Annotated in this window: 103 protein-coding genes, 1 rRNA gene and 1 riboswitch (1 of these 105 running past the window's edge); of the genes, 75 read left to right on the forward strand and 29 right to left on the reverse strand. The window is 48.8% G+C overall.

Annotated elements, in window-relative coordinates; genetic code table 11:
* Positions 1 to 77 (forward strand): 5S ribosomal RNA (gene rrf / locus AC3WU2_RS23305); the annotation flags it as partial.
* Between the two features lie 148 nt (positions 78 to 225).
* Here the strand turns inward: rrf and AC3WU2_RS23310 are convergent.
* Positions 226 to 1,008 (reverse strand): alpha/beta hydrolase, encoded by a 783-nt coding sequence (locus AC3WU2_RS23310; protein WP_492457390.1) that lies wholly within the window; start codon positions 1,006 to 1,008, stop codon positions 226 to 228.
* Between the two features lie 162 nt (positions 1,009 to 1,170).
* On the reverse strand, positions 1,171 to 2,172 hold the full coding sequence (locus AC3WU2_RS23315; protein WP_492457391.1) for a LacI family DNA-binding transcriptional regulator: 1,002 nt from the start codon (positions 2,170 to 2,172) through the stop codon (positions 1,171 to 1,173).
* A 152-nt stretch (positions 2,173 to 2,324) separates the two neighbouring features.
* On the opposite strand from AC3WU2_RS23315, the gene AC3WU2_RS23320 reads away from it, so the two are divergent.
* The 15 genes from AC3WU2_RS23320 to AC3WU2_RS23390 all read left to right on the forward strand — a co-directional run bounded on the left by AC3WU2_RS23320 (position 2,325) and on the right by AC3WU2_RS23390 (position 19,581).
* On the forward strand, positions 2,325 to 2,642 hold the full coding sequence (locus tag AC3WU2_RS23320; RefSeq protein WP_492457392.1) for a UxaA family hydrolase: 318 nt from the start codon (positions 2,325 to 2,327) through the stop codon (positions 2,640 to 2,642).
* 22 nt (positions 2,643 to 2,664) lie between these two features.
* Positions 2,665 to 3,825 carry a UxaA family hydrolase gene (locus tag AC3WU2_RS23325; protein ID WP_018759569.1) on the forward strand — a complete coding sequence of 387 codons (1,161 nt, stop codon included), beginning with the start codon at positions 2,665 to 2,667 and terminating at the stop codon, positions 3,823 to 3,825.
* A 20-nt stretch (positions 3,826 to 3,845) separates the two neighbouring features.
* Entirely contained in the window at positions 3,846 to 4,640 is a 795-nt protein-coding gene (locus AC3WU2_RS23330; protein WP_018759568.1) for an SDR family NAD(P)-dependent oxidoreductase, read from the forward strand.
* Between the two features lie 32 nt (positions 4,641 to 4,672).
* Positions 4,673 to 5,449 (forward strand): SDR family NAD(P)-dependent oxidoreductase, encoded by a 777-nt coding sequence (locus tag AC3WU2_RS23335; RefSeq protein WP_492457393.1) that lies wholly within the window; start codon positions 4,673 to 4,675, stop codon positions 5,447 to 5,449.
* Between the two features lie 21 nt (positions 5,450 to 5,470).
* Positions 5,471 to 6,355, forward strand: coding sequence for a fumarylacetoacetate hydrolase family protein (locus tag AC3WU2_RS23340; RefSeq protein WP_492457394.1), 885 nt, complete (start codon positions 5,471 to 5,473; stop codon positions 6,353 to 6,355).
* A 169-nt stretch (positions 6,356 to 6,524) separates the two neighbouring features.
* Positions 6,525 to 7,166 (forward strand): glycoside hydrolase family 73 protein, encoded by a 642-nt coding sequence (locus tag AC3WU2_RS23345; protein WP_492457395.1) that lies wholly within the window; start codon positions 6,525 to 6,527, stop codon positions 7,164 to 7,166.
* 191 nt (positions 7,167 to 7,357) lie between these two features.
* On the forward strand, positions 7,358 to 8,245 hold the full coding sequence (locus AC3WU2_RS23350) for an FMN-binding protein (RefSeq protein ID WP_492457396.1): 888 nt from the start codon (positions 7,358 to 7,360) through the stop codon (positions 8,243 to 8,245).
* Between the two features lie 82 nt (positions 8,246 to 8,327).
* Entirely contained in the window at positions 8,328 to 10,175 is a 1,848-nt protein-coding gene (locus AC3WU2_RS23355; RefSeq protein WP_492457397.1) for an FAD-dependent oxidoreductase, read from the forward strand.
* A gap of 115 nt (positions 10,176 to 10,290) precedes the next feature.
* Positions 10,291 to 10,737: a hypothetical protein gene (locus AC3WU2_RS23360; RefSeq protein WP_492457399.1), complete on the forward strand. Its 447-nt coding sequence runs from the start codon at positions 10,291 to 10,293 to the stop codon at positions 10,735 to 10,737.
* Positions 10,724 to 11,713: a polyprenyl synthetase family protein gene (locus AC3WU2_RS23365; RefSeq protein WP_492457400.1), complete on the forward strand. Its 990-nt coding sequence runs from the start codon at positions 10,724 to 10,726 to the stop codon at positions 11,711 to 11,713. The genes AC3WU2_RS23360 and AC3WU2_RS23365 overlap by 14 nt, the downstream gene beginning before the upstream one ends.
* Positions 11,714 to 11,835: 122 nt before the next feature.
* A complete protein-coding gene (locus AC3WU2_RS23370) occupies positions 11,836 to 14,073 on the forward strand; it encodes a helix-turn-helix domain-containing protein (protein ID WP_492457401.1) in 2,238 nt (745 codons plus the stop codon).
* A 186-nt stretch (positions 14,074 to 14,259) separates the two neighbouring features.
* Positions 14,260 to 15,198: an ABC transporter permease gene (locus AC3WU2_RS23375; RefSeq protein ID WP_379350890.1), complete on the forward strand. Its 939-nt coding sequence runs from the start codon at positions 14,260 to 14,262 to the stop codon at positions 15,196 to 15,198.
* A 26-nt stretch (positions 15,199 to 15,224) separates the two neighbouring features.
* Positions 15,225 to 16,124: a carbohydrate ABC transporter permease gene (locus tag AC3WU2_RS23380; protein WP_018759558.1), complete on the forward strand. Its 900-nt coding sequence runs from the start codon at positions 15,225 to 15,227 to the stop codon at positions 16,122 to 16,124.
* Between the two features lie 120 nt (positions 16,125 to 16,244).
* Positions 16,245 to 17,951 carry an ABC transporter substrate-binding protein gene (locus AC3WU2_RS23385; RefSeq protein ID WP_492457402.1) on the forward strand — a complete coding sequence of 569 codons (1,707 nt, stop codon included), beginning with the start codon at positions 16,245 to 16,247 and terminating at the stop codon, positions 17,949 to 17,951.
* Positions 17,952 to 18,201: 250 nt separating this feature from the next.
* Complete coding sequence (locus tag AC3WU2_RS23390; RefSeq protein WP_492457403.1) at positions 18,202 to 19,581, forward strand: ABC transporter substrate-binding protein; 1,380 nt, start codon at positions 18,202 to 18,204, stop codon at positions 19,579 to 19,581.
* Between the two features lie 129 nt (positions 19,582 to 19,710).
* On the opposite strand, the gene AC3WU2_RS23395 is transcribed toward AC3WU2_RS23390, so the two are convergent.
* From AC3WU2_RS23395 to AC3WU2_RS23430, 8 genes are read right to left on the reverse strand one after another with little or no spacing between them, the layout of a single operon-like run.
* On the reverse strand, positions 19,711 to 20,580 hold the full coding sequence (locus AC3WU2_RS23395; RefSeq protein WP_492457404.1) for a UbiA-like polyprenyltransferase: 870 nt from the start codon (positions 20,578 to 20,580) through the stop codon (positions 19,711 to 19,713).
* Positions 20,550 to 21,854, reverse strand: coding sequence for an aspartate aminotransferase family protein (locus AC3WU2_RS23400; protein ID WP_492457405.1), 1,305 nt, complete (start codon positions 21,852 to 21,854; stop codon positions 20,550 to 20,552). The genes AC3WU2_RS23395 and AC3WU2_RS23400 overlap by 31 nt, the downstream gene beginning before the upstream one ends.
* A gap of 38 nt (positions 21,855 to 21,892) precedes the next feature.
* Positions 21,893 to 23,851 (reverse strand): peptidase U32 family protein, encoded by a 1,959-nt coding sequence (locus AC3WU2_RS23405; protein WP_492457406.1) that lies wholly within the window; start codon positions 23,849 to 23,851, stop codon positions 21,893 to 21,895.
* Positions 23,852 to 23,879: 28 nt separating this feature from the next.
* Positions 23,880 to 24,671 (reverse strand): energy-coupling factor transporter transmembrane component T family protein, encoded by a 792-nt coding sequence (locus tag AC3WU2_RS23410; RefSeq protein ID WP_492457408.1) that lies wholly within the window; start codon positions 24,669 to 24,671, stop codon positions 23,880 to 23,882.
* Complete coding sequence (locus AC3WU2_RS23415; RefSeq protein WP_492457409.1) at positions 24,650 to 25,573, reverse strand: energy-coupling factor transporter ATPase; 924 nt, start codon at positions 25,571 to 25,573, stop codon at positions 24,650 to 24,652. Before AC3WU2_RS23415 ends, AC3WU2_RS23410 begins: the two co-directional genes overlap by 22 nt.
* The gene (locus AC3WU2_RS23420) at positions 25,549 to 26,394 is read right to left on the reverse strand and encodes an ATP-binding cassette domain-containing protein (protein ID WP_492457410.1); all 846 of its coding nucleotides are present in this window, start codon (positions 26,392 to 26,394) and stop codon (positions 25,549 to 25,551) included. The genes AC3WU2_RS23415 and AC3WU2_RS23420 overlap by 25 nt, the downstream gene beginning before the upstream one ends.
* Positions 26,387 to 26,938, reverse strand: a complete 552-nt coding sequence (locus tag AC3WU2_RS23425) for a Gx transporter family protein (RefSeq protein ID WP_492457411.1) — start codon at positions 26,936 to 26,938, stop codon at positions 26,387 to 26,389. Before AC3WU2_RS23425 ends, AC3WU2_RS23420 begins: the two co-directional genes overlap by 8 nt.
* Positions 26,922 to 27,326: a NusG domain II-containing protein gene (locus AC3WU2_RS23430; protein ID WP_492457412.1), complete on the reverse strand. Its 405-nt coding sequence runs from the start codon at positions 27,324 to 27,326 to the stop codon at positions 26,922 to 26,924. Before AC3WU2_RS23430 ends, AC3WU2_RS23425 begins: the two co-directional genes overlap by 17 nt.
* Positions 27,327 to 27,457: 131 nt before the next feature.
* On the opposite strand from AC3WU2_RS23430, the gene AC3WU2_RS23435 reads away from it, so the two are divergent.
* From AC3WU2_RS23435 to AC3WU2_RS23455, 5 genes are all read left to right on the forward strand, one after another.
* Entirely contained in the window at positions 27,458 to 28,519 is a 1,062-nt protein-coding gene (locus tag AC3WU2_RS23435; protein WP_492457413.1) for an FAD:protein FMN transferase, read from the forward strand.
* Between the two features lie 84 nt (positions 28,520 to 28,603).
* The gene (locus AC3WU2_RS23440; RefSeq protein WP_018759545.1) at positions 28,604 to 28,885 is read left to right on the forward strand and encodes a hypothetical protein; all 282 of its coding nucleotides are present in this window, start codon (positions 28,604 to 28,606) and stop codon (positions 28,883 to 28,885) included.
* Between the two features lie 171 nt (positions 28,886 to 29,056).
* A complete protein-coding gene (locus tag AC3WU2_RS23445) occupies positions 29,057 to 29,560 on the forward strand; it encodes a VanZ family protein (protein WP_492457414.1) in 504 nt (167 codons plus the stop codon).
* Between the two features lie 92 nt (positions 29,561 to 29,652).
* On the forward strand, positions 29,653 to 31,794 hold the full coding sequence (locus AC3WU2_RS23450; protein WP_492457415.1) for a sensor histidine kinase: 2,142 nt from the start codon (positions 29,653 to 29,655) through the stop codon (positions 31,792 to 31,794).
* Positions 31,766 to 32,461, forward strand: coding sequence for a response regulator transcription factor (locus AC3WU2_RS23455; RefSeq protein ID WP_492457416.1), 696 nt, complete (start codon positions 31,766 to 31,768; stop codon positions 32,459 to 32,461). The genes AC3WU2_RS23450 and AC3WU2_RS23455 overlap by 29 nt, the downstream gene beginning before the upstream one ends.
* 465 nt (positions 32,462 to 32,926) lie before the next feature.
* Here the strand turns inward: AC3WU2_RS23455 and AC3WU2_RS23460 are convergent, their stop codons facing one another.
* On the reverse strand, positions 32,927 to 35,134 hold the full coding sequence (locus AC3WU2_RS23460) for a glycoside hydrolase family 30 protein (RefSeq protein ID WP_492457417.1): 2,208 nt from the start codon (positions 35,132 to 35,134) through the stop codon (positions 32,927 to 32,929).
* Positions 35,135 to 35,979: 845 nt separating this feature from the next.
* Between AC3WU2_RS23460 and uxuA the strand changes: the two genes are divergently transcribed.
* From uxuA to AC3WU2_RS23495, 7 genes are all read left to right on the forward strand, one after another.
* The gene (gene uxuA, locus AC3WU2_RS23465) at positions 35,980 to 37,035 is read left to right on the forward strand and encodes a mannonate dehydratase (RefSeq protein ID WP_492457418.1); all 1,056 of its coding nucleotides are present in this window, start codon (positions 35,980 to 35,982) and stop codon (positions 37,033 to 37,035) included.
* Between the two features lies 1 nt (position 37,036).
* The gene (locus tag AC3WU2_RS23470) at positions 37,037 to 37,960 is read left to right on the forward strand and encodes a sugar phosphate isomerase/epimerase family protein (protein WP_492457419.1); all 924 of its coding nucleotides are present in this window, start codon (positions 37,037 to 37,039) and stop codon (positions 37,958 to 37,960) included.
* A 97-nt stretch (positions 37,961 to 38,057) separates the two neighbouring features.
* Positions 38,058 to 39,230, forward strand: a complete 1,173-nt coding sequence (locus AC3WU2_RS23475; protein WP_492457420.1) for a Gfo/Idh/MocA family protein — start codon at positions 38,058 to 38,060, stop codon at positions 39,228 to 39,230.
* A gap of 70 nt (positions 39,231 to 39,300) precedes the next feature.
* Positions 39,301 to 40,650: a glucuronate isomerase gene (locus AC3WU2_RS23480; RefSeq protein ID WP_492457421.1), complete on the forward strand. Its 1,350-nt coding sequence runs from the start codon at positions 39,301 to 39,303 to the stop codon at positions 40,648 to 40,650.
* Between the two features lie 4 nt (positions 40,651 to 40,654).
* Positions 40,655 to 41,758, forward strand: a complete 1,104-nt coding sequence (locus tag AC3WU2_RS23485; protein WP_492457422.1) for a Gfo/Idh/MocA family protein — start codon at positions 40,655 to 40,657, stop codon at positions 41,756 to 41,758.
* 133 nt (positions 41,759 to 41,891) lie between these two features.
* Entirely contained in the window at positions 41,892 to 42,764 is an 873-nt protein-coding gene (locus tag AC3WU2_RS23490; protein WP_492457423.1) for a helix-turn-helix transcriptional regulator, read from the forward strand.
* Between the two features lie 47 nt (positions 42,765 to 42,811).
* Entirely contained in the window at positions 42,812 to 43,594 is a 783-nt protein-coding gene (locus AC3WU2_RS23495; RefSeq protein ID WP_492457424.1) for an SDR family oxidoreductase, read from the forward strand.
* Between the two features lie 308 nt (positions 43,595 to 43,902).
* On the opposite strand, the gene AC3WU2_RS23500 is transcribed toward AC3WU2_RS23495, so the two are convergent.
* The gene (locus AC3WU2_RS23500) at positions 43,903 to 44,916 is read right to left on the reverse strand and encodes an electron transfer flavoprotein subunit alpha/FixB family protein (protein WP_492457425.1); all 1,014 of its coding nucleotides are present in this window, start codon (positions 44,914 to 44,916) and stop codon (positions 43,903 to 43,905) included.
* Positions 44,917 to 44,927: 11 nt separating this feature from the next.
* Positions 44,928 to 45,701 (reverse strand): electron transfer flavoprotein subunit beta/FixA family protein, encoded by a 774-nt coding sequence (locus AC3WU2_RS23505; RefSeq protein ID WP_492457426.1) that lies wholly within the window; start codon positions 45,699 to 45,701, stop codon positions 44,928 to 44,930.
* Positions 45,702 to 45,890: 189 nt separating this feature from the next.
* Here AC3WU2_RS23505 and AC3WU2_RS23510 point away from each other — a divergent pair, with 189 nt between their 5' ends.
* From AC3WU2_RS23510 to mgrA, 7 genes are all read left to right on the forward strand, one after another.
* Positions 45,891 to 48,074: a (Fe-S)-binding protein gene (locus AC3WU2_RS23510; protein ID WP_492457427.1), complete on the forward strand. Its 2,184-nt coding sequence runs from the start codon at positions 45,891 to 45,893 to the stop codon at positions 48,072 to 48,074.
* Positions 48,075 to 48,102: 28 nt separating this feature from the next.
* Positions 48,103 to 50,508, forward strand: coding sequence for a 3-hydroxyacyl-CoA dehydrogenase/enoyl-CoA hydratase family protein (locus AC3WU2_RS23515; protein WP_492457428.1), 2,406 nt, complete (start codon positions 48,103 to 48,105; stop codon positions 50,506 to 50,508).
* Between the two features lie 45 nt (positions 50,509 to 50,553).
* Positions 50,554 to 51,735, forward strand: a complete 1,182-nt coding sequence (locus AC3WU2_RS23520; protein WP_492457517.1) for an acetyl-CoA C-acyltransferase — start codon at positions 50,554 to 50,556, stop codon at positions 51,733 to 51,735.
* Positions 51,736 to 51,771: 36 nt separating this feature from the next.
* On the forward strand, positions 51,772 to 53,553 hold the full coding sequence (locus AC3WU2_RS23525; protein ID WP_492457429.1) for an acyl-CoA dehydrogenase FadE: 1,782 nt from the start codon (positions 51,772 to 51,774) through the stop codon (positions 53,551 to 53,553).
* A 15-nt stretch (positions 53,554 to 53,568) separates the two neighbouring features.
* Positions 53,569 to 55,266: a long-chain-fatty-acid--CoA ligase gene (locus AC3WU2_RS23530; RefSeq protein ID WP_492457430.1), complete on the forward strand. Its 1,698-nt coding sequence runs from the start codon at positions 53,569 to 53,571 to the stop codon at positions 55,264 to 55,266.
* 45 nt (positions 55,267 to 55,311) lie between these two features.
* Positions 55,312 to 55,737, forward strand: coding sequence for a PaaI family thioesterase (locus tag AC3WU2_RS23535; protein WP_492457431.1), 426 nt, complete (start codon positions 55,312 to 55,314; stop codon positions 55,735 to 55,737).
* Between the two features lie 86 nt (positions 55,738 to 55,823).
* Positions 55,824 to 56,810 carry an L-glyceraldehyde 3-phosphate reductase gene (gene mgrA, locus AC3WU2_RS23540; protein WP_492457432.1) on the forward strand — a complete coding sequence of 329 codons (987 nt, stop codon included), beginning with the start codon at positions 55,824 to 55,826 and terminating at the stop codon, positions 56,808 to 56,810.
* Positions 56,811 to 56,877: 67 nt separating this feature from the next.
* Here mgrA and AC3WU2_RS23545 read toward each other — a convergent pair whose 3' ends face one another.
* Positions 56,878 to 57,654 carry a thermonuclease family protein gene (locus AC3WU2_RS23545; RefSeq protein WP_492457433.1) on the reverse strand — a complete coding sequence of 259 codons (777 nt, stop codon included), beginning with the start codon at positions 57,652 to 57,654 and terminating at the stop codon, positions 56,878 to 56,880.
* A 486-nt stretch (positions 57,655 to 58,140) separates the two neighbouring features.
* On the opposite strand from AC3WU2_RS23545, the gene AC3WU2_RS23550 reads away from it, so the two are divergent.
* From AC3WU2_RS23550 to AC3WU2_RS23600, 11 genes are all read left to right on the forward strand, one after another.
* Positions 58,141 to 59,154 carry a sugar phosphate nucleotidyltransferase gene (locus tag AC3WU2_RS23550; protein WP_492457434.1) on the forward strand — a complete coding sequence of 338 codons (1,014 nt, stop codon included), beginning with the start codon at positions 58,141 to 58,143 and terminating at the stop codon, positions 59,152 to 59,154.
* A gap of 276 nt (positions 59,155 to 59,430) precedes the next feature.
* Positions 59,431 to 60,576, forward strand: a complete 1,146-nt coding sequence (locus AC3WU2_RS23555; RefSeq protein ID WP_492457435.1) for an AAA family ATPase — start codon at positions 59,431 to 59,433, stop codon at positions 60,574 to 60,576.
* Entirely contained in the window at positions 60,569 to 61,813 is a 1,245-nt protein-coding gene (locus tag AC3WU2_RS23560; protein ID WP_492457436.1) for a TadA family conjugal transfer-associated ATPase, read from the forward strand. Before AC3WU2_RS23555 ends, AC3WU2_RS23560 begins: the two co-directional genes overlap by 8 nt.
* A gap of 12 nt (positions 61,814 to 61,825) precedes the next feature.
* Positions 61,826 to 62,716, forward strand: coding sequence for a type II secretion system F family protein (locus tag AC3WU2_RS23565; protein WP_492457437.1), 891 nt, complete (start codon positions 61,826 to 61,828; stop codon positions 62,714 to 62,716).
* Between the two features lie 36 nt (positions 62,717 to 62,752).
* Positions 62,753 to 63,631: a type II secretion system F family protein gene (locus AC3WU2_RS23570; protein ID WP_492457438.1), complete on the forward strand. Its 879-nt coding sequence runs from the start codon at positions 62,753 to 62,755 to the stop codon at positions 63,629 to 63,631.
* Positions 63,632 to 63,667: 36 nt separating this feature from the next.
* Positions 63,668 to 63,856 carry a Flp1 family type IVb pilin gene (locus tag AC3WU2_RS23575; protein ID WP_018756414.1) on the forward strand — a complete coding sequence of 63 codons (189 nt, stop codon included), beginning with the start codon at positions 63,668 to 63,670 and terminating at the stop codon, positions 63,854 to 63,856.
* A 6-nt stretch (positions 63,857 to 63,862) separates the two neighbouring features.
* Positions 63,863 to 64,564 (forward strand): TadE/TadG family type IV pilus assembly protein, encoded by a 702-nt coding sequence (locus AC3WU2_RS23580; RefSeq protein ID WP_492457439.1) that lies wholly within the window; start codon positions 63,863 to 63,865, stop codon positions 64,562 to 64,564.
* Positions 64,565 to 64,599: 35 nt separating this feature from the next.
* On the forward strand, positions 64,600 to 66,888 hold the full coding sequence (locus AC3WU2_RS23585) for a hypothetical protein (protein WP_492457440.1): 2,289 nt from the start codon (positions 64,600 to 64,602) through the stop codon (positions 66,886 to 66,888).
* A 36-nt stretch (positions 66,889 to 66,924) separates the two neighbouring features.
* Positions 66,925 to 67,869 carry a TadE/TadG family type IV pilus assembly protein gene (locus tag AC3WU2_RS23590; RefSeq protein ID WP_492457441.1) on the forward strand — a complete coding sequence of 315 codons (945 nt, stop codon included), beginning with the start codon at positions 66,925 to 66,927 and terminating at the stop codon, positions 67,867 to 67,869.
* Positions 67,866 to 68,315, forward strand: coding sequence for an A24 family peptidase (locus AC3WU2_RS23595; protein ID WP_492457442.1), 450 nt, complete (start codon positions 67,866 to 67,868; stop codon positions 68,313 to 68,315). The genes AC3WU2_RS23590 and AC3WU2_RS23595 overlap by 4 nt, the downstream gene beginning before the upstream one ends.
* Before the next feature lie 18 nt (positions 68,316 to 68,333).
* Positions 68,334 to 69,935 carry a DUF6382 domain-containing protein gene (locus AC3WU2_RS23600; protein ID WP_492457443.1) on the forward strand — a complete coding sequence of 534 codons (1,602 nt, stop codon included), beginning with the start codon at positions 68,334 to 68,336 and terminating at the stop codon, positions 69,933 to 69,935.
* On the opposite strand, the gene AC3WU2_RS23605 is transcribed toward AC3WU2_RS23600, so the two are convergent.
* Complete coding sequence (locus AC3WU2_RS23605; RefSeq protein ID WP_492457444.1) at positions 69,932 to 70,840, reverse strand: TIGR01777 family oxidoreductase; 909 nt, start codon at positions 70,838 to 70,840, stop codon at positions 69,932 to 69,934. The genes AC3WU2_RS23600 and AC3WU2_RS23605 overlap by 4 nt on opposite strands.
* 24 nt (positions 70,841 to 70,864) lie before the next feature.
* Positions 70,865 to 71,338, reverse strand: coding sequence for a DUF2621 domain-containing protein (locus AC3WU2_RS23610; protein ID WP_018756407.1), 474 nt, complete (start codon positions 71,336 to 71,338; stop codon positions 70,865 to 70,867).
* A gap of 142 nt (positions 71,339 to 71,480) precedes the next feature.
* On the opposite strand from AC3WU2_RS23610, the gene AC3WU2_RS23615 reads away from it, so the two are divergent.
* The 4 genes from AC3WU2_RS23615 (at position 71,481) to ppnP (ending at position 76,046) form a co-directional block, all read left to right on the forward strand.
* Positions 71,481 to 72,602 (forward strand): deoxyribonuclease IV, encoded by a 1,122-nt coding sequence (locus AC3WU2_RS23615; protein WP_492457445.1) that lies wholly within the window; start codon positions 71,481 to 71,483, stop codon positions 72,600 to 72,602.
* 17 nt (positions 72,603 to 72,619) lie between these two features.
* Positions 72,620 to 73,480 (forward strand): formyltetrahydrofolate deformylase, encoded by an 861-nt coding sequence (gene purU, locus AC3WU2_RS23620; protein ID WP_379350802.1) that lies wholly within the window; start codon positions 72,620 to 72,622, stop codon positions 73,478 to 73,480.
* 194 nt (positions 73,481 to 73,674) lie between these two features.
* The gene (gene tkt, locus AC3WU2_RS23625) at positions 73,675 to 75,690 is read left to right on the forward strand and encodes a transketolase (RefSeq protein WP_492457446.1); all 2,016 of its coding nucleotides are present in this window, start codon (positions 73,675 to 73,677) and stop codon (positions 75,688 to 75,690) included.
* Between the two features lie 38 nt (positions 75,691 to 75,728).
* Entirely contained in the window at positions 75,729 to 76,046 is a 318-nt protein-coding gene (gene ppnP / locus AC3WU2_RS23630) for a pyrimidine/purine nucleoside phosphorylase (RefSeq protein ID WP_492457518.1), read from the forward strand.
* A 94-nt stretch (positions 76,047 to 76,140) separates the two neighbouring features.
* On the opposite strand, the gene AC3WU2_RS23635 is transcribed toward ppnP, so the two are convergent.
* Positions 76,141 to 77,028: an NAD(P)-dependent oxidoreductase gene (locus AC3WU2_RS23635; protein ID WP_492457447.1), complete on the reverse strand. Its 888-nt coding sequence runs from the start codon at positions 77,026 to 77,028 to the stop codon at positions 76,141 to 76,143.
* Positions 77,029 to 77,265: 237 nt separating this feature from the next.
* Between AC3WU2_RS23635 and AC3WU2_RS23640 the strand changes: the two genes are divergently transcribed.
* The 8 genes from AC3WU2_RS23640 (at position 77,266) to AC3WU2_RS23675 (ending at position 84,445) form a co-directional block, all read left to right on the forward strand.
* Positions 77,266 to 78,621, forward strand: a complete 1,356-nt coding sequence (locus AC3WU2_RS23640; RefSeq protein WP_492457448.1) for a glucose-6-phosphate isomerase — start codon at positions 77,266 to 77,268, stop codon at positions 78,619 to 78,621.
* A 109-nt stretch (positions 78,622 to 78,730) separates the two neighbouring features.
* Positions 78,731 to 79,363 (forward strand): YigZ family protein, encoded by a 633-nt coding sequence (locus tag AC3WU2_RS23645; protein ID WP_492457449.1) that lies wholly within the window; start codon positions 78,731 to 78,733, stop codon positions 79,361 to 79,363.
* An 11-nt stretch (positions 79,364 to 79,374) separates the two neighbouring features.
* The gene (locus AC3WU2_RS23650) at positions 79,375 to 79,974 is read left to right on the forward strand and encodes a TetR/AcrR family transcriptional regulator (RefSeq protein ID WP_492457450.1); all 600 of its coding nucleotides are present in this window, start codon (positions 79,375 to 79,377) and stop codon (positions 79,972 to 79,974) included.
* Between the two features lie 228 nt (positions 79,975 to 80,202).
* Positions 80,203 to 81,018, forward strand: coding sequence for a sulfate ABC transporter permease subunit CysT (cysT, locus tag AC3WU2_RS23655; protein WP_492457451.1), 816 nt, complete (start codon positions 80,203 to 80,205; stop codon positions 81,016 to 81,018).
* The gene (locus tag AC3WU2_RS23660; RefSeq protein ID WP_492457452.1) at positions 81,015 to 81,812 is read left to right on the forward strand and encodes a sulfate ABC transporter permease subunit; all 798 of its coding nucleotides are present in this window, start codon (positions 81,015 to 81,017) and stop codon (positions 81,810 to 81,812) included. Before cysT ends, AC3WU2_RS23660 begins: the two co-directional genes overlap by 4 nt.
* A gap of 2 nt (positions 81,813 to 81,814) precedes the next feature.
* Positions 81,815 to 82,879: a sulfate/molybdate ABC transporter ATP-binding protein gene (locus AC3WU2_RS23665; RefSeq protein ID WP_492457453.1), complete on the forward strand. Its 1,065-nt coding sequence runs from the start codon at positions 81,815 to 81,817 to the stop codon at positions 82,877 to 82,879.
* Between the two features lie 38 nt (positions 82,880 to 82,917).
* Positions 82,918 to 84,003, forward strand: a complete 1,086-nt coding sequence (locus tag AC3WU2_RS23670; protein WP_492457454.1) for a sulfate ABC transporter substrate-binding protein — start codon at positions 82,918 to 82,920, stop codon at positions 84,001 to 84,003.
* A 136-nt stretch (positions 84,004 to 84,139) separates the two neighbouring features.
* Positions 84,140 to 84,445 carry an MTH1187 family thiamine-binding protein gene (locus AC3WU2_RS23675; protein ID WP_492457519.1) on the forward strand — a complete coding sequence of 102 codons (306 nt, stop codon included), beginning with the start codon at positions 84,140 to 84,142 and terminating at the stop codon, positions 84,443 to 84,445.
* Between the two features lie 78 nt (positions 84,446 to 84,523).
* Here AC3WU2_RS23675 and AC3WU2_RS23680 read toward each other — a convergent pair whose 3' ends face one another.
* The 3 genes from AC3WU2_RS23680 to AC3WU2_RS23690 all read right to left on the reverse strand — a co-directional run bounded on the left by AC3WU2_RS23680 (position 84,524) and on the right by AC3WU2_RS23690 (position 87,589).
* Positions 84,524 to 85,399 carry a sugar phosphate isomerase/epimerase family protein gene (locus AC3WU2_RS23680; protein WP_492457455.1) on the reverse strand — a complete coding sequence of 292 codons (876 nt, stop codon included), beginning with the start codon at positions 85,397 to 85,399 and terminating at the stop codon, positions 84,524 to 84,526.
* A 41-nt stretch (positions 85,400 to 85,440) separates the two neighbouring features.
* Positions 85,441 to 86,298 carry a sugar phosphate isomerase/epimerase family protein gene (locus AC3WU2_RS23685; RefSeq protein WP_492457456.1) on the reverse strand — a complete coding sequence of 286 codons (858 nt, stop codon included), beginning with the start codon at positions 86,296 to 86,298 and terminating at the stop codon, positions 85,441 to 85,443.
* Between the two features lie 232 nt (positions 86,299 to 86,530).
* The gene (locus tag AC3WU2_RS23690) at positions 86,531 to 87,589 is read right to left on the reverse strand and encodes a Gfo/Idh/MocA family protein (RefSeq protein ID WP_492457457.1); all 1,059 of its coding nucleotides are present in this window, start codon (positions 87,587 to 87,589) and stop codon (positions 86,531 to 86,533) included.
* A 129-nt stretch (positions 87,590 to 87,718) separates the two neighbouring features.
* Here AC3WU2_RS23690 and AC3WU2_RS23695 point away from each other — a divergent pair, with 129 nt between their 5' ends.
* On the forward strand, positions 87,719 to 88,594 hold the full coding sequence (locus AC3WU2_RS23695; RefSeq protein ID WP_492457458.1) for an AraC family transcriptional regulator: 876 nt from the start codon (positions 87,719 to 87,721) through the stop codon (positions 88,592 to 88,594).
* 88 nt (positions 88,595 to 88,682) lie between these two features.
* Here the strand turns inward: AC3WU2_RS23695 and AC3WU2_RS23700 are convergent, their stop codons facing one another.
* Complete coding sequence (locus tag AC3WU2_RS23700; protein WP_492457459.1) at positions 88,683 to 89,570, reverse strand: helix-turn-helix domain-containing protein; 888 nt, start codon at positions 89,568 to 89,570, stop codon at positions 88,683 to 88,685.
* A 165-nt stretch (positions 89,571 to 89,735) separates the two neighbouring features.
* On the opposite strand from AC3WU2_RS23700, the gene AC3WU2_RS23705 reads away from it, so the two are divergent.
* From AC3WU2_RS23705 to nrdG, 3 genes are all read left to right on the forward strand, one after another.
* Positions 89,736 to 91,493, forward strand: a complete 1,758-nt coding sequence (locus AC3WU2_RS23705) for a glycoside hydrolase family 35 protein (protein ID WP_492457460.1) — start codon at positions 89,736 to 89,738, stop codon at positions 91,491 to 91,493.
* A 161-nt stretch (positions 91,494 to 91,654) separates the two neighbouring features.
* Entirely contained in the window at positions 91,655 to 93,502 is a 1,848-nt protein-coding gene (locus tag AC3WU2_RS23710) for an anaerobic ribonucleoside triphosphate reductase (RefSeq protein WP_492457461.1), read from the forward strand.
* The gene (gene nrdG, locus AC3WU2_RS23715) at positions 93,499 to 93,972 is read left to right on the forward strand and encodes an anaerobic ribonucleoside-triphosphate reductase activating protein (protein WP_492457462.1); all 474 of its coding nucleotides are present in this window, start codon (positions 93,499 to 93,501) and stop codon (positions 93,970 to 93,972) included. The genes AC3WU2_RS23710 and nrdG overlap by 4 nt, the downstream gene beginning before the upstream one ends.
* A gap of 76 nt (positions 93,973 to 94,048) precedes the next feature.
* Here the strand turns inward: nrdG and AC3WU2_RS23720 are convergent, their stop codons facing one another.
* The 3 genes from AC3WU2_RS23720 to lplA all read right to left on the reverse strand — a co-directional run bounded on the left by AC3WU2_RS23720 (position 94,049) and on the right by lplA (position 97,025).
* Positions 94,049 to 94,843, reverse strand: a complete 795-nt coding sequence (locus AC3WU2_RS23720; RefSeq protein WP_492457463.1) for a Cof-type HAD-IIB family hydrolase — start codon at positions 94,841 to 94,843, stop codon at positions 94,049 to 94,051.
* A gap of 236 nt (positions 94,844 to 95,079) precedes the next feature.
* Positions 95,080 to 96,015, reverse strand: coding sequence for a DMT family transporter (locus AC3WU2_RS23725; RefSeq protein WP_492457464.1), 936 nt, complete (start codon positions 96,013 to 96,015; stop codon positions 95,080 to 95,082).
* Between the two features lie 8 nt (positions 96,016 to 96,023).
* Positions 96,024 to 97,025: a lipoate--protein ligase gene (gene lplA / locus AC3WU2_RS23730; protein ID WP_018756383.1), complete on the reverse strand. Its 1,002-nt coding sequence runs from the start codon at positions 97,023 to 97,025 to the stop codon at positions 96,024 to 96,026.
* 272 nt (positions 97,026 to 97,297) lie between these two features.
* On the opposite strand from lplA, the gene AC3WU2_RS23735 reads away from it, so the two are divergent.
* Genes AC3WU2_RS23735 through cbiB form a run of 3 tightly spaced genes read left to right on the forward strand, consistent with a single transcriptional unit; the run spans position 97,298 to position 100,099 of the window.
* A complete protein-coding gene (locus AC3WU2_RS23735) occupies positions 97,298 to 98,392 on the forward strand; it encodes a pyridoxal phosphate-dependent aminotransferase (RefSeq protein ID WP_492457465.1) in 1,095 nt (364 codons plus the stop codon).
* A 7-nt stretch (positions 98,393 to 98,399) separates the two neighbouring features.
* Entirely contained in the window at positions 98,400 to 99,125 is a 726-nt protein-coding gene (locus tag AC3WU2_RS23740; protein ID WP_492457520.1) for an adenosylcobinamide amidohydrolase, read from the forward strand.
* On the forward strand, positions 99,125 to 100,099 hold the full coding sequence (gene cbiB, locus AC3WU2_RS23745) for an adenosylcobinamide-phosphate synthase CbiB (RefSeq protein WP_492457466.1): 975 nt from the start codon (positions 99,125 to 99,127) through the stop codon (positions 100,097 to 100,099). Before AC3WU2_RS23740 ends, cbiB begins: the two co-directional genes overlap by 1 nt.
* 452 nt (positions 100,100 to 100,551) lie before the next feature.
* Here the strand turns inward: cbiB and AC3WU2_RS23750 are convergent, their stop codons facing one another.
* From AC3WU2_RS23750 to AC3WU2_RS23765, 4 genes are read right to left on the reverse strand one after another with little or no spacing between them, the layout of a single operon-like run.
* Complete coding sequence (locus AC3WU2_RS23750) at positions 100,552 to 102,444, reverse strand: FtsX-like permease family protein (protein WP_492457467.1); 1,893 nt, start codon at positions 102,442 to 102,444, stop codon at positions 100,552 to 100,554.
* The gene (locus AC3WU2_RS23755; RefSeq protein ID WP_018756378.1) at positions 102,419 to 103,189 is read right to left on the reverse strand and encodes an ABC transporter ATP-binding protein; all 771 of its coding nucleotides are present in this window, start codon (positions 103,187 to 103,189) and stop codon (positions 102,419 to 102,421) included. The genes AC3WU2_RS23750 and AC3WU2_RS23755 overlap by 26 nt, the downstream gene beginning before the upstream one ends.
* 5 nt (positions 103,190 to 103,194) lie before the next feature.
* Complete coding sequence (locus AC3WU2_RS23760; RefSeq protein ID WP_492457468.1) at positions 103,195 to 104,211, reverse strand: sensor histidine kinase; 1,017 nt, start codon at positions 104,209 to 104,211, stop codon at positions 103,195 to 103,197.
* Positions 104,208 to 104,912, reverse strand: a complete 705-nt coding sequence (locus tag AC3WU2_RS23765; protein ID WP_492457469.1) for a response regulator transcription factor — start codon at positions 104,910 to 104,912, stop codon at positions 104,208 to 104,210. The genes AC3WU2_RS23760 and AC3WU2_RS23765 overlap by 4 nt, the downstream gene beginning before the upstream one ends.
* 171 nt (positions 104,913 to 105,083) lie before the next feature.
* A riboswitch (cobalamin riboswitch) is annotated at positions 105,084 to 105,283 on the forward strand.
* Positions 105,284 to 105,446: 163 nt separating this feature from the next.
* Between AC3WU2_RS23765 and AC3WU2_RS23770 the strand changes: the two genes are divergently transcribed.
* The 10 genes from AC3WU2_RS23770 to AC3WU2_RS23815 all read left to right on the forward strand — a co-directional run bounded on the left by AC3WU2_RS23770 (position 105,447) and on the right by AC3WU2_RS23815 (position 114,865).
* A complete protein-coding gene (locus tag AC3WU2_RS23770) occupies positions 105,447 to 106,451 on the forward strand; it encodes an ABC transporter substrate-binding protein (protein ID WP_492457470.1) in 1,005 nt (334 codons plus the stop codon).
* Positions 106,451 to 107,497 (forward strand): FecCD family ABC transporter permease, encoded by a 1,047-nt coding sequence (locus AC3WU2_RS23775; protein ID WP_379350748.1) that lies wholly within the window; start codon positions 106,451 to 106,453, stop codon positions 107,495 to 107,497. The genes AC3WU2_RS23770 and AC3WU2_RS23775 overlap by 1 nt, the downstream gene beginning before the upstream one ends.
* Positions 107,494 to 108,297 (forward strand): ABC transporter ATP-binding protein, encoded by an 804-nt coding sequence (locus tag AC3WU2_RS23780; protein WP_492457471.1) that lies wholly within the window; start codon positions 107,494 to 107,496, stop codon positions 108,295 to 108,297. The genes AC3WU2_RS23775 and AC3WU2_RS23780 overlap by 4 nt, the downstream gene beginning before the upstream one ends.
* Before the next feature lie 47 nt (positions 108,298 to 108,344).
* Entirely contained in the window at positions 108,345 to 109,400 is a 1,056-nt protein-coding gene (gene cobT / locus AC3WU2_RS23785) for a nicotinate-nucleotide--dimethylbenzimidazole phosphoribosyltransferase (RefSeq protein WP_492457472.1), read from the forward strand.
* Positions 109,401 to 109,443: 43 nt separating this feature from the next.
* On the forward strand, positions 109,444 to 109,992 hold the full coding sequence (gene cobU / locus AC3WU2_RS23790) for a bifunctional adenosylcobinamide kinase/adenosylcobinamide-phosphate guanylyltransferase (RefSeq protein WP_379350742.1): 549 nt from the start codon (positions 109,444 to 109,446) through the stop codon (positions 109,990 to 109,992).
* Entirely contained in the window at positions 109,989 to 110,783 is a 795-nt protein-coding gene (cobS, locus tag AC3WU2_RS23795; protein ID WP_492457473.1) for an adenosylcobinamide-GDP ribazoletransferase, read from the forward strand. The genes cobU and cobS overlap by 4 nt, the downstream gene beginning before the upstream one ends.
* Positions 110,784 to 110,798: 15 nt before the next feature.
* On the forward strand, positions 110,799 to 112,403 hold the full coding sequence (locus AC3WU2_RS23800) for a cobyric acid synthase (RefSeq protein WP_492457474.1): 1,605 nt from the start codon (positions 110,799 to 110,801) through the stop codon (positions 112,401 to 112,403).
* A 14-nt stretch (positions 112,404 to 112,417) separates the two neighbouring features.
* Positions 112,418 to 113,065 (forward strand): phosphatase PAP2 family protein, encoded by a 648-nt coding sequence (locus AC3WU2_RS23805; protein ID WP_492457475.1) that lies wholly within the window; start codon positions 112,418 to 112,420, stop codon positions 113,063 to 113,065.
* Between the two features lie 121 nt (positions 113,066 to 113,186).
* Entirely contained in the window at positions 113,187 to 113,951 is a 765-nt protein-coding gene (locus tag AC3WU2_RS23810) for a CAP domain-containing protein (protein ID WP_492457476.1), read from the forward strand.
* Between the two features lie 98 nt (positions 113,952 to 114,049).
* On the forward strand, positions 114,050 to 114,865 hold the full coding sequence (locus AC3WU2_RS23815) for an MBL fold metallo-hydrolase (protein ID WP_492457477.1): 816 nt from the start codon (positions 114,050 to 114,052) through the stop codon (positions 114,863 to 114,865).
* A 69-nt stretch (positions 114,866 to 114,934) separates the two neighbouring features.
* Here AC3WU2_RS23815 and AC3WU2_RS23820 read toward each other — a convergent pair whose 3' ends face one another.
* A protein-coding gene (locus AC3WU2_RS23820) for a DODA-type extradiol aromatic ring-opening family dioxygenase (RefSeq protein ID WP_492457478.1) crosses the window boundary here: on the reverse strand, positions 114,935 to 115,343 show its 3' portion. 353 nt of this gene lie beyond the right edge of the window; only the last 409 of its 762 coding nucleotides appear in the window; its start codon lies beyond the right edge, outside the window; it ends in the stop codon at positions 114,935 to 114,937.

Here is a 115,343-nt window from a genome sequence, read left to right on the forward strand (position 1 = left end):
CGAACACGACCGTTAAGCCCTCTAGCGCCGATGGTACTTGGACCGCAGGGTCCTGGGAGAGTAGGACGATGCCAAGCAGCTAAAGACCACTTTTGAGAATCAATTCTCGAAGGTGGTCTTTTTTATGTGCTTATGATTTTGAGTCGCTGAAAATGACGCAATGTATGATTTGAGTAGGCTATTTCCCTCGACACACTGAAAGCCCAGCATGTCGAGGATTTTCTATTAAGATTTGCGAAGCGGCAGCCAGCGAAGCACTTGTTGAATCTGTTGATCCCAGTACTCCCAATTGTGATCCCCAGGACCTTCTTCGTACGTGAGATCGAGTCCAACTTTCTTGCATGTATCGCGGAAGAGTACATTTTGATCATATAAGTAATCTTCGGTTCCGCAGCATTGAAATAACTTAGGCTTTTGAACGGCATCCGTCGTCGATCCAAGCGTCGATACCAGGTGGAGCAAATCACTGTTCGACCCTTCAACTTTTTGATTGCCGAATACGAGTTGATAGACCTCTGGCCACCACTCCAAGCATCTTGGATCCGTGAGGTCCATCGCGCCTGATAAGCTTGCTGCAGCAGCGAAGCGATCCGGGTGATTCAGCGCAAGCTTGAATGCACCATATCCCCCCATAGATAATCCTGCGACGAAGTTATCTTCGCGTGCCTCTGAGAGTGGGAAGAATGATTGAGCGACGCGAGGCAGTTCTTCACTAATGAAGGTCCAATAACGATTACCGTGGACCATATCTGCATAGAAGCTGCGATCAACCTGAGGCATGACAATAGCGATACCTAGTGCTGCGGCATACCGCTCGATTGACGTGCGGCGTATCCATGTCGTATGGTCGTCAGAAAGCCCGTGCAGCAAGTAGAGCGTTGGGTGACGGAGCGAGTGCATGACATTCGTAAGCCCAATCTGCGTCTTTGTCTGCTCTGGCAGGATGACCGACATGGTTGTGCTGAGACCTAAAGACTCGGCATAAAAGTTACATTGTATTAGTGCCATAACTGTAGTTAACCCTCCCAAGTTGAGAATTGCCTATGTGCGAATCGTGAAGGCAATACCTTTCTACCTTATGATTCTCCACGTGCTTACGTCTTTCCTGCAATATCCTATCTTCACTGAAAAATCAAAAAACCTGTCAGAATTACTCCAACAGGTTCACAATTATATTTCCGTACTGGAACGGCGCACAATCAGCTTAGACGGAAGGATGACACTCCGAGGCTCATTGGCTGTCCCTTGAATACGATCGATGAGCATTTGCATGCCAATCCGACCAAAATCATAAGCAGGTTGTGCCGCAATTGTTAAGAAGGGGTCCACGATATAACCAGGATCGAGATCATCGAAACATACGATGGACATGTCGTCAGGAATACGAAGCTCTCTGCTCCGAAGTGATCGAATGACGGCTAAGGTAATAAAGTTATTGGCTGCGAATATCGCAGTTGGCGGTTCCTCTAAGGATAACAGCTTATCAATAATCGGATCGGCATCGAATTGCGAATACCCTGTCTCGAACATATAATCGGGATTCACAGGAATATCGTTCAGCTTCAATGTCTCCAAATATCCTGCCTCGCGCATTCTTGCCGTTGAGATGCCGGGTGACCCGTTAATAAAAGCGATTCGGCGATGCCCCAGCTGGATTAAATGTTCTACTAACGCTTTGGAACCTTCCTTGCTATCTCCTAATACGCGGTCAGAATCAATATCAGGCACTTCACGGTCAACCAGCACAAAAGGAATATTGTATAACTGCAATTTCTGCAAGTGTTCTAAGGACTGGTCTCCGGCAGGCGCAATGAGTACGCCGTCTACACGCATGGAGAGTACGGTCTCAATATATTCATGTTCTTTCTTGACATCCTCATCGCTATTCGAGAACATGAGCCGATATCCTAATCGCTGAGCAGCATCTTCTGCGCCTCGTGCGAGTGTTGTATAGAAGGGGTTGGTAATATCCGTAATGAGGAGGGAGATAATCTTGGTCTGCTGAAGAACTAGGCTTCGAGCCGCATGGTTGGGAACGTAGTTCATTTCCTTCATGATGGCTTTGACACGCTGTCTTGTCTTCTCGCTGATACGGCCAGTGTTATTGATAACTCTGGAGACCGTCATGGTTGAGCATTGTGCTCTTTTGGCGATGTCATAGATTGAAACCATGGTAGTATCCTTTCTATATCAAGTGATATCGTCAATATTGAAGGAATCAGGTGCGAAAGTCAAGATACAGAAACGAGGAAAATTATCCTTGACACTACCGGGTAAAGTTGATACTTTTGAGTTACCGATAACTCTATTGAGGTGATGAGAAAATGGCAGGAGAAGTAGTAGCTGGCGCTGATGCACTCGTCGTGGATGAGAAAGATCATGTTGCGACTGCACTGAAGGACATCCAAGCAGGTGATACGATTCATTACAGAAGTAAAGATCAGTTTGTGACGGTTGTAGCGTTGGATCCGATACCATTCGGACATAAAGTCGCACTTGTTGACCTGGAAGAAGGAACGCATGTTATGAAATATGGTGAAGTCATTGGACGCGCAACGGTCTTGATCGAACGCGGGCGTCATGTTCATGTGCATAATGTGGAAGGGATTCGCGGCAGAGGAGATCAAAGTCAAGGGGCGTAGCGCCTGAGGGGGAAAATGGATCATGGACTTTATTAAAGGTTATCAACGCGCCAATGGCGAGTACGGTATTCGAAATCATTTGTTAGTTATTCCTACGGTCATTTGTGCGAATCAAGTATGCAATCGAATTAGTCAGACTGTTCCTGGAACCGTTTCCATCCCGCATCAACATGGCTGCAGTCAGATTGGCGCAGATAAAGTACGTACATTCGAGACACTCGCAGGTACAGGGAAAAATCCAAATGTCGGAGCAGTAATTATTGTAAGCCTTGGGTGCGAGGTTATTGACCCGCACGAGCTTGCGAAGGACATTGGAGCGACAGGAAAACCGGTTGAAGTGATTGATATCCAAGAAGTGGGCGGATCGGTGAAGGCGATTCAGAAAGGGATCGAAATCGCGAAACGTCTACGTGCTGAGCTGGATCAACTACCTATCGTAAATATGCCAATCAGTGAGCTTCGTATTGGGGTTAAATGTGGCGGATCCGATGCAACGTCAGGCATGGCATCCAACCCAGCACTGGGGGTAGCGTCTGACATCTTGATCGAGAAGGGCGGCACGGTCGTTATTAGTGAAACAACCGAGATTATCGGCGCAGAACATGTCATGGCTGCACGCTGCAGCTCGAAGGAAGTCGCCGACAAACTCTATCATTATATTGAGCGGTTCGAAGTCGAGATCAATCGAATGGGAGCAGATATGCGCGGTGGCAACCCAAGCCCTGGGAATATTGCGGGGGGATTATCTACGATTGAAGAGAAGTCTCTAGGCTGCATTAGCAAATGCGGAACTTCGCCGCTTGTCGGTGCTTTTGAATATGCAGAAGCGATTCCTGGCAAAGGCCTCTATTTCATGGATTCCCCGGGAAATGACATTGAGTGCGTATCGGGTATGGCGGCGAGTGGTGTACACCTTGTCTGCTTCACAACGGGACGTGGAACACCAACGGGTGCAGCGGTTATTCCGGTCATTAAAATCACAGGGAACGAACGTGTCTTCAAGTCTATGAATGATAACCTTGATGTCGACGTAAGCGCGATGCTCGCAGGTACGCTCGGACTGAACGAAGCTGGTGAATCGATCTGGCAAGAAATTGTCGAAGTAGCTGACGGCAAAGAGACCAAGGCTGAAATTCTAGGTCACCAAGAATTTAGTATCAACCGGATTGGACCAACATTGTAATGGAAGGGAGATTAACATACATGAACCGTTTGAAATCGAGAGTCGCTTTAGTAACTGGAGGAAGCCGCGGGATTGGTGAGGCGATTGTCATTCGTCTGGCTGAAGAAGGTGCGGATGTAGCGATTAACTACGCATCAGAAAAAAGTTTGGATTTAGCCGAGAAGGTCAAAGCACAAGTCGAGGCGCTTGGACAACGGGCTATCGTCGTACGTGCAGATGTAGGGAAGAAATCCGAGGTTGAGGCGATGTTCGCACAGGTTGAAGCTGAGCTTGGCCCCGTTGATATTCTCGTGAACAATGCAGGGATCGCGCCGTTCGAATCCTTCTTGAATGTCTCCGAAGAGACTTGGGATCGTACGTATAACACGAACGTAAAGGCAATTTTCTTAGCTTCGCAGATTGCAGCGAAAGGCATGATCGAGCGTCGTTACGGCAAAATTGTCAACGTTCTCTCGACAGCAAGCCTTGTCGTGACAAGTCCGGTGATCCCACATTACCAATCCTCCAAGGCTGCAGCGAACATGCTGACAAAAGGGATGGCCATTGAGCTCGGGAAGTTCAATATTAACGTAAACGCCGTGGGGCCAAGCACCGTGGATACGGATATGTGCACAGATTACTTGGCAAGCCCAGTGATCCGTCAGCAAGAGATTGAAGCGAATCCGATGAAACGCCTCGGTACAGCACGTCAAATCGGCGATGCGGTTGTATTCTTAGCATCCGAAGAAGCGATGCAAGTGAACGGTCATTTGCTTATGGTTGATGGCGGCTTAACGGTCAAAGCTGCACAGCCAGATGATCATATGGAACGTTAATTCTTGGGAGAAAATCTGAAGGAGGAGCTCGTATGCGATTAAAGGATAAAGTAACGTTAATTACTGGATCAGGCTCGGGAATCGGAAAAAGTTCCGCGAAACGTTTTGCGGAAGAGGGCGCTATTGTTATTATTAACGATCTGAACGAGGAGCATGGCAAGGCAGCAGCGGCAGAAATCGAAAGTGCCGGCGGACGCGCCCACTTCATTCGTGCCGATGTAACCAAAGCAGATCAAGTGCAGGCGATGGTCGCAGAAATCATCGAGCGTTACGGTCGTATCGATGTACTCTTCAACAATGCAGGTGTAAGCGGTGTTGGCCGTCTGCATGAAATTGAGGAAGAGGCGTGGGATCGCGTCATCAATATCAACATCAAAGGTGTATTTCTGCCATGTAAGTACGTTCTCCCTCATATGATGGATGCGAAGTCAGGATCGATCATTAATATGTCCTCCTGTATTGCTGAAATCGGGCTTGCACAGCGCGGTTCATATTCGACAACAAAAGGTGCAGTACTATCGCTAACCAAGTCGATGCAAGTGGATTATGCGCCATATAACATTCGTGTGAATGCCCTGTTACCAGGGACAATTCTTACACCGTTCGTTGAAGATTATTTGAAGAAATCCTATGGTGATGATCAAGAGGCGGCGTATGCTTCCCTCAAGACCCGCCAATTAAGCGGAGATCTAGGACGTCCTGAAGATGTGGCGCAAGCTGCGTTATTCCTCGCTTCGGACGAATCGAAATTTATGATGGGGTCACCGCTCTATATTGACGGCGGCGTTGTATTCGGCAAGAATGCTTAAAATACAAGGAGGTTCACGAGCGTGAAACTGTTAACATTTATTGAAGAGGGTCAGCAGCGTCTTGGTGTTCAGACAGCATATGGGGTATTGGATGTGGCTCGTGCAGCTGCAGGAGACAACCACGTGCCGCAGAACGTGATGGATGTCATCCAAGGCGGACAGGCAGCAGTAGATAAACTCCAATCGATTGTCGATCAATACGGTACATCGGGGGATGCATTGCTGGATGAGTCGACAATCACTTACGGGCCTTGCGTCACGGCACCGAACAAAATTATTTGTGTTGGTCTCAACTACAAGAAGCATGCAGAAGAGACGAATGCCCCTATTCCGGCGTATCCGATTCTGTTCAACAAATTCAATAATACATTAACATCACATCTAGCGGAGATCGTCGTACCGAACGTGACGAAGGAACTTGACTATGAGGCAGAGCTCGTCATCGTGATCGGGAAGAATACGAAGAATGTATCCCGTGAGGAAGCATTGGATCATGTATTTGGCTATTGTGCAGTCAATGACCTATCGGCACGTGATCTGCAAATGCGTACCCATCAATGGTTGTTAGGCAAAACATGCGATGATTTCAGTCCGCTTGGACCTTACCTGGTGTCGGCTGATGAAGTTGGCGATCCAAACCAACTATTCATTCGAGCGATTGTCAATGGTGAGATGCGTCAGAACTCGAATACATCCGACATGATTTTCCCATGTGACGAGATTGTCAGTTACATCTCGAAGCATATGACATTGGTGCCCGGAGATATCATCTTGACAGGTACACCAGAAGGGGTCGTTCTTGGATTACCGCCAGAACAACGTGTCTACCTGCAGCCGGGTGATGTCGTAACGATAGAGATTGAGAAGCTAGGATCATTAACGAACCGGTTCATCGCGGAAGTGTAATCCTATTATTATTTTCATAAACTCATATACATGGAACCTGTACGGCCTTGTGCTGTGCAGGTTTTTTTGTCGTTCGTCCGCAATACGCCTTGTCCCTCTAGCAAGTGCGTGCATACTATATCATATCGTACAAGAAAGCAATCCGAATCGTAGAAAGGGGGAACGTGACATGGATCCACAACAGTTTATCGCAAGAATAGCACCCATGGCGGTTCGCAGTATGCATCAGACCGGCATCCCTGCATCATTAACCATCGCACAAGCAGCGCTGGAAAGCTCTTGGGGTAGTTCATCCTTAACCGTGAAGCAGAATAATCTATTCGGGATTAAAGGCGGGAACAGCTCCTGGACCACGACAGAATATGGGCCTGATGGCAAGCCGTATACGATTAAAGCTTCCTTCCGAGCCTATCCCAGCTGGCAAGATTCTATTGATGATCACGCTAATCTGCTGCTAAACGGGACCAAAGGTAATCCAATGCGGTATCGCAAAGTCATTGGGGCGGATTATAAAACGGCAGCACAGGCGGTATATCAAGGCGGATATGCGACAGATCCCAATTATCCAAAGCTGCTGATTCAATTGATCGATCAGTACCATCTCTACGTATATGATGCCACATCGACAGAGGAGGTGAATACATTGAACCTGACTGCAAATCAACAGACCATGCTCGTGACAGCCATTGATGATCTGATCAATAAAGGATATATTACCGATCCAAGCTGGCTTGACAAGGTGAAGAAAAGTGAACTAACACTATCCGAGCTGACTTGGTTAAACACAATCGTACTGACGCGGTTAAAATAGTTCAAATAGGGAGGCAGCAAACGCTGGCCTCTCTTTTTATTCCAAAAATGGAGCGAGAAAAGAATGAAGTAAGTCAGGAAATGGATTGTGACTAATATCACATGAATCTGATTAAAATTCTGATAGAATTACTTTGAGATAAAATTCACAAACAAATGATTATGTGAAACCAAACTAGGAGGGTCTATACCATGAAAAAAATATCTGTATTATTTCTGACAACTGTGCTTGTCGTTGGTCTTCTTGCAGGATGCGGTGGCAAAACAGAAACTACGAAGCCAGAAACAACAACAGAGTCCACTACAACTGACAAAACAACTGCAGAGCAAGGTACTTACGCAGATGGAACATATTATGCAGAACAACCTGAGTTCACAGATGGCTGGAAATACGCTGTAACATTGCAAGTGGAAGGCGGAAAAATTACGTCCGCAAACTGGACAGGCATTAACGAGGCCGGCGGCCCGGATAAGAAAGCTCTATCCAAAGAAGGCAAGTACGGCATGAAAGATAAAGGTAAAGCATTAGGTGAATGGCATGAAGAAGCTGAAAAAGCAGAGCAATTCTTGATCGAGAAGCAAGATCCTAAGGCAATAACAACCAATGCAGAAGGTAAGACGGATGCGATCACTGGCGTTACGATCACCGTTAGCCCATTCGCAGAGCTTGCTGAAAAAGCACTAGCAGCAGGCGTTGTTGAGCCAGGCCCTTATAAAGACGGAGCTTACCACGCAGAAGAAGCTAATTTTGACGATGGTGGCTTTAAATATACTGTTGATCTTACTGTATTGAACGGTAACATCGTTGCAGCGAACTGGGATGCACAAGCGAAAGACGGCGGCGACACGAAGAAGAAATTGTCCAAAGATGGTAAGTACGGTATGAAAGAAAAAGGCAACGCAGCTGGGGAATGGCACGAAGAAGCTCAAAAAGCGGAGAAATTCTTGATCGAGAAGCAAGATCCTGCAGCATTTTCTCTAAATGCAGAAGGTAAATCGGATGCAGTATCAGGTGTAACTATCACTGTGAGCCCATTTGTTGATTTGGTTACTAAAGCACTTGAAGGTGCGAAAAAGTAATAAACGAAGTTCACAGAAGGATATCCCTGCTGCGTATACAGCGGGGGTTTCTTCGTAAAATACGGATAAAGAGGTGACTCCCATGAATAAGAAAATTATCGTTCTTGGTGGAGGTTACGGAGGCGTACTAACGGCTAAGAAATTAGCGAAGAAATTCAAAAAGGGATCTGGCGTTGAAATCACACTCATCGATCGCAAGCCATACCATACACTCCTAACCGAATTACACGAAGTTGCAGCAGCACGCGTTGAGGAAGATTCGATCAAAGTCGATCTGAAGAAGATTTTTGCCGGACGTAATGTCAATGTGGTGCTCGACGATATTGCCAACATTGATTTTAATGCCAATACACTTCATTCGAAACATAACAAAAGCTATAACTACGATTACTTAGTTATCGGTACAGGCTGTAAGCCGTCGTACTTCGGTATTCCAGGTGCAGAGGAGCATGCATTCTCGTTATGGTCTTATGAAGATGCTGTTGCACTAAGAGAACAAATCCGCAATATGTTCATCAGAGCTGTGAAAGAAACCGATCCATCAGTCCGTAAACGTATGTTGACGTTCGTTGTTGTAGGTGCAGGCTTCACGGGGATTGAGATGATCGGTGAGCTTGGTGAATACAAGGAGCAATTGTGCAAAGAGTTCTACCTGGATAAATCGGAAGTACGTCTTGTTGTTGCCGATATGGCACCAAAAATCTTGCCGATTCTACCAGACAAGTTGATCCAGAAAGCAAAGCAGCGTCTTGATAAACTGGGCATCGAAGTCATCACAGGTACGCAAATTACAGGCGTATCGCCAACGTCCGTAAGTCTCGGAGAATCTGGGGACCTCGAAGCGAACACCGTTATCTGGACGGCGGGTGTCGAAGGTTCGGATTTGGTAGGCGAATTGGATCTAGAACAAAAGGGTAGAAAACGGATCGTAACGAACGAGCATTTGCAAAGTATTGATCACAAAAACGTATACGTCGTCGGCGATAACATCTTCTATATCCCAGAAGGCGAAGAACGTCCTGTCCCGCAAATGGTTGAGAATGCGGAGAACGCAGCGCCACTCATTGCGAATAACATTCACGCTGTAATTACGGGACAAGCTCAGCAGAAGCCATACAAGCCGGTATTCCACGGGACGATGGTATGTATCGGTGGACGCTACGGGGTAGCGAATATCGGTACACCAAAGAAAATGTTCATGTTCACAGGCTTCATGGCTATGTTCTTCAAACATTTCATTAACTTGTTCTATTTATTCCAAGTGTGTGGATTTAATAAATGTTATTCCTATATGCTTCATGAGTTCTTCCATGTACCAAATCGTCGGAGCTTCGTGGGCGGACACTTGTCCAAGCGTTCCCCGAACTTCTGGCTTGTACCCCTTCGGATATTCGTTGGTGCGATGTGGTTAAAAGAAGGTCTTGCGAAGTTACCAAAAATTCTGGAAGATCCGGGCAATATTTTTTTGATCCCAGCCAAAGCGGTTGACGGTACTTCGGGTGCGACTGAAGCTGTAGCAGCAGCAGGGGAAGCCGTAAAAACGGCTGTCGAGGCACTGCCGGTTCCTGACTTTATTAGCAGCATGGTCAAGGGAACGATGGATATGTTCTTCTATACGAGCGATGGCGGGTATACCGCACTAGCATCGATATTCCAAGCTGCTATGGTATGCGGAGAGATCATCTTCGGTCTCATGCTCATTGTAGGCCTGTTCACATCGGTAGCATCCATTGGTACGGTTGCAATGGGGTTGATGATCTGGACATCTGGTATGGCTCCTTACGAAATGCTCTGGTACTTGTTCGCAGGTGTCGCGTTAATCGGAGGTTCCGGCAGTACGCTTGGTATGGACTACTACCTGTACCCGCATTTGAAACGCATCTGGCGTAAAATTCCGTTCGTCAAGAAATGGTATTTATACGCAGATTAAACTAGAGGTTAAGGTTATAGGTTTGGGTACCTGTCAGCCATAAAAAAAGGAGCGTATTGCGGATCATGCTGCATTACGCCCTCCTTATTTTCAGAGGAAAAGCAGGTGATGAATCATGAGTACAAGCCAATTAATGACACAGACGTTCGAACAATTAACGCAGCAATTAGCACCCGATGCTGGCATTGCGATTGAAGTGAACACCCGCTGGGTGAAAGAAATGGCTCATTTTCTGAATGAATATGATATGGATGATGCGCGGCGGCAATGTATTTTGGGATGCTATGTATTACTTCGATTGTCCCTGCAGTCCCATGGTGATGTACAGGAAGAAAAACTAGAACTAACACGCAAAATTCTTGACGGCGATTATTTACAGAGCATTTATTATGAATATGCCTTAGCGAACCATGCTATGGATTTGCTCAATGCACTCGCACCTGTTATCAAAACGATACACATTCGTAGAATCGAAGGAAAACCGGCTGAATTTATACTCCCTACCGCAATACATCAGTTTGTGACGTATCGGTACTCGAAGGCAGCTTATGAAGTTATCTGATGCCCTTCACATCGATGTGGACCGCATTGATAAAGAGATGATTGACCTGGTTCGCTACGATCGAGATTTGCCGGTATTCTCGGTTGTAAAGCGCAGCGTGCTCGATTTGATTCAAGCGGGGGGAAAGCGTCTTCGTCCCATGCTCGTTATCGTCGGAAGCCGATTCGGGACGCGAGAACCGGAAGGGAAGCGACTGGTTCGTCTGGCAGCGGCAGCTGAATTCGTGCATGCGGCATCCTTGATTCATGATGATATTATTGATAGTGCAGAACGGAGAAGACAGCAACCGACGCTCCATACGAAGACGAATAACTATACAGCAACTCATGTTGCGAACTACATGATGGCTAGAATTGTGGAAGCACTCTTCGAGTATTCGGATACAGAAGAACAAGGAAGTGCTCTCCAGGATCTGATTTCGGCAGCACCATCAAGGCTGTGTCTAGGGGAATATCAGCAGCTGAACACGCGATTCGATTATGATATTAGACTAGATACGTATTTGGAGAAAACCATGAATAAGACAGCGCTTCTCATGGCAACTTGCCTGCAGGTTGGCGCACGGACGGCAGAAGCAGACGAGTGGGTATCCAATAAGTTATACGCATTTGGCAGAGCGGTAGGCATGTCCTTTCAAATTAAGGACGATTTGCTCGATTTCGAGCAATCAGCAGGCAAGCTGGGTAAGCCGGCAGGAGCGGATCTAATGAACGGACAAGTGACGCTTCCTGTCATCTATGCACTTCGTGAAGAGCAGCTCGGGGGTCAAATTCGAGCGTTGCATGAAGGCTCCTCAGTGGAAAAGTTCCAATTCGTGATCGACCAGATTCGATGCAGTCCTGCCATGGATCAAGCGAAGGAACTGAGCCATCGATATATGCATGAAGCGTGGGAGCTGATTGAAGACCTGCGAGAATTTAAGGCTTCACAGGATTTAGAGACCATTTGGCATTATTTTAATGATCGGGATTTTTAAACTTAGAGAGAGTTATCCATTTACATGGGTAGCTCTTTTTTGCATGCTTCTAGATGAAAGGGGTTACAAGTGAGATTCAATCCGATATAATAACTTAAAAAACTGCGAAGCGGGGTTTGAACGTGAGGAGTTCTTGGTTTAAACGGCTTTTGCTGTCTTATTTGCCGATTTTTATTATTGTCATTACGTTTACATTCTTCGTGTTCTTCCAACTGTTCAGTGAGCAGAGTCGTAAGGAAGCGTCCAATGCGAATAAGATGCTGTCACTGCAGGCGATGCGTCTTGTCGATACGTCGCTGAAGGTGATTGATAATATGGTGGTGCTGGAGACCATTAACAGCAAGCCACTCAAAGACTTCTTCAAATCGAATACGAACAGCGATCCGTATACTACTATTGCTGCCGTGCAGAAGCTGAAAGAAATGATTACATATTACCCCTTAATCGATTCGATCTATATGGTGCGGTATGCTGACGGGTTCGTCCTCAGCGATGCGACGAATTCGTTCATCAAAGATTATGCAGACCAGAATTTCATACACAAATACCAAATCTCCAAGACGCCGAAGTGGACGGATGGTCGCAATTTCGAACAATTTAAAATGATCGGTGGTAAACAAGTTGTTAGTCTCGTTCGAGGCGCGCCGTACATGAAGAATGATCTTGGTATGATCGTGATCAATGTAGCGACAGAATCCCTTCATAAGCTAACGAAAGATCTGTACGACACAAAGAACAGTATTATTCAGACACGGGATACGTCCGGCAACCTGTTGTTCGGCAGCCCGCTGAATCAGGATGGGACGGAATTGAATTCGCAATATATCTCGAGCTACACCAGCTGGAAATACGGAAGCGGGCTGGTACATGGCGGATTGGTTCGGTTTATTTCATCGCTCTATAACGTATGGTTCGTCATCGGTCTTCTGATGATCGCTATGGGTCTGCTCTGGATGGTTTATGTGACGCGTCGCCATTCCAAGCCGATCGAGCAGATTGCTGCGAAGTTTAGCAGCTATTCCTTACCCATTGCAGGCGGGGGAGCAAGACGTGGTAAGACGGACGAATTTGCCTTTATCGAGTCTGCGCTGGACAATATTCTGGAGCAGGCGAGGCAATATCAGCAGAAATATCAAGAGGATCTGCATCTTCGGACGCGAGATTTATTCCATCAATTAATTGATGGAGGGGCAAATCTAACTTTGGTGGAATGGGAGCTCGAAGCGAAGCCATTGAAGCTTCCGACACCGACAGGACGATGTCAGATGTTCGTCGTCGAAATTGATAAGTACGGGGATTTCTGTAACAACTATTCCAAGGGTGACCAGCATCTGTTGAAGTTCACCCTGCGTACGGTCATTGAAGAAATCGCGTCCAAATTAGATTGTAGGTTGTGGTCTGAATGGACCTCGGCTTCCCATTTATCGGTGATGTTGTTCGAGACACCTGAAGCGAATCTCGATGAACCGACCTCGCTGCCTCAGCTTGCGGATCAGGTTAGAGGCTGGACCGAGCAGAATTTGAAATTTACAATTACGATTGGTCTAGGCCCGCTCGCAGAGATTGTAAGCGAGATTCCGATGTCCTATAAAGCTTGCATGGAAGCACTGAAGTATAAGACCGTTCTGGGCGAGAATCGGTTGATCTCGAGCGAGGATATTGCAAGCCAAGGCCAAGCGGAGGTCTATTCGCATCTTGGAGCGATTCGATGGCTAGTGCAGTCTTTCCGTACGGGTGAAGACCATTGGATCGAGGAATACGATGATTGGTTCATGCAATTGAAACAAGGGCTGCTCACAAATGATGAAATTATGAATGTCATGAATTATTTGATCTATTTCTTCGGCCGAGAAGTGTCCGGATGGAGTAAAGAAATCCAGCAGATGTGGGTTCAGGAGAGTCTGCCGAAGTTAAGTGAGCAGGTCGATAACGGGTATTCTCTTGATCAACTGCGCGAAGGCATCAAGCCGGTACTGATTGAATTGTATGATACGATCCAGCAGATGCGAGATACGCGTCAGCATACAGCGATGATTCGTGAGATGCGGAAATTCATTGAGCTGGATTATGCGAATCCGAATATGTCACTGGAATTTCTGGGCGAGCATTTCAAGATGAATGCGAAATATGTGAGTAAGCTGTTCAAAGAGAACACCGGGCAGAAGTTCGTCGATTTCCTAATCGAGATGCGCATGCAAGAGGCGCAACGTCTGTTGATCGAGACGACATATTCGGTGCAGGAGGTTGCAGAGCGGGTTGGCTATACGAGTGCGATCTCATTTAGCCGTGTATTCAAGAAGGTGGTAGGTTACTCACCCGGTGAATATCGTACGGATCACTTGCGAAGAGCGAATGGTTGAAAACGGTTTATTCGTAGAAAATAGTGCGGGCAGCGATGCGAATCGCTGCTTTTTTCGCATGCTGACGCCAAAGTGAAAAAAGTTAGATCGGTTTATTCTTGTTTCTTGTTGATAGATGAAATGCCCTCTACAATGGGGTCATATTCGAAAGCCGCAAACCAAGGTCTAGACGGAAGGAGCTGCGTGATGCCAAATCTAGTGAATGAAACAGGAGTCGTAAGAAAGCCAGCGTGGAGACGAATGAAGCGTCACTGGCAATTGTACTTGGTGATTTTGCTGCCACTACTCTATTTAGTAATCTTCAAATATGTGCCCATGGCAGGGATCGTCATTGCATTCAAAGATTATAACGTGATCAAAGGCATCTGGGGCAGCACCTGGGTGGGACTGAAGTATTTCGAGCAATTCTTCAATTCACCGAATTTCTGGCTCTATATTAAGAATACGCTCGGTATTAGCCTCTACGGGCTGTTGATCGGGTTCCCGGCTCCCATTATTCTGGCGCTGGCACTGAATGAAATACGCAACGGACTATTTAAGAAAAGTGTACAGCTCGTCACCTACGCGCCGTACTTCATCTCCACGGTTATCATGGTCTCGATTATTATCGTTAATCTAACGCCGAATGTCGGGATGATCAGTAAATTTTTCGCGATGCTGGGTGTGGAGAATACGAACTTTATGGGCATTCCCGGGTTGTTCAAATCGATCTATGTCTGGTCCGATGTATGGCAGTTCACAGGTTATGGCGCGATCATCTATATTGCTGCGCTTGCAGGGGTTAACCCTGAGCTCTATGAATCGGCCAAGGTAGACGGGGCTTCGCGCATCCAGAAGATTATTAATATCGATATTCCGAGTCTAATCCCGGTATCGGTCATCCTGTTGATCTTGAACTTAGGAAATATTATGAAGCTCGGTTTCGAGAAAATTTATCTCATGCAAAATCCGCTCAATCTGAGCACATCTGAAGTCATCTCTACTTACGTGTACAAAGTGGGCTTGCTCGGCTCTAGCTTCAGCTTCTCGGCTGCGATTGGGTTGTTCAACTCGGTCATTAACTTGATTCTGCTCGTATCCGTCAATTACATTGCTAAGAAATTATCTAATAATAGCCTGTGGTAATCCCGAAGAGGGAGAGAGGAGTCCTTATGATAACAGCATCTCGTATTCAAGAATCCAAGGGTGACCGTCTGTTCTTAGGTATCGTCTATCTGTTCTTGACGGTTATCTTATTGATCGTGGCGCTCCCGCTGCTCTATATTCTTAGCTCTTCCGTTAGTTCGCCTCAGGCCGTCGTATCGGGTAAAGTCTGGTTGTTCCCCGTCGATTTTACGTTAGCCGGCTACAAGGCGGTCTTCAATAATGCACAAATCGGCGTCGGTTATATGAATTCACTTTTCTATACGATTGTTGGAACCGTTATCAATGTCTTACTGACAATCATGATCGCATATCCACTGGCGAAGAAGACCTTCTATGGACGCAATTTTGTTATGGTGCTCCTCGTGATTACGATGATGTTCGATGGAGGATTGATTCCTTTTTATATGGTCGTCAAAAATCTGCATCTATTAGATACACGTTGGGCGTTGATCTTGCCAGGCGCACTGGCGGTATTCCAGGTCATTGTTGCACGAACCTTCTTTCAGACATCGATTCCGGATGAACTATCCGAAGCGGCAGAGCTGGATGGGTGCAGCGATATTCGGTTCATTTGGAGCATTGTATTGCCGTTGTCGAAGCCGATTATTGCGGTTATGACGCTCATGTATGCGGTAGGCCATTGGAATGCCTATTTCGATGCATTGATTTTCCTTAGATCGCCTGATCTATTTCCACTACAGATTATTCTACGAAATATTCTCATCCTGAATTCCGTCGATCCTTCGATGATGGCGAATGTCGATCAGATGCAGGCACAGCAAGGGCTGAGAGATTTGCTGAAGTATTCCTTGATCGTTGTCGCAAGCGCTCCGGTGCTCATCATCTACCCGTTCGTACAGAAGCATTTCGTCAAAGGGGTTATGATCGGTTCACTCAAAGGATAAGTCAGCTACAGACTTGAGAGGGGGGATGCGGCAGCCGCAAATTATTTCGCACGTTGGCATTAGCACAAGGATGACAGGGTCATGATTTACCATTAAGATGATAATGGAGGCGTAGTCTTTATGAGAAAAAAATGGACGAAGACGTTTGCAGGGACATTAAGTTTGGTATTCACCTTGGCACTCATGCTCAGCGCTTGCAGCGGCAATAGCACGCAGCAGTCGGAGACGCCAGCTGACTCGTCAGGCGAGAAGCCTGCGGCTCAGGAGGATTTGTTCACGGAAGTGGGGACGTATCCCATTGTGAAGAAGCCGATGACGATTAAGATGTTCGCGCCTCAGCTATCGACAATTGAGAACATGGAGACGAATACTTACACGAAGTTCCTCGAAGAGAAGACGAATATTAAGATTGACTGGGATTTGGTACCGGACAATGCGCTGAATGATCGCAAGCAGCTGATGCTGGCGAGCGGCGACTACCCGGAAGTCATCTTACACGGTGCTCTCACGAAAGAGGAGCAAATGAAATACGGCAAGCAAGGCGTATTCATTCCGCTCAATGAATTGATCGATAAATATGCGCCGAACATTAAGAAAGCGATGACTGACATACCGTATATGAAAGCATCGATTACAGCACCGGACGGCAACATTTATGCGCTGCCGCAAGTGAATGAGTGCTACCATTGTGATAATGCGCTCAAAATGTGGATCAACAAAGCTTGGCTTGATAAATTAGGGCTTCAGGTTCCAACCACGACGGAAGAATTCCATAACGTATTGAAAGCTTTCAAAGAAAAGGATCCCAATGGCAACGGCAAAGCAGATGAAATTCCACTAACGGGCTCCGATGAGATGTGGACGGGAAATGTCTCGGCCTTCTTAATGAACTCCTTCATCGTCGATGATTATACCGAGAAGAATGCGGGTACATTCCTACGTGTCGTGGACGGCAAGGTCGACTTCGTCGCGAATAAAGAGGAATGGAAGCAAGGGCTCTTATACTTAAATCAGTTATACAAAGAAGGCTTGATTGATCCAGCTTCCTTCACGCAAAATGCAGACGCGATCCAACAGCTTGCGAATAGAGAGAAGGATAACGTGATGGGTGCGTTGTCGACAGCATTAATCAGCTATGCATACAGCATGGACAGCAAGGCGCCGCGTCATAAAGATTATGTCGTCGTTCCGCCGCTCAAAGGACCGAATGGCGTACAGCAGACGTTGTTCTTCGCAGGTATCAATAGCTCGCAATTCGCCATTACCAATAAAGCTACGCCAGAGCAGCAAATCGCTGCGATCCGGTTCGCAGATTATCTCTATACAGAGGAATCGATCGTATTGCAAGAGAATGGGCCTGAAGGCGGGGGCTGGCGCAAAGCTACGGATGGTGAACTTGGTATGGACGGCAAGCCAGCCAAATATACGAACATCGTAAAAACCGATAAGAAACCGACGCATAATGATGGTTGGGAACAAATTGGACCGTCGCTCAGAACGTATGCATACCGTGCTTCTTGGACAGCTCCACAGGATCCGCTCGCAGATAATGGCTATGGTACACGACTTAATAACGTATCCAAAGAATATGAGCCGTATCATTCCAAAGAGCAATATCCGAACGGTCTGTTCATCGCCCTCGAAGATGCAGAGCTTAGCGCACAGATTAAGACCACCTTGGTCGACTACGTGAAGTCGAATATGGCGCAATTCATTACAGGCTCGAAGGATATCAACAAGGAATGGGACGCTTATGTGAAAGGCTTGGATGGTCTGCAATTAGCACAGTACCTCGAAATCTACCAGAAGGCTCTCGCATCTAAATAAGCGAGTTATGTTTCGGGAAAAGGCTGTCCTGCAGGGGAATCCCTTGTATGGACGGTCTTTTTTGGCTGCGGATACGATGATATTCACAGGAAAAACACATAAAAATCACACGACGTACACACCGTTTTTGATATATTAAGTTCGAATAAAGGGAATGGTTGGAAGGGGAGATGTACGGGATTGGCAGCCCAGTTTCTTGCTTTTTTGAGTAATAACTTATGAAAGGGTTTACAAAAAAGGAGGGAATCGATTGAAGAAGACTAGAAAATTGATGACATTATTCCTAATCACAACGTGCATCATGTCCATTCTACTATCGGCGTGCGGCAACTCAGCCAAGACGACAGAGGAACCAAAAACTACTACTGAGGCAGCAGTAGATGATAATAAGACAGAGCCAGCAACGGATAACAATGCTGAGGCCACGACCGGATCGAACGAACCTGTCACGATAAAATTTATGACGCCGTGGGGCGGCGAAGAAGTTAGAATCCGTCTTGCGGATGCATTAGAGAAGAAGTATCCTCATATCAAAATTGAACATATCAGTGCATTTGCTTCAGCTGAGAAAATACAAGAAGCGAATGCTGCGAATAACTCCCCAGATATTATGTTGATTACAGATCCATTCGTAACATTGCACGATCTCGAAATGACTTATCCATTGGATGATCTGATTGCCAAGAATAATGTGGACCTCACCAAGTTCCGTGACGGTGCGATCGATGCGATTCGTCAGCGCGACCCAGAGCAGAAAAATCGATTGCTCGGCATGCCGCTGGAAGATGTTGTTGTGAATCTTTTCTATAACAAAGATATCTTCGATAAACTAGGCATTGAGTATCCGAGCGAAACGCCTACCTGGGATGAAGTGTTGGATATGGCAACGAAAATCGCTGGGAAGCATGGAGATGGCGAGTATGTTGGACTTGCCGCACGTGGCTTATCCCAAGCGATGCTCCAGCTATCCGCTTCCGGTACGAATCCCGAAACAGGAGAAATCCTATTCGAGAAGGATCCGAAATTCGCAAAGTATTTCAATTTGATTCAACGGGTGGTTAGTATTCCGGGCAATGTGCCTGATGAAGCGCAGAAAGATAATTTCGGCTTTGAGAAGGGCAATGTGGGCATGATTCTATCCTTCGTGAATAGTGCGAAGCTCTATGCGCATACGGAAGGCTTGAACTTCGGCATGTCTGCTTACCCAAGCTGGAGCGATCTCCCAGGTGTATTGCCGAACAATATTCCACTGACGCTCGCAATAAATCCAGCAAGTAAACATATCGATGAAGCGTTCAAAGTGTTAGAATTCGCTGCTTCTGAAGAGAATCAGAAGAATATCGCGATTGGTGGGGCTCCGCCGGTGGTGAAGGATCCAGAGATTCGCAAATATCTAGCAGGCGAAGATAAAGTAGGCGTCTATAATATCGACGTCGCCTACAAGGGGACGGCAGCAGCGCCGGTATTCTCCCCGTACGGCCCGGATATTTTCTACTATGAATCCAATATTATCAGTGATAAGACCACTGAGATGATTAAGCTTAAGGGCAAGGAAGATGTGAATACCTTCTTGCGTAAAATGACAGATGAGTATGCGGCGAAATTGAAGGAGAAAGCGAATAAAAAGTAAATGTTCAAAGGCTTCGATGGACCCTAATAAGGTCTATCGAAGCCTTTTTAAACATGAGAATATTGAAGATTTCGGGGTCCCCGCAAAGTACCTGGAACGCTGCGAAGCTAATACACCACTTTGTGGGGGCTACATCAGAATAAAATCTAGCAGCGTACAGAATAAGATCACCATACTAATGACCTGATTCAGTTTATAGGAAGCAATCTTCATCAGGTGACGATTGCTCGGTTTGATAATACGATGCTCGGTAAGCAGCAGCAGGGTTGCAATGAAAATGCCGAGCAGATAGATCCAGCCGAGGTCGCGAATGAAAGCAAGGCTGAAGAGCAAGAGCACCATGATAAAGTGGAGGGCACGCGAGATGTAGAGCGCATCTTCGAACCCGAATATGCTCGGTACGGACCAGAGGCCATTTTTGCGATCAAAATCGATGTCTTGCGTCGCATAGATAATATCGAAGCCTGCAATCCAGAGCATGACGATCGTTCCCAGAATAAAGGGTGTAAAGGCGAACTGTCCTGTCACGGCGAACCAGGCGCCAATGGGCGCGGACGCAATCGTGAAACCTAGAAACAGGTGGCAGAGCCAGGTGAACCGCTTTGTATACGAATAAGCTGTAATGAGCAATATCGCGACTGGCGATAACGCGAAGCAGAGCGGATTCAGCATGGCGGCTGCGAATACGAACAGCGCGTAATTCAGAATAACGAACAGGATGACTTCCCTTGGCAAGAGCTGTTTCTTCGGCATATGGCGCGATGCGGTACGGGGGTTCAATGCATCGAACTTCAAATCCGCAAGTCGATTAAAGGCATTCGCTCCGTTGCGGGCTGCGATGAGTGCGATCAGCGACCAGGTAATCACATACCAGGATGGCCAGCCATTCGACGCCCACAGCAAGGAAATGATGGCGAATGGCAGCGAGAACAAGGTATGCGAGAACATGACGAGCTCGCCGAAGAGTCTTATTTTGCTTGTGACGCTTCGTATAACCATGCGTGCCCTCCTGTACAGACATCTTCAAGCGCTGAGAGCATTCTGCGAATGTTGGATTCATGGATGACGAGCGGCGGCTGGAAAGCCAGCACGTTGCGGTTCACACCATTTTTTCCGATAATGAAGCCCCGATTCTTCATGCATTCGATGATCATATCTACAGCCTCAGCGCCACGCTGAGGTGCATCCCCCAATATCTCCATGCCAACCATAAGTCCCATGCCACGCACATCCGTAATGAAATTGAAATTTTGCTTTAGCTCTAATAGACCATTCTTCAGCAGCTGTCCAAGCTTGTGCGAACGCCGCACCAGCCTCTCTTGTTCAATATAGTCAAGCACCGCCATTGCCGTAACGGAAGAGACAGGATTTCCACCAAAGGTGGAAGCTGAAGGTCGATTAAAGGAATTCGCGATCGCATCCGTCGTCGAGAAGCAGCCGATCGGGGTGCCATTGCCGAGTGCCTTCGCCATGGATAAGATGTCAGGGACGACACCGAAATGGTCCATCGCGAACATAGCACCCGTCCGTCCAAAGCCGGTTTGAATTTCATCTGCGATTAGTAAGACATTGTGCTGCTTAAGCAGTGCATGCACCTCTTGGAAATAGTGCTTCGCCGGTACGATAATGCCGCCATTACCTTGGATCGGCTCGACGATCATCGCTGCGATGGTATCGCCCTTCTCAGCAAGAACTTGGCGCAGGGCCTGAAGAGATTTCTCTGCGGCTTCTTCCAATGTCATGCTAGGATCGAACGGACGAGGAATGAAGTGCGTGTTCTTCTCAAGATACGGATCCGTACGCCACATCGGGATGCCGGTAACGCTCATCGTTAATGACGTCCGTCCATGAAGTCCAAAATCTAGCGCAATGAAGTCACGCTTATTCGTATGCAGTCGAGCGGCGAGCAAGGAACCTTCATTCGCTTCGGAACCACTGTTGCAGAAGAACGTCCGCTTCAAATCCCCAGGCAGAATACGCGCAAGCCGCTCTGCTAGATCCACCATTGGTTGTGTGAGATAGATGGTCGACGTATGCTGGAGCGTCTCAACCTGCTTAATCGTCTCTCGTGTAATATGCTCATTGCAATGGCCGCAAGCGACCACGGATACCCCTGCGAAGAAATCCACATAGGGGGTATCTTTCTCGTCGTACAAATATTGCATATGTCCTCGTACCATTTGAGGAGGCTGCTTATAGAAGTGGCTTGTGCAAGGGAACATGAACGTTTTGCGTTTCTGTAGAATTTGGTCTGCGCCGATCATATTGTCCATTAGGATCGTGCTCCTTTCTATTGGTCATGATCATGATCTTACTTGGTTGTCACGGCTTCTTCTTGCACGGCCTTACCGAAGGATAACGTGCCTAGCGTATATCCGGCATAGACCGGTGAACTCTGTTCATAGAGTGATGCGCAATGCTGAGGTGCCTCAAGCGCCTTGCGATACGTCCTTAGAATTGCGCGCAATTGGTCCGGTGTGTACGTGCTTCCTTCGATGCGGAAATGCCCTACGCCAGCTCGGATAAGATCTTGTAAAATAGGAAGATAGCAGAGTTCTTTGGCTGTCGTTAGATGATTCCGTCCGAATTGGTCCCGATATACCGGGTTCTCGCCTTTATCCGTCATGAGGACAAGATGGTGATTATCGACGAATTTATTGTCTTCTTCCGCTATGGATTGGAAGACTTCTGTATTCTCGTATAAATCGAGTTCCAAGAACATCACAACAGGTGAGCCGTGAACGACGATCTCCATCGGGACTGTCGTATGCGAGATCAATTCTGTGAAATGCTCGAGCGGAAGCTCGATGGAAGCGGTGGATCGATTCAGTCCATGCTCGTTATAGAACATGGCGGCCTGATTGTTCGAGATGTTCAAATTGTAATCTCCAATCATCTTCAGACCGAATTGCTGGAAGCGATGCAGCGCACCGATATTCGTCACGATCATGCCGTCGATACCAAGGTCTGCTGACTTCAATAGATGTTCATATTGCTCGAAATGCAGCTCCGACATCATGCGCGGCAAGGCGAGATAGATTTGAGATAATCCTTTCATTGTCGTCAATTCTTTAATCTCCTGACGTGTGAATGGACGATCAGGTGCGAAGACGTCGCCTGCCAAGTAAATATGATGAACGCCTTCTTCAATTGCGACCTTCGCTTGCGCGATATTATTGACACGTACGGAGAGCTCTCTTACAGCAGCTTCTGACCGATGTACCGTGGACAAGGATGTTCGAATCTCATTCAGGCGATCTTCATGAATATCACGTTCGGGTGTTGGTGTACTGAAGACTTTGCCTGTGCTGTAGAACTTGCCGGTTCCTTCATAACGTCGATTAATGTAAGACAACCCTGGATTACCGAATGCATACGCTGTGGAGAAATCACGCTTCCGATGCTCAAATAATTCACTTGAGTTTTGGGATCGGTTGTACCCGGTCGGATCTGCAATATAACGATCAATGGCGTCGCCGTAGCTGTTAATGAGCATCGTTACAAATTCTTTATCCCGCATACGCCCTTCAATCTTGAATGACGTGATACCGGATTCGATCAGCTCGGGAATATACTCATATAAATTCATATCTTTTGCAGCAAGCGGGTATTCTGTCGGATAGACGTTGCCGTCCTTCTTCACGCGATATTCCCAACGGCATGGCTTCATACATTGACCGCGGTTGCTGCTCATGCCGAAGATCATGGAGCTGATATGACAGTTGGCGCCATGCACCGTACACATATCGCCGTGTACGAAGTATTCGAATTCCATACCGGATTTGGCTTGCAGATACCTTGCCGTCTGCAGATCCATCTCGCGAGAAGCGACAACCCTTGTAACACCCATATCCGCAAGGAACTCAATCATCGGCAGATTGTGAACGTTCATCATAACGGAAGAGTGGATATTAATATCTAATCCCATCTCCTTGATGAGTGAGAGGATCGCGAAATCCTGTACGATAATCGCATCAGGCTTCACTTGATGTATAAATTGCAGATACTGTCTTGCATCATCCATATCCTGTTCATTAATAAGATTGTTAAGCGTAATATAAACTTTCTTGCCAAGGGAGTGAGCGATAGAGATCGCTTGCTCGATTTCTTCATAATTCAGATTGTAGCCTTTGCGCATCATACGCATATTGAGACTTGGACCCCCGAAATAAACGGCATCACAATTGGTCTCAATGACCGTCTGGAATATTTCGAACGTACCAGCAGGAGCGAGCAGCTCTACTTCTTTACCGTGAAAATATCTTGCCATAGGATAAAACCTCCATAACTTCCTTCGATCATTGCCAAATGACAAATAAACCGATGAGAATAAAAATGAGTAAAAAATAGGTGTCTTGACGATGCCAAGTTAATCTGAAAAATTTGGAGCGGGGCTCTCCTAATTTGTATCCCCGAGCTTCCATTGAATTGACGAGCTCTTCCGCACGCCGAAAGGCACAGACAGTAACGGGAACGAGCAGTGCAATCATCGCTTTGGCTTTATCTTTCCAGGGGAGATCCTTCAGGTCTGCTCCCCGAGAAGCTTGTGCTTTGACAATCCGCTCGGTCTCCTCCAGGATGGTCGGAATGAAACGAAGCGCAATGCTGAGCATCAGTGCGATGGCTTGCGGTGAAATGCGAAATATTTTGAGCGGCTTCAGCATGTCCTCTAACGCTTGGGTCAGCATCGCCGGTGTTGTCGTAAATGTAAGCAGTGCAGTGAACGTGACGAGTAAGAACATCCGCCAGACAGTGAACACAGCGGTGACGATCCCTTCGGAATAGATCTGAATCGGTCCCCAAGAGAGTAACAAATGTCCACCCTTCTCAAGGAAGAGTTGGAATAGAAAGATAAATAGCATGAGATATCTAAGCGGCCGCACAGCCTTCCAGAACATTGTCAGTTTGATTCTTGTACTGAGCAGAATCAGCTGGGAGACGATCGTGACGGCGACGAAGTCAACAAGAGAATGGAGCAGGACAGTAATGACCGCAAAGATCAGCATGCAGGTCATTTTGGCACGCGGGTCAAGCTTATGAACCCATGAGCCTGTTGCGATGACGCGGCCTAGGATGAATCGTTGCTGCATGGAACACCTCCGCTATCGTCACGTTGCGATGTCTGGAATAGTAGATGGATTTGCTCTGCCACCCATGAGGGTGTGAATGTCGCCCTTGTGCCGTCTTGCCGCACATGGTGCGCTAACGGGTTATTCGTCATCTGCTCACAAGCCTGTATGATTCGGAACGGCTTGGGAATCGCCATTCGCCAAGCCGGCAGCTTCTCGGCATGTTCGTAGAGCGCCATGTTCGATCCTTCGAAGACGAGCTTGCCTTCATGCATGACGAGCAAGTGGTCCGTAAAAGGTAGAACCTCGTCCAGCCGATGCGTAACGACGATGATCGTCTTGTTCTGGGTCCTACATAAGGTGTGCAGCAAGGTCATAAATTCTTCACGGCTTCTTGGATCCAGCGTCGCTGTTGGTTCATCAAGCACAAGTACATCAGGGTTCATCGCGAGCACGGAAGCAATAGCTACCTTGCGCATCTGCCCTCCGCTCAGCTGAAACGGACTACGGGAGAGCAGGTCTGGACTTAATCCTACTTGCTCAAGTGCAGCGATGGCCAGTAGCTTGGCTTCGGCTTCTGTTGCACCGAAATTCATCGGACCATAGCAGAGATCATGCTCTACGGTGTCGGCGAAAAGCTGCTGCTCCGGGAACTGGAAGACAAGTCCGACGCGTTGCCGCAGACGCTTGACTTCGTGAATTTTTTCACCTGGAAGGATTAGAAAATCCAGCACCTGTACCTTGCCGTCTGTCGGACGCAGAATGGCGTTGAAATGCTGTAGCAGTGTTGATTTCCCTGATCCGGTCGGACCGATGATCCCAACGAATTGCCCATCATGAATATGAAAGTGTACATGATCGAGTGCCAGCTGTTCTGGAATGCCGCCGTAAGCGTGGCTTACTTCATTGAATACAATTGGCATAATTCCTCCAGTAGTCCATGTTCATCTGCATGATGGTGGACGGGTACATCGTATGACATATTCAATTGCTGTGTTAATCGAATATAGAATGATGGAATCAAGTTACATCGCCTCATAACATCAGGCTGCCGTGTGATGCTGGAAGGATGCGCATCTGCGATGATCTGCCCGTCAGCGAGTGCCAGTACCCGATCCGATGCCTCGATTTCGTCAGCATCATGGGTAATTGAAATGATCGTGTAGGAACCGCTCTGATGCATGTCACGGATGATCCGAATGACATCTTGCCTGGATTGTTCATCGAGCATGGAAGTCGCTTCGTCGAAAATAACAATGCGAGGTTCCATGGCAAGGATTGCGGCTAGCGCAGCACGCTGCTTCTGTCCACCTGAGAGTTCCGCTGGATGCTTTGATAATAGAGAGACAATATTGAGCTTTGCTGCATAGTGATTCACACGGCGCTCCATCTCGGCATGATCGAGCGATAGATTCTCTAGTCCGAAGACCATGTCTTCCATGACCGTGGTGCCTATGAACTGATTCTCTGGATTCTGGAACACATATCCGATCTGCTGCCGAATGTCATATAAGTTCTCATTGGTTAACGGCGTGCCTTCAATGGAGATTTGACCTTGCGTTGCACGTAATAGTCCATTGAACAATTTGACGAGGGTGGATTTGCCTGAACCGTTCGCACCAATAATCGATACCCATTCTCCTGGATGAATCGAGAGTGAAATATCATGCAGAATGGGCGTGTTGTTCTCAGCTCCTCTATAGGAGAAATGGACTCCTTCCATTAATATCATTGGGTTACTCATGTGCAGCCCACCCTTGGAATAATGTGAGCTTCGACAGTGCCGAGATCAAATATTTGACGGCAAGACCGATGAAGATCCCCGTCACAACCCCTGTGAGCAGCAGCGCCGGCAAATAGTAGAACATCTTCGATGTCTTGAAGATGATCATCGCCGCCGTAAGTTGACCAATATTATGACCTATTCCACCGACGATACTAATACTGATCAAGCTGAAGAAATCTCGCCCCAGACGCATCATGCCATACATGAGCACAAAGCTGACGATGGCGCCGAAGAAGCTGAACAGGAAGCTGGAGAAGGTTCCGAATATAAATGCGGTCAGAATCGTCTTCAGTACAATGAGCATCAGCGTGTCTTTGCCGTGCAAGAAATAGAGGCAAGTCAGCACCATAATATTCGCTAGGCCTAGCTTGGCACCTGGAACAGAGAAGGGCAAGGGAATCATGGATTCAATGATGCTTAAGACGACAGCGACGGCGGCGAAGATTGCAATCATCACCGTTTTTTTGAGCATGGCTGCGGAAGTATCAATTGACGACGGCATCGAGATCATCTCCTTGTTCCTTTGGATTTGTGTTCTCGATCTCGACTAATACCCGATGTGGGAGACAGACAATGGTCTGCGACGGATTCGTAATAAATCCGAAGGTGAGGCAGACTTTGTCTGGACAATCTGCATCGATCATTTCAATGCCGTGATCGTGAACCTTGAGCAAGTTGTAGTGGCCGTCTTCGGTCTGAACTTTAATTTCTTGTGGTTCAGCCGTAAGCTCGACAGTACGGTATATTTTTCCGTCTACTGTAATCGTGGCAATTTTGCTGTGCGATTCGTCACTTACTTCATTCGGAAATGCTCTTATGATGATGAAAATGATCGCACACAGTAGGACAATACCGATGAGCAAAATATCTCCACGTCTAAGCTTCATCATCGTGTAGTCCTCCTCATGTAAGTTAGTTGTGATTATATACTTAAAAATTGAATTAAACTATGCGTGATGAAATGGTAAGTTGGCATCATATGTGATATAATATTCGGCTATAATTTAAGGGAGGTAACATTATGCTTCGTTCCAAAGCTATCATCATGCTGCTCGTCCTCTGTATGTTGACTCTTGCCGGTTGTGGCGGAACCTCAACAACCAAGGATACGACAGAGAGTATAAACCCCAAATCACAGACCTACTTCGTATTTGATACGGTTGTAACCATTAAGGTATACGACAAAAAAGTAACAGATCAGAACTTTAAAGAGATTAAGGCCATGCTCGACGATATTGAGAACAAAATGAGTCGTACCATCAAGATAAGTGATATCTATCAGGTCAATGCCAATGCAGGCAAAAAAGCCATTAAAGTATCGGATGAGACATTTTATGTTGTGAAAACGGCTCAGAAATACTCAGAACTTTCCAAAGGTCGATTCGATGTCGCCATCGGAACCCTCGTCAGCCTATGGAACATTAATCATGAGGGCGCGCATGTCCCGCCGCAGAGCGAGATAGACGATGCCTTAAAGCACGTAGATTACAAGAATTTGATACTAGATGAGAAGAATAAGACGATCAAGCTAACGAAGGAAGGGATGGCGCTTGATCTAGGGGGCATTGCGAAGGGATATGCTGCGGATAGGATTGCTGACTATCTCGTAGAACGCAAGATGCCGAATGCGATCATCGATTTGAGCGGTAATATCTATGCCCTGGGCGTGAAGCCGGGTAATAATTTCTGGACGATCGGTATTCAAGATCCGAACGATAGCCGAGGCAACCAGATTGGAAGCATGCGTGTTCAGAATCAGACAGTCGTTACCTCAGGGATCTATGAGCGTTATTTTATCGAGAACGGCGTACAATACCATCATATCCTCGATACGAAGACAGGTTATCCGGTTGTTAATGATCTGAACAGCGTCTCCATCGTAACGGATCATTCGATTGATGCGGATGCCTTGTCCACCACCTTGTTCGCACTAGGCAAAGAAGAGGGTATGAAATTCGTAGAGAATATGGATAATACAGAAGCGATATTTATTACGAAGGATAAGAAAGTGTACATGACATCAGGGATGAATGACAAATTTCATATGACGAATAAAGATTATGTCATTGTAAATGGGAAATAGCTGTATTTGACACGTGACGCATTTTTCTTTATCATAGAGTATCGGTAAACTCGTTAAAAATTTCTTATTTAAAAAGGTGGTCCTATGGCGTACATTCCTAGAGTAATTGATTTCAAACTTTCCGATTATAACGAAAAAGAAGGCCTTTACCAATTTGTTGTTGAACTGCAGGATGGTATTAAATGCAGAATGTTCTACAATAGATACCCGGAATGGACGGTTAAAAACATCAGCCGCTTGCACACGACACCTTGCCCGATCTGCCGTAAGGATTACATTTGTAAATGTATGGGAAATGTCGTGGATCTAATTCATGCGCAAGTTCAAGAGCGCGAATTGATCTCCTCGGTGCTATCGCAAGCATAATTGCATAAGATACAAATGAACTTCACGAACATGTCAACGAACTTCCTTGGCATGTTTTTTTCTTGTTCTTAGGTTTCGGGGCCCCCGCAAAGTACTTGAACCACTCCGAAGACAAAGCACTACTTTGTGGGGTAATCTTATATAGACTTATTTATTGTAAAGGGGTGCAGCATGGTGCTACGCAATCGTAGATCTTTTATGGTTTGGCTTATTTTGACGGTGTTATGGATGGGGTTCATTTTCTACAAATCGGCCGAACCGTATCAGGAGCAGGACATTCGTCCGATGCTCGCGGAATGGATTCCGCAATCGGTCGTGGATCAATGGATGCCGCATATCGAATTTACATATGACGGTGGGCTTGTGACGTGGAAAGAGCCATATGACTTCATCGAATTTATTATTCGAAAAGGGGGTCATATCGCGGAGTATGCCCTGCTTACTTTGCTATGGATCAAGACATTACGAGCCACCAAGCGTTTTCGAAGCTTCGCGATTCCACTTGGAGCGGTGCTTTCTGTGCTCTATGCGGCTTCCGATGAATGGCATCAAACTTTTGTCGTAGGGCGGACAGGGCATGCGATTGACGTCGGGATGGACTCGGTCGGCGTGCTGCTTGTCGCATGTGGATATGGGGTTGTGCTGCTCTTACGCAGATGGAAGAGAGCAAGCTAATCTCAGGCCCCGTCAGATCATGCAGGATTTTATCAAGAAATGGTGAATTATGTAATGAATTGTTCACGACTTGATATGAAGGATCTGATGGAATGCGATCGTTACGAAGTTGGTTCATGATATGGATATTTGTGTTTGGCTTATGGGGTGGGGGGACCGTGCTTGCTGCGGATTCGTCATCGGCAGCCATTGAAGATACTGCACCTACAGCGAAAAATGGTGTGCTCGACGCGCAGAATTGGAGTCACGCCAGGGACCGTGTACTGCCTTTGAACGGAGAATGGTTATTCTATTGGCAGTCGTTGATTGATCCGCAGCGATTTAAAGAGATGGCAGGACTGCCTAAGCCAGTGTTGGCGCAAGTGCCAGATACCTGGACCAATTATTCGCTCAGAAGTCAGGCGTTATCCAACCAAGGTTATGCCACCTACTGGCTCGTTGTACAGTTGCCGCCTGCTGAGGTCGGACGGATGAAGTCGATCTATGTACACGGCGTTGCTACGGCGTACAAGCTGTGGGTGAATGGCGAGCTTGTATTGGAGAACGGGACGGTTGGTCCGAATGCCGAGGCATCGGTGCCAAGAAATTATGCGAAGATGGCTTCTTTTCAACCGGATCAATCCGAACTTGAGGTTGTCATCCAGGTATCGAGCTTCGTGCAGCGGAAGGCGGGGATCTGGGAGCGTATTGAGCTTGGCGATCCTGAAGTGATCACGAGCAAGCGTGAGGCAAGCATCGCGTATGAGGTGTTCCTATCTGGTACGCTGCTGGTGTTCGGTTTGTACCACATCTTTTTTTATTTACAGCGCAGCAAGAACAAGTCTCCTCTATACTTTGGGTTGACTTGTATCGTTATCGGTTTGCGTGCACTTCTATTGGGGCAGTCGCTGCTCATATCTTTCTTTCCAGAACTGCCGTGGGAAATGGCGGTAAAGCTTGAATATTTGACGGCTTATAGTGGTGTGATTTTCTTTACTTGTTATATACAGAATCAATTTAAGAAGTACCTGAATCGGTGGGCTGCATCCATCGTCATCGGGATTCATCTAGTGCTTAGCTTAATCGTCATTTTCACGCCGGCACTCCTATTTACGCAGACTCTACCTCTGTATCTGATGGTCTTTGTCGCAGTCACCGTATATTGGTTGTATTTAAGCGGGATGGCTGTTGGACACGGTATTCAGGGAGCGAAGCTGCATCTCGCCACGATTCTCATCATCATACCGTGTGTGATTAGCGAGCTGCTCTATTATAAGACGATGTTCGGGTTCGCAGACGTATTGTCATTGGGGATGTTTCTAGGGCTTATTTTGCAGGGGATCCTGCTAGCGCATCAATTTTCTTCATCCTTCGAACAGTCCGAGCGGCTCTCGCAGGAACTTGGTGAATGGAACCAGACGCTGGCGACCAATATTCGGCGTAGAACGCTTGAACTGGAACAATCCAATGCCGAGCTGACGCATGCTAACAAGTCTCTTAGTCAATTGGAGCAGTCGAGAAGACATCTGTTATCGAATATTTCGCATGAGCTCGGAACCCCGCTGACGTCGATCCAAGGCTATGTTAAAGCAATGATGGACGGGGTTGTGCCGCCCGGCGAGCCGAAATATATGAAAATTATTTTTGAGAAAACGTTATATCTGGATCGGCTCATCGCAGATTTGTTCGAGTTATCGAAGCTTGAAGCGGGACAGATTACATTCGATCGCAGAGAAACGCAGATTACTCCTTTCCTACGGAAATTGTACGATAAATATAAATTTGATCTGGTGGAGTATGACTATACATTTGAAGTTCAGGGGGATCATGCGGAGCAGGAGAAGGCCGCAGCCCTCTTCGATCCTGTTCGAATCGAACAAGTTGTCTCGAACTTGCTGTACAATGCAAAGTATCATACGGACCCTGGAGGGAAAATTCAAATCCTTGTCCAGGTGGATACGATGGAATTTACGGTTCATATTATCGATACCGGCAGAGGCATGGCGGAAGAGGAGATTCCTCATTTGTTTGATCGTTTCTATCGGGGGAGTGCCAGTAAGCGATCGGGTCAGAAGGGTGCAGGCCTGGGGTTATCTATTTGCAAAGAGATTGTCGCTTATCACGAGGGTACGATCCAGATGTGCAGTATGCTAGGCGAAGGCAGCGACGTGTATTTTACAATTCCATTGCTCCAGGAAGAGCAGATGAGGTTGGAGGGGAAGGCAGATGGCAGAGCAGACGATTTTAGTCATTGAAGATGATCAAGAAATTGGAGAACTGATGGGGTTATACCTGGAGCGGGAAGGCTATCACGTCATTCATTCGATGAGCGGGGAGCAAGGGCTGGAATTGGTAACTTCGGAGAAGCCGGATCTGATCCTGCTCGATATCTTACTGCCAGGGATGAGTGGAATGGATGTATGCAATCAGGTGCGTCTGATATCAGACGTTCCTATCATTTTCGTCAGTTGCAAGCGAGATAATGAGGACATAGTGAACGGGCTCGATTTGGGCGGCAATGATTATTTGACGAAGCCGTTCAATCCGACGGTAATGGTCGCGCGGGTCAAGTCGAACTTGCGCCGGTCCGCGATGAAGCGTCAGGTCGAAGAGAAGGCGAGTCTATGGCGTCACGGACATCTGGAGATCGATATGCGCACCGTAGAGGTGCGGGTGAATGGAAGCAGCGTGTCGTTATTCGTGAAGGAACGTCAGCTGCTCATGTATCTCTTACAGAATCCGAACCGTGTCTACAGCGTCTCTCATTTGTTCGATACGATCTGGGGGCAAGGCAATGACAGTGATGAGCGGACTGTAATGGTTCATATGAGCAATTTGCGCAGGAAAATAGAGCTTGATCCTAGCAATCCGAAGATGCTTCAGACGGTAAGGGGATATGGGTATAAGTTCAATATGGAGTAAGGCCGTCTGTTAAGGGCAGCGTGGTTGACCATATCTTGGGGGGGCGATTATGCACAAGAGTGTGGGAGGGGATCTCCTTCCAGCCGGCTCTTGTCCGCCCATTGCTAAGATGATGAGATAGGATGGATGCAATGGGCTACCAAATGCCGGACGTAGACTCTTACAGGAGATTCCCCTCCTCACCTTAATGTGCTAATCGATGAGCAAGATATCGTCAAACTGAGGGCCGTCCTTAAAGGACGGCCTGTTGTGTGGGTGGGGCAGGGGGAGGAAGAACATATTAGCGGATTAATAATTCGTTTTCCATAATACATGAAGCGTTGCTTCCCTAGAAACAGCGGCTGAATCTCATCTCTTCTAACAAACGCTAATTTTAAGAAAGACTGAGGAGCAGGAATGAATATTTATATATTAGAGAATCATCTGACCCAGCAGCAACGTTTAGAACGAATGATTTCTTAGAAGTTATTTTCTTAAGAAATCTCCATGCCATTGGATGCCATCAAAGGTACCACCATTTCCATCTAGCTTTAAGGTTATTGTTCCGTTATAGGCACCTATATCCTCATAATCATGATGTCTAGTACCGTTAATCCAGAAGTCAACATAAACACGCATACTTGAAATGGGTTTATTGTAATCCAATTGCGTAATTTCTATTTTTTTATCTCCAGGTAGATCACCTGAGTTGGTTAGTAAATCACCAAGCCACTGGGTACCATCATAATGTGCACCTTCAGTGAATAAAGAAAGTTCCTTTGTATTATCCCAAACACCAGTGGATTCATAATCATAATGTTTCGATCCATTGATATAATATTCAACAGCAACCTTTACGTCTTGAATAGGTCTACTTTCATTGTTTAATATTACAATTTTATTCTCTGCATTCGTTACAGCTGTTCCACTGGATAATTGTATAATTGATCCTTGAGAGAAATTGCTCTTATCCCCCGTGGTTCTGACTTTTATGGTATGGTTCCCTAAAGGTAGATTGCTTGGGCTATAAAGATAAGTATTATCTTTAGTAGAGCTGCTATAAAGGTTAACATAGGTTTCTGCACCACCATCTACGGATATGGCGGCTATACCTGAATTTGGACTCTTCATACCGTTTAATTCAATGCTAGTACCAAAGAATGATAATTGTGCATAGCTATCCTTTGCTCCGTTTAAGAAATCGCCTGTATAGTTAAAATTATTAAGCGTTTGTATTGTTCCTTTTGGAGTAAAATTGGTGTCAGGTATGACGAAAGTAGTTACTGAATTTGCTGGTAAATCAGCATTCAAAGACTTATCGTTTATCGTGAGGTCAGATTTTTCAGCTATATTTTCAGTGGCAGAGGTTCTATATACTTTAGCTGAAGGTGATAAGGAATCAAAACGTGTTAAATCATAAGTGTTTGAAATATCACTAGACGTATTATTCATCGCCACGATGACTAGATTCTTAGAATCTTTATCATAGGCAGCAATAGAATTATCATCACCAATATCTATTAATTTATAGCCAGGCTTAATAAATTTTGAGAACTGACCATAGGTATAGTATTGTTTCGTAAAATTGTATTGATAGGTGTTGTCTAAATAGTGTGCTTGTAAGAATCCCCAGGCGTCGCCTCTTTGTTCACTATTTTCCACGGGTTGCCAATATACCCAAGCTTGTGGTTTCATTTCCCTTAAATCTTTCATCATGGTACCCGTTAACGTTAAGCCATTAGAGATTGCATTTAAGTCCGTACTTGATCCAGTTCCATATTCGCTCATCCAAAGCCTCTTTTTATCATTTTTCGCCAATTCTCTTACGCCTATTCTGTCACTACCACTGTAAGCGTGAACATTTAGTTGGGAAATTGCATTTTTAGCATTCGCATCATACTGATAATAGTGATTGTCTAGATTATCCATACTCCAAGAGTCATTGGCAGTAATTTGCAGACCAGGCTGAGTAGCATCAATTCTTGACTTTAATTCATTTAGAATATCTTTTTGAACCCAGGGTTCAACGATCATTCCCTCCTGAGGTCTCCCTTGCATCCAAAAGCCATCCGGTTCATTCAATGGTTCTATTGTTCTAAAATTTACTCCCATTGTGTCTTTAAAATGTTTAGTCACTTCTAACAAATAATTGACGAAATCGGTTTTGTAAGAGGTGTTGAAGTTTGGTAGTGAAAGCGTATTACCTGCACTACAGCCTGATAGGGTCATCCAATAAGGAGCGCTATTTGCAAAGGCTTCAAAGATCGTTACCCCTCTTTCTTTTGCAAGCCGTAGCATTTCTTGTTCTCCGGCATCGCCATTCCAGTTCCAAACCCCTGGAGATGGTTGATAGCCTTCCATTTCTGCATTAACAAAGCTGCCAGAATTCATGTGATCATGCGTGGGATTATCGCCACCTCCGATGTTAAATCGAAGGACATTGATTCCAAGACCATTTTCACTAAATAGCAAGTCAGCAACTTCATTTCTTTTTGCCTCAGGCCATTTTCCAATGGTATTTCCCCACCAAGCAAGGTTAGCGCCCCAGCCTTCTAAAGTTTGATATTGCATATTGGGGTCAACTCTTACGGTTGTGGAGGCAAGAACTTTTTGGGGTGAACCAACATGGCTTAATAAAGAAACCAAAAGGGTACTTGAAAGAAGAAGGGATAAGGAACGTTTTGTTTTTTTCATATTATTCACTCCATTCTTTTTTATTGATTATTCAAAGTTGGTTTAAAGATACTCACATTGTATATGGATACATAACTAAAAATAACTTCACTTTTAGCACATAAATGAAGGGGATGGTAATTATGCGGGTGAACTTTCGCTACTTTGATGAACTGTAGCAACTTTTAACCACTTATATGCACGGAGGCTAATGTGATCGCGGTTGAGATTATGGGCCGGTCATGGATGTCATCTGCGGTACCTTTCATCGTGAGCCTACAATGAAGCCCGGGCTGCTGTACGACATGAACGACGATTAATTGATCGTGGATACCAGTGGTATGATCGGGAGCACGGCCGAATCGCTAGTCGCGCTTTTTTGCTATGTTGGATTGCTGCAGGATAGGAGAGCTAAATAGGAGCGAAATCATGCCTATACTGGATATTTGTAGGATAGAGTGGTATCCATCCGTCTTTTCGGCTCTTTTCCTTTATTAGTGCATATCATAACGACTCGTGGTTTCTGGTTTCCGTAACTGGCGTGAATGCGCTACTGTGTGATGGATGATGCCTGTGATGATCTGAAAAGAATAAATGTTTGGAGGAAGGAGTAATCTGCCATTGGCGGATTGCTCTTTTTTGCTTGTGGGGAATGCGTGGAAATTGAATGCGCCATATGTACGTATTGCGCTTCCTTGTTGACCGAAACGTTGAACTTTGCCAGTTTATTTGACTGTGGTTAAGATCATAGGAAAAAGCGTCAAAGCGTTAAATTTCGTGTGCTACAATGGGGCTGAATTAACCGGAATCAAACGAAAACGTACACGAAGCGATATACAAAGATGGGTTAGAAAGAGGGGTTGTCCATGGAAATGACGTTTCGTTGGTTCGGAGGCAACGATCCTGTGAAATTGGCGCAGATTCGGCAAATTCCGGGCGTCTGCGGCATCGTATCGGCTGTGTACGATGTTCCTGTCGGTGAAGTGTGGCCGCATGAGGCGATCGCTGCATTGATATCCGAAATCGAGTCGCACGGCATGAAGCTTGCGGTCGTTGAGAGCGTTCCTCTTCATGAAGATATTAAGCTTGGGAAGCCAAATCGCGACCAATGGATTGAAAATTACAGTCAAACGATTCGGCGATTAGGCGAGGCGGGCGTACCGGTTGTTTGCTACAATTTTATGCCAGTGTTCGACTGGACGCGTTCCGATCTGGCCTTTACGCTCCCGGATGGCTCAACGACGCTCACGTTCGAAGACGAAAAGATACAACGCATGAATCCGGCGCAAGGCGATTTGTCGCTGCCTGGCTGGGATGCCAGCTATACGAAGGAGGAAATGCAGCATTTGCTGGGGCAGTACCGAAGTATGAGCGAAGACGAATTGTGGGCCAATCTGGCCTATTTTCTGGAGCGGGTCATTCCCGTAGCCGAAGAGGCCGGTGTGAAAATGGCGATCCATCCCGACGATCCACCGTGGCCAATATTCGGGTTGCCGCGCATTGTCGGCAATATGCGGCAGCTGCGTAGGCTTGTGGATCATATCGATAGTCCCGCGAACGGCATCACGTTCTGCTCTGGTTCGCTTGGCGCCGATCCCAATAATGATCTGATCGAGATCATCCGTTATTTCGGGGACCGGGGGAGGATACATTTTGCCCATACGCGCAATATCCTTCGTACCGGCGCTCGTTCCTTCCAGGAATCGTCGCACCGTTCGACGGACGGCTCTATCGATATGGTGCGCGTGCTGGAGGCGCTGTGGGATACCGGATTCGATGGGCCGCTGCGCCCCGATCACGGCAGGATGATCTGGGGAGAGCAAGGACGCCCTGGTTACGGCTTGTACGACCGCGCTTTGGGGGCCGCGTATTTGAACGGCATCTGGGAGACGGTCGAGAAGATAAAGCGAGGAGGCCATTAATATGAAATTATCCGTATTTACTGTCGCAACGCCTGATTTAACGCCGGAGGAACTTGCCAGAGCCGCATCGACGGCAGGAATTCAAGGATTGGAATGGCGCTGTAAGGAGCAGCCGCAAGATGCCCAACTTCAAGCCTCCCCTTCATTCTGGGGCAATAATCTGAGCACCATCGATCCCCGCGCTACCGACGAGCAGATCTCCGTATTTAGCAGCGCTGCTAACCGTTACGGGCTGCAATCGATCGCACTAACGCCGTACCTCACATGCGGCGATTTGGATGGAACGGAGGCGGTGTTCAAGCTTGCTGTGCAGCTTGGCGCGTCGATGGTCCGCGTTGGCGTCCCTTTCTATAACGGTACACGGAATTACAACGAGATGTTTCAAGACGCGGTCAATTATTTGAAGGCGGTTGAGGGACTTGCTGGTGAGTATGGCATTAAGGCACTTGTTGAGACGCATCATTTTACGATTGCGCCAAGCGCAAGTGCAGCCTACCGGCTCGTACAAGGACTTAACCCCGATAAGGTCGGTGTACTGTACGATCCAGGCAATATGGTGCACGAGGGCTTCGAGAATTACCGGATGGGCATGGAGTTGCTGGGTCCATATCTAGCTCATGTCCATGTCAAAAACGCGGGCTGGAGGCCCGTTGCGAAGGATGCCAGCGGCGTAGAGCATCCGAATTTTCCGCAAGCGGAGCAAGGCGGCCAGGAAGCAGAGCCATTGAATCCGATTGCTTGGTCGGGTTCCTGGAGGCCGATCGCATCAGGCATGGTACCGTGGAAGCGGGTATTAGCTGATCTGAAGGCCGTTGGTTACGACGGCTGGCTCGGGGTTGAAGACTTCAGCGAAGCGTACGATACGAAAACGATGTTAAGCTTATATGCCCAGCAAATGAGGACTTGGTGGGAAGAGCTTGAGTGAGCTGCAGCCGAAATAGAAATGAAATGCAGATATAAACGAAACGACAATGCTAATGATACGAGGTCGGTTCAGCCATAATCGAGGGGGAGAAGACGATATGAGTAACGTTCGAATTGGAATTGTCGGCATCGGCAACATGGGAGCGGGCCATGCTAATCATTTAAAGTCAGGCACGATCAAAGGTGCGGTATTAGCGGCGATTAGCGATGGTGATGCTGAGAAACGCGCTTGGGCGGCGGAAACTTATTCGGGGGTAGCTGTATATGCGGATTCAGAGGCGATGCTGGCATCCGGCAATGTGGATGCCGTCATCGTAGCAACGCCGCATTACGACCATCCGGTGGAGGCGCAGCGTGCTCTGGCCCAAGGGATGCATGTCTTGATCGAGAAGCCGGCAGGTGTCTATACGAAGCAGGTGCGGGAGATGAATGAAGCCGCGGCGGCAAGCGGCCGTGTGTTCAGTATCGTGTATAACCAGCGGATGAATCCGCTGTACCGGAAGCTGCGCGAACTGATTGCAGACGGCGAGCTTGGCGAAATCCGTCGCACGAACTGGATCATCACGAACTGGTATCGATCGCAAAGCTATTACGACTCCGGTTCATGGCGTGCTACCTGGGGCGGCGAAGGCGGCGGGGTTCTTATCAATCAATGTCCGCACCAGCTTGATCTATGGCAATGGACGACAGGATTAATGCCGGTACGGATTCGCGCTTTCTGCCACTTCGGCAAACACCGTGACATTGAAGTCGAAGACGACGTCACCGCTTATGTGGAATACGCGAACGGCGGAACGGGTGTATTCATCACGACGACGGGCGAAGCGCCAGGGACGAACCGATTCGAAGTGACTGGCGACCGAGGCAAAATCGTCATCGAAGATGGAAGACTGACGTTCTGGCGGCTGCGCGAGTCGGAACGTGACTTTAATGCTCGCAACCGCGAGACTTTCGGCTCACCGGAGCATTGGAAATGCGAAGTACCTATTCATGACACGAGCTCAGAGCACGCGGGCATTGTGCAAAATTTCGTCGACGCCATCCGAAACGGCACGGCGCTTATCGCTCCGGGCGAGGAAGGCATTCACGGCCTGACCATCTCTAACGCGATGCATTTGTCGACATGGCTTGACGACTGGGTTGAGCTTCCGTTGAATGAAGACTTATATGAATCAGAGCTGCGCAAACGAATCGAATCGTCAAGGTATCGCAAGCCGGAAGCTGCAGTATCGTGCAGCACAGGGCCGGTTGATTTGAAAGACACGTTCTAGAATCGGGCTGAATTGAGACTTCGAGCATAGCACGTTCCCTGAGGAACGTGCACAAAGGGGGGAACGCTGGATGGAACGACATGCTGCAAGCGATGCTAATCCCGCGAATGTTAACTTATTGCGCCAACCGGCTGCGTCGATCGAATCGTTAGCCGAGTTGGAGCAGACGGTGCGGCATATCGTCTTGGAAACGCCGGTTTATGATATCCATACCCACTTGTATTCCGCTGATTTTGAGGAGCGGCTGTTGTGGGGCATCGATCAGCTGCTTGTTTATCATTATTTGACGGCGGAGTATTTCCGCCAGGGCGAATTGTCGTACGACGAATTTTGGGCAATGGACGATGCAGGCAGAGCGGATCGGGTCTGGAAGGCCTTATTCGTCGATCACATGCCTGTAAGCGAAGCGGCGTCCGGTGTCATTACCGCGCTAAGTCGACTCGGCTTATCGCCATCCGTCTACGGTCGCGACCTGGACGCTTACCGCGCTGCCTGGGCGGAAAAGACGGCTGCTTCACAAGTAGATGATGTGCTCGCTACAGCCAAAGTGAAAACAGTCGTTATGACGAACGACCCTTTTGACGCAGTTGAGCGAGCTGTATGGCTGAAGGGCGGATGCACGGATGCGCGCTTCCAGGCGGCGCTGCGCATCGACAAGTTGCTGCTCGATTGGACGTCGGCGGCAACTGAGCTGCGAAGTCTCGGCTACGCAGTCGCTGCGGACGATCCTTCGGCGCTGTCTCAAGAGGCGACGCTTGCCGAGGTTCGGCGCTTTCTGCGCGACTGGTGCGGACGTATCGGTGCCTTGTATATTATGGCGTCGCTGCCGGGCGACGTACAGTATCCTGCACAGGGTGAAGCGCTAACGATGCTGCTCGATGGCGCGGTCGTGCCGGTCTGCCGCGAGCTTGGTCTACCGCTGGCGCTGATGGTCGGCGTTCGCCGACAAGTGAATCCAGCGCTGCGCCTTGCCGGTGACATGAGTATGCAGGCCGACCTCGGCCTGCTGGAACGGCTGTGCTTGCGCTACCCGGAGCTGCAGCTGCTTGTGACGGTGCTTGCACGGGAGAACCAGCATGAATTAGCCGTCCTGGCGCGGAAATTCAGCAACTTGACGATCTTCGGTTGCTGGTGGTTCCTGCATACGGAATCGATGATCCGCGAGATTACGGCATTCCGCACAGAGCTGCTCGGCACAAGCTACATCCCGCAGCATTCTGATTGTCGCGTGTTGGAGCAGCTCGTTAATAAATGGGACCATTCGCGTTCCGTAATCACTGGCGTGTTGTACAACAAATATGCCCGGCTGCATCAAGACCGCTGGCTGGTGAGCGAAAACGACATTCGTCGCGATATCGAGCATTATTTCGGCGGCGTGTTTCAGCAAGTGTTAAGCCGTGCCAAGAAGGGGAGGGGCTAATGGGATGACAGAAACGATAGGAACGCCTCGTTTTCAGAACAAAGACGGCATGACTTACGCCCCGACGTCCGCAAAGCCGGAACCGGTATGCGGCCCTGGTGAATTTGTATTCGCCGCGGCAGCGCTCGATCATGGCCATATCTATGGCCAGTGCAATGGGCTGATCGAAGCGGGCGGGACGCTCAAATGGGTGTACGATCCTGATCCGCTGAAGGTGGCTGCGTTTTGCCGCACGTATCCGCAGGTTCAGGCGGCGTCTTCGCTCGACGTTATTTTGCACGACGAAGAGGTTCGGCTCGTCGCAGCGGCGGCGATTCCTTCCGAACGGTGCGCACTCGGGCTGATGGTCATGGACCACGGCAAAGATTATTTTACCGACAAGACGCCGTTTACGACGCTGGAGCAGATTGCGTCGGCACGTGCCAAGGCGCTCGAGACGGGCTGCAAATATATGGTCTATTATAGTGAGCGGCTCCACTCGGAGAGCTCTATTTATGCGGGGCAACTCATTCAAGACGGTGCAATCGGTAGAGTGCTACAGGTGATCGGCACGGGCCCGCATCGGTTGAACGCCGCTTCGCGTCCGGATTGGTTCTTTCGAAAAGAGCAATACGGAGGAATTCTTTGCGATATTGGCAGCCATCAGGTAGAGCAATTTTTGTATTTTGCCGGATGTAAGGATGCTCACGTAGCACACAGCAAGGTGGCGAACTACAATAACCCGGATTATCCCGAGCTGGAGGATTACGGTGATGCAACGTTGATCGGCGACAACGGGGCGACGAACTATTTTCGCGTCGATTGGTTTACGCCAAATGGTCTTGGCACTTGGGGAGACGGCAGAGCGATCGTACTCGGCACGGACGGCTATATCGAGCTGCGCAAATATATCGATGTAGCGCGCGATCCGCGAGGGGATCACGTGTACATGGCGAACCATGAAGGAGAACATCATTTTGCCGTGGCCGGTCAGGTAGGCTTTCCCTTTTTCGGGGAGCTTATTCTCGATTGTCTGAACCGAACCGAGAACGCGATGACGCAGGAACATGCGTTCAAGGCGGCAGAACTGTGCATCCAAGCGCAGAATATCGCGGTTGTGATCAAGTAGAATTCATGAACGGCATTATGGCACCATGAGCGTGATCGTTCTCTAACCGAAAAGGCTGTCGTGTGGTAGAATCATTACAACAACGTGAACTACTTGCAAACCGACGCCTAGCGCGCTTCTGGAGGTTGATTCTGTGTCGCAAAACATGCAATTGCAGGAGCCGATCGAGCTCATGTACCGCAATTCGCTGCCGATTGACGGAGTTTTTCACTCTCATGCTTTTTACGAAGTGTATTATTTTCATACCGGGGAATGCACGTATCTGATTGGGGACAAGATCATGACGCTTGCCTCTGGCGACCTTATCTTAATGCATGGCATGACGCTCCATTGTCCGAATCCTGTGCCTCATGTCCCTTATGTGCGAACGATCATCCATTTTGACCCGTCGTATTTAACGACTGTTCTTCAGCCAAATAAGGCAGCGGAACTACTGCGGCCGTTTGAGGAACTGAGCAACATCCGCTTACATTTGAACGAGCGGGATCAAGAGGAATTCGACCGACTACTCACTGGGATGAACGACTTGTACAGGCATCGGAGAGATCCGGTTATTCATGCGGCCTATGATCGTTTTTCGCTGCGATTCATGGAATTGATGCACTTTGTCGGTGGATTATGCAGTAAGCATGTGTACGAACGTGAGCATCGCTCAGAGAAAGAACGATACGTCCAACGCGTGATTTCGTTTCTTGAGGATCATTATGCGGAAGAGATTACACTCGAGGCGATCGCCTCATCGCTCCATTTGTCGAAACCGTATTTGTCCAATTTGTTCAAGGAAGTGACAGGCACAACGGTGTTTAAATATTTGTACAATCGCCGCATCAATCAGGCGAAAATCTGGTTACGACTGAAGCCAAGCTACTCGGTATCGGATATCAGCCGAATGGTCGGTTTCCGCCATCTGGCACACTTCAGCCGATTGTTCAAGGCAGTTGCCGGGTGCAGCCCGGAGGCATACCGCAAAGGCATATTGCAGGCGTCGTCGTCGCATCGCAAGTAAACCTTAAGGTCGAGAAGATGAGCCATGTAAAGGAGGAGTTCGTTCCAATGCCATTACAAGCACCATCACCATTATTTGATTTGTCTGGACGGACGGCGGTCGTGATTGGAGCAGGCAGTACCTTGGGCCGCGTGATGGCTGAAGCGTTAGTCGCCCACGGGGCTCATGTGGCGCTGGTGGTTCGCAATCCGGACAAAGCTGTCACAGATCTTCAGCCGCTGCTTGATACGGGGAAAGCTAGGATGTTCAAAGCGGATGCGGTCAGTAAGCCGGAATTACAGCAGGCGTTGCAAGAAATAGTCCTGTGGACGGGTCGCGTCGATATATTGCTGAATACGGCAGGAGTGAACAGTGCAACACCGTTCTTCGAGATTACCGAAGAAGAATGGGACCGGATTATGGATGTCAACGCCAAGAGCGTGATGTTGACCTGTCAGGTATTCGGTAAGGCGATGATCGATGGAGGAATGGGGGGCAGCATCATCAACATCAGCTCCGTTTCATCCGGACCGCCGTTGTCGCGCGTATTTTCTTATTCGGCATCCAAGTCAGCGTTGAACAGCATGACGCAATACCTTGCTCGAGAGTTCGCTCCTAACAAGATACGGGTCAATGCGATCGTACCGGGGTTTTTCCCTGCGGAGCAGAATCGTTCGATTCTGTCCCCCGAGCGCGTCGCATCCATCATGAGCCATACGCCAATGAACCGTTTTGGCGATCCGAAAGAACTGCAAGGCGCCGTCGTATGGCTTGCCTCTGAAGCGGCATCCAGCTTTGTTACAGGGACGTTGATCCGAGTCGACGGGGGATTTGGTGCGGTAACGATATAATGTAGGGTTTGACAAAAATAGAGAAGCGTGGCTGAGGGAATCAGCCACGCTTTTTTTACTGCAATAGCATAGTGAGCGAGTGCGATGCTAATTTATTTACACGTACAGACTGGCGTGCGGACCTACGATCCGCTATGCCATGGATTGTTCGTGATATACGGCTTTCCGAGGACCATGAATCCGTTATTTAGGTGATTCACGCCAGAACAAACAATGTTTATGACAAATAACGGATTCACGGTCCGTGAAAGTAGATTTGCACATCAAAAACGGGTGAATAACGGATTGAGTGTCCGCAAATCACGGCCTTATGCCTCATGCTCCAGAAACTCACGGAACGCCGTAGTCAGCAGCGGTACTACCTCGAAGAGATCCCCGACGATGCCGTAGTCGGCCACCTTGAAGATTGGCGCTTCGGGGTCTTTGTTCACCGCGATAATGACGCGCGATCCGCTCATCCCGGCAAGATGCTGGATCGCGCCGCTGATGCCGCAGGCGATGTAGATCTCCGGCGTTACGACCTTGCCGGTCTGGCCGATCTGCAAGCCATAATCGCAGTAGCGCGCGTCGCAGGCGCCCCGCGATGCGCCAACGGCCCCGTTCAAGACGGAAGCGAGTTCTTCGAGCGGCTTGAAACCGTCAGCACTCTTCACGCCGCGTCCTCCGGAGACGATGATCTTCGCTTCGGACAGGTCAAGCGTACCGTTTGTCTTGCGGACGACATCGCGAACGATGGTACGCAAGGATGGCGGGGCGAATGCAACCTCGAGCACTTCACCGGAGCGGGAGGAGTCTGGCGTGCTGAGCGGAATATTATTTGGCCGAATCGTGATTATCGAAGGGGCTGCCGATGTTCCGGTAAAGACTCGTTGTTCTACCGCTTTGCCGGCATAGAGCGGACGCGTGCAGAGCAGCTTGCCATCCTCGTGCTGAATCGCCGTTACATCTGAGATTTGTCCGGCTTGCAGCGTTGAAGCTAGACGTGGAGCAAGATCACGGCCGACCGAAGTATGCCCGAAAATGATGAACTCCGGATTCGCCGTGGACACGACCTGCTGCACTGCGCCCAGATACAGCTCCGCATGATACGCTGCAAAGTCCGCATGCTTCAACACATATACTCGATTCACGCCATGCGCGAAGAGACTTCCTGTATAGCGCTCTAGAATATCTAGCGATGTATCTACCGGAACGAGCAGGCAGCTTGCAATTTCCGAAGGAGCTGTCCCCGCGATTTTCACTGCCGCGCTGACCGATTCTAAGGCAACCTGACGCAGCTCGTGATTTCGAATTTCTGCAAATGTAAGGATTGTACGACTCATGTTCTTCCCTCCTAGATCACTTTGGCGTCTTGGCGCAATCGACGAATGAGGTCCGCGGCTTGGGCTGCCAGATCGCCTTGCAGAATAACCCCTGCCTGTCTCGACGGAGGCAAGGATAACGATACCCTCATCGTTCGAGCTTCAAGTTCCTGCAGCGAAATGCCTGGAATATCGTCCAGTGACAGCAGCCTGAACGGTTTCTTCTTCGCCTTCATAATGCCCGGCAGCGTCGGATAGCGCGGCTCGTTCAACCCCTGCTGCGCCGTGAAGAGTGCGGGTAGCTGAACATCGATAATCTCCGTATCCCCTTCCGCATCGCGGTGAACGATTGCCTCTCCCGCCGCTGAAATATCCAGCTTTGTAATCGATCCAATATGCGGTAAGCCGAGCTGCTCCGCGATCCGAATCGCCACTTGCCCTGCACCGTTGTCAACGGAAAAATTGCCCCCGAGGATTAGATCTGCCCCTTGATCGGTTAAGAACGCAGAGAGCACTTTGGCGATTGCCCACTCATCCTGTGGAATTCGTGGATCATGAATCAATACAGCTTCATCTGCCCCCATCGCTAACGCTGTACGAAGGGCTTCCCCGGCTCGTTCAGGTCCCACCGATAGCAGGTTAACCTTGCCGCCATGTTGCTCGACGAGGCGAATCGCCTCCTCAACGGCATATTCATCATAAGGATTGATGATCCATTTCACACCAGCCTCGGAAATCCCGCCGCCCGTGAGCACAATTTTCTCCTCGGTATCAAACGTCTGTTTAAGCAATACCCAAATATTCATCCTATGTTCTCCTTTCGCCTTCATTGCCTCAGCCGAGAGTAACATCCTCTTCGTAAGTTTATTAATTGAACACTGCTAAAATACCGCTTATCCAAATTCATTTTTCAATCTTACTGGACATATACAAGTATTGAGGATCGCAAACGTGACGACAGACCACTTGGGAGCAAAAAAGAGGAGGGATAGCCTATGAACCCATCCATTGTGCGCCTGCTGATCGCGATAGCAGTAGCTGCCTATGCGGCTTCACTTTTCGGCGTGGTCGTGTACAGGCGATGGCAATATATCCGGCTCGGCAAACGGATGGAACAGCAGACCCGCGATGGTGCGGCGCGTAATGGATTTGCAGCACAGGTCTTCGGTCAATCCAAGCTGCTCAAGGATTGGCGCAGTGGGGTGATGCATGTTGTCATTTTCTATGGTTTCGTCATTGTGCAGTTTGGAGCGCTCGACATTCTGGTCAAAGGTGTGGCGGGAGGGGGAATTCCTTGGTTCGAAGCAGCGTGGTTCACCTTAACGCAAGAAGTAACTGTTGGACTTGTGCTGCTCGCTATCCTCTACGCGGCCTATCGGCGGTACATAGAGAAGCTCACGCGGTTGAAACGAGATTTTAAACCGAGTCTGGTTGTGTTTTTTATCGGTACCTTGATGTTGTCGGTCGTAGCGTTCTTAGGGTTCGATCGGGTTCACAGCAATCTGGATGGATCGCTTGCCGCCCCGCTATCCTCTGCAGCAGTTTGGTTATTCGCGGGCCTTTCTTCGAATGCCGTCAGCGTGTGGATGGAAGTGAGCTGGTGGGTGCATTTGCTTACTATTCTTGCTTTTCTCGTGTATGTTCCGCAGTCGAAGCATTTCCATATTATCGTTGGACCTGTGAACATCTGGCTCCGGAGAAAAGGACCGCCGGGACGGCTCGTAAGGCTCGATTTGGAGGACGAAAACGCCGAGACGTTCGGGGTGGATCAGATTGAACAGTTCACGCAGAAACAGCTATTGGATCTATATGCCTGTGTGGAATGCGGTCGGTGCACCAACGTGTGCCCAGCAGCGAGTACAGGGAAGCTGCTCTCACCGATGCATCTGATTACGAAGCTCCGCGACCATCTCACTGAAAAAGGCGCCGCAATGACATCGAGCTCCGCATGGGTTCCTGCTTTTGCGTTCAATAGCTCCGGTGTGCACAAGATGACTGGGGAGTATGCACCGATCTCTTTTCATACGGAACCTCATCTCGCTGTGAATATCAAACCGACGATGTCTGCACAGAAGCAGGCATGGCATGCGGACCCGGCTGCGTCAATCGATTCGGTCCAGTTGATCGGCGATGTCATAACGGAGGAAGAAATTTGGGCGTGTACCACCTGTCGGAACTGTGAAGATCAATGTCCTGTGGATAACGAGCACGTGGATAAAATTATTGATCTGCGCCGCCATCTCGTGCTCATGCAGGGTAGTATGCCGCATGACGGCCAACGAGCGATGCAGAACATTGAGCGTCAGAGCAATCCATGGGGTATGAGTCGGATGGATCGAGTGAAATGGGCCGAGGAATATGCAGCGAAAAGGAAAAGCGCCGATCCGGATTCGTCTCACGAAAACAAGCAGCGTGTGAGAACGGTACAGGAAAATCCGGGTTTCGAATATCTTTTCTTCGTGGGCTCGATGGGGTCATATGATATTCGCTCACGGCGAATTACGGAAGCCTTTGTGCGACTTATGCAGGAAGCAAATATAAATTTTGCAATCCTCGGCAATGAAGAACGCAATTCAGGCGATACGCCGAGACGGCTCGGGAATGAGCTTCTTTTCCAACAATTATGTCAGGAGAATATTGCCGTCTTCGAGAAATACGGTGTGCAGAAAATCGTAACGGCGTGCCCTCATACCTACAATACCTTCAAGCATGAGTATCCCGATTTTGGCCTGAAGGCCGAGGTGATTCATCATAGTGAGCTGCTCGCAAGATTAATTGAATCGGGAGCGCTTATGCCGCAGCATGCTTTGAAAGAGCGAATCACATATCACGATTCTTGCTATCTCGGACGGTACAACGAGGTGTATGATCCGCCGCGAGCGATTCTGCGAGCGATTTCAGGGGTCACGCTGCTCGAAATGGAGCGGTCCCGGGAGAATGGAATGTGCTGCGGCGCAGGCGGGGGTCGGATGTGGATGGAAGAGACGGAAGGGAAGCGGGTGAATATGGCTCGAACCGAGCAAGCGCTCGCGGTATCGCCGACGATGATTGGGTCTGCCTGTCCGTATTGTCTCACGATGTTGTCGGATGGGACGAAGCAGCAAGGTGTGGAAGAGCAGGTGCGGGCGATGGATATTGCGGAAATTTTGGCGCTCGCGGTATTTGGCAATGAAGTGTAGTGGTGAGTGAAGTGGAGGGATGGACGAAATGACAAGAATGATTCGAAGAGCAGCGGTGTTAGGCTCCGGCGTTATGGGGGCTGCGATTGCTGCACATCTCGCGAATGTGGGCATCTCGTGCTTATTGCTCGACAGAGTACCAGAATCACGAACGAAGGAAGAGGAGGCAAAGGACCTGAATCCGGCCTCGTCTACATTTCGCAATCGGCTCGCAGCGGATGCGGTGGCTAGGCTGAAGAAGACGAACCCGTCACCGCTCTATAGTCCGGAATTCGTGCAACGGATTCAGATTGGGAATATCGAGGACGACCTGCGTCAGCTTGCGGATGTCGATTGGATTATTGAAGTGGTAACAGAATCATTGCCGATCAAAAAAGGGCTCTACGCACGGCTGGAGCAAGTCTGGAAGCCGGGGACAATCGTGAGCTCGAATACGTCGGGTATTTCCATTCGCGAGATGATCGCGGATTGCGGTGAAGCGCTTCGTGCGCATTTTCTCGGGACGCATTTCTTCAATCCGCCGCGGTATATGAAGCTGCTGGAGATCATACCTGGGCCGGATACAGATCCAGAAATTCTTGCGTTTATGAAAGGTTTTGTAGAGAAACGGCTTGGCAAAGGTGTTGTGCAGGCGAAGGATACGCCGAATTTTATTGCTAACCGGATTGGGACGTATGGGCTGCTCGTGACGCTTCAAGAAATGGAGCGCGGGGGATATTCCGTGGAGGAAGTGGATGCGGTAACAGGACCTGCGTTAGGTCGACCGAAGAGTGCTACGTTCCGAACGCTGGACCTGGTTGGCCTCGATACGTTCGTGCATGTTGCGAATAATGTGCATTCGAATTTACCAGATGATGCAGTGGTGGAGAAATCGGTATTTCATGCGCCGCGTGTGCTGACGGAACTCGTTCAGCGAGGATGGATCGGTGAGAAATCGGGGCAAGGGTTCTATAAAAAGGTAAAGGGGGCTGACGGAAAATCCGTCATTGAGGCGCTCCAATTGGAGACGTTGTCCTATGAACCTTCACGCAAGATTACTTCCGCATCTCTCGAAGCTGCGAAGAATGCGAAGGGCGCCCGTGCACGAATTCGCGCGCTGCTCGGAACGAATGATACGTATTCGCAGCTCGCATGGAATATCGTGAAGCCTGTGTTGATCTATGCGGCAGAGAAGGTCGGGGAAATTGCAGATTCCATCCTAGAAATCGATCAGGCGATGAAGTGGGGGTTCAACTGGGATCTCGGGCCGTTCGAGACATGGGATGCGATTGGAGTGAAAGCCTCGATTGCTCGGATGGAGGCTGAAGGGACGACGGTTCCAGCGTGGGTGATGGAATGGGTGGAGCAAGGGCATGACACGTTCTACCAGCAGCAGGAAGACCGATTGTTCTATACCAATCAGCAGGCATGGAAAGGGATTGATGTGATTCCAGAATGCATCTCCCTCGCACAGCTGAAGCAGCAGAAGAAGGTCATTCGCGGAAATCCGGGGGCCAGCTTGATTGATCTTGGCGACGGTGTCGCTTGTCTTGAATTCCATTCGCCGAATAATGCCATTGGCGTGGATATCCTCACGATGATTCAGCAGAGTGTTGATGAGGTTCGTAAAAATTGGCGCGGGCTTGTGCTTGCGAATGAAGGCAAGAACTTCTGCGTCGGTGCCAATTTGATGCTCCTGCTCATGGAAGCGCAGGACGGCGAATGGGATGAGGTCGATAACATTATCCGCACCTTCCAGAACACGATGCTGAAGCTCAAACGGCTTGAGAAACCTGTCGTTGCGGCGCCGCATCGGATGACGCTTGGCGGAGGTGTCGAAGCCTGTATGCCAGCGGATCAGATTTTGTTCGCGGCGGAGACGTACTTCGGACTTGTAGAGACAGGTGTAGGCCTAATACCAGCAGGCGGCGGCTGCAAAGAGATGGCGCTTCGGGTCAGTCGATCCGCGAAAGACCGTGATGATGATGTGCAGCCGTTCATGAATAAAGTGTTCGAGACCATCGCGCTCGCCAAAGTCTCGACAAGTGGCGATGATGCGCGTAATTTGCATTTCGCTCAGCCGAATGATCGTGTCATCGTGCATGCCGATTATCGCATCTATGAAGCGAAGCAAGCGGTTCTGGCGATGGATCGGGGAGGATATCTACTTCCACCGGAAGAGCCGATTCGCGTGCTTGGTGAGGATGGCTCTGCCGTGATGCAGCTCGGTGCGCTGCAAATGCATCAAGGCGGCTACATCTCGGATCACGATCTCTTAATCGCAAAGAAACTTGCCCATGTGCTGGCTGGCGGCCATGCACCGGCTGGCTCGCTTGTATCCGAACAATACATGCTCGATCTAGAGCGGGAAGCCTTCTTAAGTCTGTCAGGCGAACCGAAGACGATGCAGCGGATTCAATACACACTCTCGAGCGGGAAGCCGCTTCGCAACTAACGGGATGAAGAGGGAATGAGACGATAGAAAGTGAGGTGAACGATGATGCAGGAGGCTGTCATCGTATCGATCGCGCGTACCGCGGTCGGAAGGGCGAAGCGAGGAAGTCTGGCACAGACGCGGGCGGAAGATTTGGGGAAAACGGTATTAAATGCCGTCGTAGAACGAGCGCCGGGGTTATCCAAAGGAGATGTCGAGGATATCATCATCGGATGTGCGATGCCGGAAGGGGAGCAGGGATTGAATTTCGCCCGGATTATGGCGCAATATGCGGGATTTCCCGTATCGGTTCCTGCACTCACGATTAACCGATTCTGTGCATCGGGCCTGCAATCCATCGCGTTCGCGGCGGATCGTATTATGCTCGGAGAAGCGGATGTCGTGATTGCTGGCGGCGTGGAGAGTATGAGTCATGTGCCGATGGCGGGATTCAGACCGTCTCCGCATCCGCAGATTGTCTCGGATCTGCCGGGCGTATACATGGCCATGGGGCATACCGCTGAACAAGTAGCGAAGCAGTTCAACATTAGCCGTGAGGACCAGGATCGCTTCGCGGCGAATAGTCACCGGAAGGCGGCTGCAGCGTTAGCGTCAGGGAAGTTCGAAGATGAGATTGTCCCCCTAGAGACGAAGCTGCGTCATGTAGATGAACGTGGGCAGCTCGTTGAGGACGCGATTGTGTTCGATCGTGATGAAGGAGTAAGGCCGGATACGTCCGAAGAGGTCCTGGCGAAGCTGAAGCCGGCATTCGCAGCCCGAGGAACGGTCACAGCGGGCAATGCTTCACAGACCAGCGATGGGGCCGCGGCGGCTGTCGTCATGAGCAGAACAAGAGCCGAGCAGTTGGGGCTTAAGCCGCTCGCGACATTCCGGGCCTTCGCGGTTGCGGGAGTTGCCCCGGAAGTGATGGGCATCGGCCCTGTCGAGGCGATACCGAAGGCGCTCAAACGCGCCGGAATCGAGATCGATCAAGTCGATCTGTTCGAGATTAATGAGGCATTTGCTTCGCAATGCATCCATATTATTCGAGAGCTTGGCTTGGACGAATCGAAGGTCAATGTCAATGGCGGAGCCATCGCATTAGGTCATCCCTTAGGCTGCACCGGATCGAAGCTGTCTGCGAGCCTAATTTATGAACTGAAACGACGTGGCGGCGGGATTGGTGTCGTGTCGATGTGTATCGGCGGAGGCATGGGGGCTGCGGGTGTATTTGAAGTACATGAATAGATCGATTCAATACATTGCATACATGGAGGGAGAAAGATGGGGAAAGTGATCGATCGTATCATCGGCGGCAGCTTCGTGATTGAAGATATTTCGCCGGATCGGATTGTAACACCGGAAGATTTTACCGAAGAACAGCGCATGTTCGCGGAGACGACCAAGCAATTCCTGCAGACGGATGTTCTACCGCAGGATGAGCATCTGGAGAAGCTGGACTATGACTTGACGGTGAAGCTGATGCGCAAGGCAGGGGAGCTCGGATTGCTCAGCTCGGATATCCCGGAGATCTATGGGGGACTTGGGCTGGATAAAGTCAGCTCTACCATTATTAATGAAGTGCTAGCGGGAGCCTCCTCCTTTGCACTATCTGTTGGCGCCCACGTCGGGATTGGAACCCTTCCAATCGTATTCTTCGGTACGCCGGAGCAGAAGAAACGTTATCTGCCTGATCTAGCCACTGGGGCGAAGATCGCGGCTTATTGCTTGACGGAGCCGACATCGGGTTCGGACGCGCTCGGTGCGAAGACGACTGCTAAGCTGTCCGATGACGGTCAACATTACATCTTGAACGGTTCAAAGGTATTTATTACGAATGCGGGTTTTGCGGATTTGTTCATCGTATATGCGAAGGTGGATGGCCAGCACTTCTCCGCCTTTATTGTAGAGAAGGATACACCAGGCTTCACCCTCGGACCAGAGGAGAAGAAGATGGGGATCAAGGGCTCCTCGACGCGCCCGTTATTTTTCGAAGAAGCGCATATCCCAGTAGAGAACCTGCTTGGCGAAGTAGGCAAAGGGCATCTCATTGCGTTCAACATTCTCAACATTGGGCGGTTCAAGCTTGGTGCGGGCTGTCTCGGCGGGGCGAAGGAAGCGATCCATATCGCGGCTCAATATGCCAATGTTCGGACCCAATTTGGTAAGCCGATTGCTTCCTTCCCACTGATGGGGAAGAAGCTCGCAGAGATGAACATTGCGACGTATGTCATGGAGAGCATGGTCTACCGCACGGCAGGATACATCGATCATATTCTAAGCGATTTGGATCATACGAGTCCCGATGCAGGGAAGCAGTCGGCCAAAGGGATATCGGAATACGCACTCGAATGCTCCATCAATAAAGTATTTGCTTCGGAAGCACTCGACTTTGTCGCCGATGAAGGCGTCCAAATTCATGGCGGCTACGGCTTCATCCAAGAGTACAAAATCGAACGGATCTATCGGGATTCGCGGATCAATCGGATTTTCGAAGGAACGAATGAGATCAATCGGCTCCTCATTCCAGGAACCTTGCTGAAGAAAGCGTTGAAAGGCGAGCTGCCGCTTATTCAAAAGGCTGAAGCCTTACAATCGGAGCTGCTGCAGCTCATTCCAGGGCAGACCTTCGACGGCGTGCTTGAACAAGAACGTCATTTGCTCAGTATGGCGAAGAAAATCTTCTTGTTTGCCGGTGGCGTTGCAATTCAGAAGGTGGGAACGCGGATCGAAGCCGAGCAAGAGATTCTGAGCAGTCTCGCTGATATGATGATTCAGATCTATGCACTGGAAAGTGCGCTGCTGCGCGCCGAGAAGCAGGTCGCCCGGTCTTCTGAGGCGGAATCGATGAACTATATTCAAATGACACAGGTGTTCGCGCAAGAAGCATTCGAACGGATCGAATCCGAAGCGAAGATTACACTCTCGACCCTGGAGTCTGGCGATATCCTTCGGACACAGCTGTCGATCTTGAAGAAGCTGACGCGCAACACCCCGGTGAACACGACGCAGCTTAAACGGGCGATCGGAGCTCGGGTCATTCATGGGGAGAAATACCAGTCTTAATCCATTAAGGAAGGGATGTGTTCAATTTTGCATTCATCCAAGGTTTGGTTAAGGCATTATCCGCAAGAAGTCGCTCCATCGAATGATTATCCGAATCAGAACATCGCTCAATTTCTGGTCGACTCCGCAACGAAGTTCAGGAGTCGTCCCGCCATCGATTTCATGGGCAAACGAATGACGTACGGCGAACTGTTATGTGAATCGAATCGCTTCGCGAACGCCCTACTCACGTTAGGCATCAAGGCAGGAGACCGCGTTGCGATCATGCTGCCCAATTGTCCGCAGATGGTGATCGCCTACTTCGGCATTCTCTCCATTGGTGCAATTGTCGTTCAGACGAACCCCCTCTATATGGAGGGGGAGCTGCGGCATCAGATGCAGGATTCTGGCACGAAGGCGATCGTTACCCTCGACTTTATGCATCAGCGCGTACTCGCCGTAAAGCCGCAGACATCCATACAACATATTATTGTAGCCTCGCTGAGAGATGTATTGCCTGTTCCAGTCAAGTGGCTCTATCCCATCAAAGCGAAGAAAGACGGCCAGAATTTATCGGTCACTTACAATAGTTCCGTACATTCATTTCGCAAGCTGCTAACGGGGGCCTCTCCCGTGTTTGAGATGGTGCAGGTGAATGCCGATGAAGAGCTGGCCGTTCTGCAATATACCGGAGGAACGACGGGGGTTCCCAAAGGCGCCATGCTCACCCATAAGAACCTCATTGCCAATACGCTTCAAATCGCGAGATGGTTCTATCGCGCCGAGTTTGGTCAGGAACGTTATCTCGGAGCACTTCCATGTTTCCATGTATTTGGCCTTACCGTGATTTTGAACCAATGTGTGTATTCAGGAGGCATGCTGCTCCTACTGCCTCGATTCGAAGTCAGTCAAGTGCTGAAGACGATCGATAAGCTTAAACCGACAATTTTTCCTGGGGCACCGACGATGTACATTGCACTCATCCACCATAAGGATATTGCTAAATATGACCTGTCCTCGATCAAAGCCTGCGTGAGCGGATCCGCGCCGCTGCCGATTGAAGTGCAGGAGACGTTCGAAGCGTTGTCCGGCGGCAGACTGGTTGAAGGGTACGGACTGACGGAAGCCTCGCCTGTGACTCACGCGAATACGGTCTGGGAGAAGCGTAAAATCGGAACGATCGGCATACCGCTGCCCGATACGGATGCCAAAATCGTCGATCCCGAGACGGGAGAGGAGTTGCCGATAGGTACCGTAGGCGAAGTGCTCGTCAAAGGCCCACAAGTCATGAAGGGATATTGGGGGCGACCGGAAGAGACGGCGCAAGTGCTGCATGACGGATGGCTCTATACCGGGGATATGGGCACGATGGATGAAGATGGTTTTTTTGCAATCGTGGATCGGAAAAAGGATGTCATCATCGCCAGCGGGTTCAAAATATATCCGCGCGAAATCGACGAAGTGCTCTTCGAACATCCGAGCATTAAAGAAGCGATTGCGGTCGGCGTCCCGGATGATTACCGCGGCGAGACGGTCAAAGCCTACATTGTGCTGCGGGATGGGGAGTTCACGTCAGAGCAAGAGATTACCGCATGGTGCCGCGAGCGTCTAGCCACTTATAAAGTGCCGCGGTTGTATGAATTCCGTGAATCACTACCGAAGAACATTATCGGAAAAGTGCTGCGCCGTAAGCTCTTGGAGGAAGAATTGAATAAGACCCCGAAAGGGAAATAGCACGGCACAAGTGCTTGCTCGGTTGGATGCAGGGAGGTGCGTAGGATGGATATGAATGAGGCTGAACGGGAGGCCTATATTGCGAAGATTGCGGAGGCAGCTGAGGAGACGTTCTGGGGGTATCTTGGATGCCAGCTGGAGTCGTTGTCTCCAAAACAAGCCGTCATTAGTCTGGAGGCAACAGCGCATCATATGAATTTAATCGGTATGGTGCATGGCGGTGTGCTGTCTTCTTTACTGGATAATGCGATGGGGGTATTAATTGCTACACTTCTGCCAGGTGCGAAGACGGTAACGACGAATCTGAATGTTCATTTTGTCGCCCCGATGTATGCTGGGAAATTGATCGTAACTGCAGATTTATTACATCAATCTCGCAAAATGTTAACCGTCTACGGCTCAATTACGGATCGTGAAGGTCATCTTGGTTCGATTGGGACGGGGACGTTCCGGATTATTTCCGGAGACTAAGGTATTATTTGACTTTGCCTCCGTAAGACTTTACCATTTTGTTGAAGAAGCATGTACTTCAATACGATTCATGGGAGGCAAGTACAATGACTTATCAAGCAAATCATGAGCGTTACAGCACGATGAAATACAATCGATGCGGCAAATCCGGTTTGAAGCTGCCTGCAGTCTCATTAGGCATGTGGCATAATTTCGGCGGGGTGGATACGGAGGAGAACGGCAGAGCGCTGCTGCGCAGAGCCTTTGATCTCGGCATCACTCACATTGATCTAGCGAATAACTACGGACCGCCTCCGGGTTCAGCGGAGTCGATGTTCGGTCGGATGATGCAGAAGGATCTAGCGCCGTATCGGGATGAATTGGTCATTTCGACGAAAGCCGGGTATTACATGTGGGAAGGGCCGTATGGGGAATGGGGTTCGAAAAAATACCTCGTATCTAGCCTCGATCAGAGCTTGAAACGGATGAACCTGGATTATGTCGATATATTCTACCATCATCGTCCAGACCCAGATACACCGCTGGAGGAGACGATGGCTGCGCTCGATTTGATCGTTCGTCAAGGAAAAGCGTTGTATGTGGGCATCTCGAATTACAATGCCGAGCAAACAGCGGAAGCGGTTCGAATCCTACGCGATCTAGGAACGCCGCTCTTGATTCACCAGCCTTCCTATTCGATGTTCAACCGTTGGATTGAAAATGGTCTGCAAGATGTACTTGAGGAAAATGGCGTAGGCAGCATTGCGTTCTCGCCGCTTGCTCAAGGACTGCTAACGGATCGTTATCTGGATGGTATTCCGCAGGATTCTCGTGCAGGCCGTGGCGGTTTCTTGAATAAGAAAGACGTGACAGAAGCGGTCATCGAGAAGGTGCGTAAGTTGCAGCAGATCGCGGCCAGACGTGGTCAGTCCTTAGCGCAAATGGCGCTATCGTGGGTATTGCGCGGTGGACGCGTGACGTCGGTTCTGATCGGAGCGAGCCGTGTGCCGCAGTTGGAGGAGAACGTCGCAGCGATCAATCATTTGGAGTTTAGCAGCGATGAGTTAGCGGAGATTGAAGCGATTTTGAAATAAATTGAATGCCAAAAGATCCCCAAGAGGCCGAATTGCGGCTTTGTACTTGGGGATCTTTTTTTGTGTTTTAACGCTTTGCTTTACGGAATCCAGCTGCTTCGGCGTCTGCCTCAGAGCAGAACATTTCCTCTGCTTTGGTCGATTCGTACGATTGACCACCGGGAACATGATAGATTTTATCGCCCTTGCTACTGATATTGCCTTTAATCGTCGGTTTCTTGCAGGAGCCGATGGAAGGCTGATTTGACTTCGAGCTGCTGCTGTCTTTCGTTTGGGCTGAAGGCTTCGAATTCTCGCTGGCCTTACTATTCTTCTTCGCAGCTGAATCATCGAATCCGCGATCCGTTGCATAATTTTCGATGCTCCAGATGCCGAGCTCTGCCTTCTGCGCTTTGGATTGAATGGCGCGGAATGGATCGACGTATTTCACATTCGGCGGGTAGACGTAAGCGACCCGGGCAAGACCTTTTTCGAGTAGCAGTTCATTGAACATCTTGCCATCGATCCAGACATAGGCGAGTAGTCGTCCGTACTTATCGCGTTCCGAGACATCGAATTCCAGTTTAACGCGCTGATTCGAGAGGGTTTCTTTGGCGAACTTCGATGCTTCGGGGCCAAAAGGCTCCACTGGTTTGGATGGATGTACCGTCTCCGGTGTATCGACGAGCAGGAGGCGGATACGCTCAGTTTTGCCGTTGAATTCGACATCCAGCGTATCGCCATCCACGACCTTCACGACTTTCGCATTGGTATCGTCAGCGGATGTAGAATTTGTACTACAACCAGCAGCAATAAGAACAAACGCTAGTATAATGCAAATGAGAAGAGATAAGTTTTTTTTCAAAGCAATAGGCACTCCTTATGTCATTCATATGTATGTAGACTTAAGTATGGCGCAGAAATAACGTCATTGGCAAGCGAACAAAGGCTTAAAAGTGCTGCTCAATGGCAGAAATTGATGAACCAGGAGTACATAAAATTGGGTGAATGGATTGGGGGTATGCCTTTCCAATCGTTCTCAACAAACATAATATAATGGAACACGAGGGTACAAACGATGAGCGACGGAGAGGGGATTTCGAATCGAGCCATGAGCATGACTTGAATAATAAAATCGCCCATTTTGCCGGAGATATTAAATGCTGGGATGTTCATCATGTCTAGACGAAAATCCGTTAAGTAGACGAGACGTAGAAGTGTGCTTGTCACTAGAACAATGGAAAGAAAACGGCGATGCACAGTGAGATGCTGATCAAACCTGGCTAGACCTATTCCTGCGAATAAGAATTGCCCATAACTACGGCCGGGCGTGGGTTTTTAGGAGGCTGCTATGAAAGGACTAATATTATGTGCGGGTCAAGGAAAGAGGCTTCAACCGTTCACCTATGCAAGGCCAAAGTGCATGATTCCGGTAAACGGAGAACCTATTATTGTATCGATTATTAATAAGATGATGAGTATAGGCGTTCATGAAATTGGTATCGTCCTGAACACATCACAAGAAAGTGTTCGAGAGCTATTAGGCAGCGGAGAAGCTTATGGGGCAACGCTCACTTACTTGCTGCAAGAAAAAGCCTTGGGCATCGCTCATGCTGTGAAAAGTGCCCATTCGTTTATTAAGGATGAGTCCTTCTTCCTGATGCTTGGCGATAATTTGATCGAAGGGGATCTTCAGTCGCTGATCGATTTGATGAGCGATGGAAAATCTGCTGCCGCACTTCTTCTCACTCGCGTGGAGAACCCGAATGATTTCGGGGTAGTCGAAGTTTCTAATAACAAGATCGTGAGGTTGGAGGAGAAGCCCAAAGTCCCTCGATCTGATCTTGTAATTGTGGGTGCATATGTGTTCAGCAGCAGCATATGGAGTATCCTTGATCAACTTGTCCCATCCAAGCGGGGGGAGTATGAATTGTCTGATGCATTGCAGATCCTGATTGATCAAGGCCAGCATGTAGATTATAGCATAACAACGGAACCATTCTTTGATATAGGAAGCCCTGAACGCTGGCTCAGCGCAAATCGTTACAAAATGAGTAAGGATAAAATGGAAAGAAACAGTGAGCATTTATTTGGAAATACCGATGTCGTCATTAACCCACCTGTACAAATTGACCCCTCAGCCCAAATAACCCAAAGTGTAGTCGGGCCTTATGTATATATTGGTCCAGACTGTGTTGTGGAGAACTGCCGTATTGAGAACAGTATACTGACTGATCACGTCCAAATCTCTCATGTGTTCGCGCAGGATAGTATATTTGGCTCTAACACCAAATTTGCCGGTTCCGTAAATAAAACGAAACCATCCAAATTCATCATGGGAGACATGTCAATCGTCAAGGACTGAATGTACACTTACATTCTTGACAGTTGGAAATAAATGTGCTATTCTGGCGTTAAATATAGAGCAGATGAACGGAAGCACCGTCATCAATCGCAGATATCCTGCGGTTGGTGGCGGTTTTTTTGCGTTTCGGTGAGAAAGGAGGGTTCCGCTTGCAACGATGGGTACTTCAGACGGCGGTGTTCATGGCTGTGATTGGTGTCGTGTGTTGTATTGGCGGTGTGCTCAAGATGGTAGGGGCGATGTGATGACGAACAGATACGGAAGGAAGGAGATCACATGAAGAAATTAAACCTTGTTTTGGCCTCTGCGGATCGTGAATATGCGGAGATATTCATGCATTATGTGCAGTCTTCGGAGTTCGTGCATGATGTGATGATGAAGTCGTTCACACAGCTTGAATCCTTCCGATATTACGTGCAGCATGAGCCTTCGGTAGACCTCATCATAGCGGAGGAGGCATTTCTAGCAGGGGATAGTACCGCGAATTGTGCTTGTACGATTCTGATCTTAAGTGAGGACACCAGGGGACAGGGGGCTGCGGAGGCTGGAAAGAAGATTGGTAAATACCAGCCGCTGCATGTGCTGCTCTCCTCCTTATTGTCACGCTATGGCGGAGAGCGGATTTCGAGCTCGGCGAACGGGGGCAATGCAGGGCGCACGAAAGTTATTTCGGTTTACTCCTCTATTGCCGGGATGGGCAAGACGACACTTGCGCTTAATCTGTGCAAGCAGCTGACGCTGCAGGGACAGCGCGTGTTCTACCTTAGTCTGGAGATGCTGAATGGTTCGGCACTCATAATGGAGCCCAGTCGAAGCCCACAGGCCGTTGATTCCGACAATCGACTGTCGAAGCTCCTGTATTATTTGAAGGCGGGGCGCCGCATGGAAGAACTGCTCGCTGAATGGAACGGGATGAAATCGAGGGGACCGGCGATGAGCTTTGATTATTTTGAGCCGCTGCATAATTTGGATGAAATGAAACAGTTGAATAAGGCGGATACTTGCCAACTGCTTGATCTGATCCTGCATACGGGTGCCTATGATACGGTTGTCATGGATTTGGATTCGGCGTTAGAAGAGCGGACTCTTGCAGCATTGGAGCGTTCTGATCAGCTGTTCTGGCTCATTCAAGATGATGCCTTGGCGATATGGAAGACGGAGCAAGTGCTTCAGTATTTGGAGCTTCATCAATCGAGCCAAGAGGTGTCGGCGCTGCTGCATAAGACCTGCTTTACAGTTAATAGATTTGTCGGACAAATGGTGAATGCAGTTCGTTCTCCGCGTATTCGCGTGGGGGCCTATCTTCCCTATATCGCCGCATGGAAACAAATCGAGCAGCCGCATGTTTTACTGCAAGCAGCTTCCTTTCAATCTGCTGTCATGAAATTATGCGCTGATGAAGGGATGATGCAGCATGGATGATCAAGAGGCATGGGTAGCATCAATCCGCCAGACCGTCCGAACGGGTTTGAATTTATCCGGCTCAACGAGTGATGACGAGTTGTACAAGATGATCGAACAAGCCGTGTTCAGATATGAACTTGCTCCAAGTTGGACGGCGTCGGAGAAGCAGCGAATTGTTCGCCGGGTGTACTACACGTTTCGCGGTTTGGACGTACTTCAGCCTTACGTGGAGGACCGCCGCATTACAGAGATTATGATTAATAGTCATGAGGAGATCTTTATTGAGGTCGATGGGGAAGTTCAACGTGCCAAGGTTGTCTTTGAATCGCAGGAGCGGTTAGAAGACATCATTCAGTCGATTGTTGCGCAAGTGAATCGCGTCGTGAATGAATCGTCGCCAATCGTCGATGCACGGCTCAAGGATGGATCGCGTGTCAACGTGGTTCTGCCGCCGATTGCGCTGAAGGGGCCAACGATGACGATACGGAAATTTCCGGATCAGCCAATGACGATGGATGATCTGGTCGCGAAGAGGGCACTGACTTCCGAGGCGGCACAGTTTCTCCAGCAGCTCGTTCGTGGCAAATATAACATTTTTATTAGTGGGGGAACGGGTTCTGGGAAGACGACATTCTTGAACGCGTTGTCTCAATATATTCCTAGCGATGAACGGGTTATTACGATTGAGGATTCCGCGGAGCTGCAAATTCGTACCGTGCCGAATCTGGTTGCCTTGGAGACGAGGAATGCGAATACGGAAGGCAAGGGAGAAATCTCGATCAGGGATCTGATTCGATCCTCACTAAGGATGCGTCCGAACCGAATTGTTGTTGGGGAAGTGCGGGGTGCTGAGGCGTTAGATATGCTGCAGGCGATGAATACCGGCCACGATGGTTCCCTGTCCACCGGGCACAGCAATGGCCCACAGGATATGATTAGCCGCTTGGAGACGATGGTGCTGAGTGGTGCGCCGCTACCAATAGAGGTTGTCCGTCAGCAGATTTGTTCTGCGATCGATATTATCGTTCACCTTTCTCGTCTTCGTGATCGATCCAGACATGTGATGGAAATTAGCGAAGTGATAGGACTTGAGGAGGGGGAGGTGGTACTACGACCATTATTCCGATTCCAAGAAGAGGGGGAAGAGGCCGGTCAAGTAAAAGGTGAACTGCGTGCGACAGGACATGGATTACAGGATATGAGTAAGCTTCAGATGGCAGGCCTACTGAACGAAGACGATCAACTAAAAAGGTAGAGGGGGAGATGGATGAACGTACTTGTTTTGGCATTGGTAGCTGCGATCGCGACAGGAGGATTTTTCGTTGCACAGGAGCGGATGCGAAGACGACGGTTGAAGGTTGCCGGTGTTGATCTGGAAGTGCCCTCCGTGCAAATTGATAGGCAAATGCCTGAAGGATTAACGATCTACACGGCGTACAAGCTGTCTCGGATACAATGGCTGACGGCGTTTGTTGCGGCAGGATTGATCTTCGGTATCGTAGGTTACTTGTTCTATCACAATCTCGTAGCTGCAATCCTGTGTTTTGGCGCAGGTGCTCTATATCCCAAATTCCGGCGTGAATCCTTGTTACTAAGGCGTAGAACCGAGCTTAGTCTGCAATTCAAGCAGGCGTTGTACTCGATTTCATCATCGCTCGCTGCAGGAAGATCCGTCGAGAATAGCTTTCATGAGGTGATTCAAGACTTACAGCTTTTGTATCCCGATGCGAATACCGATTTGATCCGGGAATTCCGCATTATCCGTTCACGCTTGGAGAATGGGGAGCCGATTGAGCAGGCTTTACTTGATTTAAGCCAGCGGGCGGGCATTGAAGATATTACGAATTTTGCCGAAGTGTTCTCTGCTTGCAAACGTACAGGTGGCGATCTCGTTGAGGTTGTGCGCCGAACGTCGAATTTGATCGGGGAGAAGATGGACGTGAAACAAGAGATTGCGGTGATGGTAGCCCAGAAGAAATTCGAATCCAAGATTATTATGCTGGCTCCGGTGGGGTTCCTCGCTTTCTTGAATATGAGCGCTCCCGAGTTCATGCAACCGATGTATCAAGGGTTTGGATTCGTTATATCAACTTTTGTTCTGGTGGGATTAGTGGCTTGTAGTGCTTGGATTCTGAAGATTATGGATATACGTGTATGACATGATATTTCCCCTGGTAAAGGAGGTTGAATGGAAATGCCGACCCTAGGATGGGGAATGATTGCGTTGCTGCTGTTTCTTGGCTGGGGCGTGTGCGCGCTGCGCGCAGGGGGGCGGTTCAAAGAAAGAATTCCTGCGTCTGTTCCGAATATGAAGCTGCTGCAAGTTGCATCTCCAATGCTTTATTTACTGGAAGAAATCCGATGGATCGAGCGCATTCCAGCGATATTTTACCGTATTCAACGCGCTATGCAGGTGTTGTATGGAAGTCAGGTATCGGCCTTGTATAGTACGTTGTTCATGGCGGAGATTCTGAACTATGCCTTCTTCATGCTTATATTCGCCTGTCTGCTTCCCATGCTGACGGATGGTGGCTTAGCTGGGTTTGGCGTAGGACTGATGCTTGCGGTACTGCTGCCTTTGGCTCAATTGAAAGGATTGGACAAGCGTGTGAAGAACAGGGAACATGAGATTTTGCTGGAATTGCCGGAGTTCTTGAATCAGATGATCTTGCTGGTAGATGCGGGGGAGACGGTTCAACGAGCGCTCACATTATGTGTGGATCGCAAGAGGTCGCAAACATCGCATCCGCTATACAAAGAATTGATTCAGATGATCCATGAATGGAGCGGGGGGTATTCCTTCCAGCAATCCTTTGAACAGTTCAGCAAGCGATGTGCCTTGCAGGAAGTCTCGATCTTCACGACCACCATTATGCTCAACTATCGAAGAGGAGGGGGTGAATTTGTCGTTGCCTTGCGCGATTTGTCCCGAATCCTATGGGAGAAACGGAAAGCAGTAAGCCGAGTGCGAGGGGAGGAGGCCTCATCTAAGCTAGTGTTCCCAATGGTTGTTGTATTTTTTCTGTTGCTGGTATTGGTATGTACCCCGATCTTCATGATGATGAGTGCATGAGTGTAAGGGATTAATAACGATGAGGAGTGTTGAGGGATGTTGAATGTAGGAAAATCGCTAAAGGCGGTCTGGAAAGAGGAAGAAGGTCTTGGGACGGTTGAGATAATCTTTATTATTGCTGTGCTCGTAGTCATTGTTCTTATTTTTAAAGATAAGATATCGGAACTGATTGATACGTTGATGGGGAAAACGATGGATGAAACGGATAAGCTGTATCAGAAATAAGTGGATATGATGCGTAACTTTAGACAGCAAATTAACAAGTTGAGACAGGAAGATGGCAGCTTCACCGTCGAGGCGTCGATGTTGTTCCCGTTTATATTCATGATCATTATTGGACTGCTATTCTTCTGTCTCTATACCTATCAGAAAGTTGTCCTCGTCTATATTGGATCGGTGTCCGTGGAACGAACGGCGTATAACTGGGACAATTCTTCGAAAGAAGCAGCGACAGGCGTCTTCCAATATGGTCAATTTGATGGTTTGTATTGGCGGCTTACGGATGATCAGACGCTGGATGTTCTATTTGGGTTAACGGGGCAGGCACAAGGAACTTCCTATGAACTTCATCGTTCAGGGAGTGAGGTGAACAGTCTGCCTACGCGTAAGATGGCGGGCGCCTCTGTCGCGGTTCCAGCAGCGATCCAAGGGACGATGCAGTATCAGAACCAAGGCTGGAGACGTTCGGTGACGGTGGATGTTCTGAATCCGCTCCGATTTAAGCCGCTAGAATGGATGATGGGCAGACAAGTCTCTTTGCAGACGCAGGTTAGCAGTTCCGTTGTCGACCCCGTTGAATTTATTCGAACCGTTGAGCTGGTTCGCTATTACGGTGCGAAGTTCAAGAATGCGGGAAGCGGAGGCGGATCGCCCGTAACCCAAGAGCAAGCACGAGAAGTGCTTGAGCAGCAGCGAAGTAAAGGTAAGAAATAAATTGCTTGTCATTTGTGGAAATGAGGGGGAGAGACATGCGCAAGCAGCGATGTAAGAACAACAACCGCTTGAGCATTTTGCTCCCCTTTCGGGAGCTGCGGGATCAGCAGCATGGCACTGTAACGGTATTTCTCATTATGATTGTGGCCATTATTTTTATGTTTATTGCGGTTTTTATAGATTACGCCCGAATCGCAGCTTTTCAATTCCAGACAGAACAGCTGGCGAAGTCGGGTATGCGTTCAGTGATGTCAAGTTATGATCCGATTTTACAAGAAAAATACGGTTTATTCGCGCAAGGTGGAACAGATTCTAATGCATTGCTCGCCGATTCGTTGAAACAGGCAACCGGGATACAATCCCTCAAAGGGTCAGCTGTTCGACTATTAGATATTGTTCCAGATACACAGAGTATCGAGGGCAGTAATCAGTTAGGGCGCTATCCCATATTTGAGCATCAGATCCAGGAGGATATGAAATACAAGGCGCCGATTGACTTTACCCTTGAAATCATTAATCGATTGAAGCCGATGTCGCAGCAGATGAAGGAAGCGTCACGCACGACAGATTTACTCGTATCGCTCCAGAAGCAATATGAGAAGCGAGAGAAGCTGATGGATGAGGTGCTTCAAGCGCAGCAGCGGGCCAGCGAGCAAGTATCCCGTACCAATTTTGATGTCCGCTATGTTGGAGGCAATGGTCAGTATAGCATTGCAAATACAATGGTAGGAACAATCAGTCGAGCTGTCGATATTGCCGCGCAATATGAAGACTATGTTCGGATGAAATATGCGGATTCGATAAGAGATGAAGATGAATCGCCGGCATATTCGGATGAGACCTCAGGGTATGAGGAAGATGTTCGCTCGTTCCAGCGTGATTTTAGAGAGCTTGTGGATCGAGTACAGCGGCAGCATCGTGAAAAACTGCAAGCGGTGCTTCCGAAATTTGCAGAAATCAGGGCACTTAATGAACAAATGAAGCGAACCATTGCCGAAGCTAGAGCACAGAACAAAGAGGCTTACGATCAGGTAGAGAATGGTCGCACACCGAGTGGCGGACTTTCAGAACTCCCGAGTGATACTTCAACGGCGATCGAAGACATACGTAATCAGGTGGATCAATTGATTCTACCGGATGAATTCATTCAGCAATTTGAACGTGAAGTTCAAGGTCAGATCCAAGCCTTTGAACGTTTTGAACGAGTAAGTCAGGATTTTGATTCTATCGTATCGTCGGCTGTGCCAAGTACTACAGGAAGCGCCTATCCACTGAAGCAAGCAGTAATACGACTGAGCCAAGCAATTAATGACTATTTGAATGCCTATGTGAGGCATGGTGGTGTTAATGTCCTGCAAGCAAGGGAGGCAGCTATTCAGGCCTACCGCAGTTCGGATGCCGAGCGGAAGAAGGCGGAAGCGAAGTCCAAGGCGAAGCTGGGTGAAGTAGTTGGTCTTCTGAAGAAGCTGAAAGAAGTAGGAGCTGGAGCACAGAAGGGGCAAGAGCAATTCAATCAGTTACGGCACTTTTATGATGATAACCTGAATTTCAATGCTCGTGCGGAACAGGAAGCAAGTCAATCCAATCTAAATGATCAACCCGAAGATGCGAGCAAGGATTCCATGTCGATGATGGATGACTTATATGGCGGAATGGCGGGGATGTTGATTGGTATGCGTGATGAATTCTATCGAAATGAGTATGCGGTGAATCGGTTTACGAGATTTGAGCCCGAGAAGCTGAAAGACCTCTTCACCTCGAAAGATATGAGTGATCAATTGGTGGATGCGCTGCAAGTGCCGAGCCAAGAGCTGGAATATATCCTCTATGGATTTCATCACCCAGGTAGTAATCTAGCGGCTTCCTATGGTGAAATTTTCAGTGTGCGACTTGCGATTCGAACAATGGAAGGACTTGTGGAATGCAGCCGGATGGGTAATCCTCTTCTGATTCTAGCAGCAGCAATTCTCTATGGGGTCGAACATGCAATTCAGGATATGCTCGAATTGGTGAATCACGGGGATATCGAAATGTCCAAATATGTACCTGTCCGTCTGACATATAAAGACTATCTCCGGATGTTCCTCATGCTGCACAGCCGGAACGAAGCAATGATGTCCCGTATGCTGGCCGTCATTCAATTCAATACGAAAATCAATCCGAACGAGAGAGTGACGACAATCGAAGGGGATGTAAGGGCGTCCATACGGCTGTGGTTCCTGCCTGGTGTCATGAAGACGTTGCGATTAACACAGTTTATCTCCCAAGGGGAAGTGGAAGGGAGTCGCTACTATATAACCAAAAAAGCAGCCTTTACCTACTAATATGTAACTCAACATTTGCTCCAAAGGAGGCGAATCATGTTACAGCAACTCCATAAGAAGATGCGGCGCCAAGAGCATGGGAGCATGACGGTTGAAGCTGCCATGGTTCTGCCTATCTTTTTGTTTTTTGTTATTTTTCTAATCTATATGATCCAGATGGTATATACGTCAATTGCGCTGCAATTAACCGTCTCGAATACGGTCAAACAGCTGGCGACTCATCTGTATCCTGTTTCTATTGTCATGGACCGAGCTACAGCGGCACAGGGGTCCGAGACAGGTGGCGGGGGAATGCTGACGATGGAAGAGGTAGCAGAGACGTATAACCGGATTCTTCCACCTCCGATTGGGGATTGGGTGAAGAATACAGAGCTATATCGTCGCACCGAAGATGCGCTCTATCAAGCCGCTGGGGATACACTCGTGAAGCCGCTGCTTAAACCTTATCTTCAGGATGCCATGCTGCGTGAGGAACGAATTCATGTGACACGATTTTCGTTCCCGAATTTGAAGAAGAAAACCCCAACTTTCGTTGCTCTAGAGCTTTCGTATACGATGCCGATGCGAGTCCCGTTCCTGGACAAGGAGCTGGTCATACAGGCGAGAGCGGCAGAACGGGCATGGATTGGTGATACCTCGGGTGCAGGCACGGGAACGGGTTCGGAAGGGACAACGGGTCAACCGCAAATCGTCGGGATGGAACCGAATCCGATGAAGCCTGGATCCAATGCTACAGTCAAAGTGAAGGTACAGCCGAATCAGACGGTTCAAGTGGTCGTTTACTATAAGAGCGGTAAGAGTACGGCGAAATATTTGGGTGAGAAGACGGCAGATGCAGAAGGCAACGTAGAGTGGACATGGCGTGTATCGGGTAATACGACCAAGGGAAGTACGGTCCAGATTGTCGTTGAGACAGTCGATGGTCAGAAGTCGGAAATGCAGGTTCAAGTTCAAGAATCGATGAAGGAGGGTAAGGGTTGACGATTATTGTAGCGGTATTATGCGCCATTTATTTAGGTATTGCTTTTTATACGGATGTGACGCGTTCGAAAATCCCGAATCGATTGACAGTGCCGATTGCCATTCTTGGGCTGGGGCTTCATGCCGTGACGGAAGGATGGGCTGGATTCTTATATGCAATCTATGGTGCGGGAGCGGGATTTGCAATATTATTCGTACTATATCTGTTCAAAGCGGTTGGAGCCGGGGATGTGAAGTTATTCGCAGCACTCGGAGCGGTAACAGGCCTGCAATTTACGATGCAATCCTTGATGTATTCCGTCTTATATGCAGGAGCAATTGCTGTGGTCATCATGCTGATTCGGCGGAGAACGTGGATATCTTTTGGAGAGGGGAAGATGCTGAAATTCCCATTTATGTATGCTGTGCTGCCGGGTGCAGTTACCGCATTTCTATACATGCCTTAACGTGAGAGGAGGAATAGGATGTTAGACTTTGGAGTTCGATTTATTCAAGATGGTTCGACCTGGATGATCCTGGACAAAGCGGAGGGGCTAAAGGCCAGTGATATGGCGCGACTCGAAGTGAAAATGATCCAGTCATCGACGATCCCGCAATTCGTTCCACTGAACATGCATGAGCTGGATCTTCAGATCCAATTGCGATACAACATCTCTGGCAAAAGAATGCTGTCGCAATGTCTTCGCAGCGAGAAGCTGTCGCTTACGACGTACTATACGATTCTCATGCAGCTCGTAACGATACTAGACGATAGTCGGCGGTATATGCTGCGTCCGGAACAATACATCCTTCATGCCGATTATATGTTCGTCGAAGGATCGTTGGATATGGGCTCGTTATGGTTGTGTTATGTTCCAACGCAAGGTGCGGTCCAGACAGATTCGTTACAGCATCGATTAGGCAGTATGTTGACTTTGTTCATGGCCTCAGTGACTGAATTAACCGGGAAGGGGATTCAACAGCTGATTCATTATTGTCATGAAGATCACTTTAGTCTCCAAGGATTAAAGACGCTTCTATTGCAGCTGCTGGCAAATGAGGATGGAGGGATAGATTTACCGAGGACTAGACAAGACAATAAATCGCATGCTCAACGGACCCCTGCTCTTCCACCGGATGAATTCGTTCCTGTTAGAGAACCGGTTCAACCCAAAGGAAACACTGTGCAGAAATCGAGTGTGGACACTTACAATCAAGCGATCATTTCTGATGATCAAGCACGAGAGCAAGCATTAGGTTCAGCCACCCAACCGACTTCATCGAAACATACGATTTATATGATTGGCGGAACTCTTCTGATTATCGTAGTGCTATGGAAGTTTCTTTATTCGGCCTATGCGTCTGTACAGGGAATGTTCTATCTCACCGTTGGGATCACGGTTCTTATTGGGGACGTCGCCTTTCTTGCTTGGAGAGGGTATCGGCCTTCATGGCTGGTCAAGGGTCGGACTCCTCTCGAAGTAGAGGCAGGAATGAGAAGCAGCAGTGAGTTACATGCGAAGTCGCCACGGTGGAATGAGCCAGATCATGATGCGTCAGGGCTATTGTTTCAAGCACCTGCATTTACGGCGGATCGATTGACTAGCGGACTGCGAACTGCAGAGCAGGAAGCGAGGTCGCTCATGGGTTGGCAGCCAGAGGATAATCGATTCGATTCAACAAGTACCGCCACTCCAGCAGTGAACCGGGGTATCCATCAAGAAGCAACCGTGATGTTAAATGGCGGACAGACTGAAGTGTTGGTCGCATCTGTCGCGCTGCAGCATCCCGTCTTAGAGCGGAGTATTGCGGGTGGCGGTGAGAAGGAACGTATTGCTGTGAACCAGACTCACTTTATTATTGGACGAAGCGGGGATGTTGCCCATTATCTCGATACATCGACAGGGGTATCACGCTCCCATGCCGAGATTATTCGTACAGAGGAAGGGTATCAGTTAAAAGATCTCGGATCCAAAAACGGCACCCGGCTCCTCGAGGAAGCTATGGTGCCGTATACGCCTTATCCGCTGAAGGATGGGGATCGATTCATGATTGCAAAGTCTGAATATGTGTTTCGTTTAACTTAATAGGATTTATCATTCATCAATGCAGTGAGTGCTGTATCTAACGTGGGATACCTAAATTCGAATCCCTGCTGAATGGCTGCATTCGGCAGCACTTGCTGACCTTCAAGCAAGAGAATGGAGAGCTCTCCGAATAAGGTCTTGAAGAGGATCGAAGGAACAGGAAACCAATGCGGCCGATGATAGACCTTACCGAGAATGCGTCCGAATTCATCATTGCGCACAGGCCTCGGTGCTGTTGCATTGACAGGCCCTTTCACCGTCTCATGACGGATGCAGAAGTCGATTAATCGCACCATATCTTCGAGATGAATCCACGAGAACCATTGCCGACCGCTGCCTACACGGCCGCCTGCGCCGAGCAAATAAGGCAGCTTCATAAGCGGGTAAGCCCCGCCATGATTCCCCAGTACTAATCCGACACGCAGCTTCACGAGACGATCAACAGGAATGGCATCTGCGGCCTGTTCCCATTGTTCTACCACTTCGGCCAGGAAATCGGTTGTATGGTGAGGACTCGTCTCGTCGAAGCACTCCACTTCGGATGTGCCATGAATAGAAATTCCAGAAGCATTCACGACGACCAATGGCTTAGGATCGAGTGATCGGACTAGCTTGGCGACTCGTGCGGCAGCCTGCAAGCGAGACTGTAAGATCCGATCCTTCGCGCTTGCAGTCCAGCGTTGGTTGATCGATTCACCCGTGAGATTCACGATCGCTCCCGTCCCGGAGATAAGCTGAGGATCTGTTTCGAGCTGTTCCCATGTGACATAACGAACGCGTGGGTTGGCTTTATCCCCATCAGGTATCCGTCTCGTAACAATAATGACTTCATCCTTTTGGTTCAGCCAGAAGGACGTTAATGCCGTTCCAATGAATCCCGTTCCCCCGCAAATGGCAATTTTCATCGTCTTACCACACCCCATCCATTCTCATTTGTTCAATAGATGCTTATATGGTTGATAGTCGATTTGATGTTTCTCTAGGAAAGAAATTAAGCTGCGATAGTCGCGCTTCGGTGTTGCTTCAATATATCCTTGGATGCAATGATCGCGTGTCACTTCGGAAGCGCCGCTCTCGACAGCAATCTGACCAATCTTCGCTGCAATGGTATGCTTCGCAATATCGCGAAATGCCTTCGGTACAGGCGATACCAGCAGTTCGAGGAATGTCTTGGACTCTTCCGTCCAGAGATGGCGGCTCGCATCGACCCAGTGATTTTGCCAATCTAATTTTGATTTCCCATCTTGCTTCGGGAGGACCTTAAAGAATTTGCGGAACATGAAAAATCCGCCGATCGACATAAAGAAAATAAGCACAAATGTCCAGAGTGCGATAAATCGCATATAGCCCGTACCTGGCATATTGTCTGCTGCAGCGAAAAATATTGTAGATTGAACCACCATTGTCACCCCATAGTTATGTAAATGCACTGCATTGCCCCGAAATAGAGCAATATTGGATATTAAGAATTATAACGTATTTCTAGCTTTATGACGATATTCAAGGTAAAATAAGGGTTGATTATTTGGAAAAGGAGCATGAATTATGTTGAAAATCGGATCACACGTTTCATTTTCGGACAAAGGCTTGCTAACGGCAGCTAAAGAAGCGATTTCATACGGCTCAAATACATTCATGATATATACAGGCGCACCGCAGAATACACGCCGCAAAGCGATCGATTCGCTATATATTGCTGAAGGCAGAGATGTCATGGGGCAGCACGGCATTGATGAGATTGTCGTGCATGCGCCTTATATTATTAACCTCGGTTCCTACAAGCCAGACACGTTCGAGCTTGCTGTGAACTTCTTGCAGGAAGAAATTCGTCGTACGCAAGCGATTGGCGTTCGCAACATCGTCCTCCATCCTGGTGCATACACCGAGAAGGATCCGGAGTACGGCATTAACCGTATTGCAGAAGGACTAAATGAAGTGCTTCGCGGAACGAAAGAGCTGGATGTGAACATTGCCCTTGAGACGATGGCTGGTAAAGGTACCGAAATCGGACGCAGCTTCGAGGAAATTGCATCGATCATCGAGAAGGTTGAAGACAATCATCGCTTGACGGTTTGTATGGATACATGCCATATTCACGATGCGGGTTACGATATCGTCAATGATCTAGACGGCGTACTTACGAAATTTGACCAAGTTGTTGGTCTTGATCGCATTGCCGTTGTGCATATGAATGATAGTAAGAATCCGACAGGCGCAGGGAAAGATAGACATGCTCCTGTCGGTGCTGGATGGATTGGTCACGAAGCGATGAAGCGTGTCATTACGCATGAAGGACTTGCTGGAAGACCATTTATCTTGGAGACGCCTTGGATCGGTAAAGACGACAAGAAGCAACGTCCGATGTATGAAGCGGAAATTGCACTTCTTCGCGGTGACGCTGGAGAGCGCTTTGGACAAGCTTATCTAGCGGATGTAGAGCGACTACACGCTTTCTTCGATCAACAAGAAGTAGATTCGCGTCAGTTTATATTGTCGGTTTGGACGACGTTGAAGAATGATGCCAAAGCGAAGAAGGCAGATCCTCGCGAGCCGATGGATCGTCTCTATGACATGATCGCGGAGGCGAATGTATTCCCTGAGCTGAGTGAAGAAGCAATCAACCAGCGGATTATGGGATGGTTTGCGGGTAAACAACTTATTAAATAGAAACAGAGGGTAGAGAGATGGACAAACAGAATCGAGCAAGAATGCTTATTTCATGCCCGGATCAGGCTGGAATTGTAGCAACGGTATCACATTTTCTTTTTGATCATGGCGCGAATATCGTACAATCGGATCAATACACGATGGACCCTGAAGGCGGTATGTTCTTCATGCGCATCGAATTTGATCTACAACAGCTTAGCGATTTATTGCCGAAGCTGAAACAAGATTTCGCAGAGGTTGCGAGCAAGTTCCAGATGAAGTGGGGAATTCATGAAGTAAGCAAGCGTAAGAGCCTTGCTATTTTCGTATCCAAGGAAGATCACTGCCTTGTGGAATTGCTCTGGCAATGGCAAGCAGGGGATTTGGATGCAGATATCGCCATGGTCGTCAGCAATCATGATGATATGCGCGAATATGTGGAGCAGTTCGGTATTCCGTACCACCACATTCCAGTGACGAAGGACAATAAAGCGGAGGCAGAACGTCAACAGCTTGCTGTCGTAGACGGTAAAGTCGACGTTATTATTCTTGCGAGATATATGCAGATCATCTCACCGAAGTTTATAGAGCATTACCGGAACCGAATTATTAACATCCATCACTCGTTCTTACCTGCGTTTGTTGGCGGTAAGCCTTATGCGCAAGCCTATACACGCGGCGTTAAAATTATCGGCGCAACGGCTCACTACGTGACGGAAGAGCTTGACGGAGGCCCAATCATTGAGCAGGACGTGCAGCGTGTAAGCCATAGTGATGATGTGGACGACCTGAAGCGCATTGGGCGCACGATTGAACGTGTTGTTCTTGCACGTGCCGTTCATTGGCACATTGAAGACCGCGTCTTGGTACATCAAAATAAAACGGTTGTTTTCAACTAGATTGATTCCATGGAATCCCCTCAATGATGAGGGGATTTTTTTCAAAAAGTGGATATGATAAAAAGGGCCAATGGGGAGATTTTCCTTGTGTAGAAATTGAGGATTGGAATGTAGTGGGGTTACGTGTTACAATAGTAGCAATGTAATATACTCAATTTGATATTATTAAAAGTAATGAATGGAGGAATCACAACATGACAGCGAGCAACAAGTCTGTAGAACAGTTATCCATCGATACAATTCGTACATTAGCGATCGATGCGATCGAGAAAGCCAATTCAGGTCACCCAGGTATGCCAATGGGTGCAGCACCAATGGGGTATGAATTATTCGCGAAAGTGATGAACCATAACCCGGAGAACCCAACTTGGATCAACCGCGACCGTTTCGTTCTATCTGCAGGACACGGTTCCATGCTATTGTACAGCTTGCTTCACTTGAGCGGCTATGATCTTCCTCTCGAAGAAATCAAAAATTTCCGTCAATGGGGAAGTTTGACACCAGGACATCCAGAGTATGGCCACACGGCAGGAGTTGACGCAACGACTGGACCTCTGGGTCAAGGGATTGCGATGGCTGTAGGTATGGCGCTTGCTGAGACGCAACTTGGCGCAACATATAACAAAGATAAATTCAAAGTTGTGGACCACTTCACATTCGCTATCTGTGGAGACGGTGATTTGATGGAAGGCGTATCGCATGAAGCAGCTTCCCTTGCAGGTCACTTGAAGCTCGGTAAATTAGTCGTTCTGTACGATTCCAATGATATTTCACTAGATGGTAAACTAGGATTGTCGAACTCCGAACAAGCTCAAATGCGTTTCGAGGCTTATGGCTGGCAAGTGCTTCGCGTTGAAGACGGTAACGATCTGGCAGCGCTTGAAGCGGCAATCCAAGCTGCGCAGCAAGAGCTTAACAAACCGACGTTGATCGAAGTGAAAACCGTGATTGGTTACGGCAGCCCGAACAAACAAGGTAAAGGCGGCCACGGCGGTACGCACGGATCCCCACTTGGTGCTGACGAGACCAAATTAACGAAAGAATTCTACGGCTGGTCTTCCGAAGAGCCATTCTTCGTATCGCAAGAAGTACGCGCTCACTTCCAAGAAGTGAAAAATCGCGGAATTGCAGCGAACAAAGCATGGAATGAGCAATTCGAAGCATACAAAGCAGCTTACCCTGAACTTGCAAAGCAATTCGAGCAAGCGGTTAATGGCGAGCTTCCTGAAGGTTGGGATAGCGACCTTCCGAAATATACAGCAGCAGACAAAGCATTATCGACACGTGTTGCTTCCGGTAATGCATTGAACGGTCTTGCACCGAACGTGCCGAACTTGATGGGCGGTTCTGCAGACCTAGAGAGCTCCACGATGACACATCTGAAAGGGATCGACGTCTACAATGCAGAGAACTATGCAGGACGTAATATCTACTTTGGTGTTCGTGAGTTCGGGATGGCGACAGCAATTAACGGTATGATGCTGCACGGCGGTGTTCGCGTATACGGCGGTACATTCTTCGTATTTACAGATTACCTGCGTCCGGCTGTTCGTCTGTCCGCATTGATGGGACTTCCAGTGGTGTATGTCTTGACGCATGATTCCATTGCCGTAGGTGAAGATGGTCCTACGCATGAGCCGATCGAACAATTGGCATCGCTTCGCATTATCCCGAACTTGACGGTTCTTCGTCCGGCTGACGGTAACGAGACATCGGCAGCATGGGCTTATGCGATTGAGAACCGTAAGAATCCAGTAGCGCTCGTGTTGACGCGTCAGAACTTGCCAATCTTGGAGACTACGGCTGATTTGTCCCGTGAAGGCATCAAGAAAGGTGCTTATGTGGTATCTGAAGCGAATGGTACGCCGCAAGCTCAAATCATCGCAACAGGTTCTGAGGTTCAACTGGCTGTCGCAGCACAAAAAGCATTGGCTGAAGAAGGCATTCAAGTACGTGTCATCAGTATGCCAAGCTGGGATCTATTCGACAAACAATCCAAAGAGTATAAGGATTCCGTTATCTTGCCAGGCGTTAAAGCACGTCTTGCGATCGAGATGGCACATCCAATGGGCTGGGAGAAGTATGTCGGCGATCAAGGCGATATCCTAGGCATCTCCACATTCGGCGCTTCCGCTCCTGGCGATCGCGTGATCAAAGAATACGGCTTTACGGTTGAGAACGTTGTTAGCAAAGTAAAAGCATTGTTATAATTTGCGGTCCTGGGGAAGGGATGAGAGACATGGCGGAGATTCAACAATTCGATAATGTAACAGCAGTCAAAAAAGCAAATATTTATTTCGATGGTAAGGTGACAAGCCGTACCGTATTGTTCGCAGACGGAACGAAGAAGACGCTTGGCATTATGCTGCCAGGGGATTACGAGTTCGGTACGGATTGTGTTGAAATTATGGAAATCCTTGCAGGAGATCTGAAAGTTCAACTACCTGGCAGCGGAGAGTGGATTCACATTCAAGGCGAAGGCGAGTTTACTGTTCCGGCGAACGCGAAATTCAAGCTGCAAATTGCTTCCGTTACGGACTATTGCTGCTCTTACATCACAGAATAACCACCGACATGTTTCATTAAATATGGAAAGGGTGGCTCGTCAGTCCATAGCAGGACCTTTGACGAGCCACCCTTTTCCCAATATGAAATATTCGTTAGTCACCGATTCGTTTGCCGATCCATTGCTCATACGCTTTGGCTACGGCGCTTAAGTCTTCCTCACCGAAGCCTTGGGTTTGTCCCATTTGGAGCATGCTTTTCGCGGCTTCAAGCATCGGTGTCGGAAGCTGCATCTCATCCGTCAGCTGCGAAGATAGCTTCATATCTTTGAGCATGAGATTGAGCGAGAATTGGTTGCTGAAGTCATGTTCAATGATCTTGCGTCCCTTGAGCTCTGCCGCTTTACTGCCGGCGGAACCGGATTGAATGAGCTCCATGAAGTTATACATAGGCAGATTCGCTTTGGCTGCGATGGAGAAGCCTTCAATGAGGGCAACGTTGTTAATGCCGACAATGGTATTGTGTGCGAGTTTGGCAATCGAACCGCTGCCGTTCTCACCCATGTATAGGAATTTCGTGCCTAGTGCTTCGAATACATCCATATGCTGCTGCATGACGGATTCTTCTCCGCCGATCATGAAGAGGAGGGTTCCGTTTACCGCGCCAGGCTTGCTGCCTGTTACCGGTGCATCCAGGAAGCTTACGCCTTGCGCAGCGAGATCCTTCGATAGACGCTTCACGAGTGCAGGGGATAACGTGCTGCAATCGATAATCGTCAGATTGGTATGGAGGCCTGCGAAGATCCCATTTTCGCCGTAATAGACCTCTTCCGTTGCTTGATCGTTGCTGATGATGGAAATGAGTACATCTGATGCTTGCGCAGCTTCTGCTGGCGTATTTGCGACAGTTGCGCCGAGCGCACGTGATTCTTCTGTTTTGGATGCTGTACGATTATATACCGTTACGGCAAAACCTTTACTGAGTAGATTAGCGACCATCGGGGCACCCATTGTCCCGAGTCCAATAAAACCGATGTTTTTCATCAGGCTCACCTCGTCCTTACACATTGTAGTCAATAGCTTAGATCATTTTACCACATTAGCATTTATAAAGTTTCGATGGATACGAGTTTTGTCTACATTGGATAAAAGTTTGCAAGAAGTGCATCGTCTGAACTTGTATTATTGGCGGAAATCCAGTATCCTAATGCTAACCGATAATGTGACGGTTTAAAGGACGAAAGTTTAGAGAGAAAAAAAGAATGGCTAGGAGGAAATACCATGAGTAGAAAAATCCAGTTTGATTACAGCAAAGCAGCAACATTCGTAGGGCAGCATGAAGTCGATTATTTCGCAGAACCGATTCGTCTTGCTCATGAACAGCTACATAATAAGTCCGGCGTAGGTTCCGACTTTTTAGGTTGGATCGACTTGCCATTTAACTATGATAAAGAAGAATTCGCGCGCATTAAGAAATCCGCAGAGCAAATTCAATCGAATTCCGAAGTGCTGGTTGTGATCGGTATCGGTGGATCTTACCTCGGAGCACGCGCGGCGATCGAAATGTTGTCGCACTCGTTCTACAATATGCTTCCAAAAGAAGAGCGCAAAACACCTGAGATTTACTTTGCAGGGAACAACATCAGCTCGAACTATGTGAATCATTTGATTCAATTGATCGGGGACCGTGACTTCTCCGTGAACGTCATCTCGAAATCCGGTACAACGACAGAGCCAGCGATTGCATTCCGTGTATTCCGTGCATTGCTCGAGAAGAAATACGGCAAAGAGGGCGCTCGCAAACGCATCTACGCAACAACGGACCAAGAAAAAGGTGCGCTTAAGAAGCTATCGAACGAAGAAGGCTATGAGACATTCGTCATTCCGGATGATGTAGGCGGACGTTACTCGGTATTAACACCTGTTGGCTTGCTTCCAATTGCCGTGGCAGGCATCAACATCGACGAAATGATGCAAGGTGCTGCCGATGCAGCCAAAGAATATAACAACCCGAACGTAGCAGAGAACCAAGCTTACCAATACGCTGCTGTTCGTAACGCATTGTACCGCAAAGGCAAAGCGATCGAAATCCTCGTGAACTACGAGCCGGCGCTTCACTTCGTATCCGAGTGGTGGAAGCAATTGTATGGCGAGAGCGAAGGGAAAGACTACAAAGGGATCTATCCAGCATCCGTTGATTTCTCTACAGACCTTCACTCGATGGGACAATTCATTCAAGAAGGCTCCCGTAACTTATTCGAGACGATCATCCAAGTGGAAGAAGTGCCTTCGCACATTACAATTGAGAGCGATCCTGACGATTTGGACGGCTTGAACTTCCTAACAGGCAAGACGATGGATTTCGTGAACAAAAAAGCCTTCCAAGGCACGATGCTCGCGCACACGGACGGTCAAGTACCGAACTTGATCGTGACAATTCCGGATATGACGCCAGCTGCCTTCGGATCGCTCGTGTATTTCTTTGAAATTGCTTGTGGTATCAGCGGCTACTTGTCCGGGGTCAATCCATTTGACCAACCGGGTGTAGAAGCCTATAAGAAGAACATGTTCGCACTTCTTGGTAAGCCAGGATATGAAAAGGAAAAAGCGGAGCTCGAGTCGAGACTATCCGAATAATCTGTAGCCAGGCAGCAACCAGATAAACAACATGTCAAGAAGCAGTTCACCGCGGGCGTTACCGATAAGGTGGACTGCTTTCTTAGCAATAAGCAGAGGATGATCAGTCATGTTAGATCGTTATAAGACGGTTAGGGCGTTTGGCAGTAAGGAGATCGTCATTAAGAAGTCACGGTTCATCGGTTACGGCAGACCTGTAGCAACAGAAGATGAAGCGATTCGTTTTATTGATGAGATCAAGAAGTTGCACTGGAATGCCACGCATAACTGTTCCGCCTATATGATCGGTGAACGTGATGAAATTCAGAGACAATCCGATGATGGCGAACCGAGCGGTACAGCCGGGAAGCCGATTCTAGAAGTGATCAAGAATCAAGGTTTGAAAAATGTTGCAATCGTCGTGACGCGTTACTTCGGCGGTATCATGTTAGGTGCCGGCGGACTCGTCCGGGCATACACCGACGGCGCTGTCGCTGCCATTGAAGCAGCAGAGTCGATTACGAAGGTGTTGCATCAGGAAGTATTCGTGGAAGTGGAGTATACATGGCTCGGGAAGCTCGAGAATGAACTTCGAAACCGCGGCATGCGAATGGGCGAGACACAGTTCACAGATAAGGTTGTCTTACTGTGCCTGCCGGAAGCGAAGGATACGGATGCCTTCGTTGCTTGGATGACGGATTTAACGCAAGGTCAAGGATTGATAACGAATGGAGAACAGGTGTATTTCATCGAGGGAGAATAGGAGAAAAGGGTATGGCGAGAAGAGCAGTTGAGCAGGAGCTCACCCGGGAACGCATATTGGAAGTCGCTCGGCATTTATTCGTAACCAAAGGGTACCGTGCGATCTCGATGCGTAGTATCGGACAGCAACTTGGTTACAGCCATGGGTCATTATATTATCATTTTAAAGAAAAAGCCGAATTGTTCTATGCGCTCGTCGTGGAGGATTTCAATGCGCTGATCCGAGTCATGGAGCGTGTCTACACCCATGCGCCAGGAGAAGGTATTGCCAAGCTAGAGCATGTCATGCTCGAGTTAATCCGGTTCGGTCTTGATAAACCGCATCATTATGAGATTATGTTCCTAATGCGTGAAGAAGAAATGCTGGCTTATTGCAGAACGGAACAAGCTCGCAGTCTGGAATTGTTCTCTGTCATCGTTCGTCAAAGCATGGGACCCAAACTTCCCGAGACGCTGAAGCTTACGCTCCCATTAACATTATTTTTATCCGTTCATGGATTCATCTCGTATTATATTCAAGATCGCGTCTCATTTGACGAAGTAAAACCCGCGGCCTTATCCCACATTCAATCATTATTGAAAATCATTGAACCCCCTGTGATTCAGCAATAGCAGCCGATTACCCGATAAGGGTGGTCGGCTTTTTTCATGCAATCCTTCAGATGGCGCATTAGGCATTCACACATCATAAGGAAAACGAATAGAATGCATTAGAAAAGCTGATAAACGGATATGTTATTTAATCATTGACGTTATTCAGTAACAAATGGTAGAGTGTTCATAATACCAAGTAAATAAATAGGAATTATATGAACTTCGCTGCTTGAGGAGGATCTTCGCATGAATGGCATTTTGCGTCACAAAGGATGGAGCTGGGGATTTCGAAGTACAGTCATGCTGTATTTTATCGTATTAATTGCCCTGCCAATTATCGGTGTATACACCAAGTCATTCTCGCTCGGATGGAGCGCGTTCGCGGATAGCGTAAGTGATCCGCTTGCATGGAAGTCGATTCTGTTAACCTTGAAGCTGTCGCTGATTGCAACGGCGATCAATATACTCATCGGCACGATGATCGCGTGGGTACTAAATCGCTATAAATTTATTGGCCGTACCTTCTTGAACAGCCTCGTGGATCTGCCCTTCGCCTTACCCACCGCTGTAGGCGGATTAATGATATTACTGTTGCTTGGTCCGAACAGTTGGGTGGGCAATCTCGCCGCACAATTAGGTCTGCAGATCGTCTTCCATGAACCAGCCATTGTGATTGCGATGGTCTTCGTTACGTTTCCATTCGTCATTCGTGCGATTCAACCGCTGCTCGAAGAATTGGATAAATCAGAAGAAGAAGCTGCTTATTTATTGGGGGCTTCGAAGTTCCATGTGTTTCGTCGTGTCATTTTACCATCGATTCTCCCCGGTGTGTTAAGTGGAGCAATGCTTGCATTTTCGCGTGCGCTCGCAGAATTCGGTGCGGTCGTGCTTGTTGCAGGGAATATTCCCGGCAAAACGCTCATCGCTTCTGTATATATTTTTGGTGAAGTGGAGAGCGATAATCCGCAAGGCGCGGCAGCGGTGTCGATTCTGTTATTGTCGTTATCGTTCCTGATCTTATGGTTGATCAATTGGGTGCAGATGAGGAGGCATGCGAAGTGAGACGACTGCTAATTGCGCTGACCTATCTCGTATTTATCGTGCTATTACTTATTCCCCTCTTCAAAATAGGTACGGGTGCTTGGCAGGAAGGGCTTGATGGGCTTATTCATGCGATTACGCGCCCCGAAGCCGTTCATGCGCTCACGATGACAGGACTCATTGTCGTGGTCGTCACCCTACTGAATACGCTCTTTGGTGTCATGCTCGCGATGTATTTGGTTCGAGGTACTTGGATGGGTTCTCGGCTGAAGCAGCTCTTAAATAGCATTGTTGATTTACCTTTTGCTGTATCGCCGGTCATTGGAGGATTAATGATTGTGTTGATCCTCGGTCCGAGCACGACAATCGGGGCTTTCTTCGAATCAATCGGATTCAAAATCGTCTATGCATTCCCAGGAATGGTGCTCGCCACTTTATTCGTCACCTTCCCGCTCATGGTTCGTGAAGTGATGCCTGTCTTGCAGGAAATTGGTACGCAGCAGGAGGAGGCCGCTTCGACGCTTGGCGCCTATGGGTGGACGACTTTCTGGAGAGTGACATGGCCGCTCATTCGGTTCGGCGTGATCTATGGCGTTGTGCTGACGATTGCGCGTTCACTCGGGGAGTTCGGTGCGGTGCTCGTCGTATCCGGGAACGTGATGAATAAGACGCAGACAGCGACGACGCTCGTCTATCAGGATGTGGAGAATTTCAATGTGGTGTCCGCGAATGGCGTGGCACTGGTGCTAGCTGTATTTTCGGTGCTTTTGCTGTTATTTATGGAATGGGCCAAAAGAAGAAGGGGAGTGCATTAACGATGCATATTGAAGTGTCGGGGTTAAATAAACATTTTGGTCAATTTCATGCGGTGAAAGATGTGAGCTTCTCGATTGAGAAAGGACATCTGATCGGGCTGCTCGGCCCAAGCGGCGGCGGGAAAACCTCGATTTTGAGGATGCTGGCAGGACTTGAGAGTCCAGATTCGGGCGATATTCTTTTCCATGGACGCCGCGTCAATGATCTGCCTCCGCAGGAGCGTGGCATTGGGTTTGTTTTTCAGAACTATGCATTGTTCAAGCACATGACGGTCTATGACAATATTGCGTTCGGCCTGAAAATTAAGAAGCAATCGAAGCAGCAGATCAAGGCACGCGTGATGGAGCTCGTCGAATTGACAGGGTTGTCGGGATTCGAGCACCGTTATCCGCATCAGTTATCGGGTGGACAGCGGCAGCGTGTCGCGTTCGCGCGGGCACTCGCACCTGAGCCGCAATTGCTGCTCTTAGATGAGCCGTTCGCAGCGATTGATGCGAAAATACGTCAAGAGCTTCGCACTTGGCTAAGAGATCTGATTGAGCGTGTAGGTATTACTTCTATCTTCGTCACGCATGACCAAGATGAGGCGATTGAGGTTGCCGATGAGATTATGATTATTAGCCAGGGGCGGGTCGAGCAGAAGGGAACGCCTTGGGATATTTATAAGGCACCGCAGACACCGTTCGTTGCGAGCTTTATCGGCGAGTCTTCGATTGTAGACAATATATCAGAATTGAAAGGCTTTGAGGATGCTGCGCATTGGCCGAGTACAAGGGCGTTGATTCGCCCGGAATATATCGAGATTGGTAGTCGGCAGGAGTTCCCGATCGCTTCTGCGACGGAGCAGGGCCGCATTAAGCATATCCATTTCCGAGGCAGTGAATGGATGGTTGAAGTGGTCGTCGGTAAGCATACGTTAATTACGTATCGTTCCTTGGAGAAAGAAGTGCTCCATCCGGGGGATGAGATTCACGTGCTAATCCACAGGGCATATCTGTTCAATGATCATGACAGCTGGATGATGGAGAATCGGCTCAAGGTCGATCCAATGCCGGTCCATATCTAGATGCGACTTCAAATACAATCAAGAAAAGAGGAAATGTGATGCGATCGAAGCGTTTGCGCTCTGCGCTGGCCCTATTGTTAATGATCTGTCTACTCAGCGTAAGTATAACGGCTTGCGGGGGCGCATCACAACCTTCTGCTTCAACAGCTGGCGCATCGGATTCACAACCTAAGACGTCGTCAAAGGGTCAAGAGGTGACACTGGTGATCGGTGCTTATAGTGTCGTGAAGGATGCGCTTCAGGACATTTTACCAAAATTTCAGTCTTATTGGCTGGCGAAGACGGGGCAACGCGTGGAATTCCAAGAGTCTTATGAAGCTTCGGGTACACAGGCTAGGGCAATTGTCGGTGGCTTCGAGGCGGATGTTACCTTACTTGCGATGGAAGGCGATATCGATAAACTAACGAAGGCTAGCCTGATCACCCATGAGTGGAAGAAGAAAGCGAATCAAGGGATGATTACGGATTCGATCGTTGTCCTCGGTACACGTTCAGGCAACCCGCTCGGAATCAAGGATTGGGAAGATCTGATGAAGCCGGGCGTGAAGGTGCTCTACCCGAATCCGAAGACATCCGGCGGCGCGCAATGGGATATCAATGCGATCTATGGTGCAGGTCTCAAAGTTTCGGAAGCGAAGGGCGTGAAGGACCCTGCCTTTGCGAAGCAGTATCTGGAACGCGTGCATCAGAATATTGAGTCGCTCGATAAGAGCGGGCGGGCATCGATGGCTGCGTTCGAATATGGTGTCGGGGATGTCATCGTGACGTATGAGAATGAGCTGCTCGCACGCATTCAGCAAGGGAAGAAATACGATATCGTTGTTCCGACGAATACGATTCGGATCGAGAACCCGGCAGCGGTTGTTGATAAGAACGTAGATAAGCACGGTACGAGGGAAGTTGCCGAAGCGTTCATTGACTACCTCGTTCAAGATGAAGCGCAGAAGGCATTTGCGGATGCAGGATTTAGACCTGTAAATCCGAAAGTCTATGCGACGGTAAAAGATCACTATGCAACACCGCAAGGACTTTTCGACATCCAGTATCTAGGTGGGTGGAAAGAAGTTCGAGAGAAGCTGTATTCGAAGCGCGGTGTATGGTATCAGGTGTTGGCAGGGATTTAAATTTCTTAACGAATTGAAGGACTCTTATCAGCGGGCATAAAACTGTTCCTGATAGGAGTCTTTTCGCATGACTAGGGTTACGGCCTAAAATCAGTTAAAATAGAAGAATTGAAGCACAAAGAGAGGAGGGTGAATGATGGCAATTGCTGAAATCACGGTGATTCCCATTGGGACGGCAACGACAAGTCTTAGCGGGTACGTGGCAGATATGCAGCGGACCTTATCATCAGTTGAAGGCATCAACTATGAGATGACGGCGATGGGGACGATCATCGAAGGTTCGATTGATCGACTGTTCGACGCAATCCAAAGGCTGCATGAGTGTCCATTCCAAGCGGGAGCAGGACGAGTATCGACGGTCGTGAAGATCGATGACCGTAGAGATCAAGACAGTTCGGTGGCGCAGAAGCTTGAATCGGTGAGAGCGAGGCTGAATGCCTAGGTTCGTGAAGATGTAGAATACGAAGAGACCCTTCTAAGGTTCAGATGAACCGGAAGGGTCTTTGTATATACTTGGATGTTATTTGAATTGCTTCAAGAACTGAACTGCCTTCGCAATATCTGCTTCAGGGTTCGTACCCACTTCACGTTCGATCGTCAAGTAGCCAGTATAGCCGATATCTTGCAGCGCTTGAATATAAGCAGGCCATGCGACTTTCCCCTCGCCAAGCGGCACTTCACGGAAGAATTGGCCGTCTGTAACCATCTTAGCCATCTTCTCATGATCAAGCGGCTCGAAACCAAGTGCCCCATAGATGACACGAGGATCAACTTCTTGCAAGCGAATACCGTCCTTCGCATGGGTATGCACGATGTAATCCTTCAGGTTGTGTACACCATCAACGGGGTCATCGCCTGTGACCATGACCATATTCGCAGGATCGAAGTTAACGGATAATCCGTTCGTGCTAAGCGTATTAAGGAAGTCACGCAAATGAGCGGAACGCTCAGGACCTGTCTCAATCGCGAAATAAGCATTAACGCTCGTTGCATAACGGCTAAGCTCATCACAAGCTTGCTGCATGGCATGGTAGACTTCGCTATTCGTATCGTCAGGCACAATTCCGATATGTGTCGTTACGACATTCGTTCCGAGCTCTACAGCCAGGTCAAGAATTCGTTTGGACTTCTCGATTTTCCATGCATTTTCATTCTTGTCTTGGAAGCCATGACCGCCAAGGTCGCCGACAAGGGCGGAGATTTCAAGACCAAGTGACGCGATATATTCTTTCAGCTCTTTGCGCTGTGTAGTGGATAGATTGTCGGGATCCATCTCACCTTTGACCGCATAGATTTGTACGCCGTCTGCGCCTACATTTTTAGCTTTAATGAGGCCTTCACGTACGCCCACCTGGAAGCTATCGACGATAACGCCGATTTTATTTGGAATTCCCATCTCGATTCTCTCCTTCATTCGTTATTCATAGATTCCTGCGCTTATACTTCATCCCAGATGCGTCTGATGTTCTCAAGGCCAATCTCCGAAGCTAGGCGGCATTCTTCCATGCCTTCGAATTCGAGCGAGAGGTAACCATCGTAGCCGGATTGCTTCACAACGCGCAGTACTTCACGCATATTGACGTCGCCATGTCCTGCGATCGCTCCGCGTAAGTAGTTGCCGGAAGACGTCGGGAACCAGCCTCTGCCTGGGTTCTGACCTGCTGGACGCAGGTAGAAGTCTTTAATGTGCACCATCGATGCGATGCCGATATTCTTCTTCGTCGCAACAACAGATTCTTCGTCGGAGCACATGAAGTTCCCTATATCGAGCGTCGTGCGGTAGTTCGGACGATCAACTGCATGCACGAGCGCTTGCACGCGATCTGCGTTCTGAATGTAGTAGCCGTGGTTCTCTACGCTTGTCGTGATGCCGTATTGCGCGGCATGATCCGCGATGCGGCGGCATGCGTCAGCAAGCTTCGGCAGATCGCTATTAAAGTTATTGATGGAAATGTCGCTGCGGCTCGCAACGTCGTGGCGCATCAGCTTCACGCCGAGCGCGGCTGCGTTATCGACTTCTTTCATGACGCGAGCGATTTCTGCCTCATAGGATGCTTCGTCTTCCGTAATGAAGTTCGCGCCAATCGCGTAGTTCGAGATTTCGATGCCTTTCGCTTCCGCCGTCTGACGGATCACATCGATTAGCTCTGGGTTCTTGTTCAGATCGAATCCGAGCGGAACGATCTCGATATGTTCAGCGCCATGATCTGCGGCCCATTCAATGGCCTCCGTAAATGTCAATTGGCCAGACTCCATGGCTTGATATAGACTATATGAACTTAATCCGAGTTTCATCTCGTACACATCCTTTGTTCGTTATAATGACTTTCGTCGTTGCTAGCAAATTAATCGAGGTTCAAAAAGCGGCTTTTCAGCACCGAGAAGGTTGCGAGAACCCGAAGAAAGAGGAACGGAGTTTAGGAAAAACCTAAATGAGTACCGGATTTCGAGGGTGAACGCAAGATTCGATGCCGATTATGCTACATGGAACACTTCGTGATCAAAAGATCGACTTTTTGAACTACCTCTAAAAGTGAATCTCTTGGCCCTTCTCAGCAGATTCGTAGATACCGCGTAGAATTTTCATGATCTCAACGCCGTCTTCAACCGGACTGATTGGCTCTTCACCCGTCTTCACGCAGCGGATGAAGTTATCGATCTCCGATTGGAACGCGCGTCCGAAGTCGAAGCTAGCTGCATCCGTCTGAGGTTTAATGTTCAGGATGGTGTCATATTTCTCTGTTGCAATATAAATTTCAGGATCGATTTCAAGGCCGCCCTTCGTCCCGAACAATTTCACAGTCGCTTCATCTTTTCTTGCATGCAGCGTAAAGCTCACATCAACGAGTAGGGAAGCGCCATTCTCGAAGCGAATCAATGCGTTCGTCATATCTTCAACCGTATTCTTCTCTGCATCATAGTCTGCTGCTTGATAGAAGGAAAGGTTCTGAATGTTCGAACGGTTGCCCAGCTTGCGGTACGTATTACCACTTACGGATTTTACCTTTGGTCTGCCCATCATGTACCAGCACAAGTCGATGACGTGTACGCCGATATCGATAAGTGGTCCGCCGCCGGAACGCTCGATATCCGAGAACCAGCCGCCTGGGTTGCCAAGACGGCGAATGCTGGATGCTTTGGCATAATAGATTTCGCCAATGTCGCCATTGTCGATGAACTTGCGAAGCATTTGCGCATTCGGATCGTAACGACGAACGACACCGACTTGAAGAATTTTGTTCGAAGCACGAACTACTTCTTGTAATTGAAGCGCTTCCTCAACGGTGCGGCATAATGGCTTCTCGACAAGAACATGCTTGCCTGCGCGAATTGCTGCAGCACTAATCTCAGCGTGCGTGTTATTCCACGTACAGATACTAACAGCCTCAATCTCTGGATTAGCTAGCAGCTCGTTATAGTCTGTATATATTTTCGAAGCACCGTATTTATTTGCTTTGTCTTGCGCTCTTTGTTCATTCAAATCACATACCGCATAAATCTCAACTTCTTTATTGCCTTTGTACGCATTAAAATGCGCCTCCGAGATGGAACCTGCACCAATGACACCAATTTTAATTGTAGACATAATATTTCTTGCTCCTCTCAATGATTTCATCTATTAATCTTTATGTCTGTATTATATTATTTAGAGGAGGGAACTCCATGAAAAGCATTGCTGATGTTTTGTATTATTGTGCTATTTGAGGTGAGGAAATTGGAAAAACTACAATCCCATCGTGAGCATATGGATATGCCTGATCCGCATTTTCCGCTCAAAATTCATCGAACGCGTTTTACCGAATATGGTATGACGTGTTTTCCGCATCATTGGCATGAACATATTGAATTCCTTGTCATTGTTGAGGGTGAGGCGATGATCGAATGCAACTCGGAACCGAGCTATGTGTCGGGCGGGGATTTAGTGGTTGTGAATAGTACGGATTTGCACCACGGCGTGAATCTATCGGATAATTTGTTCTATTTTACAGTGATTGCGGACCCGTCCTTACTGCACAGTCAATCCGTGGATGCAGTGGAGACGAAGTACATTACGCCGATTACCCAGAATCAGATCTCGTTCCAGCATAAAATATCGCAGGATGCCGAGGTAAATGCCTGCCTGAAGAAGCTGATCGAAGAGTACGATGGTAGGGAGTTCGGCTATGAGCTCGCGGTAAAGTCAGAATTGTACCGTCTGCTTACAATCTTGCTGCGAAGATATGTGGCGCGGGTTCTGCCTGTGAACGAATATAAGACAAGGATCAAAAATCTAGAACGGTTCGATCCAATCCTACAATATATTGAGGAGAACTATGCGTCGAAAATGACCGTGGACGATCTAGCCAAGCAGGTCAATATGAGCCGATTCCATTTTAGCCGCCTGTTCAAGGAGCTAACCGGGAAGACGATTTCAGATTATATCAATCATGTGCGCATCAACAATTCGGAATATATGCTGCACAATACATCGAAGAGTATTTCGGAGATCGCACTGGCTACGGGGTTTAACGATATTTATTATTTCAGCCGATTGTTTAAATCCTATAAAGGTGTCTCTCCTTCGCATGTGCGTCGTATGGGATTGCACTAAACAACCACCAATATGGAGCTTTGACTTCAATCGCATAAGAAAAAGACGCCCGCATTATTGCTGTAGGCGTCTTATTTGTGTTTAGCATTTATTGAGAAGCGACAGTCACGGAATTGTGCAGACGCGGTCTGAAATGCGATGGTGCCGTTCCCGTCCATCTCCGGAATTGTCTAGAAAATTGACTCGTGGATTCGAAGCCGAGTTCTTCGGCGATTTGTTCAATCGATAAGTTGGAGTTTACCAATAAGTGCTTCGCTTTGTTCAAGATGAGTCGGCTAATATATTGACGCGGAGATTGCCCATACACTTTGGTAAAAATTTTGCTGCATTGGCTTCGACTGAGGCCAAGTTCGGATGCAATGTCTCCGATCGTCCCTTTATAGGGCTGCTCCGTTCTCAGGATGTACTCCATCTCACGTGCAATAGTCGTCTCACTGCTCGTCGCGGTGTAGGAAGCCACTGTAGAATCGAGTGTAGCTGGCATTTGATCGAGTATTTTACGTGAGAACCGTTCGATCAAGTCAAGAATGAACGCTTGTATATGTAGGAAATGAATCGAGCCGCTAAGCGTATTTCTTGTTGTCTGAAGTGCTTGCGTCGATTGCTCCACGATCGCTAATTGCTGCTCGGTGTTCGAGCCAATTTCCTCCGGCGTTAGGATGACATAGTCAAACTGACACAGAGCTGCGCGCAGCAATGGGTCGTCCAGATCAAAATGAACGTTGAAATAACGATACGATTCTTCTGTCTTATTCATCATCTCGTGTGCGACACCTGACTTGAAGAGCATCCATTCCCCTGCGCGAAGCGTCGTCTCATGATCGCCAATCCATTGGATCGTGGACCCTTCGATACAGTGTAATATTTCGAATAAAAAATGATGATGCCGATCATAGCGCCACCCTGGCGGTTTCGTTCCGAAATGGCAGCCAATAATTTGCATGGTGCTGGTCAGGTTCGGCAAATAGAGTTCCATATCCCGTCATCCCCTCCGACAAGACGATTTATGATGATTTCTATTCAAGTATAAGTATGCGGGAAAAAAAGGTCAAATATTGGGCGGGTTTGGCTATGTGGGCGTCGCTAGATTTCATTTAGTATAGGGATATGCGTTAACTATAATGAATATTGGGGTGGCATAATGGGAGAGTTTCTCGTAAAAAATAATGATTTCGTACTGAACGGCGAGCCGATTCGCCTTCTATCTGGGGCTATTCATTACTTCCGCGTGGTGCCGGAATATTGGCGGGATCGATTACTTAAATTGAAAGCCTGCGGCTTCAACACGGTGGAGACCTATATCCCTTGGAACTTCCATGAGCCGAAAAAAGGACAATTCCGATTCGAGGGGATGGCAGATGTTGCGGAGTTCATCCGTACAGCTGGTGAGATTGGTCTGCAAGTGATTGTGCGTCCAAGTCCATATATTTGTGCAGAATGGGAATTTGGCGGCTTGCCGGCATGGCTGCTTGCAGACCCAGGGATGAAAATCCGCTGCAATCACAAGCCATTCCTAGATCACGTGGATGCGTACTATGATGTCTTGCTTCCGATCCTGAAGCCGCTTCTCATTACGAACGGCGGACCGATCATTGCGATGCAAATCGAAAATGAATATGGCAGCTACGGCAATGACACGTCTTATCTTGTACATCTGCAACAATCGATGATTCAGCGTGGCATCGATGTGCTTCTGTTCACTTCTGACGGACCTGGTGATTTCATGCTGCAAGGGGGCATGGTTCCTGGCGTTCTTGAGACGGTTAACTTCGGATCACGGGCGAAAGAAGCCTTCGAGGAGCTTCGCCAATATCAGCCGGAAGGGCCGCTGATGTGTATGGAATATTGGAACGGCTGGTTCGATCATTGGGGCGAAGAACATCATACACGTGATGCGGATGACGCTGCAGCGAACTTCGAAGAGATGTTGGCGCTTGGCGCATCCGTCAATTTCTATATGTTCCACGGCGGCACGAACTTCGGATTTACGAGTGGGGCAAACTGCGGCGACAAGTACGATCCTACAATTACGAGCTACGATTATGATGTGTCGCTGAATGAGTCCGGCGAACCGACGGAGAAATATTTCAAAGTCAGAGAAGTTGTCGGGAAGTATGTCGATCTTCCTGAGCTTGAACTGCCTGCGCCAATTGCCAAGGCGGCGTATGGCAAAGTTGCGATTCAAGAGACGGCTGGCTTCTTCGCGCAGTTGAACCGAATTTCGACGCCGATTCAGACAGCAGCGCCGGAGACGATGGAAGCGTTAGGCCAAAATGATGGCTTTATCGTCTACGAGACTTTCATTTCCGGGCCACGCGGCGAGAGCGAGCTCACGATTCAGGATTGTCATGACCGTGCGATTGTCTTCCTGGATGATCAATATATGGGCGTGATCGAGCGTTGGGATGCCTCGAAGAAAGTTGCCTTCTCGGTGCCTGAAGGCGGCGCGAAGCTACGAATCATCCTTGAGAATATGGGCCGAATCAATTATGGCCCGTACATGATGGACCGTAAGGGGATCACGGAAGGCGTACGCCACGGTTACCAATTCTTGTTCGGATGGACGACTTATTGCTTACCGCTCGATAATGCGGAAGGAATTGCCTATGGAACCGAGTCGTTATCGAATGAACCAACCTTCCATCGTGCAGTCCTGAACATTGAAGGCGCGCCAGCCGATACGTTCTTGCAGATGGAAGACTGGAAGAAAGGCGTCGTGTATGTGAATGGCTTCAACATCGGACGCTACTGGAATCGCGGACCGCAGCAGACGCTCTATATCCCGGCTCCTCTATTGCGTCAAGGCGAGAATGAAATCGTGGTGCTTGAGCTTCACCCTTCCGGACAATCCGAACTTGAGTTCACAGATCAGCCTATTTTAGCATCGACGAAAAATTAATTTTTACGAAGCGCTTCCAGCCCTGTCAGTAACGGGCAAGAGGCGCTTCGCTGCGTCTTGGGAACGATTTGGAGTAGTGCGAATAGTCACAGTGAAAATCTATATCTCGTAGTAAAATCCGTAAATATCAACTATATCTTGTAGGGATAAGGACGGAGACTATGAAATCACATCATTTAGATAACCATTTTGAGGCTATTTTCGGGGAGGAGAATAGCGATATTTTGCAGGAGAATGCGAATATGGATGGACGCTCTCCGATGGGGCAGATGGCGAAGCTCGCTTCAGAGAGCAGTAAATGGTATATGAAACAGCATCTATTATCTGCAGAAGCAAATGCGATGGTGGATGAGAATCTACTCTATGTCCATGATGCGGACTTCATGGCGACCGGAACGACGACATGTTGTCAAATCCCACTCGGGCAGTTATTGGCTTCGGGATTCAATACAGGACATGGGCATATGCGTTCACCGCGGGACATTAAGAGTGCGATGGCACTATCTTCGATCATTCTCCAATCGAATCAAAATATGCAGCATGGGGGACAAGCCTATCCGATGTTCGATTATGATCTGGCGCCATATATAACGCGAACTTATGAACGGAATCTCGCACGAATTCAGAGCTATCCGACGACTTTTACAATAGAGCAGTGCGAGGAGCAGGCGTGGCTGGAGACGGAACGAGATACGTATCAAGCATGTGAAGCTTTCGTACATAATGCGAATAGCATGCATTCGCGTGGGGGTGGACAAGTGCCGTTTATTTCGGTCAATTATGGCACCGATATATCGCGAGAAGGGCGTATGCTGAACCGAAGCTTGCTGCGCGCAACTAAGGCAGGACTAGGACACGGCGAGACGCCGATTTTCCCGATTCAGGTGTTCAAGGTCAAGGAAGGCGTGAATTTCAATCCAGGTGATCCGAATTATGATCTCTATCAATTGGCGCTAGAGACTACGAGTGAGCGGTTGTTCCCGAATTTCAGCTTCTTGGATGCACCATTTAATGCGCAATATCTGAACGGAACACCGGAGAGCGAAGTGGCTTACATGGGATGCCGTACTCGGGTGATGGGGAACATCCATGGCGAAGAGACGAGTATTGGGCGCGGGAATCTCTCCTTCTCGACGGTGAATTTGGTTCGGCTGGCACTACTGAGTACGGATCTGGAAGATTTCTGGCGTCGATTGGATCACGTGATGCAAGTGGGGATTGAGCAGCTCTATGACCGATATCTCTATCAATGCAAGAAAAAAGCGGCGAACTTCCGCTTCTTATATGCCCAAGGCGTCTGGCGCGGCGGGGAGAAGCTTCAGATGGACGATACGCTGGAGCAAGTACTGAAGCAAGGTACATTGAGCCTAGGGTTCATCGGCCTGGCGGAGGCGCTCGTGGCGCTTCGCGGCCAGCATCATGGCGAGAGTGATGAATCATGGGGGCTGGGCCTCTCGATTGTGCGCTATATGCGTGAGAAGATGGATCAAGCGATGGAACAATATCAATTGAACTATTCGCTCCTCGCGACGCCTGCGGAAGGGTTGTCAGGGAAATTCGTGGGTCAGGATCGAGAACGGTTCGGTGAGCTGCTGGGCATCACAGATCGATCTTATTACACGAACAGCTTCCATGTACCGGTCTATTATAAGTTGAAGGCAGTCGATAAAATCCGCAAAGAGGCGCCGTTCCATGCCGCATGTAATGCCGGGCATATTACGTATGTGGAATGCGATGGGTCGCTGCGTCACAATACCGCTGCAATCGATGCGCTCGTTCGTACGATGCATCGGGAAGGGATTGGTTATGGATCGATTAATCATCCGGTTGATCGCTGCAAACCATGTGGATATTCGGGAATTATTCATGAAGCATGCCCATCTTGCGGAGCGACAGATGAAGCGGATATTGAAAGGATTCGCCGTATTACGGGGTACCTGGTCGGCGCATTGTCCCGCTGGAATTCAGCCAAGAAGGCGGAAGAGTCGGATCGGGTGAAGCATACATGAAAATGATGAATATCATTCATGATTCCGTCGTGGATGGTGAAGGATTGCGGACGGTGCTGTTCTTCGCAGGCTGTCCGCATCATTGTCCTGGATGTCATAACCCCCAGAGCTGGGGAATGGCGAATGGAACGGAAATGACGATTGCGGAAGCTGCGGATGAGATTGCGAGCAATCCGATAACGGATGTGACCTTCTCAGGGGGCGATCCGTTCTCGCAAGCGGAGGAAGCTTATCTGCTAGCACGCGAAGTGAAACGTATGGGCAAGAACTTATGGGTCTACACGGGCTACACGTTAGAGCAGCTGCTTGAGCATGGAACGGCCGAACAGCGATTGCTCTTAGAGGAATGCGATATGCTGGTAGATGGTCCTTTTGTGCTCGCGGAGCGGGATATCACGCTTGCTTTTCGGGGGAGTCGGAATCAGAGACTGCTCTCAAAAGCAGTGTTAATGGATGCGATTCGAAGGTAAATACAATAAGAAGCCCTCCCGTGTCAGCAACATTTCAGTGTTGATGACAACAGGAGGGCTTTATCCTGTGTGCTAGCTAGTTCAAGATATGCTTGCGAATGATATGCGCCACGCCGTCTTCATTGTTCGAGAGGGTGATTTCATCGGCGATTTCTTTGAGGGATGGGACTGCATTGCCCATGGCTACCCCAAGTCCAGCTACCTCAAGCATTTCACGGTCGTTCCACGCATCGCCGATCGCCATGACTTCAGAGAGGTCGCAGTCAAAATGCTCAGCGAGATACGTTAGCGCGTGGCCTTTGGTACCTTCTTTGTGCATAATCTCGAGGAAGTGCGGCTTGGACTTCGTGATGTGCACTTGATCGCCTAACATGTCGCGAAGCTTCACAGCGACTTCGTCCAGGTAATCTGGCTCATCGATGATGAGCATTTTGGTAGAAGGTTGATCGATCAGTTTGTTGAAGTCGGGCTCGACGATGTAAGGGATTTTGGAGAGTCCCGCATACGATTGCGTCTTCTCGTTATCTACTTGCACATAGAGTTGGTCATCAATATAGAGCTGCAAATGCAGTCCATGCGCTTCGGAATATTGCAGAATGCGGCGCGCGGCATCTTGCGGCACGCTGCGCTCATATAATACGTGACCGTCCAGTAAGTTTTTGACCAAGGAACCTTGATAGGTAATCAAAGGTACGTTCATCCCGATTTGGCGGGCGATGGCCTGTGCGGACGCATACATGCGTCCTGTTGCGAGTGTGACCGTTACGCCTTGGGCAATCGCTTGCTCGAGGGCGAGTTGGGTCGCCTCGGTCACGATTTTATCATCATTGATGAGTGTGTCATCTACATCGATCGCGATAAGTTTGTACATGGTGGAACCTCCTAAAGTAAGCATCCCAACTCCCGACGGACGGTACGTCCGTTATTTTGGATATGGGATCTTTATTTTGCGGTGTAACGGACAATGAATCCGGTATTCGCTCCTTTTTACACATAAAGTGTTCATGAATGGGTCAATAAGAGCATGTCGGTCCGTAAGTCATCACAAATGGCTAGAATCGGGGCACTTAGCGGATCCAGTGTCCGGTACTTTTCGTGAAAGCATGACTAGTTCGCTCGTTCCAATCGTTCAGCAGAGGGTTCAGAAGCGTGCTGCCCTGAGGGACGCAGCTCTGCGATTAACATACTGATGAACATGAGGACACAACCGATAATGGCCGTGACGCCGAGCTTTTCGTTGCCCCAGATGTACCCTGTAATGCCTGCGAACACGGGCTCCATGGCGAAAATAATCGCGACGCGCGCCGGAGACGTGTATTTCTGACAGTAAGTCTGTGCCCAGAACGCGAAGGCGGTACCGAACAGCAAGGTAATGCCAAGTGCCATCAAAACCTCCGGCTGCGAGGCAAGGTGAATCCAATCATGCATCGTCCCCGTGTCCTCGAGTAGAATAGAACCGATGATGCCGAGAATCCCTACCGTACCGAGTTGAATTGTCACGAGCAGCAGTGTCGGATGCTCCGTGGCATATCGGCCGGTTGCGACAATTTGCAATGCGAAGCAAATCGCGCAGAGGAGCACGAGTAGATCTCCGAAATTAATGGATAATGATGCTCCGCCGGTGGAGAGCAGGAATAAGCCAATAAGAGCAACGGCTGCGCTGATCCAAGCGATCCAGTTCAGACGCTGGCGTAGGAACCACATCGAGAAGAAGGGAACCAAAACGACGGAGAGCCCCGTAATAAATCCTGCATTGGAGGATGTCGTATATAGGAGGCCGTAGGTCTGGAACCCATACCCGCCGAACAGCAGTACGCCGAGCACGAAGCCGTGCCAGAGCAGCCTTTTGTTCACGTGCTTCAACCAATCTCGATGCACGAAGATAAGAATGATGAAGAATAAGAGTGCTGCCCCTGTAAACCGGATGCCGTTAAAAGCAAGTGGTGGCAAGGCCTGAACGGCCTGCTGCACAATAAGAAAGGTCGTCCCCCAGATGAGGGCAACCGATAGAAGAATCAGATCTGCGAAGAGCGAGCGTTTCATGGTGCGGATTAAGCCTCCAAGAAGAGCAAGCCCACAAATGCATCGAATTCGAGATTGCCGAAAAATTGCGTAATGTCTGTACCTTCTAGCTTGGCGCGAACTGAGGATTCTTCATATCGAGTACCGCGTAGAAGATCTTCGAGTTCTGAAATATCACGTTTAGCGAAGAAATCGCCATAAATTTTGATTTCATGGATGTTGCCGTCTTCCACATCAAGACGTAGATCGACGATGCCAATTGGGAAGCGTTTCGAGTTGCGGATATTGAATTTTGGCGATTCGCCGTAGTTCCAATCCCAATTACGGTAGCGCTCATCCGCGATTTGGCGGATTTTGACCCAATCTTCCTCAGTCAGTCGATATTGTGGAACTTGATCTGGCTCCATGCCGAAAATGCTGCGTAAAACCTCAGCACGGAATTGTTCGATTGTCATCGGTTCGGTGAGGAACTCCGAGATATTCGCGACGCGGCTGCGAACCGACTTGGTTCCTTTGGAAGCGATCTTCTCAGCGTTCACTTTCAGCGCGGAAGCGACATTCTCCATTTCGGAGTTGAAGAGTAATGTACCGTGGCTGAACATACGTCCGCGGGAGCTAAATTGCGCATTCCCCGAGATTTTACGCTCGCCGATCTGGATATCATTGCGGCCTGTTAGTTCGGACTCGACGCCAAGCTTGCGAAGGGCATCGACGACAGGCTCGGTGAATTTCTTGAAATTGTTGAAGGATTGTCCATCGTCCTTGGTCAAGAAGCTGAAGTTCAGGTTGCCAAGGTCGTGATACACGGCTCCGCCACCGGATAAACGGCGTACGATGTGAATGCCATGTTCTTTGACATATTCCGCATTAATCTCTTCAATCGTATTCTGATGCTTACCGATGATAATGGACGGTTCATTAATATAGAACAGCAAGTAGCTGTCATCCATTGGGAGATGCCGAAGCGCATATTCTTCAATGGCTAGATTGAGTGTCGGGTCGGTAATCCCTTGGTTGTCGATAAATAACATGTGTACCCCTCCAGCGGATCGATTTTTTCTGAAAATAATGCAAATTTCACGAATGTTCATTCAACTATTCATTGTAATCTATTTCGTCAAAATCTACAAAGGATCAAGGCAGAATCAGTGTTGACGCCAAGGTGCATTCATGCCCATAATCAAGCATAAACGACTACGGAATCCTTATATGGATGGGAAGCGTTTAAGCGAGAAATATAAGAACAGCTTATCCGTATAAACGAAATAAACATGTACGCGATGGGGAAAGGACGATTGAAAAAATGATTGAAAGGTTTGGTCATGGGGGAGATTTAGAGACGGCCCAGGCGGCATTTGGTGTGGACCGAGGGGCATTCATCGATTATAGCGCGAATATTAACCCACTCGGTCCGCCGCCGCATGTGCTGGCAAGGGTTCAACAGGAGCTGCGGGATGTGGTGCATTATCCGGACCCGGATCATCGGCGGCTGCGGGCTTTGTTATCGGAAGCGCTGCATGTGGATGAATCGATGGTCTGCGTTGGGAACGGCGCGGCGGAATGCATGGCACTCGCATTGCTTGCGATGGCGCCAAGCCGCGTTGGCGTGATCTACCCATGTTTCTCCGAATATACGGAGTTGTCCCGAAAATTCGGTGCGGAGGTCATTGGGATCCATGGGCATGCGGAACAGGGGTTTCGTGCGGAACTGAATGAAATTGCAGGCTTGATGCAGGAGGTGGATCTTCTCTTCCTCGGGCAGCCGAACAATCCGACAGGTGTGCAGTACGATCTCGAAGAGCTGGAGCAGCTTGCGGCGATCGCGGCTGATACGGACACAATGTTGATTATTGATGAAGCGTTCATAGATTTCATTGAACCGGATAGGCAGGCGACCTTGCTATTGCGCGTGGAGCATTATTCGCATGTCATCCTCATTCGTTCGATGACGAAGTTCTATGCGATTCCTGGATTGCGGTTGGGTTATGCGGTCGCAGGGCCGTTACTCATTCATCGGCTAAAATCGAAGCAGGTAACATGGAGCGTGAATCGGCTTGCATTAGCGGCTGGGGAAGCCTGTTTGGTTGAATGTGAGGAATATGAGGCGGTAACGCGAGAACAGACGGTGATTGAACGGAATTACATGATTGAGCGATTGGAACAGGAATTTGGCTGCCAGACCTGGCCAAGTCTTGCGAATTTCATCCTCGTGCGGTTACCGAAGCCTTGGACTGCGGAGCAGCTTCAGACAAAGCTGGGGCTGAAAGGGATATTGATTCGGAGCTGTGCCATGTATGAAGGGCTCAGCGAAACGGACATCCGGCTTGCGGTGAAGGATCGAGAACGGAATGAAATTCTATTCAATAAGCTTACCGTAGTGTGGCAGGAAGGGGTGTAGCGTGAAGATGGTACAGCCTTTTCGAGCTGGTGAAGCATTGATGGTGTATGAGAGTACCTGCTGGCCAGGACTCGCATTCCGTTATGATCGGGCACAGCATCATATTCGGATGCTCGCGCCGGAGCCGCTGCAGACGCTTAGCAGTGCACCATATGCAGGCGGCAGTACGGTTGCTGATCATATCGTGAACGTCTACGTCACGAAGGATTATAATCGTCCTGATCCGATTCAGCATCTGGAATCGGAGATTATGGCTTGGGGCTATCCGCTGGATCAGACGGTAGGCCTGTTGACCGCAGCGAAGCTGACGCATGCTTCCATTGCGGAAGCGGAGGGCGACCAAGCCCGTATCGTCGTGTGTACGACGGCGGGCACCTCCAATGCCGCGCGCGCCGGACGAGCGCGCGAGACGTTCGCCGCCTATGCACCGGGCACGATCAATACGATCGTGGCTGTGGACGGGCGGCTAGCGCCGGCTGCGCTGGTCGGCGCGATTATTACCGCGACGGAAGCGAAGGCCGCCGCGCTGCAAGATCTGGGCATCACCGACCCGCAGGACGGTGATGTGGCGACGGGCACGACGACGGACACCGTCGTGCTCGCCGTGAGCCAGAGCGCCCGCTATGGTGCGGAGCACCAGTATGCGGGCAGCGCGACGACGCTCGGCAATCTGCTCGGGCGTCTCGTGTACAACACCGTTTATGAAGCGGTACGAACGCAAGGAGAAGCGTAATGATGTTAGAGCATGCGTATTTTATTATTCTCGCTTACATCGTCGATTGCATCATCGGCGATCCCCGCTGGATTCCGCATCCGGTGATCTTCATGGGCAGTGCGATTACCCAATTGGAACGTGGCGTTCGCCGCATCGCACATACACCGAGGCAATTGAAAGCAGGAGGGTTCTTGCTCCCGCTGATCCTCGTGGGGGGCGTGTTCCTGCTCACATGGGGAGTGCTCTACTTGGTTGCGTTGATTCATCCGTGGCTGGCTTGGGCGCTGGAGGTCTTGCTGATCGCGACGACCATTGCGACGAAAGGCTTGAAGGATGCAGGGATGGAGGTATACCGTCATCTCCGTGCAGGGGATATGCCTGCGGCACGACGATCACTCGGGATGATCGTCGGCCGAGATACGGAGCATTTGGACGAACCGGAAATCGTGCGAGGAACCGTCGAGACCGTCGCCGAAAATATCGTCGATGCGATTACCTCGCCTTTATTCTATGCTGCTATTGGGGGCGCACCGCTCGCTATGGCTTACCGCGCGGTAAATACGCTCGATTCGATGGTCGGTTACAAGAATGAGAAGTATAAAGACCTTGGATTCGCATCGGCACGGTTGGATGATGTGGCGAACTGGATCCCGGCGCGGATAACCGCGATATTACTCACAATAGCTGCTTGGCTGCTGCGTCATGATCCACGAAGTGCTTGGCGGACGGTTCGCCGAGATGCGAAGGAGCACCCGAGTCCGAACAGTGGATACCCGGAGTCTGCGGTTGCCGGCGCGCTTGGCGTAAGGCTCGGAGGGCATAACGTTTACAAGGGGATCGCGTCCTTTCGCGCTTACATGGGGGAACCGAAGGAGCCCCTTCGCGCGGACCACATTCCGATGACCGTGAGATTGATGTACCTGAGCTCAGCGATGTTCGCGCTGATCAGCGCGGCCATCCTATGGCTAGCAACATCGTCATCAATGTGGTAATCACGAACGAAAAAAGGGGCTTGTCACTGCATGGTATGCAGGTTGACAAGCCCCTTTTCTTATATGTCTCATCGAGCGGACAAATAACTGCAAAAACGCAGTTAAATCGCGATACCCCGCTCGCAGAGGCCCGAATAACTGCAAATATGCAGTTAAATCGCGATTCCTCGCTCGCACAGGCTCAAATAACTGCAAAAACGCAGTTAAATCGCGATACCCCGCTCGCAGAGGCTCGAATAACTGCAAAAACGCAGTTAAATCGCGATACCCCACTCGCAGAGGCCCGAATAACTGCAAAAACGCAGTTAAATCGCGATCCCCCGCTCGCAGAGGCGCGAATAACTGCAAAAACGCAGTTAAATCGCGATACCCCGCTCGCAAAGGCCCGAATAACTGCAAAAACGCAGTTATTTGCCCTAAAACGGCTCGCCCTCCCTCGCCGCACTCACCCCTCACTTCAAACTATTCACAATGTGCGCCCAATACCGCTTCCGCAGAATTAAACTGAAGCACGTCTGGATCAGGATGAAGAGGACGAAGGACACAATGAACGGAAGCCACTTGAACATGGTGTCATCCTGCTGCTTGATGAAGAGCAAGAGCCCTGTGCTGTTCAATATTGCGAACAAGCTCGGCAGGCCCATCATCAGGACGACGCGGGTTTTGACGATCTGATAGAGCTCAGGAATGCTGACGCCAATATTGTAGAGCGCCCGGAATTGAACGAGATCTTTGTTCAAGTCCGAATAGATTTTGAAATAGACGAAGCTGGCGCCGGCTGTGAAGAATACGGCTGTAATGAATAAGCCGATGAAGATCACGATGTACGGCATTTGCTGAAAGAGATATTCATAATAGGCGGCGAGGGAATATTGATAACGATCTTGTACCCCTTCCTGGCCTAGTCCTTTCTCCACGAGTGCGAACAAGGTTAATGCATTATTGCTATTTGTGAATTGATAACCGAAGAAAGTCATGCTTTCACCTGCTGTGTTGGCTGCTAGTTCCTTGTACAGGGAATCGGTGATCACCAGTACGCTCCCGTTTTTACCTCGCAGCTCTGGCATCCAGTTCTTTTTGGTATCTAGTGGCTTTAACAGTTGCAGTGAGCTCGAATGGTTAGGTATCTGAATCGAGGTACGATTTTTCGCCATGTTATCTTTCCCCCTGGAAAGCCATAACGCCTCACCTTCATGCAATGACTTGGTCGGAGACTTGTAGAACTCGCCGAGACGCACATAATCTTGATAACGCATGAAATAATCCACATAGTTCTCTGGTGTTGTTGTGAAGCGCAACAATGGTATACGTTGTTTACTGTACGTTACGCCCGTTTGCTTCAGACTCTGCTCAATATATTGGATATGCGTATCCTGCTTCGGATTGTTCAAGTTGGAAACATAGTATAACTGGAACGGTTCTTTGTTCGGCGTTACGTCCATCAGAAATCGAATGGATACGAGGACGACAACACATAAGCAGGTAATGGTCCAGAGTATCGTAAGCAAATAGAACATCAGCCCATTTTCGCGAATGCGAAGCTCTGTCTCCGATAATTTGAGCAGATTGGTCTTCCTCCAGAACAGCGAGCGAATCTTCTTCATCCAACGCATAACGATAGGAAGGACATGCCTGAACAATCCATATAACCCAATATGAATCACCATAAACGCGATGAGAAAAGTTCCAATATCTTTTCTGAAAGCTTGCACGTAACTCCAGATCAAGCAGCATAATGCGATGGTCGCGAAAATGTAGGAAGAATTACGGAATCGTAGTTTTCTGCGGCGAACCGTGAGCAGCTCCATCAGCGGTTGTCTGCCAATGAACAGATAGGACAATGGCGAGATGAAGATGAACAAGATGCCGTATGTGATGGCCGTTGTCTTCAATGCTTCGATTGGAAAATAGAACGTCATTGAGCTGCCGCCAACCGCAAGCGATGCGATGATCAGGAATAATTTCAGGAAGACAAGTCCTGTGACAGTCCCTGTTAGTATCGAACCGACGCCAATGATGGAAAATTCCAAGAATAGCATGAATCGCAGCTGCCTCTTCGTCATTCCGAGGATCGTCAGAATGCCGAACTGCTGACTGCGAGCTTGGACAAAGACGGCCGTGGAATAGAGAATGAAGATGAATGAGAAAAATACGATCGAGCTTGCTCCAAGCGTCATGCCGCCAGATACGAGATCATTGACCGTGCTTGGTAGAATTTTGGGATGTAGGCTAAAGGCAACGTATAAGAAGAAGATCATCACGGCGAAGGCGCTGCTGAAGAAATAGGCTGCATATTTCCTAGCATGCCGCTTGACATTGTTAAACGCGAATTGTAGAAAATTCATTCGCGTCCCCTCCTAGAAGCGCGATCGCATTGATGATCTTCTGATAGAATGCGGAACGATTCTGTCCTTGAACGATCTCATTATATAGCATCCCGTCCTTAATGAAGATCACCCGGTGGCAATAGCTGGCCGCGATCGGGTCATGGGTTACCATCATCATCGTGGTGCGATCGGTTTCATTAATCTGCTGAAGCGTCTCCATGACATGTCTGGATGCTTTAGAGTCCAAGTTCCCTGTCGGCTCATCGGCGAGCAGGAGCGATGGACGATGAATAATTGCGCGTGCGATTGCTGCTCGCTGCTGCTGTCCCCGTGATACTTCGAAAATACTGTTATCACGAATATCCTTGATCCCGAGCTTCTGGATAATGCTGCTCAACCGCTCTTCCATTTCGGAGACACGTACGCCGTCCAGCGTTAACGGAAGGATGATGTTCTCTCCAATCGTCAGCGTCTCAATGAGATGGAACTCTTGGAATACGAACCCGAGCTGTTGTCTTCGAAAAGCGGCAAGCTTGTTCTTGCGAAGCTTGTACGGGTTGCTGCCGTTAATGAGAATCTGGCCGGATGACGGCATATCAATCGTCGAGATTACATTTAAGAGCGTGGTCTTCCCACTGCCGGATGGTCCCATAATACCGACGAATTCGCCTTCACGGATCGTTAAGCTGAGGTCGGTCAATGCTCGGAACGCTTTGCGTCCGCTGTATACTTTATTGATATTTCGAACTTGAAGCATATCCACGTGCCTCACTCCTTTCGCCGGTAAGCATCGTCTTCGGTTGTATTGGTGAAATATATTCGTACACTTGTGCCTTCACCTTGTTCCGACTCAACGGTGATGCGATGACCGAGTCGACTGCAGATCTCATGGACCAGATATAAGCCCATGCCGGTGGAAGCGGGATATTGTCTCCCATTATCTCCTGTAAAATACGGTTCGAATACACGTTCAACATCGTGCGCTGGAATACCAATGCCATAATCACGTACTTGGACCACGGTATGCTCCTGCTCCATGGAAGCGCTGATCTCGATGGTGCGGCTTTTGCCTGCGGAATATTTTACGGCATTGTTGATGATCTGACTAAAGACGAAGGTAAGCCATTTCTCATCGGACACGACCGTCTGGTTCTCAGCGATCCCGATTTTCGGGAAGACTTGACTGCGAATGAATAACCTTTTATTCTGCTTCACGAATTGCCCCATCATCTGGGCGAGGTCGACCTCTTCAATATAAAAGTCATGCTCGAAGCTATCCAGCCTAGCCATATAGAGCACGGTCTCAAGCCCCTTGGTTAGCCGGTCTGTCTCTTCCCGTATACTATCAAAAATCGGCTCATCTTCATCTTGAATCGTCATATGGATGACGGAGAGCGGTGTCTTCATATCATGCACCCATTGATTCATAAATGTAACATGGCGGTTCATACGATTCTCTGCCTGATGAAGCTCTTGCTGCATAAAATGAAACTGGTCAGTGAGCAAATCTTGCAATGCTTGTTCGATCGGTGTGAACTGTCTGCTCTTGGATGTGAAGATGGGCTCCATGGATGCCTCCGGATTCGATAATCTGGCATAGAACCCCCGTTTGGACACATATTGATAGACGAGGAAGACCAGTAACAGAAATAGACTTACGATGAAGACGTAGCTGATGGTCGATAGTGCTGAACCGTCATTAAAGGCATACACAACGGATGTTATAACAATTTGAAGTCCTAGAATAATCATTAATGGAACGTGATCACGAAGGAACAGTCTCATGAGGAGACATCCGCCCATGTCACTTTCAGGCGATAGCCCGCGCCCCGGACCGTCTCGACCGCTTCTTCTATGCCAAGATCCTTCAGCTTCTTGCGAAGGCGCGTGACATACACATTGAGCGTATTCTCGTCCACGAAATGGTTCTCATCCCATAGCTTCTCCAGAATTCGATCACGGCTAACAACGCGAGGATAACGCTCCATGAGCACTTCCAGCAGCAACGATTCTTTCCGCAGCAGCTCTAGACTCTGATCCGCTAAGGAAACCTCCAGACGTTCAGGTAAGAGGGTAAGTCCGTGGAGACTTAAAGAACGTTCCGTAGCTTTGGGAGCATAACTACCATAGGCGCGGCGCAGGTGGCTGGCGATTTTGGCCATGACAATATCATAATCGAAAGGCTTTGTAATATAATCATCGGCACCGTGCTCTAGGGCCATCACTTGCTCCATTTTACCTTCCCTTGCTGAGATGAAGAGTATGGGACAGGTGGAGATTTGGCGGATTTGGCGGCACCAATAGAATCCATCGAACTTCGGCAAATTGACATCGAGCAGTACGAGATTGGGTTCGATCTGGGTGAACTGATCCGCAATGCGGTCGAAATCATCTGCGACGACAGCCTCATAGCCGTATTTTTCAAGCTGGTCTTTGAGCAAGGTGTATATCTTGGGATCATCTTCTACAATCATGATTCTATCCATGAGGGCATTTCTCTCCTTCAACAAGAGGTTCGTTATTTGCTAGTTATGATGATAAAGATTTCTTATTCGAAATACAAATCACGAGGCTGAAAATGTGCTACTAATTTAGTTGTAAGGTGGGGGCTTTTCCCCTATAATAACTAGGTGAAAGACTGAAAGGCATAGCTTGAATTGAATAGGAAATCTGTAGGTCCCTATCTGTGCAAATATCGTATAGATCGGGTTAAAAGGGAATCCGGTGCAAATCCGGAACGGTCCCGCCACTGTAATCTGGGGATGACCTCAATAGCCACTGTTCCATCGCAGGAATGGGAAGGCGAGGGCATGCAAGACCCATAAGTCAGGAGACCTGCCTATGGATACGAATGACAAACCTTCGAGGAAAGGGTTGCGCTCAGTTGGAAGACGTGTGACATGCAATACGCATACATACGGATATATTCCGAAATTGACGTGCCCCGGGTCCTTCAGGATCTGGGGTTTTCTCTGTTCAAACGTTCAGCATCAATAAAGAATAAGGGGAGAGAGACAAGGATGAAGATTTGGAAAGGTTTATCGACGTGGGCACTGATTCTCGCGCTCGTTGTCAGTATCGCGGCTTGCGGTACGAAGGGGACAGAAGACGCAGCGAAGCAAGGTGCTCAGACAGAGCAGAGCAAACAGGAGCAGAAGGACAATACAGAAGCATCGGACCTCAAGACGAAGTACCCTCTAACGATTAAGGATGCGACAGGCGAGGAATTTACATTTGACAAAGCACCTGAACGTATCGTATCGGTATCGCCAGCAGAGACCGAGTCCCTCTTCGCACTTGGACTGGATCAACAAATCGTTGGTGTATCGGATTATGACGACTACCCAGCAGCAGCAAGCTCCAAGCCGAAAATGGGCAGTATTATGAAGCCGAATGAAGAAGCGGTTATCGGTGCCAATGCAGACATCGTCTTTACGGGAATTTCCATGAAAGAAGAATCCGTGAAGAAGCTTCGCGATCTGGGAATCAAAATTTTCAAAGTTGAACCGAAGACGCTTGAAGATATTATGAAAAATATCGAAGTGTACGGTCAAATTACGGATCGTCAAGCGGAAGCGAAGCAAGTGATCGATAAGATGAAGGCGGACCGCGATTCGGTCATCGAAGCGGTGAAGAATGTCGCTGCGGATCAGAAGAAGAAAGTATACATTGAATTCTCCCCAGGCTGGACGGTCGGTAAAGGCGAGTTCATGGATGAATTGATCACAATCGCTGGCGGCGTGAACGTGGCATCCGATGTACAAGGCTGGGTGCAGATTAATGAAGAGAATATTATTCATTCGAATCCGAATGTCATTCTATTCGCGAATGATGCCAAAGATTATGAGACAGGCAAACCGATTAAAGATATCATTCTAGGTCGCAGCGGCTGGGATCAAATTGATGCGATCAAGAATAATCAAGTGATTGGCGTGGATGGCAACTTGCTTAGCAGACCAGGTCCACGTCTAACCGATGGCTTGATCGCCATGGCGAAGGCGATCTATCCGGATTTGGTGAAATAATGAACCGAACAGGATTGCTGTGGGGAGGGGGAGGAATACTCCTCCTCCTTTTTACGATTTGCGTCTCGGCTACCATTGGCTCAGTGCACATTCCGCTGCAGCAAATTCCAGCCATTCTGCTGCATCAGATTCCTTGGCTTCAAGATATGATTCCCAAGACGTGGCCAGGTTCCTATGAACAGATCTTATTAAAGGTACGGATTCCTCGCATTGCGATTGGGGTCTTGGTTGGCGCTTGCCTGTCCTTATCCGGTGCGGCATTTCAGGGCGTTTTGCGTAATCCGCTTGCGGATCCGTACACACTCGGTGTGTCTTCTGGCGCCTCCGTTGGCGCAGCCTTTATGATCTATTTTGGCATCCAATATTCACTTGTTGGACAGTGGTCCGTGCCCATTGTTGCTTTCACGACAGGGGTCTTAACCCTATGGCTTGTGATGCGGCTTGCGCAAGATGAAGGCAAAATACCGACGGAACGGTTAATACTCGCCGGTGTTGTCATGCAGGCCTTCCTCGGGGCGTTCGTATCCTTACTCGTCGCGTTGTCGGATAAGACGATCAATGAAATTATGTTCTGGCTCATGGGTAGCCTCTCATTGCGTGGATGGGCATATACCGCGGTGCTGGGGCCGTATTTAATCGTTGGCTTTATTATTGTGATGGGTTACGCCAGGACGATGAATATCCTCGCGCTAGGGGAACGTGAAGCCGCGCATTTAGGGATTCGTGTGGATCGGACGAAGATGATCATTCTATTAACGGCGACATTTATGACGGCTGCGGCCGTATCCGTATCAGGTGTCATTGGCTTTGTCGGGTTGATCGTCCCCCATATGATTCGATTGCTGGTCGGCTCGAATTATCGACTGATCGTCCCGTTATCCGCAATTGGTGGTGGAATCTACATGGTGATTGCAGATACCCTTGCTCGATCGGTACTCGCACCCACTGAAATTCCGCTTGGCGTTGTAACCGCATTTATTGGCGCACCATTCTTCGCCTATCTGCTGCACCGTAACAAAAAAACGCGAAGGGGTCGATTGTCATGATCCGAGTCGAACATGTATATAAGCATTATGGGGCTGCGAAGGTGCTGCAAGATATTCATTTTGAAGTGGAGCCAGGGACTTGTCTTGGCATCATCGGTCCGAATGGAAGCGGGAAATCGACGTTGCTGCAATGCATATCCGGCGTGGAGCCGGCTTCTGCGGGCGAGATTGTCATTCGCAACCAACCTTTATCGGCGTATTCGCGGAAAGCCTTGTCCCAGCATCTAGCCGTCCTGCAGCAGGAGACGCTGCCGCCTGTTGGATATTCCGTGCAGGAAGTTCTTGAGATGGGGCGGTTCCCATTCCAGAATTGGCTCGGCCGGGATCAAGCCGATGCATCCTCGCTCATCGCTGGGATTGCGGAGCAATTGAATTTAGCAGAACTGCTCGATCGACCACTACATGAACTTAGCGGTGGACAACGGCAGCGTGTCGCCCTCGGCAAAGTGATGGTTCAGCAGCCTGAAATTCTGCTGCTGGATGAACCAACGACGTATCTGGATATTCGTTATCAGCTGCAATTTATGGATTATGTGCGGAAATGGCAGCGTGACTGCGGCTTGACGATCATCGCTGTTCTTCATGATCTGAACTTAGCGGCGCAATATTGTGATCAATTGCTTGTGCTGCATGAAGGGAAACAGGTAGCCATTGGCGAGCCAGCTGAAATATTAAGCCGGGAGCGCGTCCATGAAGTTTTTGGCACAGAACCGATTATTATTCCCCATCCTGTGAATGGCGCGCCACAAATCTTGCTTCAACCGGATTCCCATGAGACACTAGGAAATGAAGCGAAATAGAATTTTAATGACATCAATGAGAATCATACACAGATTGGAGCGAGATAATGAGAGAACAATTGGAGCAACTCATTTCACACATTGAACCGTTAGATGGGCAGATGGTCGAGGAAGCGATGCAGCATTTGGATCAGCTGACGAAGCCTCCAGGCAGCCTAGGCAAGCTTGAGAATATTGCGGCGCAGGTCGCAGGGATTACAGGTGAATTGCACCCGGCATTCGCGAAGAAAGCCGTTATCGTCATGGCTGGAGATCATGGTGTGTGTGATGAAGGGATTAGTGCATTCCCCTCGGAAGTGACACCGCAGATGGTCTATAACTTCTTGAACGGCGGCGCAGCCGTGAACGTGCTGGCACGTCATGCAGGTGCGGATGTCGTATGTGTCGATATCGGCGTGAATGCAGATATGGAGCATCTGCAGCTGGTGTCCCGGAAAGTCCGTAAAGGAACGGCAAATATGGCGAAGGGCCCAGCCATGTCACAAGATGAAGCGATCCAAGCTATTCTCGCAGGAGCTGAGATTGTAGAGCAGCATGTTGCCGATGGGTATAAGATCTTCGCGACAGGCGAGATGGGCATTGGGAACACGACAGCGAGTGCAGCCATTCTAAGTGTGCTCACGGGCATGTCATCCGAGGAGACGGTAGGGCGCGGAACTGGCATCGATGATGAACGGATGCTACATAAGCAAGCGGTTGTTCGACAAGCAATTCAAGTGAACCGTCCGAATGCGAAGGATCCACTGGATGTCCTGACGAAGGTAGGTGGACTCGAGATCGCTGGTCTGGTCGGCGTGATCCTTGGCGCAGCAAGACATCAATGCCCTGTTGTGATTGATGGATTCATCTCTTCTGCAGCAGCGTTGATAGCCAGCCGTATTGAACCGCTAACAAGCGGTTATATGATCGGATCGCATCTATCCCAAGAACAAGGGCATGAGAGCCTGCTCGAAGAAATCGGATTAACGCCAGTGCTGCAATTGGACATGCGGCTTGGTGAAGGGACAGGTGCCGTGCTTGCCTTTACCTTGATCGATGCAGCAACGAAAATCATGCGCGAGATGGCAACCTTCGCAAGTGCGGGCGTAAGCTCAGGCGAATAAAGAAATGATGAATGGATGTATCACATGAGGGGAGAGATAAGGCATGCCGATTCTGGTAACTGGTGGTGCGCGGAGCGGGAAGAGTTCCTTCGCGGAGAAGCTCTGCGCAAACTACGGCGATCGCGGAATCTATATCGCGACGGCACAACTCTACGATGATGAGATGCGAGAACGGGTTCGCATGCATCAAATGGAGCGGGATCAAGCTGCTTTCGAGTGGAAGACCATCGAAGAACCCTACGACTTAATCGCCTTACTCGGAGATCTCGAAGGGTCGAAGATGATTCTCGTCGATTGCTTGACCCTGTGGCTCTCGAACATTCTACTGCGCTGCGAAGCGGAGCCGAATGCAACTGATTTGGTAAAGCAGCAGATTGATCAGTTGGTGGAAAGGGTTCGAATTTACGCGGGTACACTAATCTTCGTGACGAACGAGGTTGGCAGCGGGATTGTGCCGGAATATCCGTTAGGTAGGCAATATCGCGATCTTGCTGGTTATATGAATCGGAAGCTAGCGGGGGTCTGTGAGCAAGTGTATCTGGTCACAGCAGGCATCCCGATCGAACTCAAGAGCAGGGCGGTTCAGTTATGAAACAAGCAGCGCAAGCCTGCGTAGCAGCCTTTCAATTCTTATCGAGGCTGCCGCTGCCGATTCAAATTCATTATTCCAAAGAGGTGTTCGCTCGCAGCGTGGTATTCTATCCGCTCGTTGGCACAGTTCTCGGCGGGCTGATCTGGGGCTTCGGCTACGGCTGCTCATTGCTCTTCCCTCTTGTCCTAGCGGCCGTCCTGACCTTGGTCTGGACGGTTTCTTTGACAGGGGCCTTACATATCGATGGGTTAATGGATACCGCAGATGGGATTCTAAGCCATCGACCACGGGAACAAATGCTTGAAATTATGAAGGACAGCCGGGTAGGAGCTATGGGCGTCATCGTCTGTGTTCTTGCGATGCTGCTCAAGGCCGTTATTTTCTACACCTTATTGGATCAGAAATGGTCTTGGGAGATCGTCCTCCCCTTCATCTGGAGCCGCTGGTTTATGGTCATTGGGATGGCAGCATTCCCATATGCAAGGAAGGAATCTGGACTCGGCAGTTATTTTAAAGGCGTGGGTGCGCGGCATGTAACGGGAGCAACGCTGATGGCGGTTGTTATATCTGTGCTGATCTGGATTGGTACTGCCATGTGGGGTGGCATAGGTACAATTACCGCATCAGACGGGTTATCTATTGTATGGATTGGTCTGGGCGCGTTATTGCTCGGGATGATCATAGCGAGATCCATGGCGAATAAGCTCGGTGGTCTAACCGGCGATACTTATGGCGCATTGAACGAATGTTTGGAAATTCTACTGCTGCTTATATGTACAATAATCGTCTAGAAGGAGGCGAACCTCATGTCCAGTGAACGGCCCAAAGCAAGAACCATTATGCTGCAAGGAACGGCATCCGATGTAGGCAAGAGCATTGTGACGACGGCATTATGCCGGATTTTGAAGCAGGACGGATGGAAAGTTGCTCCTTATAAATCACAGAACATGGCGCTGAATTCGTATGTGACGATGGATGGCAAAGAAATCGGGCGTGCGCAAGGCGTTCAAGCGGAAGCCTGTGAGGTCGCAGCAACAACCGATATGAACCCGATTCTCATCAAACCGATGAAAGAGATGAACGCACAGATCGTCGTCCACGGCAAACCCTATACGCAGTTAAGTGCACGTGATTATCGGTCCGAATTTCTCCCTTTTGCCAAAACAACGGTTGTGGCTGCTCTTGAACGGCTGCGTGCTGCTTACGAAGTCGTAGTCATTGAAGGCGCAGGCAGTCCTGCGGAAATCAATCTGAAGCAAAATGATATCGTGAACATGAATCTAGCGGCGTGGGCAGAAGCGCCTGTCCTGCTCGTTGCGGACATTGATCGCGGCGGCGTATTCGCTTCGCTGGTCGGTACGTTGGAACTCTTAGAACCACATGAACGTGATCGTGTCAAAGGCTTCATTATAAACAAATTCCGCGGAGACCTCAGTTTGCTTCAGCCTGGTCTGGACTGGCTCGAAGAGCGGACGGGCATTCCCGTGGTTGGTGTACTGCCTTATTTGCCGAATATCGATATTGAGCAAGAGGACTCCGTCGTATTGGATGCATATAAAGGGAAGGCACTCGGGGACAATGAAGCATATGAACTCGATATTGCTGTCATCCGATATCCGCGAATCTCGAACTTTACGGATATTGACGCCTTGGTTGCGGAGCAGGACGTGCGCGTTCGTTATGTACAATCGCTCGCCGAGCTAGGAACGCCGGATGGGATCATTTTACCGGGTACGAAGAATACGATGGATGATTTACGCTTCTTACGCGAATCGGGTCTAGCTGACGCCATACTTACCTTCGCTCATGTTCATGAGGATGAGGGACACTCTTCCTGTGACATCGTTGGTATTTGCGGTGGATATCAGATGCTGGGCGAACAGCTCCTTGATCCGCATGGGGTTGAGGTTGAAGCGGGAGCCGAAGCGCTGGGGCTTAGTTTGCTTCCACTACAGACAACCTTCTATGCGGAGAAGAAAACCGAACGGGTTCAAGGTGTTATCGATTGTTCGCAGCCGCAGTGGGGCCAAGGGAATGGCACAGCGATTACCGGGTATGAGATCCATATGGGTCAGACGATTCGATTGGATGGTAAGAAGGAATCCGTCTATCCGCTGTTCCAGATGTCCGATCACAGGGCGGAAGGATTAGCATCGGCAAATGGTCAAGTATGGGGCACGTATTTGCACGGGATCTTCCATAATGATGCCTTCCGTCGACAGTGGCTCAATCAGATACGTACGCGCAAAGGATTACGTGCGATCGAGGATATCGTTCCTTTTGCAGACCGACAGCAGCTCGCCTTCGATCGATTGGCTGATGAGACGCGGAAATCCATGAATATCGCATTAATCTATGAGATTGCTGGCTTACCAGCACGAACAGCTAAGGAACCCTCGATCTCTGAATAGAAAGGAAATAGAGCATGCAAGCAATGAAAGTACGAAAGACGCCATTGTATCTTACACTCGTAGGACTTATCGCATCCATCGTCGTGGCGTATTTCGTAGCGACGAACCGAATCTCCGCATTTGATGAGGCGATTATTCACTATGTACAAGGGAAGGAGTCGCCCTTCTGGACGGGATTTGCAAAATTCTGTGCCTTTATCGGATCGACGTTACCTGTCATCGTTATCGCGATCCTTACCATGTTATTCCTATTTTTTGTTCTGAAGCATCGCGAAGAATTAATCCTCTTCGTCATTGTAGTCGGTGGCTCGGCATTACTGAATGTGGTGTTAAAAAGATTATTTACACGTGAACGTCCGACCATTCACAGGATACTAGAAGAAACAGGTTATAGCTTCCCATCGGGGCACGCCATGGCTGCTTTCTCGCTATATGGGGTCATCGTCTTCCTGCTCTGGAAGCATATTCGGCCGAGATGGGGACGTGTTTTACTGTTAATTCTTGGTTCGTTGATCATTGCGATGATCGGAATTAGCCGCGTCTATGCGGGCGTGCACTATCCGAGTGATGTACTCGCTGGCTACCTGGTATCAGGCAGTTGGCTTGCGTTTTGTATCTATTGGTATCAGTGGTACCGAGAGCGTAAATTATCTGGAAAATAATGTGATTTCCAAATTTTTGGTAATGATCGCATCTTAAGACGTATGTTACACTTCCTTCAGTGAATGAGGGCTTAACATTCACACAACAAAATGCAATGCATACAAGGAGGATTTATACCATATGAAGAAGAAGATGATGAATCGTTTCTCCAAGACGGTTATGGTCACTGCGGTGGCATGTGCGTGGATGTTGCCAACAGCAGTTTCAGCTGCACCAGTTCAAAGCAACTGGAATGATTTTGTTAATAATTTCTTGAAAAATATGCCGAAGGAAGTTCAGGTTGTAGGTGGTGGCGCATGCCCGACATTCCCAGGAAACGTAACATTCCCAGGAAACGTGACATTCCCAACGTACCCTCAGCAGCCGCCGGTGAAGCCTTGCGTACCAACGGTACCAACGGTGCCGACGAAACCAGCTCCTGTACAACCAAGCAAGCCAACACAACCAACACAACCAACGAAGCCAACTCCGCCGACAAATGACAATAAGCCAACACAACCGAATCAAGGGGATACTAGTTTCGCTGCTCAAGTTGTGAACTTAGTGAACCAAGAACGTGCAAAGGCTGGTCTGCAGCCATTATCGACAGATAGCAGACTTGCTGCAATGGCTCTAGATAAAGCAAAAGATATGTATAGCAACAACTATTTCGATCATCAATCCCCAACGTACGGTTCGCCATTTGACATGATGAAGCAATACAACATTGCTTTCGGTTATGCAGGTGAGAACATTGCAAAAGGTCAGACAACACCACAGCAAGTGATGAATGACTGGATGAACAGCTCAGGTCACCGTGCGAACATTTTGAACTCGAATTTTACGCACATCGGTGTAGCATACTACCAAGGTGAATGGGTGCAAGAATTCATCAGCAAAGCATAATTGCACAAATCGTACAAACAAAGGCAGTTCCCGTCCATGGGAGCTGCCTATTTTTTTGCTATAATAAGAAGTAACAAGACCGAGAGGGGCGAACGAAATTGATTGTCTATCAGAACAGTCGAATTACAGTATTCCAGAGTGCTTTATATCATACGACATCTTCCGTTATTACTTTGGATGAATGTACAATTGTCGTAGACCCGACATGGTTGCCGCAAGAGGTTCGTGAGATTCGTGATTACGTCGATCAATTAGGCAGAGGCTGGCCCATCTATCTGCTCTTCACACATAGCGATTGGGATCATATTCTAGGCTGCGGCGCATTTCCTGAAGCGAAGGTGATCGCGAGCGAGAAGCTACATCATCACCCGAATCCGGATGAAATTGTGGAACAGATCAAGTCCTTTGACGATAAATTTTACTTAACCCGGGATTATGAGCTGAAATATCCTGTCGCCGATATCCTGATTGCCGAGAATGGACAGCAGGTTCAATTGGGGCAGACACTCTTGACGTTCTATCTTGCACCGGGCCATACGGATGATGGGATCGTGACGGTCATCGACCCGGAGGGTATTATGCTGGCTGGAGATTATTGTTCGGATATCGAGTTTCCGTATATCTACTCTAGCAGTAGCGATTACGTAGCGACGATGAGTCAATTGCATCAGGTCCTGGAGAAGCATGATATTCGAGTGCTTGTTCCAGGTCACGGGAATATTACGACGGATGCGAGTGAAATGAAGACGCGGATTGACCAGTCGATTGCTTATATCGAGACACTGCGCCAACACATTATCGAAGGGAACCAGGAAGATATCGATGCCATGATCAAAGGCGTACCTTTCCCACTGAACATGAAAAATTACCATACGAGCAATCAAGAACAAATTAGTAAAGAATTAGAGTTGTAATAACCAGAACCCCAGGGCTCCGCTAACTGATTTAGGACGGGATCGCCTTGGGGTTCTTCGTATAAGGATTTAGAATGCCATGCTCAAGTAACTCAACGTTCCAAGATCATAGCTGCGATGAATCACTTGCGGCTTCGATGAACCACTGCCCATCGCGATAAAGAACGGTACGAAATGCTCGGCACGAGGTACGGCCTGGCGTGCGTATGGCGCAAGTTGGTCATAGGCGAACAGGGATGGCAGATCGCCTTGCTCGACCTTATTCAATAACCAATCATCAAAAGCAACAGCCCAGGCCTCAGGCTCCTTCTGACCCCAATTAAGCAATCGCAGATTGTGTACCGTGACGCCACTGCCGATGATGAGGATGTCTTCATCGCCTAGACCTTGCAGCGCTTGACCGATCTTATACTGTGCTTCTGCCGCAAGATAAGGATGAACCGAAATTTGGACGACCGGAATATCTGCGGCAGGATAC

The organism is Paenibacillus sp. EB106-05-06-XG162 (assembly GCF_058791655.1).

Coding starts and splice junctions, on each gene's coding strand:
- AC3WU2_RS23310 (WP_492457390.1), bottom strand. CDS start 1,008: ATGGCACTAATACAATGTAACTTTTATGCCGAGTCTTTAGGTCTCAGC.
- AC3WU2_RS23315 (WP_492457391.1), bottom strand. CDS start 2,172: ATGGTTTCAATCTATGACATCGCCAAAAGAGCACAATGCTCAACCATG.
- AC3WU2_RS23320 (WP_492457392.1), top strand. CDS start 2,325: ATGGCAGGAGAAGTAGTAGCTGGCGCTGATGCACTCGTCGTGGATGAG.
- AC3WU2_RS23325 (WP_018759569.1), top strand. CDS start 2,665: ATGGACTTTATTAAAGGTTATCAACGCGCCAATGGCGAGTACGGTATT.
- AC3WU2_RS23330 (WP_018759568.1), top strand. CDS start 3,846: ATGAACCGTTTGAAATCGAGAGTCGCTTTAGTAACTGGAGGAAGCCGC.
- AC3WU2_RS23335 (WP_492457393.1), top strand. CDS start 4,673: ATGCGATTAAAGGATAAAGTAACGTTAATTACTGGATCAGGCTCGGGA.
- AC3WU2_RS23345 (WP_492457395.1), top strand. CDS start 6,525: ATGGATCCACAACAGTTTATCGCAAGAATAGCACCCATGGCGGTTCGC.
- AC3WU2_RS23350 (WP_492457396.1), top strand. CDS start 7,358: ATGAAAAAAATATCTGTATTATTTCTGACAACTGTGCTTGTCGTTGGT.
- AC3WU2_RS23355 (WP_492457397.1), top strand. CDS start 8,328: ATGAATAAGAAAATTATCGTTCTTGGTGGAGGTTACGGAGGCGTACTA.
- AC3WU2_RS23360 (WP_492457399.1), top strand. CDS start 10,291: ATGAGTACAAGCCAATTAATGACACAGACGTTCGAACAATTAACGCAG.
- AC3WU2_RS23365 (WP_492457400.1), top strand. CDS start 10,724: ATGAAGTTATCTGATGCCCTTCACATCGATGTGGACCGCATTGATAAA.
- AC3WU2_RS23375 (WP_379350890.1), top strand. CDS start 14,260: ATGCCAAATCTAGTGAATGAAACAGGAGTCGTAAGAAAGCCAGCGTGG.
- AC3WU2_RS23380 (WP_018759558.1), top strand. CDS start 15,225: ATGATAACAGCATCTCGTATTCAAGAATCCAAGGGTGACCGTCTGTTC.
- AC3WU2_RS23385 (WP_492457402.1), top strand. CDS start 16,245: ATGAGAAAAAAATGGACGAAGACGTTTGCAGGGACATTAAGTTTGGTA.
- AC3WU2_RS23395 (WP_492457404.1), bottom strand. CDS start 20,580: ATGGTTATACGAAGCGTCACAAGCAAAATAAGACTCTTCGGCGAGCTC.
- AC3WU2_RS23400 (WP_492457405.1), bottom strand. CDS start 21,854: ATGGACAATATGATCGGCGCAGACCAAATTCTACAGAAACGCAAAACG.
- AC3WU2_RS23405 (WP_492457406.1), bottom strand. CDS start 23,851: ATGGCAAGATATTTTCACGGTAAAGAAGTAGAGCTGCTCGCTCCTGCT.
- AC3WU2_RS23410 (WP_492457408.1), bottom strand. CDS start 24,671: ATGCAGCAACGATTCATCCTAGGCCGCGTCATCGCAACAGGCTCATGG.
- AC3WU2_RS23415 (WP_492457409.1), bottom strand. CDS start 25,573: ATGCCAATTGTATTCAATGAAGTAAGCCACGCTTACGGCGGCATTCCA.
- AC3WU2_RS23420 (WP_492457410.1), bottom strand. CDS start 26,394: ATGAGTAACCCAATGATATTAATGGAAGGAGTCCATTTCTCCTATAGA.
- AC3WU2_RS23425 (WP_492457411.1), bottom strand. CDS start 26,938: ATGCCGTCGTCAATTGATACTTCCGCAGCCATGCTCAAAAAAACGGTG.
- AC3WU2_RS23430 (WP_492457412.1), bottom strand. CDS start 27,326: ATGATGAAGCTTAGACGTGGAGATATTTTGCTCATCGGTATTGTCCTA.
- AC3WU2_RS23435 (WP_492457413.1), top strand. CDS start 27,458: ATGCTTCGTTCCAAAGCTATCATCATGCTGCTCGTCCTCTGTATGTTG.
- AC3WU2_RS23440 (WP_018759545.1), top strand. CDS start 28,604: ATGGCGTACATTCCTAGAGTAATTGATTTCAAACTTTCCGATTATAAC.
- AC3WU2_RS23445 (WP_492457414.1), top strand. CDS start 29,057: ATGGTGCTACGCAATCGTAGATCTTTTATGGTTTGGCTTATTTTGACG.
- AC3WU2_RS23450 (WP_492457415.1), top strand. CDS start 29,653: ATGCGATCGTTACGAAGTTGGTTCATGATATGGATATTTGTGTTTGGC.
- AC3WU2_RS23455 (WP_492457416.1), top strand. CDS start 31,766: ATGGCAGAGCAGACGATTTTAGTCATTGAAGATGATCAAGAAATTGGA.
- AC3WU2_RS23460 (WP_492457417.1), bottom strand. CDS start 35,134: ATGAAAAAAACAAAACGTTCCTTATCCCTTCTTCTTTCAAGTACCCTT.
- uxuA (WP_492457418.1), top strand. CDS start 35,980: ATGGAAATGACGTTTCGTTGGTTCGGAGGCAACGATCCTGTGAAATTG.
- AC3WU2_RS23470 (WP_492457419.1), top strand. CDS start 37,037: ATGAAATTATCCGTATTTACTGTCGCAACGCCTGATTTAACGCCGGAG.
- AC3WU2_RS23475 (WP_492457420.1), top strand. CDS start 38,058: ATGAGTAACGTTCGAATTGGAATTGTCGGCATCGGCAACATGGGAGCG.
- AC3WU2_RS23480 (WP_492457421.1), top strand. CDS start 39,301: ATGGAACGACATGCTGCAAGCGATGCTAATCCCGCGAATGTTAACTTA.
- AC3WU2_RS23485 (WP_492457422.1), top strand. CDS start 40,655: ATGACAGAAACGATAGGAACGCCTCGTTTTCAGAACAAAGACGGCATG.
- AC3WU2_RS23495 (WP_492457424.1), top strand. CDS start 42,812: ATGCCATTACAAGCACCATCACCATTATTTGATTTGTCTGGACGGACG.
- AC3WU2_RS23500 (WP_492457425.1), bottom strand. CDS start 44,916: ATGAGTCGTACAATCCTTACATTTGCAGAAATTCGAAATCACGAGCTG.
- AC3WU2_RS23505 (WP_492457426.1), bottom strand. CDS start 45,701: ATGAATATTTGGGTATTGCTTAAACAGACGTTTGATACCGAGGAGAAA.
- AC3WU2_RS23510 (WP_492457427.1), top strand. CDS start 45,891: ATGAACCCATCCATTGTGCGCCTGCTGATCGCGATAGCAGTAGCTGCC.
- AC3WU2_RS23515 (WP_492457428.1), top strand. CDS start 48,103: ATGACAAGAATGATTCGAAGAGCAGCGGTGTTAGGCTCCGGCGTTATG.
- AC3WU2_RS23520 (WP_492457517.1), top strand. CDS start 50,554: ATGCAGGAGGCTGTCATCGTATCGATCGCGCGTACCGCGGTCGGAAGG.
- AC3WU2_RS23525 (WP_492457429.1), top strand. CDS start 51,772: ATGGGGAAAGTGATCGATCGTATCATCGGCGGCAGCTTCGTGATTGAA.
- AC3WU2_RS23530 (WP_492457430.1), top strand. CDS start 53,569: ATGTGTTCAATTTTGCATTCATCCAAGGTTTGGTTAAGGCATTATCCG.
- AC3WU2_RS23535 (WP_492457431.1), top strand. CDS start 55,312: ATGGATATGAATGAGGCTGAACGGGAGGCCTATATTGCGAAGATTGCG.
- mgrA (WP_492457432.1), top strand. CDS start 55,824: ATGACTTATCAAGCAAATCATGAGCGTTACAGCACGATGAAATACAAT.
- AC3WU2_RS23550 (WP_492457434.1), top strand. CDS start 58,141: ATGAAAGGACTAATATTATGTGCGGGTCAAGGAAAGAGGCTTCAACCG.
- AC3WU2_RS23555 (WP_492457435.1), top strand. CDS start 59,431: ATGAAGAAATTAAACCTTGTTTTGGCCTCTGCGGATCGTGAATATGCG.
- AC3WU2_RS23560 (WP_492457436.1), top strand. CDS start 60,569: ATGGATGATCAAGAGGCATGGGTAGCATCAATCCGCCAGACCGTCCGA.
- AC3WU2_RS23565 (WP_492457437.1), top strand. CDS start 61,826: ATGAACGTACTTGTTTTGGCATTGGTAGCTGCGATCGCGACAGGAGGA.
- AC3WU2_RS23570 (WP_492457438.1), top strand. CDS start 62,753: ATGCCGACCCTAGGATGGGGAATGATTGCGTTGCTGCTGTTTCTTGGC.
- AC3WU2_RS23575 (WP_018756414.1), top strand. CDS start 63,668: ATGTTGAATGTAGGAAAATCGCTAAAGGCGGTCTGGAAAGAGGAAGAA.
- AC3WU2_RS23580 (WP_492457439.1), top strand. CDS start 63,863: ATGATGCGTAACTTTAGACAGCAAATTAACAAGTTGAGACAGGAAGAT.
- AC3WU2_RS23585 (WP_492457440.1), top strand. CDS start 64,600: ATGCGCAAGCAGCGATGTAAGAACAACAACCGCTTGAGCATTTTGCTC.
- AC3WU2_RS23590 (WP_492457441.1), top strand. CDS start 66,925: ATGTTACAGCAACTCCATAAGAAGATGCGGCGCCAAGAGCATGGGAGC.
- AC3WU2_RS23600 (WP_492457443.1), top strand. CDS start 68,334: ATGTTAGACTTTGGAGTTCGATTTATTCAAGATGGTTCGACCTGGATG.
- AC3WU2_RS23605 (WP_492457444.1), bottom strand. CDS start 70,840: ATGAAAATTGCCATTTGCGGGGGAACGGGATTCATTGGAACGGCATTA.
- AC3WU2_RS23610 (WP_018756407.1), bottom strand. CDS start 71,338: ATGGTGGTTCAATCTACAATATTTTTCGCTGCAGCAGACAATATGCCA.
- AC3WU2_RS23615 (WP_492457445.1), top strand. CDS start 71,481: ATGTTGAAAATCGGATCACACGTTTCATTTTCGGACAAAGGCTTGCTA.
- purU (WP_379350802.1), top strand. CDS start 72,620: ATGGACAAACAGAATCGAGCAAGAATGCTTATTTCATGCCCGGATCAG.
- tkt (WP_492457446.1), top strand. CDS start 73,675: ATGACAGCGAGCAACAAGTCTGTAGAACAGTTATCCATCGATACAATT.
- AC3WU2_RS23635 (WP_492457447.1), bottom strand. CDS start 77,028: ATGAAAAACATCGGTTTTATTGGACTCGGGACAATGGGTGCCCCGATG.
- AC3WU2_RS23640 (WP_492457448.1), top strand. CDS start 77,266: ATGAGTAGAAAAATCCAGTTTGATTACAGCAAAGCAGCAACATTCGTA.
- AC3WU2_RS23645 (WP_492457449.1), top strand. CDS start 78,731: ATGTTAGATCGTTATAAGACGGTTAGGGCGTTTGGCAGTAAGGAGATC.
- AC3WU2_RS23650 (WP_492457450.1), top strand. CDS start 79,375: ATGGCGAGAAGAGCAGTTGAGCAGGAGCTCACCCGGGAACGCATATTG.
- cysT (WP_492457451.1), top strand. CDS start 80,203: ATGAATGGCATTTTGCGTCACAAAGGATGGAGCTGGGGATTTCGAAGT.
- AC3WU2_RS23665 (WP_492457453.1), top strand. CDS start 81,815: ATGCATATTGAAGTGTCGGGGTTAAATAAACATTTTGGTCAATTTCAT.
- AC3WU2_RS23670 (WP_492457454.1), top strand. CDS start 82,918: ATGCGATCGAAGCGTTTGCGCTCTGCGCTGGCCCTATTGTTAATGATC.
- AC3WU2_RS23675 (WP_492457519.1), top strand. CDS start 84,140: ATGGCAATTGCTGAAATCACGGTGATTCCCATTGGGACGGCAACGACA.
- AC3WU2_RS23680 (WP_492457455.1), bottom strand. CDS start 85,399: ATGGGAATTCCAAATAAAATCGGCGTTATCGTCGATAGCTTCCAGGTG.
- AC3WU2_RS23685 (WP_492457456.1), bottom strand. CDS start 86,298: ATGAAACTCGGATTAAGTTCATATAGTCTATATCAAGCCATGGAGTCT.
- AC3WU2_RS23690 (WP_492457457.1), bottom strand. CDS start 87,589: ATGTCTACAATTAAAATTGGTGTCATTGGTGCAGGTTCCATCTCGGAG.
- AC3WU2_RS23700 (WP_492457459.1), bottom strand. CDS start 89,570: ATGGAACTCTATTTGCCGAACCTGACCAGCACCATGCAAATTATTGGC.
- AC3WU2_RS23705 (WP_492457460.1), top strand. CDS start 89,736: ATGGGAGAGTTTCTCGTAAAAAATAATGATTTCGTACTGAACGGCGAG.
- AC3WU2_RS23710 (WP_492457461.1), top strand. CDS start 91,655: ATGAAATCACATCATTTAGATAACCATTTTGAGGCTATTTTCGGGGAG.
- nrdG (WP_492457462.1), top strand. CDS start 93,499: ATGAAAATGATGAATATCATTCATGATTCCGTCGTGGATGGTGAAGGA.
- AC3WU2_RS23720 (WP_492457463.1), bottom strand. CDS start 94,843: ATGTACAAACTTATCGCGATCGATGTAGATGACACACTCATCAATGAT.
- AC3WU2_RS23725 (WP_492457464.1), bottom strand. CDS start 96,015: ATGAAACGCTCGCTCTTCGCAGATCTGATTCTTCTATCGGTTGCCCTC.
- lplA (WP_018756383.1), bottom strand. CDS start 97,025: ATGTTATTTATCGACAACCAAGGGATTACCGACCCGACACTCAATCTA.
- AC3WU2_RS23735 (WP_492457465.1), top strand. CDS start 97,298: ATGATTGAAAGGTTTGGTCATGGGGGAGATTTAGAGACGGCCCAGGCG.
- AC3WU2_RS23740 (WP_492457520.1), top strand. CDS start 98,400: ATGGTACAGCCTTTTCGAGCTGGTGAAGCATTGATGGTGTATGAGAGT.
- cbiB (WP_492457466.1), top strand. CDS start 99,125: ATGATGTTAGAGCATGCGTATTTTATTATTCTCGCTTACATCGTCGAT.
- AC3WU2_RS23750 (WP_492457467.1), bottom strand. CDS start 102,444: ATGAATTTTCTACAATTCGCGTTTAACAATGTCAAGCGGCATGCTAGG.
- AC3WU2_RS23760 (WP_492457468.1), bottom strand. CDS start 104,211: ATGAGACTGTTCCTTCGTGATCACGTTCCATTAATGATTATTCTAGGA.
- AC3WU2_RS23765 (WP_492457469.1), bottom strand. CDS start 104,912: ATGGATAGAATCATGATTGTAGAAGATGATCCCAAGATATACACCTTG.
- AC3WU2_RS23770 (WP_492457470.1), top strand. CDS start 105,447: ATGAAGATTTGGAAAGGTTTATCGACGTGGGCACTGATTCTCGCGCTC.
- AC3WU2_RS23775 (WP_379350748.1), top strand. CDS start 106,451: ATGAACCGAACAGGATTGCTGTGGGGAGGGGGAGGAATACTCCTCCTC.
- AC3WU2_RS23780 (WP_492457471.1), top strand. CDS start 107,494: ATGATCCGAGTCGAACATGTATATAAGCATTATGGGGCTGCGAAGGTG.
- cobT (WP_492457472.1), top strand. CDS start 108,345: ATGAGAGAACAATTGGAGCAACTCATTTCACACATTGAACCGTTAGAT.
- cobU (WP_379350742.1), top strand. CDS start 109,444: ATGCCGATTCTGGTAACTGGTGGTGCGCGGAGCGGGAAGAGTTCCTTC.
- cobS (WP_492457473.1), top strand. CDS start 109,989: ATGAAACAAGCAGCGCAAGCCTGCGTAGCAGCCTTTCAATTCTTATCG.
- AC3WU2_RS23800 (WP_492457474.1), top strand. CDS start 110,799: ATGTCCAGTGAACGGCCCAAAGCAAGAACCATTATGCTGCAAGGAACG.
- AC3WU2_RS23805 (WP_492457475.1), top strand. CDS start 112,418: ATGCAAGCAATGAAAGTACGAAAGACGCCATTGTATCTTACACTCGTA.
- AC3WU2_RS23810 (WP_492457476.1), top strand. CDS start 113,187: ATGAAGAAGAAGATGATGAATCGTTTCTCCAAGACGGTTATGGTCACT.